Below are 114,018 nucleotides of genomic sequence, written 5' to 3' on the forward strand. Positions count from 1 at the left end.
GGAGCCGAGCTTGCTCGCGATGACGGCGGCACATTCAACTTCAATGCAGCCTGACCCACCGCTATCGCGAGCAAGCTCAGCTCCCACAGGGGTTGGCGATGGACACCGATGCCATGAGCACCCGGGAACAGTGTGGGAGCGAGCCTGCTCGCGATGACGGCGGCACATTCAACTTCAATGCAGCCTGACCCACCGCTATCGCGAGCAAGCTCAGCTCCCACAGGGGTTGGCGATGGACACCGATGCCATGAGCGCCCGGGATCAGTGTGGGAGCCGAGCTTGCTCGCGATGACGGCGGCACATTCAACTTCAATGCAGCCTGACCCACCGCTATCGCGAGCAAGCTCAGCTCCCACAGGGGTTGGCGATGGACACCGATGCCATGAGCACCCGGGATCAGTGTGGGAGCCGAGCTTGCTCGCGATGACGGCGGGACATTCAACTTCAATGCAGCCTGACCCACCGCTATCGCGAGCAAGCTCAGCTCCCACAGGGGGTGGCGATGGACACCGATGCCATGAGCACCCGAGATCAGTGTGGGAGCCGAGCTTGCTCGCGATGACGGCGGCATATTCAACTTCAATGCAGCCTGACCCACCGCTATCGCGAGCAAGCTCAGCTCCCACAGGAACTCAGCCGCGCCACGCCCCTGGATTCACCAGATTCACCGGCCGCTCCCCCGCCAATGCCGCCAACAGGTTGTCCACCGCACAACGCGCCATCGCCTCCCGTGTCTCGTGGGTGGCCGAGCCCATATGCGGGGTCGCGACCACGTTATCCATTTGCAATAGCGGCGAATCCGCACTCAAGGGTTCGCGCTCGAACACATCCAGCCCCGCGCCACGGATCTGCCCGCTGCGCAGGGCGTCGATCAGCGCCGCTTCATCGACCACCTTGCCCCGGGAAATATTGATGAAAATGGTTTCAGGGCGCATCTGCGCGAACGCTTGTGCACCGATCAGCCCTTGAGTCTCAGCGGTCAAGGGCAGGGTCAGGCAAATGAAGTCCGCCTGCTGCAACAGTGTCTTGAGGCTGCAATAGCGCGCGCCGAAACGCTGCTCGACCGCGGGCTTGGGTGAATGGCTGTGGTAGAGCACCGGCATGCCGAAGCCGAAATGCCCGCGTTGGGCCAGGGCCTCGCCGATGCGGCCCATGCCGATGATGCCCAGGGTCTTGCCATGGACGTCGGTGCCGAAATGCCGCGGGCCGATGCTCTGTTGCCACTCTCCTGCGCGAACCAGGTTGGCCAGTTCCACCACGCGTCGAGCGGTCGCCAGGATCAAGGCGAACCCAGTGTCGGCGGTGGTTTCGGTCAGCACGTCGGGGGTATTGCTGAGCAGGATCCGGCGTTCGGTCAGGTAATCGATGTCGTAGTTGTCGACCCCCACCGAGACGCTGGCGATGGCTTGCAGGTTCGGCGCCAGGTCCAACAGCGCCGCATCCAGCTTGAGGCTGGCGCCCAGCAGGCCGTGGGCGGCGGGGAGGGCGTCGCGCAGTTGCGCCAGGCCCTGGGCATCGAGGCGCTCGATGAGCGTGACGTGGGCCTGGGCTTGCAGACGGGCCATCAATTGAGGGGACAGCGCTTTGTACAACACCACATGCTTTTTCATGGGACGGGTCTCGATTCAGGAACGGGCGGGCGCCGGGTGTGGCGTCGCGGTATTGGAGACTTCCCGGTCGCTGGCGCCGGGCTTGAGGGCGAGGGTCAGTACCACCGACAGCAGCAAAGCGCCGCTCATCAGCAGGAAGGACATGCCAGGGGAGCCGGTGGTGCCGTTGAGGTAGCCCACCAGATACGAGCCGCCGAACGAACCCAGCGCGCCCATGCTGTTGATCAACGCCATGGCGCCGCCGGCGACGTTGGCCGGGAGGATTTCCGGAACGATGGCAAAGAACGGACCATACGGCGCGTACATGCAAGCGCCGGCGACCACCAGCAAGCCATAGGACCACCAGAAATGCTCGGCCCCCAGCAGGTAGGAGGCGTAGAACGCGACGGAGGCGATCAGCAGGGGCGGCCAGACAAAACGCTTGCGCTTCTGCGCCTTGTCCGACGCCCAGGACACCACCAGCATGCCGATCACTGCCGCCAGGTAAGGCAAGGACGATAGCCACCCGGCCTCGACCATGTTCATCTGCAGGCCGGCCTTGAGGATCGACGGCAACCACAGCACGAACCCGTAGACCCCGATGCTCCAGCAGAAAAACTGCAGCGCCAGGATGATCACCTTGGGCGAGCGAAAGGCCTCGGCGTAGTTCTTCACTGCCTTGATGCCGACCTGTTCGGCCGCCAAGGCGCTTTCCAGGTCCCGTTTCTCCTGATCGCTGAGCCACTTGGCCTGGGCTGGGCGATCATCGGCCAGGCGCCACCAGATAAAGGCCCAGAGCACCGCCGGCAGGCCTTCGATGATGAACATCCAGCGCCAGTCGAACTGCTGCACCAGGTAACCCGACACCACCGACATCCAGAGCATGGTCACCGGGTTGCCAAGGATCAGGAAGGTATTGGCGCGCGAGCGTTCGGCCCGGGTGAACCAGTGGCACAGGTACACCAGCATCGCCGGCATCACGGCGGCCTCGACCACCCCGAGCATGAAGCGGATCACGATCAACCAGTAGGCGTTGGAGACCACGCCCGTCAGGGTGGCCAGTGAGCCCCAGAGAATCAGGCTGACGAAGATCAGCTTCTTCACGCTGTGCTTTTGCGCGTAGATCGCCCCCGGTACCTGGAAGAAAAAGTAGCCGAGGAAAAACAGTGCGCCGAGCAGCGATGACAGCCCCGGGGTGATCATCAGGTCCTTGGCCATGCCCGAGGCGGCGGCAAATCCATAGTTGGCCCGGTCCAGGTAGGCCAGGCTGTAGGTGATGAACACGATGGGCATGATGTACCACCAGCGACGGGTGGCGAGGTTGAGCGTTTGCATGTCGTTGACTCCTGAGCTTGTTGTTTTTGTTGCAGCAGGTGCGTTTTGTGGTAGCTCTATCGCGAGCAAGCTCGCTCCCACAGGGGTTAACTCGATCCCATGTGGGAGCGAGCTTGCTCGCGATAGGCGGTTTCAAATTCAGCCAATAACTCGGTGCGCGTCGGCAACCCTTCCATATCCCCACGGCTCTGCACCGCGCGGCTGCCGATCCAGTTGGCGCGCTGCACGGCCTCGGTGATGGCGCGGCCGTCGAGCAACGCACTGATCAGGCCGACGGCGAAGCCATCGCCAGCGCCCACGGTGTCCACCACCCGGGCTACCGGTACGCCGGCGATAACGCCCTGGTCCAGGTGCGTGCGGTAATAGGCACCGTCCGCGCCGAGCTTGATCACGACGATTTCGGCGCCTTGATCCAGATAGAACGCGGCGATATCGGCCGGGTCGTCGAAACCGGTCAGCAAGCGACCTTCGCCGAGCCCCGGCAGGACCCAGTGGGCGAGGGCGGCGAGGCGATTGATTTGCGCAATCATGGCCGACTCGCTGGTCCACAGGCTCGGCCTCAGGTTGGGGTCGAACGACAGGCTGCGGCCGGCTTCGCGCATGCGGGTCATCAATTCAAAGGACATCTCGCGGGCCGTGGCCGACAACGCCGGGACGATGCCGGTGGCGTGCAAGTGACGGGCTTCAAGCAGCGCTGGCGCGATGGAATCGATCGACAGATGACTGGCCGCCGAGCCACGACGGAAATACTCGACCTGCGGGTCGCTGCCATCGTCGGTACGCGACTTGAACTGAAAGCCGGTGGGGTGCGTTGGATCGACCGCTACGTGGCGACAATCCAGGCCTTCGTTTTCCAGGGTCTGCACTACGAAGCGTCCCAGGGAATCAGCGCCGACCCGGCTCAGCCACGCAACCTTGAAGTCCAGTCGCGACAGGCCGATGGCCACGTTGCTGTCGGCCCCGGCGATACGCTTGTGGAACTGGTCGACGCTGGCCAGCTCACCGCGCTGGTCAGCCACCAGCATCGCCATGGTTTCGCCGAACGACAACACATCGAACTCAGGCATGGGCAGGCTCCCGGCGCGATTGTCCGAGACGGGACAGCGTGGCGACATGTCCAGCGGTCAATTGCAACAAGTCTTCGCCTTGCAGCGGATATTCGGCGGCGCGCATCACACCGACGGGCATGTGCTTGAGCAGTTGTTCCCACAGGTGCAGGTCGGTCATGGCCGGAGGCACGGCGACCAGTTTGCCGTCGGCGCGCTGGGCCACTGCCTTGCAATGCACGTAAGCCACATACCGTCCGAGCTGTCGGGCGGCGACGGCGGCCGATTGGTCCTGCCATTGCCAGTTGCCGATGTCGAAGGTCATGCCGACGGGCAATGCGTGCGTTTCTGCTGCGCTGAAGAAGCGCTGCAACGGTTCGATCCGTCCGCCTTGCAAGGTCTGGTCGTTTTCCACCAGCAACTGCACCGGGCTTGCGCCGAGCACATCCGCCAATGCCGACAGATCATGGGAGTCGGTGAAGTGCCCGAGGGAGACTTTCAGCCATGCCGAGCCGAACGCCTCGGACCGTTGCAGGGTCAGCGCCAGGGCGGGGTTGGGCCTGGACTGCCCGGCGAGCCACAGCTCCAGTGGCGACGAGAAAATACTTTGCAGCCCCTGGGCACGAGCGCGAGCGGCCAGTTCGGCGGGCTGTTCGGTGGTGAGCAATTCTTCGCGCCATTCGATGCGCGAGGCACCGGCGGCTGCCAGCAGATCGATGAAACTGCCTTGGCCTTGTTGCCGTACCAGGTCGGCGCGGTAGCTGGAAAGACTGATGGAGACGGGTGGATTGTGCATTGTTTTTATACCTCTGAAACCGGTTTCAGTTTTGTGCAAAAAAAAGGTGGTGTGCTTCAGGGCCTCATCGCGAGCAAGCTCGCTCCACACGGGATCTGCGTCGCGCTGGAAATCCCTGTGGGAGCGAGCTTGCTCGCGATAAGGCCGGCTCGATCATCGAGAAACCCCACGCGTCGACCCACGCTCGATCAACCGCGCCGCAAAATCCAAGGTCCGCACTGGCCCTTTATCCCCACGCAAACGCTTGAGCAGACAGTCGAACGCACTGGCGCCGATCTCCGCTGTCGGTTGGGCCAGGGCCGTGATGCCGCTGCCCACCAAGGGGTACCAATCCAGGTCGTCGAGGGCAATCAGGCCTACGTCGTCGAACAAGTGGCAACCGAGCTCGCGCAACACCGTCGTGGCGGCCAGCGCGGCAATGCCATTGGCACAGAACAGCGCCTTGGGGCCTTGCCCCGGTTGGGCCAGGAAAGCCTTGATGCGCGCGCTCAGTTGATCGCAGGTTTCCACCACGGCGCCGGTCAGGGCAGGGCGTCGCGCGATGCCGGTCTTGAAACTCTCGACTCGCTCGATTCGTGAGCTGGTGCCGTCGAACGGTTCGGTCACCAGCAACAGATCGCGGTAGCCCCGTTGTTCGAGGTGATCGAGGGCCATCTCGATGGCTTTTGGGTTGTCGAGGCCGACCAGGTCGCTGTCGAGTTGATCGACCTTGCGATCCACCAACACCAGAGGCATTTCGCTGCGCAGTTCAAACAGTTCGTCACGGTGGTGACCCAGGGTGTTCACGATCAACCCTTCGATGTTGTAGGCGCGCAACAGCGCCAGGTGCTGGCGCTCCTGCTCGTCATCACGGTCGGTGTTGCACACCACCAGGCTGTAGCCATGGCGACGACAGGCGGTTTCCACGCCATGCATCACGGCAATCGAATAGGGGTTGCGGATATCGGCCACCAGCATGCCGATCAGGCGTGTGCGCCCGCGCTTGAGGCCGCGGGCCATCTGGTTCGGCCGGTAGCCCAGTTCGCTGATGGCTTGCTCGATACGCCGGGCAATGGCCTCGGAGAGCAGGGCGCGGTCCTCGCCGATGAAACGCGAGACACTGGCCTTGGAGACCCCGGCGCGTTCGGCGACATCAAGCATGGTCACGCGGCTGCGCTGGGCGGCGGAGAAAGAATTCACGGATTGAAACCTGCTTATTGGATTTATTAGCGGTTCTGAAACCGGTTTCAGGAAACATCAGAATCCATCCCTCCGTCAAGGGCGACGTGTCAGAGGCACGACCGACGGTGGTTCACTTCAGCCGGACAAGGGCGACGATCCAGGCAGGTCGGCAGGCCGAAGTAACAGAACAGGCCCTCCAGGGCGATTTGCAGCGCGTAAGGCCGTGTGGTTAGCTGCCTGCCTTCCCCAAGCCCTTTGACGATCGAAGCCTCCATGAACTTCTCCCAGCCTCGCGTGAGATTGCTGTCGATACTGAGCGTGACCTTGTTGGTGGTGGGTTGTGCGTCCTACACCCTGTTTCGCCACAGCGGCGCGCCGGTGGATGAAGGTTTCGCCGCCGAGCAACTGAACGAAGGGGGCATGGAAGACATCGGCACGCTGGCACTGCCCGAGGTGGAGAGACGCCTCAACTATTTGATTCAGGACACCGGTGAAACGCTCCGTTCCCTGGAGCTGATCAGTGACGCGCAATTGAGCCTGAGTATTGAGACGACCGAGCCTGCCGACGAGCGGCCGTTGCAGTACGAACCGCTGTTTGTCCCACTCACCAGTGCGCAACTGAAAGCTGAACTGGCCTCGATCCAGGGCCTGCGTTTTGCCCAGAGGCTATTCGCCGACGGTTCCGAAGTGAGGCTCGACACCAGCAGCCTTGATCCGCTCTGGAAGCGCGCCGCGACGCCGGATGAACCGGTGGCCGAGCAGTACCTGCCGCAGCGCCTGCGGTTTCGCGATGGCAGCGAAAAAACCTTCGCCGATCTCAAGGCGCCGCCCAAGGTCGAGTCTGACGACATGATCGCGTCCCATGACGCCTTCGCACTTGCGGTGAACAAGCCTCTGGCGAGTCTCGGCCTGACGGTCGCTTACCGCAGTTATCCGGCGTTCAGGAAAGTGGTCCTGGACAAGGATCACCCGAAGGTGACCCTGGACGATGGCCAGTCCTTCCAGCTCACCGCCCTGGGTGACGCCAGCGCCTCTGTGCGCCTGAGTACGCCGAAGATGTCGACCTTCGTGGTGCAGGGGCTGGACGACGCGGGCAAGGCGCTCTACAGCAACGGCAACAACTCCCGCGCGTTCCCCTCCGAAGGCGATATCGCGGCGTTGCACGACTATTACAAAGCGCTGCTGCAGACCAAGGACGATCTCAAGCAGCTCAAGACCGGCCAGGCGGTACAGCAGCAGTTGGAACGCCTGACCCAGGCGCTGGCCGCTCAGGTGGGGCCGTTGAAAAACACCGAGGTCGACTATCAATTCGAGGCCACCCCGCAACGCATCGTCATTCATGTGCTCGATCCGATGGAAGACAACAGCGTTGAGTTCACCCAGGTCGACAACGTCCTGGCGGAGCAGGCGCGTTACATCGCTCTGGACCGAAACGCCGAGCGCTACGGCTTCATCGACCAGGCCGGCCAGTGGTTGATCAAGCCCCGTTGGGTGCAGGTGCAAGACAGCCAGATGGCGGATACCTACACATTGTTTTCCCCGGAAAAGTCCAGCGACCCGGACTCGGACTGGCAGGCGTTGCGCAGCCAGCTCGCCTATTTTCCTGCCGGCAGCAACAAGCTCGTGGACCTGCCGTTCGAATACATCACCGAAACGTTGAGCAATGGCCTGCTGTTGGTGGAGCGGGAAACCAACGGACCTTATGGGCTCTACGATGCCAAGGGGCATCGTTTCGTATTGCCGATGAAATTCGTCAACCCCACCGTGACTGGCAACGTGTTCATCGCCCGTCTCGGCAAACGAACCGATGTCATGGAAGGCCTCTACGGCGCCTATACCCTGGACGGCAAGGAAATCCTGCCGGCGCAGTTCTCAGGCATCGAGCACAGCGAGGGTTTGCTCTACGCCAGCTCTGCCGACCGGAGTCGTCAGAACGTTTTCGACCTGGACGGTAAACGGCTCAACCTGCCGGGTGACAACGTGATAGGCCGGTTTGTCGGGCAGCAACCGCTGTTGGTGCAGGACGCTAAAAGCAGGAAGTTTGCTTTTATCAATCGCCAGGGGACGCGGCTGCCCATCAAGTTACCGTATGACGAGGTGGAACCGTTTTCCAACGGTATGGCGGTGGTCGCACGCGCCGGCAGCTATGGCGCCATCGACCTGGCGGGCATCTTGCGAGTCCCGCTGGAGTACAGCCAGCTCAACGCGTTCCAGACTCGGTACGCAGCGGCCATTCGGGCCGGTGGTGGTTCCGGGCTGGTCCTGATCAGTCAAGACAACAAACTGATCAAGGAGCTGGGGTCCTATGCCAGCCTGGAAGTGCCGGATAACGGCAATGAGGCCCGTTATTACGTGAGGGACCCGAAGGATAGTGACGCGTACCTGGCCTATGACGCTGACGGCAATCTGGTGCAGAAAGACGAATAACAGCCGGTGCACGGATCCCTCGCCACGCAAGAGCAGTCGCCTTTGATCGTTCCTCACGCTCCGCGTGGGAATGCCGTCAGGGACGCTCCGCGTTCTGCTTCTGGAAGGTGACGCAGAGCGTCACGGGATGCATTCCCACGCAGAGCGTGGGAACGATCAACGCCGACAGGAATCAGAGCTGGCTTATATAGGTGCCCGTCCCCTTGAGGATGTTCTGCAACGTCAGTTCCACTTCCGCCAGGTCCGCCGCATCGGTGTCGTGGGTGATTTCCAGCACGTCGTCGCCGTTCAACGCATCGGCATCCGCCGCCGCAATCTCAATCAGCAAGCGGGTAGGGCTCAGCGTGACTTTCACGCCGTCCAGCGTCGAAGGCTCGCCATCCAGGGCAATCTCCAGTTCGTCTTCGTCGGGGTAGCGGGTCATCAGGAACATTTCGCCCTGGGCGCTGTGGCAGCAGAGCATGGCCATGTTGTCTTCTTCGTCGTCGCACGGATTGGCGATCAGCAGGGTGGTGGTCATTTGCATGGTGATGGCTCCTGGCTCGATGAGCCGAAAAAAGTGGATTCTGCCAGCCTGGAGGACTTTGCGCTGGATTACCGCAATCGGGCTGCGATTTCACACTGCCAGGTGCCGTTTCGCCCCTGGGCTGCTAGGGTTGTTCGATGAACTCGGGCCGGTTTAGCTTGCCGATGACCGAATATGTCGCAGCGCTGCAAGCAGGCACATTGTCGCACTCGTTAAGCTGCGCAACGGATGTGCACCTGCAAAGGCCATCCCGGAGTGGTTTTTGCAGGTGTCCATGACATGAAATTACATGGAAAAGGATGTGACCTGCGGGTCCTGTCCAGCTTCATCCACCTGTCATCCTGTTTCCTCTGCCCGAGAATCAGGAACGGGATGGCCGACAGCCCCGCAGGGGTTGCACGCGACGCTTCAATCAATAACAAGCCCAAGCGGAGTACCACAGATGGCGTTCTTCACCGCAGCCAGCAAAGCCGACTTCCAGCATCAACTGCAAGCGGCACTGGCGCAGCACATCAGTGAACAGGCACTGCCACAAGTGGCGCTGTTCGCTGAACAATTCTTCGGCATCATTTCCCTCGATGAACTTACCCAGCGCCGGTTGTCCGACCTTGCCGGCTGCACCCTGTCTGCCTGGCGCCTGCTTGAGCGCTTCGATCACACGCAACCGCAGGTGCGCGTCTACAACCCCGATTACGAACGCCACGGCTGGCAGTCGACCCACACGGCCGTGGAAGTGTTGCACCACGATCTGCCATTCCTGGTGGACTCGGTCCGCACCGAGCTGAACCGTCGCGGCTACAGCATCCATACCCTGCAAACCACCGTGCTGAGCGTGCGTCGCGGCAGCAAGGGCGAGTTGCTGGAAATCCTGCCAAAAGGCACCCAGGGCGACGGCATCCTGCAAGAGTCGTTGATGTACCTGGAGATCGACCGCTGCGCCAACGCCGCCGAACTCAACGTCCTGAGCAAGGAACTTGAGCAAGTGCTGGGCGAAGTGCGCGTGGCCGTGGCCGACTTCGAACCGATGAAAGCCAAGGTCCAGGAAATCCTCGACAGCCTGGACAGCAGCGCCTACGCCATCGACGCTGAGGAAAAGAGCGAGATCAAGAGTTTCCTGGAATGGCTGGTGGGCAACCACTTCACCTTCCTGGGCTACGAAGAGTTCGTGGTTCGCGATGAGGCCGATGGTGGCCACATCGAGTACAACCCCGATTCGTTCCTCGGCCTGACCAAATTGCTGCGCGCTGGCCTGACCGCCGAAGACCTGCGCATCGAAGACTACGCCGTCAATTACCTGCGCGAACCGACGCCGTTGTCGTTCGCCAAGGCCGCGCACCCGAGCCGCGTACACCGTCCGGCCTACCCGGACTACGTGTCGATCCGTGAAATCGACGCCAACGGCAAGGTCATCAAGGAATGCCGCTTCATGGGCCTGTACACCTCTTCGGTGTATGGCGAGAGCGTGCGGGTCATCCCGTACATCCGCCGCAAGGTCGCGGAAATCGAGCGTCGCTCGGGCTTCCAGGCCAAGGCGCACCTGGGCAAGGAACTGGCCCAGGTGGTCGAAGTGCTGCCCCGTGACGACCTGTTCCAGACCCCGGTGGACGAGCTGTTCAGCACTGTCATGTCCATCGTGCAGATCCAGGAACGCAACAAGATCCGCGTGTTCCTGCGCAAAGACCCGTATGGCCGTTTCTGCTACTGCCTGGCCTACGTGCCACGTGACATCTACTCCACCGAAGTGCGCCAGAAGATCCAGCAAGTGCTGATGGATCGCCTGAAAGCCTCGGACTGCGAGTTCTGGACCTTCTTCTCCGAGTCCGTACTGGCCCGTGTACAACTGATCCTGCGGGTGGATCCGAAGAACCGTCTCGACATCGATCCGGTCTTGCTGGAAAAAGAAGTGGTCCAGGCCTGCCGCAGCTGGAAGGACGACTACGCCAGCCTGGTCGTCGAGAGCTTCGGCGAAGCCCAGGGCACCAACGTGCTGTCGGATTTCCCGAAAGGCTTCCCGGCCGGCTACCGCGAGCGCTTTGCTGCGCACTCGGCCGTGGTCGACATGCAGCACCTGCTGAGCCTGAGCGAAAAAAATCCGCTGGTCATGAGCTTCTACCAGCCACTGGGCCAGGTCTCCGGCCAGCGTGAGCTGCACTGCAAGCTGTATCACGCCGATACGCCACTGGCGCTGTCCGACGTGCTGCCAATCCTGGAAAACCTCGGCCTGCGCGTGCTGGGCGAGTTCCCGTACCGTCTGCGCCACACCAATGGCCGCGAGTTCTGGATTCATGATTTCGCGTTCACCGCCGCCGAAGGCCTGGACCTGGATATCCAGCAACTCAACGACACCTTGCAGGACGCCTTCGTCCACATCGTGCGTGGCGATGCCGAGAACGATGCGTTCAACCGCCTGGTGCTGACCGCCGGCCTGCCATGGCGCGACGTGGCGCTGCTGCGTGCCTACGCCCGTTACCTGAAGCAGATCCGCCTGGGCTTCGACCTGGGTTACATCGCCAGCACCCTGAACAACCACACCGACATCGCTCGCGAGTTGACCCGGTTGTTCAAGACCCGCTTCTACCTGGCGCGCAAACTCAGTGGCGATGACCTGGAAGACAAGCAACTGCGCCTGGAACAAGCGATTCTCTCGGCCCTGGACGACGTCCAGGTGCTCAACGAAGACCGCATCCTGCGTCGCTACCTGGACCTGATCAAGGCCACCCTGCGGACCAACTTCTACCAGACCGACGCCAACGGCCAGAACAAGTCCTACTTCAGCTTCAAGTTCAACCCGCACCTGATCCCGGAACTGCCGAAACCGGTGCCCAAGTTCGAGATCTTCGTCTACTCGCCACGGGTCGAAGGCGTGCACCTGCGCTTCGGCAACGTTGCCCGCGGCGGCCTGCGCTGGTCCGACCGTGAAGAAGACTACCGCACCGAAGTGCTTGGCCTGGTAAAAGCCCAGCAAGTGAAGAACTCGGTGATCGTGCCGGTGGGCGCCAAGGGTGGTTTCCTGCCACGTCGCCTGCCGTTGGGCGGCAGCCGGGACGAGATCGCGGCCGAGGGCATCGCCTGCTACCGCATCTTCATCTCGGGCCTGTTGGACATCACCGACAACCTGAAGGACGGCGCACTGGTACCGCCGGCCAACGTCGTACGTCATGACGACGATGACCCGTACCTGGTGGTGGCGGCGGACAAGGGCACTGCGACCTTCTCCGACATCGCCAACGGCATCGCCATCGACTATGGCTTCTGGCTGGGCGATGCGTTCGCCTCCGGCGGTTCGGCTGGCTACGACCACAAGAAAATGGGCATCACCGCCAAGGGCGCGTGGGTCGGCGTGCAGCGCCACTTCCGCGAGCGCGGCATCAATGTCCAGGAAGACAGCATCACTGTGGTGGGCGTCGGCGACATGGCCGGCGACGTGTTCGGCAACGGCTTGTTGATGTCCGACAAGCTGCAACTGGTCGCGGCCTTCAACCACCTGCACATCTTCATCGACCCGAACCCGGAGCCTGCCAGCAGCTTTGCCGAGCGCAAGCGCCTGTTCGACCTGCCGCGTTCGGCCTGGAGCGACTACGACACCAGCATCATGTCCGAAGGCGGCGGTATCTTCTCGCGCAGCGCGAAGAGCATCGCCATCTCGCCACAGATGAAAGAACGCTTCGACATCAAGGCTGACAAGCTGACCCCGACCGAGCTGCTCAACGCCTTGCTCAAGGCGCCGGTGGACCTGTTGTGGAACGGCGGTATCGGCACCTACGTCAAGGCCAGCACTGAAAGCCACGCCGATGTCGGCGACAAGGCCAACGATGCTCTGCGCGTGAACGGCAACGAACTGCGCTGCAAGGTCGTGGGCGAGGGCGGCAACCTGGGCATGACCCAACTGGGTCGCGTCGAGTTCGGCCTCAATGGCGGCGGTTCCAACACCGACTTCATCGACAACGCGGGCGGTGTGGACTGCTCCGACCACGAAGTGAACATCAAGATCCTGCTCAACGAAGTGGTGCAGGCCGGCGACATGACCGACAAGCAACGCAACCAGTTGCTGGCGAGCATGACCGACGAAGTCGGTAGCCTGGTGTTGGGCAACAACTACAAGCAGACCCAGGCCCTGTCCCTGGCGGCGCGCCGTGCCTTCGTGCGGATCGCCGAATACAAGCGTCTGATGAACGATCTGGAAGGCCGCGGCAAGCTGGATCGCGCCATCGAGTTCCTGCCGTCTGAAGAGGCGATCAACGAGCGTGTCGCGGCGGGCCATGGCCTGACCCGTGCCGAACTGTCGGTGTTGATCTCCTACAGCAAGATCGACCTCAAGGAAGCGCTGCTCAACTCCCTGGTACCGGACGACGATTACCTGACCCGTGACATGGAGACGGCTTTCCCGCCGACGCTGGTGAACCAGTTCTCCGAGGCCATGCGTCGCCATCGCCTCAAGCGCGAGATCGTCAGCACCCAGATCGCCAACGACCTGGTCAACCACATGGGCATCACCTTCGTTCAGCGGCTCAAGGAGTCTACGGGCATGAGCCCGGCGAACGTTGCGGGTGCTTATGTCATCGTTCGGGATATCTTCCACCTCCCGCACTGGTTCCGTCAGATCGAGGCCCTGGACCACCAGGTCTCGGCCGACGTGCAACTGGAGCTGATGGACGAACTGATGCGCCTGGGTCGTCGCGCCACGCGCTGGTTCCTGCGCAGCCGCCGCAACGAGCAGAACGCTGCCCGTGACGTCGCGCACTTCGGCCCGCACCTGGCAGCGTTGGGCCTCAAGCTCGACGAACTGCTGGAAGGTCCGACCCGCGAAGGCTGGCAGACCCGCTACCAGGCCTATGTGGCCGCCGGTGTGCCGGAGTTGCTGGCGCGTATGGTTGCCGGCACCACGCACCTGTACACCTTGTTGCCGATCATCGAGGCGTCCGACGTCACCGGCCAGAACGCTGCCGATGTGGCCAAGGCCTACTTCGCCGTGGGCAGCGCCCTGGACATCACCTGGTACCTGCAACAGATCAGCGCACTGCCGGTGGAAAACAACTGGCAGGCACTGGCCCGTGAAGCGTTCCGCGATGACATCGACTGGCAGCAACGGGCGATCACCATCTCGGTCCTGCAGGACGGCGACGCGACCCAGGATGTGGAAACGCGCCTGGCGATGTGGCTTGAGCAGCATCACGAAATGGTCGAGCGCTGGCGCGCCATGCTGGTGGACATCCGTGCCGCCAGCGGCACCGACTACGCCATGTACGCGGTCGCCAACCGCGAACTGCTGGACCTGGCGTTGAGTGGTCAGGCGGTCGTGACGGCCAACTGATCCGGCGTTGAATGAAAAAGCCCCGCATTGAGAGATGCGGGGCTTTTTTTTATATTCGCTGTGAGTCCCTGTGGGAGCGAGCTTGCTCGCGATGGCGGTGTATCAGTCACGTTCAATGTCGCTGACCCACCGCTATCGCGAGCAAGCTCGCTCCCACAGGGGGACAGCTGTGCTGTGGCTGTTAGTTTTTCAGCGGTATCAACACCGCTTCATCCTCACCCATCACCATGAACACCAGCAGTTTCGCCGGCTGGCTCGTGCTGGCGTTTCTCGAGACCAGGTGCTCGGACCCCGCTGCTTCATACCAGAACTCTCCAGTCTTGTAGGTCTTCGCCGGCTCACCCTTGACCTGGGAAGTGATGGCGCCTTCCAGTACGTAGGCCATGGCCGTGCCCTCATGCTTATGGGCAATGGACGCTTGGCCGGGGGCATAGTCGACGGTCAGCATCATGGTTTTTTTACCTGGAGCGTTTTTCAGCAATTGCTCCTGCAGCACCGTGACCTTCTCCGAAGGCGCGGCTTCGTGGGCGTAGGTCTGGGTAATGGGCAGCAGGCCGAGGGCGGCGATCAGACAGAGTGTTTTCATGAAGGTATGACCCATGTGGTTTCGAGTGATTTCGCGCTGTCGCGGCGATGGATTCACCCTAAGCCCCACGGAGGGGCAAGCAAACGTCCAATCTTTCGGAAGGTGGGTAGACCAATACCGCGATCCACCCAATTTGAAAGCTACCCCCTGTAGGAGCTGCCGAAGGCTGCGATCTTTGGCTCTTGATCTTTGGCTTGGGATTTAATTGGATTGGACAGGATCGCAGCCTCGTTGCACTCGGCTGCTCCTACAGACGCGGAGTGTCAGCTATTGAAGTCGACGCTGCGCGCCAGGCGGTTGTCGATCAGGCTGATGAAGCCTTGCACTTCCGGGCAGTTGAAGTGGGCTTGCATGGCCGCTTCCGACTGCCAGCGGGCACTGACGCTCCAGCGGTCGCCATCGTCCGGGCAATGGTCGACCAGGTAGGCATCGCAGCCCGGCTGCGTACGCAGGGTCTCGACGATTTGCTGCAATTGCCGGCCCAGTTCTTCCGAGCGACCGGCGGCGGCTTGCACCTGTACGGTATTGATCACTTGGCGAGACATTGTTCAGGCTCCTGAATCAAGTCGCAGGGGGTTGTTCAACATCAATGACACCCATGCAGGATAGGCCCGCCGGGGCAAGGCTCAAACAGCCAATGGGCGGATAAATGCCCAGTCCAATCCCTCAGGCCACTTGCTGCAGAATGTCGCGCAAGCGGTCCAGGGCTATGTCGATGTCCAGGGTTTCGATCGCGCCAAAACCAAAGAACAGGCCCGGCCGCACCGGGGCCTCGTTGAAAAAACCATCAAGGCTGTAGAGCCCGACTTCGGCTTTTTTCGCCAGTTCGATCACCAGCGCCAGGTCCATCGGAACCTTGCACAACACCGCCATATGAAAGCCCGCGGTGGTGGGCACGGCCTCGAACCAGGGCGATAAGTCCCCGCCCATGCGAGCCAGGATTCGCTCGCGGCGACCGGCATACAGGGTGTGGCAGCGGCGGATATGCTTGAGCAGGCAACCCTCGGCGATGAACTTCGCCAGCGCCCACTGGGGCAGGGTGGAGGTGTGCTGGTCGGTGAGGCGCTTGGCCAGGATTACCGCTTCAAGAATCGCCGGCGGCAGGATCGCATAGCCCAGGCGCAACTCCGGCAACAAGGTCTTGGAGAAGGTGCCGACGTACGCCACGATCCCGCGCTCGTCCAGGCTCTGCAACGAATCGGCGGGCCGGCCTTCGTAGCGGAATTCGCTGTCGTAGTCGTCTTCGATGATGATCGCCCCCAGCTCATAGGCCCGCGCCAGCAGGGCCTCGCGGCGGGCCTGGCTCATGGGCATGCCCAGGGGAAACTGGTGGGAGGGCGTCACATAAATCAACCGCGTGCCGTCGGGGATCAGGTCGACCCGCATGCCTTGCTCGTCCACCGGCACTCCGACCACCGTGGCGCCCTGGGAGCCGAACAGCAAGCGCGCCGGCGGGTAGCCCGGATCTTCCATGGCCACCAGGCTGCCGGGCCGGGTCAACACCCGCGAGATCAGGTCCAGGGCTTGCTGTGCGCCGTTGCACACCACCACGTCTTCATCCTGGCAATTTACCCCGCGGGAAAACGCGATGTGCCGGGCAATGGCATTGCGCAGCGACGGCAGGCCTTCGGGCTGGCTGTAGAAGCCCTTGGCGCTGGCGATCTGGCGCAGCGCATGGGCCGTGCAGCGCCGCCAGTCGTCCAGCGGAAACTGGCCCTTGCCCGTGGCGCCGCCGATGAAGTCGTAGCGCAACGCGCCTTCGAGGGTGGGATGGCGCATCAGGTCGGGCATGGTGCGCCAGGCTTCGACGACGTCGGCGCCGGCCAGTTCGCGGTGGCTCTGTTTGCGCACGATCCTGGCCGGCCGTGCGTTGACGTAGGTGCCTTTGCCGATGATGCCGGTGAGCAGGTTTTCGTAGGTCAGTTGAGCGTAGGTGTCGGAGACGGTCTTGCGCGAGACTCCCAGTTGTTCGGCCAGCAGGCGGCTGGGCGGCAGTTGCGTGCCGGCCGCCAGGCGACCGCTTTCGATGGCGCTGCGCAATTGTTGATACAACTGGCCCGACAGGTCCTTGCGGCCGTTGATGACAACATGAAGTTCCATACCCGCAAGCTCCTGGGCGATTGTTTGGCCGCCGGCGTCAAAGGCGCAAGATTACCCGCATTGTGCGACTGCATAGAAGTTGCGTGGGGAAAATCCCGCCTATTGGACTTGCCTCCGGGTTTTTCGACAAATTGGACCTGTCATTGGCCGGTCCCAGGGCCTAGCGTGAAGGTCTCGAATACCACGGAGCCCGCCATGAGCCCGCGTCTGGATTACTACACTGCATCGCCTGGGGCGATGAAAGCCATGATCGGCCTGGAAGCCCTGACCAGTCGCCTGAGTATCGAACCGGCGCTGCTGCATCTGATCAAGATCCGCGCTTCACAACTCAATGGCTGTGCCTTCTGCACCGACATGCATTCGGTGGAGGCGCGACGCCAGGGCGAGACCGAGCGGCGGCTCTACGCGGTGGCAGTGTGGCGCGACAGCGGTTTTTTCACTGCCCGCGAACGCGCCGCCCTGGCCTGGACCGAGGCGGTGACGCTATTGGCTGAAAGCCAGGTGCCGGACGACGTCTATGCCCAGGCCCGGGCCTGCTTCAGCGAGGAGGAACTGGTGGACCTGACCCTGGCGATCAGCACCATCAACAGCTGGAACCGGCTGGCGGTGAGTTTTCGCCAGAGTCCGGGTGGCTGATCCGCGAGAGCCAACTGTGGGAGCAAGGCTTGCCCGCGATGAACGATGATGAGGTGAATCTGGCGGACCGTGGCGCCTGGATCGCGAGCAAGCTTTGCTCCCACAGAGCAGGTCTGTCGTTTGCCTCTATTTATTTCCGTTGGGCAGCAGCGAATTGCTGGTCGGAACCGGCGGCCGCTGGGGCTTGACCGACGTGCCAAACGTATTGCCCATGCGCACGCCAGTGGCCGCCGGGGTTGCCAGGCCGATGCTGTTCGGTGCGCGTTCGTTGACCGGCACATTCATGGCATCCTGGGCCCGTTGCGCAGCTGTTGCAGCCTGCGGGTCGTTGCCCATCTGCCGGCTCAGGCAGTTGTAGTCGGGGGTCTTGTAGCCACCGACGGTCACCTCGATACACGCCGGGGCTTCTTCGCCCTGGGCCCACGGCAGGGCCAGGAGCAGCCCGACACCGGCCATCATTTTCGTCCACTGTTTCATCATCGACCTCCTGCCCGTCACACCCGACGGTTCGTTGTCTGGGCATCAGTCTAGTGCGGCCCGGAGGATTTGTATCAGATGTCATACGACATTCATAAACACCCCTCAGGATGACGGTTTTCAACGGATACGTCAGTCGTGCAGCAGGGCAGAGCCGGGGGCGGACGCGGGCGTGGATTGACCAGGGCGCCCTTGCGGTGGCTGATGGTGTTGCTGTGTCTGCTGGCCGGGCCGATCCAGGCGGTCGGCCTGGTGGACCTGGACATCGCGCCCCAGGAACTGACCACGGCGCTGGAGCAGTTCAGCCGGGCGACGGGCATGGCGGTGCTGGTGGACCACCAGTTGTCGAGCCAGCGTCATACGCTGGGTGTCCAGGGGCAGTTCACACCCTCCGAAGGGTTGAGGGTGTTGCTCAGCGGCACCGGGCTGGCGGCGCACTATGCCCGGGAGGATGCGTTCACGTTGCAGCCGGTGCAGGTCCGCGAGGTACCGCTGCCTCCCGGCGTCACCCCAGGCTTGAGTGACAGCAACTACGCGGCAGCGATCCAGACGGTCATCCAGCGCAATTTGTGTCGTTCACCGTTGACCCGCCCAGGCAGTTTCCGGGCGGTGCTGCAAGTGTGGATCGGCCGGGACGGCGTGGTCCAGCACAGCCGCCTGGTCAGTTCCACGGGCGACCTGATGCGGGACAAGGCCTTGGTCAACAGTTTGCAAAACCTCAGGATCGACCGTCCGGCGCCCAGCTCGTTGCGCCAGCCGGTGACCCTGCTTTTGTTACCCGACTCATCAGGAAGAAGCATGGAATGCATAGCAGGGGAAGGGGTGTCCGGGCGATGAAAGACTCCGGTCGCAGCCCGTTGGTGAAGTTGTTCCTCACCTCGTATGAGGATTTCAAGGTGCGCCTGCGCAGGCGCCTGGGGTCCGAGGAACTGGCCAACGACGTGCTGCATGAAACCTACCTGCGGGTCGATCGAATGATCGATACGCAGGAGATTGCCCAGCCCAACGCTTATTTATATCGCATGGCCCTGAACATCGCCGCCGACCGTCGACAGGCCGATGCGCGCCTGCTCACCGGCGATGAAATCGAGGAATTGCTGCAGGTCTCGGATGAAGCGCTGGATCCGGCCCGTGTGGTGGGTGGGCAGAAGGAGCTGCAGACCCTGCTCAAGGCCTTGTACGAACTGCCGGCGCGCCGTCGCAGGATTTTCATCGCCGCACGCCTGGAGGAAGCGCCGCACCTGGAAATCTCCCAGCGCTTCGGTATTTCCACGCGCATGGTGGAGAAGGAAATCAAGGCTGCGTTGGGGCACTGCGCCCAGCGCCTGGAAAGAAAAGTCATTCAGCGGTTCGGTCCCGGCGCGGGAAAACCGTCTTGAGAGTAGAGACCCGACCCTTTCGTGAGTGTGTGTGCGCTTGAACATCTTCAGCATCACTTCCCCTGACGCCACGCCCCAGGCCCGATTGGCCAGCGAGGCCCGAGACTGGCTGATCCTGCTGACCTCGGGGCGCGCCACCGTGGCCGATGCCCGGGCCTTGCGCCTGTGGTGCGGGCAAAGCCCCGAACATGCCCGGGCCTTCGAACAGGCCAAGGCGCTGTGGCAGGGGCTGCAACCTGCCGCCGCCGCGGTGCAGGCGCCCCGGCATTTCGGCCGCCGGGCGTTGTTGGGTGGCGCCATCGCGGCGTCGGCAGCTTTCCTGTTGATCCGCGCCACGGTGCCCGGTGGTGTTTCCGGGCTGGGAGCCGACTACGTCACCGATGTCGGCGAACAGCGCCGGGTGGAACTGGCCGAGGGCGTCAGCCTGGAACTCAATACCCAGACCCGCCTCAGTCGCCGCGCGCTGGCCGATGGCGGGCAAGGACTGGAGTTGCTCAGCGGCGAGATTGAAGTGCAGGGGCGCAGTGCCCAGGTGGTCAGCGTCCAGGCCGGCACCGGCTGGATCAGCGCTGCCCGGGCACGCTTCAACATTCGCTACACCGACCAGAGCGTCTGCGCGACTTGCCTGGAGGGTGTGGTGCAGGTCGAGGTACAAGGCCAGCGGTTTCGCCTGGAGCCGGGCATGCAACTGACTTACGACCCTGGTCGGGTGGGCGCTCCCAAGCGTGCCGATGTGTCGGCAGCCATCGCCTGGCGTGAGCAAGTCCTGGTGTTCAACGACGCGACCCTGGCCAGCGTCATCGATGAAATCAACCGCTACCGTCCCGGCATGTTGCTGCTGCTCAACCGCGAACTGGGCCAGCGCAAGGTCCAGGCGCGGTTTCGCCTGGACCAACTGGCGGGCGTGGCGCTGTTGATCCGCGATGCCTACGGCGCCAAATGCACTGAATTGCCGGGTGGGGTGGTGGTGCTGAGCTGAGGCCAGTGGCGTCTGGGCAGGCCTCATCGCGAGCAAGCTCGCTCCCACAAAGGCCCGGTGCTTGGCCCAAATCTAGAATTCACCCAATACCCCTGTGGGAGCGAGCTTGCTCGCGATGAGGTCGGCACATTCGACATCGCCCTCAACAGACCCACCGCTATCGCGAGCAAGCTCGCTCCCACAATGTGTGCCAAGCCTTGAAGGTCACCCGATAATCTGGGGGAGCTATTCCAATGGCCCCAGCACCTGTCGATATTTCTCTATGCCCTGAGGCGTCTGCCGGGTCAGGCTGATTTCGATGCCCATCGGGTTTTCCTGGCGGTTGCCGCTGAGCTTGCGCCAGCCTTTTTCCTTGTGCCAGTACCGCAGTCCGGCGTCGCTGACGTCACTGAGCACCGCCACGCCCGGGCCGGGCGCGGGCAGTGGATAGCGATTGCGGGCCTGGCCTTGGGCGCGGTAAAGCGTGTCGCCCTTGAGCCACCAGCGCACCCGTTGCAACTCGCCCTCCTGGGTCGCCGCCACGCGGATCACATCCAGGCGAAACCCCCTGCCATCGGTGCTGCGCACGGTGAGGGCGGGCGGGGCGGTCGAGGGCGGGTCGTCGACGCCGGGTTTTACCGGTTCACTCAGCTCGATGCTGGCGCGCAGGGCCACGTCGCGCTCCAGTTGGTTCAATACCCGCAACAAGGCTTCGGTCTGTTCGGTACTGGCCTGCAAATGGCTGTCGGCACGGGTCACGCTGTCCAGCCCGCGCCAGGCGATCAGGCTGACCACCGCCATCAGCAGGATCGCCACCATCACTTCCAGCAAGGTGAAGCCGGTCTGCCGGGCGCTCATTGGAGTTGCACCCGCCCGGCGGCACTGCGTTGCACCGTGAGACTGTTCAGGCCGTCCGACAAGCGGATCTGCAAGGGCTCGCCGAGCCATTCGGCATTGAGCACGACCCGCTGCCTGGGTTCCACGCGAACCTCCATCGACGGGCTCTGCCAACGACGGGAATGCAATTGCGGATCGTCCTTGAAGCGATCCAGCCCCACGCCTTGATCGGCGCGACGACTGAAGCCGAACCCCTTGGCATCCCAGCGCCAGGTAATCGGCCGTCCGTCAGTGCGGGCTTCGGTCTGGGCCAGTTGCAACAGTTGCACCAGTCGCTCGCCATCCTGGCGCAGCAACTTCAACGGATCCGGCTTGATGCTCAGGCTCACGGCGGCGCTGGCAATGCCGATGATCACCAGCACCACCATCAATTCGATCAGGGTGAAACCGCGTTGCTTGCCGAGGTTCATGCGCGCTCCTTTGCGTGAAAGCCATCCTGCACGGTGAAGATGATAAGGATGTGAAATAAAACGGAGAGAATTGACGCGTACGCTGGACGCTGGAACCAAAAAAAGGAGATTCAGGCCATGACGTTCATAGAGCGTGTGTCCCCGGCGCAAATCGTCCAGGCCGTGGGCCTGTTGGCGGCGTTGGCCGGGGTGGCGACCTGGTCTTCGCTGCTGCTCACGTCGGCCGAGTCGCGCACGCCGGATGTCGCCCCGCAACGCATGGCCGAGCGTTCCGATAACCCGGCGCTGCAATGGTTCTCCAACCAGCCGGCAGCAGTGGACATCAAGGTCAGCGGCGTGATGGCCGGCACTCGCACGCCCGTGGCGATCCTCAGTCTCAACGACGGACCGCCGCGCAGTTTCCTGGTGGGTGAACGGGTGGCCCAAGGGGTACGGTTGGTGGCGATCGAGGCGCAGGCGGTGGTCATCGAGCGCGGCAATGAGCAGACCCGGCTGGTCCTGGCTCGGTTGCCGGATTCGGTGAGTCTGCCTTCTCTGTGGGAGCAAGGCTTGCCCGCGATGAAGACGACGCAGTCTCCGAGGAAATGAGGCGCCTGCATCGCGGGCAAGCCTTGCTCCCACAGATAAACCCCTCGCCACAAAGGATGTGTTAGCCCACACCACTCAAGGCTTTTCCCGGCTGACCAACGTCTCCAACCGAGCCAACGGTGGTGCTTCGCGACTGCGGTCCGACACGCTCAGTTCGACCCGCAGCAGCCTACCGTTTTCCGCCGGGCGCAAGTTCTGTTCGCAACGCAACAGCAATCGCCCCTGATCGCATTCGAACACTTTCGAGCCCTGGGCAAAACGGCCTTCCAGACGCAACTGCGCCAGTTGGCTACGGGCGGCCAGCAGGGCGATGGATTTGTCGCGCAGCAGGCCGTTGCTCTGGGTCATCACCGCAGCCACGCGCACCGCGGCCGACATGGCCACGGCGATGATCGCCAGGGCCACCAGCACTTCGATCAGGGTGAAGCCGGCTTGCGGCGCAGGGCGTGACATGGCGCGGGCTCGGGGGCGAGGGCAGCCTTCAAGGCTAGCCGCCGTTCATGACCAATTGACGACGCAAGCTCCAGAGCAATTTCAATATCACTGACATATTTTCTTGCAACACTGCGCCTCGAATCGAATCCAGCGAAGGACCGTCGAGATGCAGATTGCCCGTTACAAAGCCCGTTTCCCAGGCCCTCGCGGGCAGTCGGGTTTCACCCTGATCGAAATCATGGTCGTGGTGGTGATCCTCGGCATCCTGGCGGCGATGGTGGTGCCCAAGGTACTCGACCGCCCTGACCAGGCGCGGGCAACGGCGGCGAAACAGGACATTGGCGGCCTGATGCAAGCCCTGAAGCTGTATCGCCTGGACCACGGCAGTTACCCGAGCATGAACCAGGGCCTCAAAGTGCTGGTGGAAAAGCCCGCCGATGCGAAAAACAGCACCTGGCGCTCTTATCTGGAGCGCCTGCCCAACGACCCATGGGGCCGTCCATATAACTACCTCAACCCGGGTGCCAACGGCGAAGTCGATATCTTTTCCCTGGGGGCCGACGGTCAGCCTGACGGCGACGGCGTGAATGCCGACATTGGCTCCTGGCAGTTGTAAGGGCCGTGATGCAGACGGATTCGCCCCTCGCGGCGAAGCAGCGCGGCATGGCGGTCATCAGTGCCTTGCTGATCGCTGCCGTGGTGGCGGTCATCGCCGGCGGCATGCTGACCCGCCAGACCCTGTTCACCCGCAGCCTGGAGGCCGAGCAGTTGCGCGTCCAGGGCACGGCGCGGTTGCAGGGTGGCCTGCAACTGAGTCGCCAGTTGCTCTGGGACGCCCGCCAGCGCGATCCGCTGACGCGCTTTGGCCAACCCTGGGCCAACCCCATCGTGATGCCGGGTTCGGGCCAGATCGACACGCCGTTCGAAGGCCAGCTGGAAGATGAGCAAGGCAAGTTCAACCTGCGCAACCTCGTCGCCAATGAGCGTGTGGACGAAGAACAAGTGCGCGCCTTCGAACGCCTGTGCCAGCAGTTGGGCGTGGCACAAGCGGTCAGCACGCGCATTGTCGAAAGGGTGGTCGAGGCCTATCCGCGCCTGTTGAATCCGCAGCGGGTGGACCAGGCGCCAAAGGCCAATACCTTCAACAGCGGCCGCGAGACCTCGCCACAGGCCGACAACACGCCGCAGGCACCGACGCGCCCGATGCTGCGCACCTTGCAAGACTTGCGCAGCGTCAAGGGCGTCAATGCGCGGTTACTGGAAACACTGGCGCCTTACGTGACGATCCTGCCGACCAACACCTGGCTCAATGGCAACACTGCCAGTGCCCCGGTGCTGGCCGCCTACGTGCCGGGGCTGTCGCTGCAACGGGCCGAGGCACTGGTCAGGGAACGCGACGGTGGCCACTGGTTTATCAATCGTGGGGATTTCGTCAATCGCCTGCGCATGCCGGAGCTGGACACCGCCAGCGTCAAGGTTGGCATCACCAGCGACTGGTTTCTCCTGCGAGGCCAGGCACGCAGCGGACAGCGGCGGGTCGAACTGGAGGCGTTGCTGCAACGCACCGAGGACCGCTTGCCCCAGGTGATCTGGTCAAGGGTGGGCGTATGACGCGCTTGCGCATCGCCCTGGCGCCGCTGGGCAGCCTGGATCTCGACAGTGAGGTGGCATTTGCCTGGCTGGATCGCCAGGGCCAGGTTCGTGAGCAGGGCCGCAGCAGCCTCCGTGCGTTGGGCCAAGGCGGTAAGACTATTTCTGTGGAGTGCTTCCTTCATCCCCGCGACAGCCTGTTGACTCGCCTGGAGTTACCGTCGTTGCCAGCGGCCAAGATCACCGCCGCGGTGACGTGCGCGGCCCAGGCCCTGATGCTCGGTGCCAGCGAACACATGCAGGTGGCCCACAGTCCGCGCGGCGTCGACGGGCAGGTGCAGATCGCCTGGCTGGACCGTGAATCCCTCGCCACGCTGGGCCGGCTTGTGCACCAGGCTGGCATGAAGCTGCGTGGCCTCTATCCGGCGGCCTACGCCTTGCCGGTGCTGTCGGGGCCGGTGGCCTGTATCGAGGACGGCCACCTGCTGGTGCGCCATGACCTGCAGCACGCCGTGGTGCAACCGTTGCAGGAGGAGGCGCTGGACGAATGGCTGCTGGAAACGGGGCCTGGGTTGCACTGGGTCGGCGAGGCGCCGCCGCAATCTTCGATCAGCACCTTGGCCGAAACCCAACGCTGGATGGGTGCTGCGCCAGGTTGGGGACTGCATGCCGGCCTTGCACGCAACGCGGCCGAGCGCGGCGGTTGGGGCCGGGCGGCGGCGATCTGCGCGACAGCGCTGGCAGTATGGGTGATTGGGTTGAACCTCTACGCCGCCCGCGAAGCGGCCCAGGGCCAACGGCTCAAGGCGCAGATGAGCCAGCGGGTGAAGCAGGCGTTTCCCGAGTTGCCGGTGATTCTCAACCCGCTGCAACAGGCGCGCCAGCAAATCGCGGCGCGCCAGAACGGTGCAGCGACCGACCCGGCCCAACGCTTTGCCAGCCTGGTGCAACAGGCGGGCAGCGCCATGCCGTTCATGAGCGGCAATGTCCAGGCGCTGGTATTCGAGAACGGTGAGTTGCGCCTGAATGTCGTGGCCGAGGCGCAGAAAACCACTGCCGAAGAGGATTGGAAAATTCTCCTGGCCCAGGCCGGCATTGACGTCGCTGCCATCGATCAGGGTTGGACCCTGCGTGTGGCTCCGGCCGGCCAGGGCAGCTCCGACGAAACTCCGGACGCCGAAGATGAATAAGCAATCCCTGGCCCTGGCGTGGGGGCGCTGGCAAGCCTGTCGCACGCGTTTGCGCACGTTCTGGCAGGGGCTGGCAGTGCGCGAGCAAGCCGCCGTGGCCCTGGCTGCGCTGGTGTTGGGCGGCTGCCTGGTCTGGCTCGCACTGATCCAGCCACCGCTCAAGACCATCGCCTACTGGCAAGCCGAAACCCCGAAGCTGCGTTCACAGACCGAAGCCCTCGAAGTGCTGTTGCGTGACGTCGCAGGGCTTGCGCCCGACCAGCCTCTTGAAGCGGCCTTGCGCCAGAGCCTGGACGCCAGCGGCTTGAGCGAGCACTACCAACTGCGAGCGCCCGACGCCGAGCGCCCCAACGCCTGGCAGCTCACGTTCGACCAGGCTCCGGCAGAGGCGGTGATCAGCTGGCTATTGGGCAACCCACGGCAATTCTCCCTGGAAGTGATCGAGGCCCGTTTGCAGCGCACCGCCCTTGCCAATCCCGACAACCACGACAACGACACCGACAACACCGCCGGCACACTGTCCGGAACCGTTCGCATGGATCAGGCGCAAGGCGCTAAGGAAGCTTCATGAAAGGGGCCAGATACCCACGTCATTGGCGCAAGGCTGCACCGCTGTTGTTGCTCGCGTTGAGTGCGTGCAACAGCACGCCACCCGCGTCGCAGCCACCGTTGCTGGTGGACAGCGAGTTGGGTATTCCATTGGGGAGTACCCAGCGCAGTGGCGATGCATTACTCGATCGCCAGCGGGCCCAGGACCTGCGTGAACATAAGCCCGCGGTGCGGCACCAGGTCGACCTTACCGCCCGTGCCCGTGAGCCGCGTAGCAATGCGCCGGCGCGCACACCCTTGGGCGATCAACCGGTGACGCTGAATTTCGTCGAGGCCGATATCCAGGCGGTAGTGCGGGCCTTGTCCCGTTCCACCGGCCAACAGTTCCTGGTAGACCCGCGCGTCAAGGGCAACCTGACGCTGGTGTCCGAAGGCCAGGTGCCGGCCCACCAGGCCTACGACATGCTGCTGGCCGCGCTGCGCATGCAAGGCTTCAGCGTGGTAGACGTCGGCGGCGTGGCCCAGGTGGTGCCGGAGGCCGATGCCAAGCTGCTGGGTGGGCCGATCTACAGTGCCGACAAACCGGCCGGCAACGGCATGCTGACCCGCACCTTTCGCCTGCAATATGAGAACGCGGTGAACCTGATCCCGGTGCTGCGCCCGATCGTGTCGCCGAACAACCCGATCAATGCCTACCCGGGCAACAACACCATTGTCGTCACCGATTACGCCGAGAACCTGTCGCGGGTCGCGCAACTCATTGAAGGCATCGACACCCCGAGCGCCATCGACACCGACGTGGTGCCGGTCCACAACGGCATCGCCGTCGACATCGCGCAAATGGTCTCCGACCTGCTGGAAACCCAGGGCGGCGACCAGACCCAGAAGATCAACGTGATCGGCGACCCGCGCTCCAACTCCATCATCATCCGCGCCGGCAGCCCCGAACGCACGGAGCTGGCGCGCAACCTGATCTACAAACTCGACAACGCCCAGAACAACCCGAGCAACCTGCATGTGGTGTACCTGCGCAATGCCCAGGCCGGCAAACTGGCCCAGGCCCTGCGCGGATTGCTCACCGGGGAAAGCGAAGGCGAGGGCAGCGACAACTCGCGTTCGGTGCTCAGCGGCATGGGCGGCAACACCAATGGCCAGAGCGGGCAGAGCAGCAGTGGCGATGGCACCAGCAGCACCACCGGCGGCAGTGCTTCGACCAGCGGCAACGGCTACGCCCAAGGCAGCAACAGCACGACCTCCGCTTCGCCGAAAAACGAACAGGGCACTGCCTTCAGCGCTGGCGGCGTGACCATCCAGGCCGACGCCACCACCAACACCTTGCTGATCTCCGCGCCGGACCCGCTGTACCGCAACCTGCGGGAAGTCATCGACCTGCTGGACCAGCGTCGCGCCCAGGTGGTGATCGAGAGCCTGATCGTCGAGGTCGGCGAGGACGATGCCAGCGAATTCGGCGTGCAATGGCAGACCGGCAACCTCGGTGGCAGCGGCGTGATCGGCGGGGTCAATCTCGGCGGCACGGGGCTCAATCTCAATGGCAAGACCAGCATCGACGTGCTGCCCCAGGGCCTGAACCTGGGAGTGGTCAACGGCACGGTGGACATTCCCGGTATCGGCAAGATTCTCGACCTCAAGGTCCTGGCCCGGGCCTTGAAGAGCAAGGGTGGCACCAATGTGTTGTCGACACCGAACCTGCTGACCCTGGACAACGAAGCAGCAAGCATTTTTGTCGGCCAGACCATTCCCTTCGTCAGCGGTAGCTACGTCACCGGCGGAGGCGGCACCAGCAACAACCCGTTCCAGACCGTGACCCGCGAGGAGGTGGGTTTGAAGCTCAATGTCCGGCCGCAGATTTCCGAAGGCGGGACGGTCAAGCTCGATATCTATCAGGAGGTCAGCAGCGTCGATAATCGCGCCTCGAGCACCACGGGTATCGTCACCAACAAGCGCGCCATCGACACCAGCATCCTGCTCGACGACGGACAGATCATGGTCCTTGGCGGGCTGTTGCAGGATGGCTACAGCCAGAGCAATGACGCGGTGCCGTGGTTGTCGACGATCCCGGGGATTGGCGCGCTGTTTCGCAACGAGCGGCGGCAGATCACCAAGACCAACCTGATGGTGTTCCTGCGGCCCTACATCATCCGCGACACGGCGGCGGGCCGCGGCATCACCCTCAACCGCTACGACTTCATGCGCCGCGCCCAGGGCCTGCTGCAACCGGAACGCAGCTGGGCACTGCCGGACATGCAAGCCCCGCAACTACCGGCCTCGGCCCGGGCCATCCCCGGGGCTGCGCCGGTGAGCTTGCAGACACCCAGGGCGGTGATCAAGGCGGTGCCCGTCGAAGGAGGCACCCGTTGATGAACACCCTCCCATACGCCTGGGCCAAGGCCCAGCGCCTGGTGTTGCGCCAGTCCGAAGAAGGGGCGGTGCTGATGGTGTGTCCGTCCACGCCGGGCTGGTCCATCAGTGAAGTGCGTCGCCAGTTTGGCGAGGTGCGGTTGGAGCGGGTGCGCGACGAGGAGCTCGATGGGCTGCTCAACAGTGCCTATGCCGACACCGGCAGTGCCGCGGCGGTGGTGGGCGCGGCGGAAAACGAAGTCGACCTCGACCGGCTGATGCAGGACATCCCCGAGATCACTGACCTGCTGGACACCCAGGACGGCGCGCCGGTGATCCGCATGATCAACGCCTTGCTGACCCAGGCCGCACGGGACGAGGCCAGCGACATCCACATCGAACCCTACGAGAGCCATTCGGTGGTGCGCTACCGCGTCGACGGCACCCTGCGCGATGTGGTTTCGCCGCGCAAGGCCCTGCACGGCGCACTGGTGTCGCGGATCAAGATCATGGCCCAGCTCGACATCGCCGAAAAACGCCTGCCCCAGGACGGGCGCATCGCCCTGCGCGTCGCCGGGCGACCGATCGATATCCGCGTCTCGACGGTGCCCACCGGCCATGGCGAACGGGTGGTGATGCGGCTGTTGGACAAGCAGGCCGGACGCCTGCAATTGGAAACGTTGGGGATGGACACGGACGTGCTGGGCAAGCTCGATCACCTGATCCGCCAGCCCCACGGCATCGTCCTGGTTACCGGCCCCACGGGCAGCGGCAAGACCACCAGCCTCTACGCCGCCCTGGCTCGGCTGGACGCCAGCGTCCACAACATCCTCACGGTGGAAGACCCGGTGGAATACGACCTGCCGGGCATCAGCCAGATCCAGGTCAACGCCAAGATCGACATGACCTTCGCCCTGGCTCTGCGGGCGATCCTGCGCCAGGACCCGGACATCATCATGATCGGCGAAATCCGCGACCTGGAGACCGCGCAAATCGCCGTGCAGGCCTCCCTCACCGGGCACCTGGTGCTGGCGACGCTGCACACCAATGATGCGGTGTCGGCCGTCAACCGCTTGATCGACATGGGCGTCGAGCCATTCCTGCTGGCTTCATCGATGCTCGGCGTGCTCGCCCAGCGACTGGTGCGCAGGTTGTGCCCGCAGTGCAAACAGCCCGATCCGGCCACGCCCGGCACCTGGCGGCCGGTGGGGTGCCCGAGCTGTAACCAGACCGGCTACAGCGGCCGCACCGGCATCCATGAATTGTTTTGCATTGACGATGACATCCGCACGCTGATCCACCAAGGGGCAGGGGAGCAGGCACTGCGCGCCGCCGCTCGCCGAGCGGGGATGTTCAGCATGCGCGAGGACGGCGAACGCTGGGTGCGCAGTGGCACCACGGCCCCTGAAGAAATCCTGCGCGTAACACGGGACGCCTGATGAATCGCTACCGTTTCGAGGCCGCCGACGCCCAGGGCAAGATCGAATCCGGACACTTGGAAGCCGACAGCCAGGGGGCGGCTTTCAACCTGTTGCGCAGCCGTGGGCTGACGGCATTGCAGGTGCAGGTTGAGCGCAATACGCCGCCAGCCAACGGCGGTGGCTTGTTCAGCGCCAAGCTTTCGGACAACGACCTGGCCTGGGCCACCCGGCAACTGGCGAGCCTGCTGGGCGCAAGCCTGCCGTTGGAAGCGGCGTTGAGCGCCACGGTGGAACAGGCCGAGCGCAAGCACATCGCCCAGACCCTGAGCGCGGTGCGCGCCGATGTGCGCAGCGGCATGCGCCTGGCCGAAGCCCTGGCGGCGCGGCCACGGGATTTTCCGGAAATCTACCGGGCGTTGATTGCCGCCGGTGAAGAGTCCGGTGACCTGGCCCAGGTGATGGAGCGGTTGGCGGACTACATCGAGGAACGCAACAACCTGCGGGGCAAAATTCTCACGGCGTTCATCTACCCCGGGGTGGTGGGGCTGGTGTCGGTTGCCATCGTGATTTTCCTCCTCAGCTATGTCGTGCCGCAGGTGGTCAGCGCGTTCTCCCAGGCCCGGCAAGACCTGCCCGCGCTGACCGTGGCGATGCTCACCGCCAGTGATTTCATTCGTGCCTGGGGCTGGTTGTGTTTTGGCGTACTGGCCGGTGGCTTCTGGAGTTGGCGCATGTACTTGCGCAAACCGGCGGCGCGGTTGAACTGGCACGCGCGGGTGTTGCGCCTGCCGCTGATCGGGCGCTTTGTACTGGGCCTCAACACCGCGCGGTTTGCCTCCACCCTGGCAATTCTCGGCGGAGCAGGGGTGCCGTTGCTGCGGGCGCTGGAGGCCGCGCGCCAAACCTTGTCCAACGACCGCCTGAGCCAGAGCGTCAGCGAGGCCACGGCCAAGGTCCGCGAAGGGGTCAACCTGGCGGCGGCGCTGCGGGTGGAAAAAGTCTTCCCGCCGGTGCTGATCCACCTGATCGCCAGCGGCGAGAAAACCGGCTGCCTGCCACCGATGCTCGAACGCGCCGCGCAAACCCTGTCCCGAGACATCGAACGCCGGGCGATGGGCATGACTGCGCTGCTGGAGCCGTTGATGATCGTGGTCATGGGCGGCGTAGTGCTGGTGATCGTCATGGCGGTGTTGTTGCCGATTATCGAGATCAATCAGTTGGTTCAGTAAGCACACGCAACCCGTGGCGAACATTGATCTTGTGGCGAGGGGATAAATCCCCTCGCCACAACTGCCGCGATCAGCCAGTTATTTTTGCCGTGCCGCAGCATCTCCCGAGCCTTGATCGCGCCAAGCTCGGGTTCCTCGTTCTGTCATTTTTCCGCGCCCGGCAACCACCCGCCGTCCTCTCCACCGCGCCCCCACATGGCACGGCCATGAAACCCGCTCGAAACCCCAACCCAGAGCCCTCGAACACCCGAGGAAAAAACTCGAAAAACAGCCCTCAGCTCCCGAGGTTTTTTCCTTTATCTGTCACCGGAAACTGCGAATTTCTAACCCATGGCCTCACCCCATCGCCATCGGCACAGGACCGAGCGCCATGACGGCAAGCACGCGTCACCCAACCTACGTACGAACACGATGAAAGGAGATTCTTCATGTTTAAGCGCAACGTTCTCGCGGTATCCCTGACCCTCGCCGGCCTCTGCGCCGCTCAGGCCGCCATGGCTGATGTCAACGGCGGTGGTGCTACCTTGCCTCAGCCGCTGTACCAGACCTCCGGTGTACTGACTGCCGGTTTCGCCCCTTACATCGGCGTGGGCAGCGGTGCTGGCAAGTCGGCTTTCCTGACCAACGACTACACCAAGTTCGTGCCTGGCGACACCAGCGGCAAGAAAGTGCACTGGGCTGGTAGCGACTCCAAGCTCAGCGCCACTGAACTGAGCACCTACGTCAGTGCCCACGGTGCCGCCTGGGGTCCATTGATCCAGGTGCCTTCGGTCGCCACTTCGGTTGCCATTCCGTTCAACAAGACCGGCACTGCCAACGTCGACCTGAGCGTCAACCAACTGTGCGGCGTGTTCTCCGGCCGTCTGACCGACTGGAGCCAGATCACTGGTTCGGGCCGTACCGGCGCGATCACCGTGGTTTACCGTGCCGAGAGCAGCGGCACCTCCGAGCTGTTCACCCGCTTCCTGAACGCCAAGTGCGCTGAAACCGGCACCTTTGCCATCACCACCAACTTCGCTTCCAGCTACAGTGGTGGTCTGCCAGCCAGCGCCGTATCCGCTACTGGCAGCCAGGCTGTAATGACAGCGTTGAACGCTGCCCAAGGTCGTATCACCTACATGAGCCCGGACTATGCCGCTACTACCCTGGCCGGTCTGGATGACGCCACCAAGGTCGCTCGTGTTGGCGGTCTTTCCCCAGCACCGGCCAACGTGTCGGTAGCGATCAATGCCGTTCCCGTTCCGGCTGCTGCCGACCGGTCAAACCCGAATGCCTGGGTTCCTGTTTTCACTTCTCAAAAAGTGATTGATGAAACAATTCCGGCTGATCCTAGCTTGCGCCTCTACCCAACCACCGGTTATCCGATCCTGGGCTTCACCAACGTGATCTTCAGCCAGTGCTACGCCAATGCTGCACAAACCACTCAGGTGCGTGATTTCTTCACCCGTCACTACAACGGCACCGCTGCCAACAGCAACGACGCGGCGATCACTGCCAACCGCTTCGTTCCACTGCCTGGCGCTTGGAAATCTGCCATCCGTGGCAGCTTCCTGACCGCTACCAACGCTCAAAGCATCGGCAACACCAACGTGTGCAATGGCATCGGTCGTCCGCTGTAACACCACGCTAAGCGACACGTAACACCGATCAGCAACGGCGAAAGCCGTTGCTGATTTTTTGCGTCACAGCCGTACCAACACAGCCACATGAAATTTTCATGACATCCGTTCGGTCCCGAGCGGCTGTAACCGCCTATCCCCTATAACCAACGCTGGCAGCTTGATAGCACTGCGTTGCGCCCCTTAGAGCGAACCCGAAAGGATGAGTAGGATGCTGCGCTGCAAACCCCAGACGAACCTGAATGCTCCACGTCGCGATGGCGAGTTGTCGATGTTGCGGCTCAAGCCGCTGGCCCAGGCCATTGCCCTGCTGATGGTGGCCGGCAATGCCCACGCAGCGACGGCGTTCAGTTCGGCCTGGTTTGCCGCCAAGGGCGCGTCCCAGGCCGGTGGCGCGGCGCGGCCTACGACCGCGCAACCAGGCATGCCGCCGCCCCTGGCGCAGCAGCAACGGGCCAATGCGCAGTTGCAGCGTTCGCTGACCAACCTCAACAACACCGTAGCCGCCATCGCCGCCCAGCAGGCGGCCCAGGCAGCGGGGCGGCAAGCCGCGCTCGGGCAGGTACAGGTTGTGCCCGACGGCTTGGGCGAGGGTGGGCTCAAGGTCGATAACAGCCTGACCCAGGGCTGGCTCAACGCCAAGGGACCGCAGCAGACCCAGACCGGTGGCAAGACCACGGTGAAGATCGAGCAGACCGCCGACAAGGCGATTCTCAACTGGGAAACCTTCAACGTCGGGCGCAATACCACGGTGGATTTCCAGCAGCAGTCGGACTGGGCTGTGCTCAACCGGGTCAACGACCCCCAGGCGCGACCGAGCCAGATCCAGGGCCAGATCAAGGGCAACGGCACGGTGATGCTGGTCAACCGCAACGGCATCATTTTCAGCGGCAGCAGCCAGGTCAACGTGCGTAACCTGGCGGCGGTGGCGGCCAACATCAGCGATGAACAATTCAGCAAGCGCGGCTTGTATGTCGATGCCACCGGCAGCCAACCGACTTTCACCGACGCAGCGGGCAAGATCGAAGTGCAGCAGGGCGCGTTGATCCAAACCCACCGTGCCGCCACTTCCACGGCCGGGGGCGGCTATGCCTTGCTGCTGGGTAGCGAAGTGGAGAACGCTGGCTCCATCATCACCGCCAAGGGCCAGACCACCCTGGCGGCAGGCGACAGCTTCTACATCCGGCGCGGCCAGGGCACCAGCGGCAACCTGCGTTCCACCACCCGTGGCAACGAGGTCGCGACCTCCCTCAAACCGGGCAGCAGCGCCGGCACGGTGATCAACAGCGGCCTGATCCAGGCCAGCACCGGCGACGTCACCCTCACCGGGCACACTGTGCAGCAGAACGGCGTGGCGGTGGCGAGCAGTTCAGTGGACATCCGCGGCACCGTGCACCTGCTCAACGCCTCGAGCGACAGCAGCGGCAGCGTGATCCTGGGGCAGGGCAGCGCCACGGCGGTGTTGCTCGATGCTGCCGGCGGCAGTGCCCTGGACAGCCAGCGCAATGCCGGACCGGCCGGCTTGGATGGCACGCCGAACAACCTGATCACCGGCCAGTTCAACAACCTCAGCAGTGTGGTGGACCGCAGCGACCAGTCCCGGGTCGAGATTGTCAGCGGCGGCAGCGTCGACTTCCAGAATGGTTCCATCACTCTGGCCACCGGCGGCCAGGTCGCGGTCAGCGCTGCCGGGCGCAGCCTGGTGCGTGATGGTGCGGTGATCGATGTGTCCGGCGCCATCGGCGTCAAGGTGGCGATGGAATCCAACTCCATCAAGGTCAACGTCCAGGGCAACGAACAGCGCGACGCACCGGTCAACCGCGAGGGCGGCAAGCTGACCAACAATGATGTGTGGGTGGACGTGCGTGACTTGATCTACGTGCCGGCGGGCACCAACGGCTACGCCACCGACCGTTGGTACACGGCGGGCGGGCTGTTGGAAGTGGGCGGTTATTTGGGGACCCGAGGCCACAGCGCCGGTGAATGGGCTGCTCAAGGTGGCACCCTGACGTTCACCGGCAACGACGTGGTGACCCAACAGGCAGCGCAACTGAACCTGTCCGGCGGCACTTTGGATGTGCAGAGCGGCTACTTACGCCAGTCCTGGCTCAAGGGCCCCAATGGGCGTTTGTATGACTTGTCCAAGGCGCCGGGGGACATCCTCTACACCGGGATTTACAAGGGCTACGAAGACCACAGCCAGCGCTGGGGCCAGACTGATTACTACTACAACCCGCTGATCGCCCCACGACAGCGCTTTGAAGCTGGCTACACCGTCGGTCGTGATGCCGGCAAGCTGGTGGTGTCGACCCGCAACGCGGTGCTGGAAGGCCAGATCGTTGGTGAGGTCTATCAGGGCGAACGCCAGACCCAGGCGCCGAACCTCAACCTCGATGGCTACCAGCAATCGCAAAACGCCGTGGCCCGACGGGCGCAATTGTGGGTGGGTAGCTACACGCCGATCTATGACAAGGCCAGCGGTGTGATCAACAGCGCCTTGAACCCCACGCTTGATCAGGTCACCGTCGGCAAGGTGACCGAGAAAATTGCTGCGGGGCTGGACCTGACCTCGGTGGTCGACACCGATCGGCAAGGCAAACTGGTTCTGGATAACGATCTGCTCAACGGCTTCCAGCTCGGTGCGGTCAAGGTGGCGGCGGCAGAAGGCATCAAAGTCGATGGCACGCTAAAAGTGGCCGATGGCGGCGACATCACGCTTTATGCACCGCAGGTCGAAGTGAACGCCGACCTGACGGCCCGCAGTGGTCGCATTGCCTTGGGTAACGTGCTTAAACAGGTCAGAACCGATAATTTCCAGATGGGCGATGTCGTGCTTTCGCCCGCCGCAGGTCAGCGTGCTGTGGTCACGTTGGGCGAGGGCGTGACGTTGAACACCGCTGGCCGCTGGAGCAATCTGTTGCTTGACGGCAACGACCGTCAGAACCTGCCGTTTATCAACGGCGGTGCCGTGGTCGTGCGCAGCGACAATATCGATGTGCGCCAGGGCAGCCTGATCGACGTCAGCTCCGGCGCCGCGGTCATGGCCGATGGCAAGACCCGCGGCGCTAAGGGCGGGGACCTGACCCTGACGGCGGCTATCAATACGTCGTCAAGCAGCGGCGACTTGAACCTGGACGGTGAACTGCGCGGCACCGGCGTGAGCGGTGGCGGGACCTTGAAGCTGGCGGCCAATAAAGTGCTGATCGGCGACAGCGGCTCGCCGCTTGAACCGGGCACCTTGCAACTGAGTGGCGATTTCTTCGACAAGGGTTTCTCGGCCTATGACATCACCGGTAACGAAGGTCTGACCGTGGTCGATGGGACCCGGGTCGATGTGACGATGCCGGTGTACCGCTTTGGCGAGCAGGCGTTGAGCACCGGCAGCGGCGCAGAAGCGGCTGATGCGTTGCAGCGCTGGACGCCGCAGCTGTACCAGGAAGATGCGATCAAAGGCGTCCTGACCCAGCGTCGCGGCGCGAGCCTGAGCCTCACTGCCGGTACTGCGAACTCCAGCGCCGCCGACATGGCGAGCACGGTGTTGAACCTGGGCGAGGGTAGCGTGATCAGCGTCGATCCGGGCCAGGGCATCGATGTGCGCAGCATCGGTCAGTTGACTGCCAACGGCACCCTCAACGCCTGGGGCGGTAGGGTCAGTCTCACCGAGTTGAGCGTCGGCGATACGGTCCGCGATCAAGTCAATGCCCAGGGCCACGGTCGTTCCATATGGCTGGGTGAACAATCACTGATCGATGTATCGAGCCGGGCCATAACAGCTCGGGACATGCGCGGTCAGGCCTACGGCCTGGTGCACGACGGCGGGCAGATTGTCATCGGCGGCCAGATCGATGCCGCGAAAGGATCGACTTCGGCGTCCGAATTGTTTGTGGTGGTGCGCGACGGTGCGCGTTTGCAAGCGGATGGCAGCCAGGCCGTGCTGGATATCCCCGGCCAGGGGCGTACGTCGGTGGCGAGCAATGGCGGCAGCATTTCCCTGGCGTCGGCCAATGGCCTGTACCTGGACGGTTCGTTCAGCGCCCGTTCGGGTGGAGCAGGGGCCGCGGGGGGTAGTTTGTCGGTAGCGCTGGAAACGCCCTATTACTTCAAGAGTGCGGTCAATGATCGGGTGTTGAAGGTGCGTGAACTGGTGCTGGCGCGCGCTGCCCAGGCCAGCCCACTGAGCGATACGGCTGAAACCTCGGCGGATTCGCTGGTCTATGGTCACGGGCGGCTAGGTGTCGATCAGGTCCAGGCCGGTGGTTTCGATAGCCTGTCCCTGTTAAGCAACGGCCTGATGAGCGTCGATGGCGACCTGTCGATGTCCCTCGGTCAAAGCCTGAACCTGTACGCCCGCAGCTTTGGATTGAGCGCAACCGCGCCAGCCAATACCCGGGTCGAGCTCAATGCCCCCCATGTGTTGCTGGCACTAGCGACGGGGCTGTCGACCACTCGACCGAGTTTTGACCCCTATACCCGGCCAGTGGTCGATGGCGGCGGGGTGTCGCTATTGACGAACAAGGCGGTATTTTCCGTCAATGCGGACCTGCTGGATGTTCAGGGTAGCGTGATGTTCAGTAGCAAAGGCACGGTGAGGCAGGCCGACGGCGGTGCCGTCGCGCTGGAACGCGCCGGTTTCGACCGGGTTCAGCTACGCAGCCGGGGTGATTTGCGATTCCTGGCAGGGTTATCCAGTGACGGATTGCCTACGGGCTTTACCACCCAATTGCTGACCCCCTCGGACATGATCCTGCAAGCGGCGCAGTTGTACCCGGCGACCGGCGTAGGGGCTCGGGTTTTGGCGGGATATATGCGCCCCGGCGCCCCGGTTTTCGATCCCGCGCGCAGTCTGGTCATTGAGCGTACTACCCAGGTCACACCTGCAGTGCCTTATTCGGCATTTGGCCGCTTGCAACTGGGTAGTGCGAAGATTGAGCAGGGCGGGGTGGTACGAGCACCGTTGGGGTTGATTGAAGTCGGCATAAACGATGGCTTAGGTACCACTGATCGAGTGGAGCTGTTACCGGGCAGCCTGACTTCGGTCAGTGGCCTGGGCCTGGTCCTGCCGTATGGCGGCACCATCGATGGTCAAAATTATACGTACGCTGGCAAGAAGGTCGTGTTGCTAGGGCAAGGCGCGGTGCTCTCCGAGTATGGTGACCTGAATATCGGCGTGATTCTCGGCGGCAAGTCAGTGGCGGCCCAGGAAGGCTCGGTGCTCGATCTCTCGGGTGGCGGTGAACTGCTTGGCGCCGGTTTTATCTCTGGCCGAGGCGGTTCCACCGATGCGCGTTTCAACCCGCTGGTGCAAATCGGCGCCAATGGCGGTTTCACCTTGCCGGGACTGTCCAGCAATCCGGTCTACGCCATCGTGCCGGGCAACCAGAGCCAGTATGCGCCGGTCGCTGCCGAAGGCGGTGCGGTGGATCCGAGGGTAGGGCAGCAAATCACCATCGGTGCCGGTGTGCCCGGGCTGGCGGCCGGCACCTACACCCTGATGCCGTCCACCTATGCCTTGCTGCCGGGGGCGTTCCGGGTCGAGGTCAACGGTTTGGCGGGGCAAGGCTCCACTTCAAGCGCGCAACAGATGCGCAACGGTTCCTGGACCACCGCCGGCGTGCTGTCGGTGGCCAATACCGGGCAGCGCAACAGCATGTCCAGCCAACTCATCCTGACGTCGGGCGACGTGCTGCGTCGCTACTCGCAATATAACGAAACCAGCTACGCCCAGTTCGCCGTGGCCGACGCCGCGCGCTTGGGTGTTCCCAGGGCCCTCCTGCCAGTCGATGCCAAGACGTTGAAGTTGAATCTGGCAGAGGGCGCTGGAGACCAAGCCTTTTCCTTCAAGGGCATCGGCAAGTTCGCGCCCCAGACCGGAGGGTTCGGTGGCACCGTCGCAGTGGTTGCCAGCAATGGCACAGCCCTGGAGGTGGTCGCCGAAGGACGCGGGGTTACGCCCGGCTTCGAGGGTATGACGCTCAATGCTGAAAGCCTGAACGCGTTGAATGCTTCACGCCAAGTGATCGGCGGCCAGTTTTCGGTGCTTTATGGCCAAGGTGGTAATTACATCACGCCGCAACGGGTGTCGCGCAGTGTTGCGCTGCGTGAAGGTGCGACGCTGTCGGCGCCTGAGGTATTCCTCCTGGCCGATGGTGGCGAGTTGCTGGTGGAACAGGGCGCCGCCATCAATACCATCGGGCGGGGCAAGGCCGCTTACGACGCGCGCGATGGTTTTATCTATAACTTCAATGTGAGGAACCAGAACTACAGCTCGCTTGCTGCCTCCAATGGCTTGCTCAATATCCTGGCCCCAGTATCAGGCACCACAGGCACGGTCAACATTGGCGGATGCAGCCTGACACCTTGCAGCGGCGTGACCCGGATCCATTCCGAAGGCAGCATCGTTGCCGCCTCCGGCAGCAGCCTGGAGCTGAACGACCAGGTTCGCTACGGCACCCGGCACCTGACCCTGGCCCTTAGCAACATCAACGTCGGCACCACTCAGGCATTGGGCGACGCGGCGACGCGGCAGGTCTTGCCGGCCGGCCTCACCCTGAGCCAGACCGTGCTCGATCGCCTGCTGCGCGGAGACACCGAATACGGTGCCCCGGCCCTGGAAACCCTCGAACTGTCAGCCAGCCAGGCGCTGAACTTCTATGGCACCGTCAGCCTCGACACCTATGACTCAGCCACAGGCAAGTCGCGCCTGAACAACCTGATGCTCAGTACCCCGGGCATCTATGGCTCCGGCACCGCCAGTGATGTGGCGACCCTGCGCACCAGCAACCTGATCTGGAACGGCGCAGTCGGTGCGCCGGGTTCGGTGATTGCCGGTGGGGCCGGCACAGGCGCCGGTCGCCTGGACATCCAGGCCCAGCGTATCGAGTTCGGCTATGGCGAGTTCGCCCAACCGAGCTCGATCACCACCCTGGACCGACTGGCGCTGGGCTTCGCCAACGTCAATCTCAGCGCCAGCGAACGCGTGACCGCCAATCACAAGGGCAGCCTGGCGGTGTATCAGAGCCAGGGCGCCTATGACGCTAAAACGGGCTACGCCTACAGCGGTGGCAACCTGAACATTCTCACTCCGTTGCTCACCGGTGAAGCCGGTTCGATCAACCGCATCACCGCAGGCGGCGCACTCAACGTGGCAGGCACAACCGCCAAGCCGGGCACCGTTTCGGGGCTTGGCGGCGAATTGTCCCTCAAGGGCGCGAGCCTCAACCTGGCCAGCGCGGTGGTGTTGCCCAGCGGCAAACTGACCCTTAGCGCGACGGATGAGCTGAGCCTGGCCGACGGGTCGCTGATCGATGTGGCAGGCCGCACGGTGACTTTCAACGACGTCACCCGCTACAGCGCCGGTGGTGAAGTCATCCTGAAAAGCCAAAACGGCAACATCCGCCAGGCGGCTGGCTCCAGCATTGATCTTTCGGCGCGCCACAACCAGGCCGGGCAGCTCAGCGCCGTGGCCTTGGGCAGTACGGCCGGGGTTGTCGACCTGCAAGGACGAATCCTCGCCAGCAGCAGCGGTGAATACGATGCCGGTGGCACGCTCATGCCGTACCTGGCCGGGGGCGTGGAGATCCAGGCCCAGCGCCTGGGTGGCAATGGCAGTCTCAGCGAGCAGTTCGCCGCGTTGAACCAACGCTTGAACGACGGCCAAGTATTCGGCTCCCGCAGCTTCCAGCTCAAGCAGGGCCACTTGGTGATCGGCAATGAACTCAAGGCCTCGTCCATTGACGTGTCCCTGGACAACGGCAGCCTGCTGGTCAACGGCACGGTGGACGCCAGCAGCGAGCGGGTTGGCAGCATTTACCTGGCTGCAAAAAATGGCCTGACCCTGGGCAGCGGTGCCGTGCTTGACGCCCATGGTCGGCGCCTGCGGGTGGACAGCTACGGCAAGATCATCGACTCGCCGAACCGCGCCATCATTGACTTGACCGCCAGGGAAGGGCTCCTGACCCTGGGCAACGGCGCGCGTATCGATTTGCGCCACGGTACCGAGGTCGCGCTGGGCAGTGCGTCCGGCATGAGCGACGGTCGGCCTCGCGGGACGTTGCAACTCAGCGCGCCACGACTGGGTGGCGTGTCGGGGGGCGATGTGGCGATCGATGCCAGTGGTCCCGTGGATGTACTCGGCGCCCGCTCGATTGCGGTGGTTGCCACATGGCAATACAGCGACGCGCCGCTGGTTAACGTGCCGGCGGCCAGCGGCAAGCCTTATCAGGTCATCAATCAGACATGGCTGAAGGATGTGGTGGATCCAGACAACACCGCCTTTATCACCAACGCCCACGCCAACAACGATCTGTTGCAGCGCAAACTCGCCGGGCTGAACAACAGCCGTTATCGCGACGTGTTCCATCTGCGCCCCGGTGTGGAGGTGGTGAGTGCGACGGCCGATGGCGATCTGGTGGTCCAGGGGGATCTGGACCTGTCGCGCTATCGCTATGCGAGCCTCAATCCGCATAACGTCCTGGATGAAAACGTCTACGGCTCCGGCGAATCCGCCAGCCTGACGCTGCGCGCTGGCGGTGACCTGAACATCTACGGCAGCATCACCGACGGTTTTGCCCAGCCGCCCGCCAGCAACGATGACAAGGGCTGGGTGCTGTTGCCAGGCATTGATTTTGCGGCGGGCGATATTGTCGTGCCCGGCACTGGCGTGACCCTGGAGGTGGACACGGCGTTCCCGGCCGGCTCGGTGCTCAACTTCGACGTGCCGCTCAAGGGCGCGACCCTGGCTGCGGGAACGCGGTTGCCGGTCGCCGCCACGCTGAAACAGCCAATGGTGCTGCCGGCCGGCACGGTGCTGGCCGCGGCGGTGCATGACGCACAGGGCAATCTGTTGTTCGCGGCCGGCACGTTGTTGGCTTCGACCAAAACCCTGGAGGCGGGCACGGTGCTGGGGGCGGGTAGCCTGCTGGGCAGCAGCACAACGATAGGCAACCTGATCTGGCCCAAAGGCGTTGCGTTGCCAGACATTGAAGGCGCGAGTAACAGCTTGACCAATGTGCTGCGTCTCAGCAGCGCCCTGGCACTGAGTGTGGGTTCGAAAATTCCTTCAGGTACCGACATCAAGTTGCCGACCGGTGTCGAGTCGGTGCAGTTGCGTCCGGAAGTGGCGGGGAGCAACTGGGCCATCGCGCCGATGCTGGCCGAGGGATCGCAGTCCTGGTCATTGCGACTGGTGGCCGGTGCCGATACGCAGGCGGCGGACAGTCGGGTCGTGCGGCCGGTGCTGGCGGGTGGTGATCTGCATTTGGCTGACAGTCACTACGGAATGTTTGGTAAGGCTGGGGCTGGGGGGTTGGTGTGGACTGAGGAAGGGGCGGAAAACTTCGGAGATCCGAGTCTGGCAGGCAAATTCATTGATTTTGAGAACGTTGCCTATCCAGGGATGTGTGAGGATACCCCGTCGTTTTGCAAAGCCAGTAGCGGCTTTGTCTGGACGGAGGAAGGGGCGGAAAACTATGGGCTTCCAGACCTCGTGGGTCAACCGATTGATTTCGAAAACCTTGCCTATCCTGGGATGTGTGACGACACCCCGTCGTTTTGCAAAGCTGTTGGGCAAACGGAATACAAGGCAGGCAGCCAACGTTGGAGTGTGATCCGCACCGCAGCGGCAGACCTTGAGCTGCTGTCTGCAGGCGATCTGAAAATGGACTCGCTGTATGGCGTCTACACCGCTGGCAGTTCAGCTAGCCAAACTTACGCCAAAGACCCGTACAACCAACCCAAGGCGCGTGGGGCGGGGGGCAAGGTACTCAATGATGCACTGGGTGAAAACGAACAGTTCGTGGATGGCGGTACGAATAGTCTTTACCGCGCCTGGTACCCTGACTTTGGCGGCAACCTGACTCTGAAAGTTGGCGGCAATCTGACCGGTAATAGCCTGGATGTCTCGAGTACGAATTTAGGGCGGCCCAATGGGGGAGACGTTGGTTACGATACGGTGAACGTCGGCAATTGGCTGTGGCGCCAGGGCAGCGGTTCGATCGCTACCGGCTCGCAGTTCCAACCCCCTGCTTGGTGGATCAATTTTGGCAGTTACACCGCTGCGAAGGACGGCAAGGCTGATTTGATGGTCGGGTTTACGGGGTTCGGTACTCTGGGCGGCGGTAACTTGAATGTTCAGGTCGCCGGCGATGCGGGGGTGCTCGATCAAATGGCAGGGAGTCGTCTTGTGCCGATCAGCAACAGCCGCAGCCAAGGGCTAGTGCTGGCTGTGGGCAGCACCGGGCGCGTAGGTGCCGATGGGAGTCTGCAATTGACCGGCGGTGGTGACCTCAAGCTGCGTGTAGGCGGCGCCTTGAATCCCAATAGCGTGTTCTCCGGCGGGCACCTCAACGGTGCGGTCATCAACCTGCGCGGTCATGCACAGATCGACAGCGGCTCCATCGGTCGGATCGACCTACGGTATGGCAACGTTGCTTCGGCACAGTCTTCCGGAGAAACGCGTGCGTACGATTCCTTTAGAGCCACGCGCAGTCAGCCAACAGGCGGGTTGACCCTGATGCCGGGTGATGCCACGTTCGACCTGGTCACCTCAGGCGATCTGGTGGTGACGGACGTTGCGGACCCGGGTCGGGCGCCGATGATGAGCGTGTCGCCCTTCAAAAACGGTGTGACCAATGGATCGGGCGAGAGCTGGTTTACATTGTGGACTGCCAATACGGCGATTGATTTATGGTCGTCGGGAGGCAACCTGACGCCCGTGACTGGCGCTACGCCGACGGATCTGGCATTGCTCTACCCATCGATTTTGAGAGCTGTGGCAGCCAGTGGCAGTCTTTACTACGGCCAGTCCTCGATATGGGATGGAACAGGTTATAACGGCAACAATCGTCCGGCCCTTTTGCTAGCTCCCGGCATCAATAGTGAGCTGCAATTCATGGCCGGCGACTCCATCTACGGTGGCGACATGTCGGTCAGTCGCTCCGGTGCCGCATCGACTGCCTTGGCGACGCCGTTGCGACCAGCCTTTGTCGGTATCGTCGATGGTTTCATCATAAAGGCCAGCAATCTCTCAGCCGATGGCAACCTCGCTCGCCCTGATGCGAACATATTGCCGCTGTTTGCCTTCGACACCAGCAGCGCTTCCAGCGAATGGGCCCTCAATGTCGATCCTGCTCGCTTCTATGCGCTTGAAGGTGACTTGCTGGCAGTCGCCACTGGACGGTCGATGACATCAGTCTCCACGGGCAGATGGCCGGGGCGAATCGCCTACGAAGGCGCCGGACCTGTACGGATGATGGCTGGGCGAGACATTGTCAGCAGCGGCATACCGCTGGGCGGGTCTCTGAATGAGAACTCCGACGTGGGTAATTACACCAGCACCGGCAACCTCTTCATCCACAACAACCCCACCGACATCTCCATCGTGTCAGCCGGGCGCGACATCCTTTACAGCACCTTCAACGTCGCCGGCCCCGGCCTGCTTGAAATCACCGCCGGGCGCAATATCCTGATGGACGACAAGGTCAGCATCACCAGTATCGGCGCGGTGGTGCCAGGGGATTCGCGTCCTGGGGCGAGCCTGGTGCTGCAAGCCGGCGCGGGCCTCAATGGCGCGGATTACGAGCGCTTCGTCAAGGCCTACCTGGACCCGGCCAACCAGGCTTTGGCCGGTGTGCCCCTGGCGAACCAGGACGGCAAGGTCGCCAAGACCTACGAGGCGGAACTGGTGGATTGGCTCAAGGAACGCTTCGGCTTCAGCGGCGACACCGAGCAGGCCCGCAACTTCTTCGCGGCACTGCCGGCGGAGCAGCAGCGGGTGTTTGCCCGCGACGTGTACTTTGCCGAGCTCAAGGCCGGTGGTCGGGAGTACAACGAAGCCGGCGGCGTGCGCCAGGGCAGCTACCTGCGCGGGCGGGAGGCTATCGACTTGTTGTTCCCAAGCAAGGATGTGGCGGGCAACGCGATCACCTACAAGGGTGACATCACGATGTTCGGCGGGGCGGGTGTGCACACCGATTTCGGCGGCAGTATCCAAATGCTCACCCCGGGCGGCGGGCAAACATTCGGCATCGAGGGCAATGCGCCGCCGTCCACCGCCGGGGTGATCACCCAGGGCGAGGGCGATATCCAGTTGTATGCGCAGAACAGCATCCTGCTGGGCCAGAGCCGGATCATGACCACCTTTGGTGGCTCGATCCTCGGCTGGTCGGTCCAGGGCGACATCAACGCCGGTCGTGGTTCGAAGACCACCGTGGTGTACACGCCGCCCAAGCGCTTGTACGACACCTGGGGCAACGTGACGCTGTCGCCGTCGGTGCCGAGTACCGGTGCCGGTATTGCCACCCTCAACCCGATTGCCGAAGTGGCGCCGGGGGATATCGACCTGATCGCGCCGTTGGGCACCATCGATGCGGGCGAGGCGGGGATCCGGGTGTCGGGCAACGTCAACATCGCGGCGTTGACCGTGGTGAACGCAGCCAACATCCAGACCCAGGGCAAATCCACCGGCGTGCCGCTGGCGGCCTCGGTGAACACCGGGGCCATTACCTCGGCCAGTTCGGCGGCGTCTTCGGCTACGCAGGCCGCTGAAGACGTGGCGCGTCAGCAACAGAACGCGGCGCGGCAGAACCAGGCGTCGGTGTTTACCGTGCAGGTGGTGAGCTTTGGCTCCGAGCAACTGGCCCCGTCCCGCGACGGCGCCAGCCGCGAAGCGCCTCGGGCCTACGACCCGGCCAGCCCGGTGCAGGTCCTGGGCGCAGGGCCTTTGGATGAACAGAGCCGTCAGCGGCTGACTGAGGAGGAGCGGGGGCGGTTGAGTTTGTAAGAGACCGAGCTTGCAGTGAGGTTGGCTGTGCTGGCCTCATCGCGAGCAAGCTCGCTCCCACAATAGGTCCAGCGGTGCGCATAGCTCATGAACACCCCACAGAACCCTGTGGGAGCGAGCTTGCTCGCGATAGCGGTGGGGAGGTGGGTTACAGCCACCGCGGCGTGGTGAAGAACGAGGCCATTTCCGAGCGGGCCAGGGCCGCGCCGAAGTAGGGGCCTTGGACATGGTCGCAGGACACGTTGCGCAGCTGGCTGAATTGCCGCGCGTTCTCGATGCCTTCTGCGGTGACCATCAGCCCTACGCTGCGGCTCAATCGGATCATCGCCAGGACGCCCTCCTTGTCATCCTCCAGGCCCAGTTGCGTGAGGATGTTGCGATCGAAGCGGATGCCATCGAACGGCTGGTCCAGTACTTCGCGCAGGGAGGCGATGCTGGTGCCGAACTTGTCGATGTTGATCCGCACGCCGAGGTCCTTGAGCGCATGGAGGGTGCTGGCCACGGTCTTGTGGTCGGCCAGCAGGACACCTTCGGCCACTTCCAGGGTCAGCCGGTGGGGCGCCAGGCCGCTCGTTTCGAGGGCTTCCTGCACCTGGTTGAGCAGGAAGCTGCTGTTGAACCACCGGGGTGAAACCGCGATGGAAACATTGACGGCGCTCGGCCAGGTGGCGGCCTCTTCACAGACGTTGATCAGCATCCAGGTGCCCAGTTCTTCAAGCTGGCCCGAGGTTTCGGCCACCGGTATGAAATCGGCCCCACCCAGTTCGCCTTTCTCGGGATGGTGCCAGAAGGTCTGGGCTTCGAAACCGTGCAGTTGCTCGGCGCTCACATCGAAGCGAGGCAAGTAGCGCAGTTCCAGTTGATCCCGTTGCATGGCGTCGCGCAGTTGCTGTTCGTATCGCCGCCGGTCGCGGGCCAGGTTGCCCATGGCTTCCACGTACACGCGCCAGGTGTTGCGGCCGGCTGCCTTGGCCGCATACAAGGCGATGTCGGCGTGGCGCAGCAGTTCATCGGCACGTTCGTCACCGGGCTGCGACCAGGCGACACCGATGCTCACCCCCAGGTACAGCGTGTTGCCGTCCAGGTGCATGGGCCGTTGCATGCAATCGATCAGCCGTGCACAGAGTTGATCGAGATCGCTGGCATCGCCCGGGTCGGGCATGACAATGACAAACTCATCACCGCCCAGACGTGCCACCAGATCGGTGCCACGGACGTTTTGCTGGAGGATATGCGCCACTTCCTTGAGCACTTTATCGCCCACGGCATGGCCCAGGGAGTCGTTGACCGGCTTGAAACGGTCCATGTCCAGGTTCAGCAGCGCCAGGGGCGGGCGATCGGCTCGGCCCAGGTGTTCGCGCAGGCAATCGAACAAGCGGTTGCGGTTGGCCAACCCGGTCAGTGGATCATGCAGGGAAAGGTGCTTGATCTGGGCCAGTGCCCGCAATTCGTCGGTGATATCGGTGGCCGTGCCGCGAAAACCCAGGGTGCCAGCTTCGATGGCCCGCACCGAGAGTTTGCAGGTCCGGATGCGCTGGTTGCGCGCGGTGTACTCGCACAGTAGCGGCGCCGAGGAAACGCTGTTGGCCCCGCCGAGCAGCCATTGGGCAATCGAGATCGAGCCGCCATGGGGGTGAAGCAGCCGGTGCAGCGGTTTGCCCAGCCACTCCGTGGGACTGAAGCCGGTCACCTGGTCGAAGCGTTCCGACAGATAGGTCAGGGTCCCGGTCGAATCGACCTCCCACAACCAGTCGGATGAGACTTCGGCAATGTCGCGGAAACGTTCCTCACTGCGTTCCAGCGCTTTGCGGTGGGCCAGCAGGCTGGCGTACTGGCGTTCCTGGGCGCGGAGCATGGCCAAGGCATGGCGCAGAACGGCCAGGGCCAGAATCCCCAGCACCAGTAACGCCACGGCCAGCAACGGCAGGAGGAATTTGCGCAGGTCCTGGCCCGGGGTCTGCGGTCGCCAGGCCAAGGCCTCCTGGGTCAGCTCGTCGAGCTGCAACTGGGCGGTATCGGCTGGGCCCGGTGTCCTGGCGATATGGGCATCGGGCAGGGCGAAGTCCCGCGCCAGGTTTTCCAGGGCTCCGGGATCAAGGACCTTGACGAAGAGCATCAGGCTGGGCGGGCCGGGGATTTCGGGCACGCTGCTGTCCGTGCCGACGGTGATGGCGGACGCGGCGACAAACGCAGGGGCGTCCTCGTGATGGAGCATCTCGACCACCACTTCCTCGTGATTTTCCGCGGCGCTGGCTTTTTTCAACAGCGCTCGCAAGTCGCCGGCCAGCCAGGTATCGGCATCGACCTCACTCATCTGGCCATCGATCACCGAATAGACAGTCTGGCCGGTTGGCGAAATGACAAACACCGCCTGGTAGCCATAGAGCGAAAACACGCTGCTGCCGACGTTTTCCTGGTCATAGGCCCATTCCTTGTCCACGCTGGCATGCAGGTGCCGGTAGGCGTCGCTCCACTTGGAGTAGTCGCTCAGGTCCCGTCCGATACCTTTGCGGATCCCCTCGATGGCCCGCTGGGCGAAAAACAGGCTCTGTTCACGGGCGCGGCGGTCCTGGGCGCCGGTGATGTTGAGCAGCACGGCGATCGCCAGTGCAGACATGACAAACAGCAGGAGCATGATGGCCGGAAAAGTGCGACGGGTGAAACTTCGGGTTGGCGAACCCGGGGAAAGGACAGTCGAGTCATTGCCTGCAATTTCAATCATAAAAATAAGTCATCAGCCAAAAAGCGATTTCATCCGCACCTGTCTTATATCGGCTGGTGGGCTGATTTACTTAGACGTGATCACACAGGAACTGGCGGACATGGGGGCCTGCATCAGGTGCGGGCCTTGAAGCGCAACGTCCATTCGAGGGCGAAGTCCCGCTGGCGCAGGTAACTGACCCCGGCGGCGACCAGCAGGGCCATGAACGCGGCGAGCGCCGCCAGGGCCATGTCCTTTTGTGAATCCCAAGGGTCCTGTTGGGCACCGACAAAGGCCTTGGCGGTATCGCCCCCGATGTAGGCGCCGCCCAACCATTCGATGATTTCATAAATCGCCGACGACGCAAGAATCAGGCTCCAGGCCAGGAAATAGCCCCTGAACCCCGTTGCTGGCGCAACCCGAAGCAAGGCCTCGCGCAGCGGATAGGCCAGCAGCAGGCCGTAGCTGAAGTGCACCAGCCGGTCGAACTGGTTGCGCTGGAAACCCATGAACTGATCAAGCGACTGGCCCCCCGTCAGGGCCTGCCACCACTGGTTGTAAGGCACCTTGGCATATGTGTAGTGGGCGCCGACTTCATGGATGCAAAGGAACACGAACAACAGCGTCGCGGACAGCCGGGAGAAGCTGAATCTCCGATGAACGGTCACCAGGACCACCAATAACGCGATGACCAGCAGGTTCTCCGCCAACCAGTCGCTGCGTTTTATCGGCGCAATGGCCAGCCACCCCCACACCACGCAGAAAGCCAGGAGCAGGGATCGTTCATAGCGACGATGCAGCTCAATGGTTGGCATCGCGTCGTGCCTCACTCTTTATCCGTGCGCTGGCCCGGCAGCAGGCTGCTCAATACCTGCTTGGCGGTTTCGACCACGATGCCTCGCTCGTTCGGGTCGCCCTGGAGCAGGGTCGAGGCAAACTTTTTCGCCTGTTCCAGCTTGATGTGCGGCGGCAGCGGTGGCACGTCGGGGTCGGTGCGAAACTCGATCAGCACCGGGCGATCCGCCGCCAGCGCGGTTTCCCAGGCCGTGGCCACGTCGTCCTCATGCAGCACCAGGATGCCCTTCAAGCCAATGGATTCGGCGAACAGGTGGTAGGGCACGTCGGGGATGTCCTGGGAGGCGGCGAATTTCGGATCGCCCTCCATGACCCGCTGTTCCCAGGTGACCTGGTTCAAATCCCGATTGTTGAACACCGCGCAGATCCAGGTGCCATTGGCCCAGGTGCGCCAGTATTTGGCGACGGTGATCAGCTCGGCCATGTTGTTCATCTGCATGGCGCCATCACCCACCAGGGCGATCACCGGCCGCTGCGGATGGCAGAACTTCGCCGCGATGGCATAGGGCACGGCCGCGCCCATCGACGCCAGGCCACCGGACAGCGAACACATCATGCCACGGCGGATCTTGATGTCCCGGGCGTACCAGTTGGCGCAGGAGCCGGAATCGCAGGTAATGATGGCGTGCTCCGGTAGTCGCGGCGACAGTTCGAAGGTGACCCGCTGCGGATTGATCGGCTTGGCGCTGACCCGGGCGCGTTTTTCCAGGGTCCGCTCCCAGCGTTCGCGCCAATGCTCGATCTTCTTGCGCCAGGCGCGGTCGGGTTTTTCTTCGATCAGCGGCAGCAGGGCGCGCAAGGTATCGACGCTATCGCCGTGCAGGTTGACTTCCATGGGGTAACGCAGGCTGAGCATGTCCGCCTGAATGTCGATCTGTACGCCCCGGGCCTGGCCTTCAGGTGGGAGGAATTCTGCGTAGGGGAAGCCGGAGCCGATCATCAGCAGGGTGTCGCAGCCGGCCATGAGGTTGTCGCTGGGCTCAGTGCCGAGCAGGCCGATGGTGCCCGTGACCCAGGGCAGGTCATCCGGCACGGCGGCCTTGCCCAGCAGCGCCTTGGCCACGCCGGCGCCGAGCTTCTCGGCGATGGCGATCACTTCGTCGGTGGCGTGCAGCGCTCCGGCACCGACCAGGATGGCGACTTTCTTGCCGGCATTGAGGACCTCGGCGGCCTTGCGCAGGTCCTCTTCGTAGGGGACGACGCTGGGTTTGCGGTAACCGACGCCGGAGTGAACCGTACCGTGCTTGTGGCGTGGTGCGGTGTATTCCATGTCCTGGAGATCGTTTGGCAGGATCAGCGCCGTGACCCGGCGCTCGCCCACCGCCGTGCGTACGGCGCGGTCCAGCAGGTGGCGCACCTGGGCGGGCACACTGGCTTGCTGCACGAATGCCCCGGCCACGTCCTTGAACAGGCTGACCAGGTCCAGCTCCTGCTGGTAGTGCCCGCCCAGCGCTGCGCGCGCCTGTTGGCCGCTGATGGCGAGCACTGGCATGTGGTCCATCCGCGCGTCGTAGAGGCCGGTCACCAAGTGGGACGCGCCGGGCCCGGAGGTGGCGATGCAGACGCCCAGCTCACCGGTAAACTTGGCGTGGGCGCAGGCCATGAATGCGGCCATTTCCTCGTGGCGGGCCTGGATGAAGCGGATTTTTCCCTGGGCGCGGTTCAAGGCGCCAAAGACGCCGTTGATGCCATCGCCCGGATAGCCATAGATACGGCGAACCCCCCATTCGTAAAGACGTTCCACCAGAAAATCACCAACGGTCATGCTCATGCCTGTCCCTCGCTTCAGGCCGCCGTCGCTTGGCGCGACGTGCAGCGGTTGACGTTCATACAGGACTTGACCAGTGCTTGCCGTCCAAGGTTTCGATTTTTTCAACGCCAAGGTGCTGCGGCGCAGGCGCTATGTGCGAGCTCCTACAGATCAGTCGCGTGTTGCGGTCGTTGGCGTCGCTGGGTGGCCTGGGCCAGCTTGCCCACCAGGCGGATGGCGGTGGCGGCGCAGATCAGGCCGAAGGGCAGCACATACCAGGCGCTCATGGGGATGCGTTTGAAGTTGGAATAGGCAAAGATCGCCGCCAGCACCCACATGCCGGTGACATGCAGGCGCTTCCAGGCCTTGAAACCGATCAGGCGCGTGGTGCTTTTGAACGAGGTCAGCGCCAGCAGCAGGATGAACACGTAGCCCACCGTGCCAGGCACGTTGCCAAGGGTGGTGCGGCCGGGCCAGAACTCGGGATTGAGCTGGCCGTAGCTGTAGATCAGCACGGCATGGACCAGATGGGAAAACGCAAAGGCCAGCCCGATGAAGCGCCGTTCGCGCACCAGGGACCGGCTCAGGGGCGAGGGCACCAGCACCGCGAATGCCGAGGCGGTGAAGGCCAGCAGGAACAAGATAAAAGACGAACGCGCCGTGGCGCGAATGGCACTGCGCACGCCTTCGGTCAGGTCCGGGTTGAGCACCAGGATCAACCCGGTCATCAACAGCACCAGGGCGGCGAGCAGGCTGAACAGCGACCAGCCCTGATAACGAAAGGGGGATGCAGTTGCGGTAGGCATGTAAAGGCTCCGTGGATGGTGAGACCCGGCCGTGATAGCCGCCGGGAACACCGGGGAGTCTTGCAAGCAGGTGTAAGCGGGGTGTGTCCGCAACGCAGGATTGTGCAAGTTTGTGTATGCCGATCACCCGCAGACACACTGGCATACAAACCCGCATCCAAATCCAATACCCAGCCACTGTGGGAGCGAGCTTGCTCGCGATGGCGTTAGGTCAGTTGAACAGGTGCTGGCAGATACACCGCTATCGCGAGCAAGCTCGCTCCCACAGGGGGATTGGGTAAGGCATCAATATTTGTGTTGAATTTGCAGCTGTCTTCGCGAGCAAGCTCGCTCCCACAGAGGCTATGTCAGCTTGCGAATGCCAGCCGCAACTCGGCGCACAGACCACCGCCGTCGCGGTTGCTCAGGGTCAGTGAGCCGCCCATGGCGATCGCCAGTTGCTGGGCGATGGCCAAGCCCAGGCCGGTGCCGCCGGTTTCCCGGTTGCGCGAGCTTTCCACCCGGTAAAACGGCTTGAGCACCTCGGCCAGTTCCTGCTCGTTGATCCCGGGGCCACGGTCCAGTATCTGTATCGCCAATTGCCCGTTGTCGGCGATCTGCACATGGATCTGCGCCGCGCCGCCGAACTTCAGGGCATTGTCCACCAGATTGACCAGCACCCGCCGCAAGGCATGGGGACGGGTGTCGATGACCGCGGCGTTTTTCCCGGTCAATTGCACGTCCTTGCCCGTGTCCTGGTAGTCGAACGCCAGGCTGTCGAGGAACGCATCCAGGCTGATCCGGCAACTGGCCTCCGTGGCGCCGTGGATGCTGCGGGCATAAGCCACGCCTTCACGCACCAGGTGCTCCATTTCACTCAAGTCGCTCCACAGCTTGTCCCTTTCGATCCCCTCGTCCATGAATTCAGCGCGCAGCTTCATGCGCGTGATGGGGGTCTGCAAGTCGTGGGAAATCGCTGCCAGCAACTGCATGCGCTCCTTGAGGTAGGCAGCGATGCGGTCTTGCATGGCGTTGAACGCTTTGGCGGCATGCACCACTTCGGTCGGGCCTTTCTCGTCCAGGCGAACGCTGTGGGCGTTAGGGTCGAGGGTTTCCACCGCCTGGGCCAGCCGGGTCAGTGGGCCGACGGCGAGGCGCACGGCCAGCCAGGTGCAGCCGATCAACAGCGCCAACTGCCCCAGCAACACCATTGGCAGCCAGGGGGAGAGGGGTGTCATCGCCGGGCGTACGTCGATGGTCAGCGGGCTGCCGTCCCCCAGGCGCAGGTGCGCCTGATAGTGCATTTTCGGCCCGGGAATCTGTTTGAAGGTCAGGCCATACGCCTGGCCGATGGCTTCCTGGATCGAACTGACCGAGATCGGCGCGTCGGCAAGATCCATCGGTTGCCCGGATTGGCCTTCGTCGAGCAGGTAGCCATAGTTGCGCCGGGCGAGTTTCGGCAGCCAGGCCTGGCGTTCGGTGGCAGGCAGACGGTCAAGAATGGCGACGGAGGTCGAGACGTCGGTTTCCAGGTTGCCGAGCATGGTCGACTTGGCGCTCTGGTAGCGCTCGTAGTACTGGACGCCGAAGGACAGCCCCTGGGCCAGGATCAGGCCAATCAGGAAGATCAGCGACAGCCTCGAGGCCAGCGTACGCGGCCAGCGCAGCGGCAGGCTCATACCGAGGCCTCGAGGATCTCCACCGGCAGCGAGAACACGTAGCCTTCGCTGCGCACGGTCTTGATGTAGGCCGGCTCCCGGGCATCATCCAGCAGGCGCTGGCGCAGGCGGCTGACCAGCAGGTCGATGGAGCGATCGAACAGGTCGGCGTCCCGGCCCTGGGTGAGGTTAAGCAACTGGTCGCGGTTGAGCACCCGTTGCGGATGGTCGAGGAATACCCGCAACAAACGATATTCGGCGCCGCTCAAGGCAACCATGGTGCCGTCGGTGTCCAGCAGGTGGCGGGCGGTGGTGTCCAGGCGCCAGCGCCCGAACGCCAGCAGGCGACCGCTTTCGGTGACCACCAGGTTGGGCGGCAGCATGCGAGTGCGGCGCAGCACGGCGTTGATACGCGCGAGCAGCTCCCGGGCGGCGAAGGGTTTGACCAGGTAATCGTCGGCGCCCATTTCCAGTCCGATGATGCGGTCGGTTTCGTCGTTGCGCGCGGTGAGCATCAATACCGGCGTGGCCTTGTGCTTGCCGGCACGCAGCTCCCGGCACAGCACCAGTCCGTCGTCGCCGGGCATCATGATGTCCAGCACGATCAGGTCCACCGGGGTGGTTTCCAGGAAGGCGCGCATTTGCCGGCCATCGGCAACGACAGTGGTGCGCAGGCCGTTCTTTTTCAGGTAGTTGCCAACCAGCTCTCTGATCTCGCGATCGTCATCCACTATCAACACGTGATCGACATGATCCATGGTGTCCAGCTCCTCGGCGTTTCGTTGTGAGCAGTCTACAGGCGCCGGCCGGCCCGGCTCGCGGCGGTTTGTATTGCAGTGTATCTGGCGCGCGACGGATACACAGCGATGCAAAAAGCCACCTGGTTCGATACAGGCGCGATACCTGCGCGGCATTCAATGGCGTCCATCGAGGCAACACAACAGGCCTCGGCAGATAAACCCATTGAATCGAGGAATCGCCATGAACAGCAAAGCCATCTACGCCGCCTGCCTTTTCGCTGCACTGAACATTTGCACGCTGTCGGCCCGGGCCGAAAGCAACGTGCAGGCGCAGGCCTACACCTACGGCACCCACCTGGACATCCAGAAGGTGCTGTCCCTTAGCGAAGACGCCGAGCCGACCTGCGGCGTGGTCAACGCCCAGATGACCTACCTGGATTCGGCAGGCCACAAGCAGGCGTTGGACTACCGCAAGTTTTCCGATAACTGCAATGACGGTAACTGAGTCGCCGTGGAAGCCAACTTGTGACAGTAAACCTGTGGGAGCAAAGCTTGCTCGCGATAAACGATGACGCGGTGATTGCCAGTAATCGAGGCGTCTGCGTCGCGAGCAAGCTTTGCTCCCACAGAGGCGCTGCCCGATTGGGTGTGTTCTGTCTATCTACCTACCATTGAGGTGTTGCCATGCTTCTGATCGCTTTTCTCGGCGGGATCCTGACGATCCTCAGCCCCTGTATTCTTCCGGTGGTGCCGTTTCTGTTTGCCCGGGCCGATCGCTCCCGTGGCTCGGTGCTGCTGACCCTTGGCGGCATGGTGCTGACGTTTGCCCTGGTCTCCAGCCTGGCGGTGGTCAGCAGCGAGTGGGTGCTGCGTGCCAGCAGCGTCGGCCGCCAAGTGGCCTTGGTGGTGATGGTGGTGTTTGCCTTGTCGCTGATCTTCAGTCGGGTCGGCACCTGGCTGGCGCGGCCGCTGGTCAGCCTGGGCAATCGCCTGGACGCCGGCGCCGGGTGGATGGCCGGGCCTGTGGCTTCAGTGCTGGTCGGGGTCGCCACCGGGCTGCTCTGGGCACCGTGCGCCGGACCGATACTCGGGGTGATCCTGACCGGGGCCATGCTGCAAGGCGCCAGCGCACAAACCAGCCTGCTGTTGCTCGCCTACGGCCTGGGCAGCGCCTTGTCCCTGGGCACGCTGATTCTGGCCGGGCGTGGACTGGTCGGACGCCTGAAACTCTCGCTGCCGATCACCACCTGGCTGCGCCGGGGAACAGGGGTGGCGGTATTGCTGGCGGCCGTGGCAATTGGTACCGGGGCGGATGACCGCTTGTTGGCGGCGACTTCCTCCCAACAATCGGCCAGCTTGGAAAAAAGCCTGCTGGAGAACGTGCCCAAGGCCATCGACTATGTGGTGAGCAAGGCCGGCGCAAGTTCCATGCCGGCCCTCGAATCCCAGGGCGCCATGCCTGCGCTGGACGGCGCGGTGCAATGGCTGAACTCGCCCCCGCTGAGCAGCGAATCACTCAGGGGCAAGGTGGTGCTGGTGGACTTCTGGACCTACGACTGCATCAACTGCCAGCACACCTTGCCCTATGTGAACGGTTGGGCGAAGAAGTATGAAAAGGACGGGCTGGTGGTGATCGGTGTCCACACCCCGGAGTACGGCTACGAGAAAATCATCGACAACGTGCGCGAGCAGGTGCGCAAGCTGGACATCCATTATCCGGTGGCGATCGATAATCAGTATGCGATCTGGCGTGCTTTCAACAATCAGTACTGGCCGGCTCATTACTTCATCGATGCCAAGGGGCTGGTGCGCTACAGCCATTTTGGCGAAGGACGCTATGGCGAGCAGGAGCAGGTGATCCAGCAACTGCTGCAGGAGGCGAAGGCGGGCCAATGACCGTGGCGAGGGAGCTTGCTATTGGCAAGGGGATCTGTGGGAGCAAGGCTTGCCCGCGATGAAGTTCGCACGGTCTATCGGGAACCGAGTCGTCTGCTTCGCGGGCAAGCCTTGCTCCCACAGATAATCCCCTAGCCACAAAAATTGCACAGCCGTGCTGGCCCCTTGCTCAGTTACATAAGGTCAAACTTCTTTCCTTTCAGAAAGTTGGGCGACAAACCTATGCGTATTTCTATGTGGGTCGTGGCGACGTTTCTCCTGGCCGCCGTTTCGCTTGAGGCCCAGGCCAGGGCGCTGACGCAAAACCAGCAGTCGGTGTGCCGCTGGGGTTCGGATATCGCGGCAGGGGCGCAGGCGTCGAAGCTTTCCGGCGTCAGCCTGTACGGCGCGCGCAAGAAGCTGCAAGTGCGCAAGTTTCCCCGGCCCTGGATGCGCATGACCGCCCTGGGCATTACCGAGCAGACCTACAACAGCGCCTCGCGTCTCAAGCCGGTCGCAGTCAAGCAGACCTACTACGAACAATGTGTACGTCACGAACTGGCGCGACGATAGGCCCTCAGGCCGGGCTGCGGCCTGGCATTTCGATGCCATGCAGGTTTACCCGTCGATACAGGGTCGCCCGGGAAATGCCCAGGGCCCGGGCGGCGGCGGTGGGTTTCCAGCGGTGGCGCACCAAGGCATCGAGCAGTGCCTGGCGTTCCGGGCTGGCGCTCGGTTCCGGTCCGTGGTCGGTGACGTCCACGCGGTGCATTGACTCGGGCAGGTGGCTGAGCTGGACCACGCTGGCTTCGCACACCGCGCACGCATAACGCAGCACATGGCGCAGCTGGCGCACATTGCCCGGCCAGTGATAGCCGAGCAGGCATTCCAGGGCCGCGCTGCTCAATTGCACTGTTGCCCCGCACAGCGTCGACTCCTCGGCAAGAATTCGATTGATCAACGCCAGCCGATCGCTGCGTTCGCGCAACGGGGGCAGTTGGAAGCGCGCGCCACCCAGGCGGAAATACAAATCCTCGCGAAACTCGCCGGCGGCCACCAGGGTCTCCAGGTCGCGGTGGGTGGCGCAGATCACCTGGATGTCCACGGCCTTGCGACGGGACGCGCCCAGCGGCGCCACTTCACCCTCGGCCAATACGCGTAGCAGGCGGGTCTGCAAGGCCAGCGGCATGTCGCCGATTTCATCCAGGAACAAGGTGCCGCCATCGGCCTGTTGCAACAGGCCCTGCATGCCCTTGGCCGAGGCGCCGGTGAAGGCGCCGGCGACGTAGCCGAACAGTTCGCTCTCGATCAGGCTTTCCGGAATAGCGGCGCAATTCAACGCCACGAAAGGGCGATCACGGCGCTGGCTGGCCTGGTGCAACTGACGGGCGAACACTTCCTTGCCGGAACCGGTTTCGCCCTGGATCAGCACCGGCAGGTTGCGATCTTTCACCCGCACCGCCAGGCGCAGGCTGTCGGCCAGGCGTGGATCGATCTCCAACGGGGTCATCGCCACCCGCGAACGTGAACTGGCCCGCTGGCGCGGCGCGCTCAAGCGCCCGTGCATGGCGTGGTCGAGCGAGCAGAGGCTTTCGTCCCGGGCACGGTGCAGCAACTGCTGGTCGAACACCTGGCCGATGTGTTGCGGCAACTGCCCGTAATGTTGCAGCAGGTACTGGCGGGCGGCCGGGTTCAAGGCTTGCAGGCAACCGTCGTCGTCCCAGGCGAACAGGAAGTCCGGCTGGCTGTCGACGTAGCCGGCGTTGCGATGGGCCCGCAGCACCCAGTAACCCTGGGCGCTGCTCATGAAAAACGCCTGTTCGATCTCCCGGGCGCTCTGCACCACCATTTGCCGGATCAGGTGCTGCGAGCGCCGATCATCCGGCGAGCGCACCGCCGAGACGTCCAGCACCCCGAGCAATTCGCCCTGGGGATCGAAGACCGGCGCGGCGGAGCAGGTCAGGCCAATGAACGCCGCCCGGAAATGGTCGCGCTTGTGCACCGTCACCGGGGCCTTGGCCGTGAGCACCGCCGCCACGCCGCAGGTGCCTTCCTCGCCCTCCGACCAACAGGTGCCCAGGTACAGCCCGGCCTTGCGGCAGTCATTGCGAATCGTGGTTTCCACCCGGTAGTCGATGGTCTGGCCCTGGGCATCGGTCAGTAGCACGCAGTAGTCGGCATCGCGGACCCGGCCATGGAGGCGAGCCACTTCTTCGCTGGCGATATTGAGGAACAGCTCGGAGCGTTCACGGCATTGCTTGAGCACGTCCTGGGACAGGATGCGCGGGCCCTGCAGCGAACCGGGGTCCAGGTGATGTTGCTCCATGGACCGGCGCCAGGAGTCGAGGATCAGGTCCGGGACGGGCAGTTGTGGCAATTGGTTCGCGTTTTTCACCACGCGGCTGACGCAATCCACGTGCGCCCGGGAGTGAGCGGAAAGCATAGAGGCCTCCGATTCAGCTTCTTATCGTTGTGCGCACATTAAGCGCCGTTCGCCGGGTGCAGACAAGCTCGACGGGTTCTTCGGGCGGTGTGAGACGCCACGTCTCAGAGTCTCGCCGAAACCTCGTGCAGGCTGACATGGGGCGTCTCACCGGGGCTCGGTTCGCTTCATCGAAAATCCCATGGGGGCCGCTCTGGCCCGGGCTTTTAGCAGGTTTTTTTTACAACTGGCACCGCCCTTGCTCTACCTCTGGGGCCCGCTCGACGGGTCATCCAATAATAACAACGAGGTGTCTATGGTTTCCTGCCCAGGCCGTGTGCCTGCCCCCTCCACGGTGGTGTCATGAGTCGCCGGCCATTGACCGTGGGCATCATCGCCAACCCTGCATCGGGCCGTGACGTGCGGCGCCTGACCGCCAATGCCGGGTTGTTTTCCAGCACTGACAAGGTCTCGGTGATCCAGCGCCTGCTAGCCGCTTTCGGTGCCACCGGCATCGAACAGGTGTTGATGCCCACCGACATGATTGGCATGGCCGCCGCCGTGCTGAAGAACAGCCACAGCCGCCAGGCCCGCAGCAGCCACTGGCCGGCCCTGGAGTTTCTCGACCTGACCCTGCGCCAGACCGTCGAAGACACCCGCCGGGCCGCACGCCTGATGGCCGAGCGCGAGGTGGCGCTGATCGCCGTGCTTGGCGGCGACGGCACCCACAAGGCGGTGGCCGCCGAAGTGGGGGACATCCCGTTGCTGACCCTGTCCACCGGCACCAACAACGCCTTTCCCGAACTGCGCGAGGCCACCAGTGCCGGCTTGGCCGGAGGGTTGTACGCCAGTGGCCGAATCCCGGATTCGATCGGCTTGCGCCGCAACAAGCGCTTGTTGGTCTGTGATGCCGGACGTGGCTTGCGCGAAGTCGCCCTGGTGGACGTCGCCGTGTCGCCGCTGCGGTTTGTCGGCGCCCGGGCGATCAGTCGCGCACAGGACCTGGCCGAAGTCTTCGTGACTTTCGCCGAACCGCAATCCATTGGCCTGTCGGCGCTGTGCGGCTTGTGGTTTCCGGTGTCACGCCAGGCACCGGGTGGTGCCTGGATGCGCCTGGACCCGCAATCCCCCGAAGCGCTGCTGGTGCCGCTTGCGCCAGGGCTGCTGCAAGGCTGTGGCGTGCTCGCTGCCGGGCCCCTGGAACCTGGAATCGCCCACGGCCTGTCGCTCTCCAGCGGCACCCTGGCCCTGGATGGCGAACGGGAAATCGAATTCAACGCGCGGGACCGGCCCACGGTCACCCTCGATGCAGGCGGCCCGCTGAGCATCGACGTCAATGCGGTGCTGGCCTACGCCGCGCAACACCGTTTGCTGGCCATCGGCCGCGAACACCCGCAACACCCTCTGAATCTTCAAGAAGACACCCCAGGAGAATAAAAATGTCGACACCGCTCACCCACGATCAACTGCTGCACGCCTACCAGGTGATGCGCACCATCCGCGCCTTCGAAGAGCGCCTGCACGTGGAGTTCGCTACTGGCGAGATTCCCGGTTTCGTCCACCTGTATGCCGGCGAAGAAGCCTCGGCCGCCGGTGTCATGGCCCACCTGGGCGATGACGATTGCATCGCGTCCAACCACCGTGGTCACGGCCATTGCATCGCCAAGGGCGTGGACGTCTACGGGATGATGGCCGAGATCTATGGCAAGAAAACCGGCGTCTGCCAAGGCAAGGGCGGTTCGATGCACATCGCCGATTTCGAGAAGGGCATGCTCGGTGCCAATGGCATTGTCGGTGCCGGCGCGCCGCTGGTGGTGGGCGCCGCACTGGCGGCCCGGCTCAAGGGCACCGACAGCGTTGCCGTGGTGTTTTTCGGCGACGGCGGCTCCAACGAGGGCGCGGTGTTCGAAGCCATGAACATGGCCTCGGTGTGGAACCTGCCGTGCCTGTTCATCGCCGAAAACAATGGCTACGCCGAAGCCACCGCCTCCAATTGGTCGGTGGCCTGCGATCACATCGCCGACCGTGCGGCCGGGTTCGGCATGCCCGGGGTGACGGTGGATGGCTTTGACTTCTTTGCCGTGCATGAGGCCGCCGGGGCCGCCGTCGAACGCGCCCGTGCCGGGGAAGGGCCGTCGCTGATCGAGGTCAAGCTGACGCGCTACTACGGTCACTTCGAGGGCGACGCCCAGACCTATCGGGCGCCCGACGAGGTCAAGCATTTTCGCGAGAACCAGGACTGCCTGATGCAGTTCCGCGAGCGCACCACCCGAGCCGGCTTGCTCACCGTCGAGCAGTTGGACCAGATCGACAAGGAGGTGGACATGCTGATTGAAAACGCCGTGAACAAGGCCAAATCCGATCCCAAGCCCACCGCGGCGGACCTGCTGACCGACGTCTACGTCAGCTATCCCTGAACGCCCCCCTGAATAACAACAATAGAGAATCCCATCATGGCGAGAAAAATCAGCTATCAGCAGGCAATCAACGAGGCCCTGGCCCAGGAAATGCGCCGCGACCCCAGCGTCTTCATCATGGGTGAGGACGTGGCCGGTGGTGCTGGCGCACCCGGTGAAAACGACGCCTGGGGCGGTGTGCTCGGCGTTACCAAGGGGCTTTACGCCCAGTTCCCCGGACGCGTGCTGGACACGCCGCTGTCGGAAATCGGTTACGTCGGCGCGGCGGTCGGGGCCGCCACCTGCGGCGTGCGCCCGGTGTGCGAACTGATGTTCGTCGACTTTGCCGGGTGCTGCCTGGACCAGATCCTCAACCAGGCGGCGAAGTTTCGCTACATGTTCGGCGGCAAGGCCTCCACGCCCCTGGTGATCCGCACCATGGTCGGCGCCGGCCTGCGCGCCGCCGCCCAGCATTCGCAGATGCTCACGTCGTTGTGGACGCACATTCCGGGACTCAAAGTAGTGTGCCCGTCATCGCCTTACGACGCCAAGGGCCTGCTGATCCAGGCGATCCGCGACAACGACCCGGTGATCTTCTGCGAGCACAAGTTGCTCTACAGCATGCAGGGCGAGGTGCCGGAAGAGCTCTACACCATTCCCTTTGGCGAGGCCAACTTCCTGCGTGACGGCAAGGACGTGACCCTCGTGTCCTACGGGCGCACCGTCAACACCGCGATGGACGCGGCGCGCAGCCTGGCCGGGCGTGGCATCGACTGCGAAGTCATCGACCTGCGCACCACCAGCCCATTGGACGAGGACAGCATCCTGGAAAGTGTCGAGAAGACCGGGCGCCTGGTGGTGATCGATGAGGCCAACCCACGCTGTTCCATGGCCACCGATATTTCGGCGCTGGTGGCGCAAAAAGCCTTTGGCGCGCTCAAGGCGCCGATTGAAATGGTCACCGCGCCGCACACTCCGGTGCCGTTCTCCGATTCGCTGGAAGACCTGTACATCCCTGACGCGGCGAAGATCGAACAAGCCGTGCTCAACGTGATCGAGTGGAGCAAGCGCTGATGAGCCAGATTCATACCCTGACCATGCCCAAGTGGGGCCTGTCGATGACCGAGGGCCGGGTCGATGCCTGGCTCAAGGAGGAGGGCCAGGCCATCACCAAGGGCGATGAAGTGATGGACGTGGAGACCGACAAGATCTCCAGCAGCGTCGAGGCACCGTTTTCCGGAATCCTGCGCCGCCAGATCGCCCGCCAGGACGAAACCCTGGCGGTCGGCGCCTTGCTAGGCATCGTGGTCGACGGCGATGCCAGCGAGACCGAGATCGATGCGGTCATCGAGCAGTTCCAATCGACCTTTGTGCCCGGCGATGCGGCCGACGAAGACAGTGGACCGAAACCGCAGAAAGTCGAGTTGGACGGCCGGGTGATCCGCTATTTCGAGCGGGGCGAGGGCGGTACGCCGATGTTGCTGGTGCATGGTTTCGGCGGCGACCTGAACAACTGGCTGTTCAACCACGAGGCGTTGGCGGCCGGGCGTCGGGTCATTGCGCTGGACCTGCCGGGCCACGGCGAATCTTCGAAAACCCTGCAACGCGGCGATCTGGACGAATTGAGCGGCGTGGTGCTGGCCTTGCTCGATCACCTGGACATCAACGCCGCGCATCTGGTGGGGCATTCCATGGGTGGGGCGGTGTCGCTTAACGCCGCACGCCTGATGCCCCAGCGAGTCCGGTCGCTGACCTTGATCGGCAGCGCCGGGCTGGGCGCGGAGATCAACGGCAGCTACCTGCAAGGTTTTGTCGAAGCGGCCAACCGCAACGCCCTCAAGCCGCAACTGGTGCAACTGTTTTCCAATGCCGAACTGGTCAACCGCCAGATGCTCGACGACATGCTCAAGTACAAGCGCCTGGAGGGCGTGGACGCGGCGCTGCAGCAACTGTCAGCGACGCTGTTCGCCGACGGCCGCCAACAGATGGACTTGCGCGAAGTGGTGCAGGCCGGCGACGTACCGAGCCTGGTGATCTGGGGCAGCGATGACGCAATCATTCCGGCGGTCCATAGCGAGGGGCTGAGAGCCCAGGTGGAGGTGCTGTCCGGCCAGGGCCACATGGTGCAAATGGAAGCGGCCGAGCAGGTCAACCGGCTGATCCTCGGCTTCATCGAGCAGCACTGATCAAGTGGACGGCGACATGCGTCGTCGTCCCTACAAAATTCTGGAGGCAACGTCATGAACGTTTCAATCAAGCCGACCCGCAGCATGCGCGCCGCCGTCTGGCATGGCCGCAACGACATCCGCGTCGAAGACGTGCCACTGCCGGTTTCGCCGCCCGCCGGTTGGGTGCAGATCCGCGTGCAATGGTGCGGCATTTGCGGCTCCGACCTGCATGAGTACGTGGCCGGGCCGGTGTTCATCCCGGTGGACGCCCCACACCCGCTGACCGGTATCAAGGGCCAGTGCATCCTCGGCCATGAGTTCTGCGGCGAGATCGTCGAACTGGGTGCCGGCGTCGAAGGCTTCAGTGTCGGTGAACCGGTGGCGGCGGACGCCTGTCAGCACTGCGGCACCTGCTATTACTGCACCCACGGGCTCTACAACATTTGCGAGAACCTGGCCTTCACCGGGCTGATGAACAACGGTGCGTTCGCCGAACTGGTCAACGTACCGGCCAACCTGCTCTATAAACTGCCCGCCGATTTCCCGGCCGAGGCCGGTGCGTTGATCGAGCCGTTGGCGGTGGGCATGCATGCGGTGAAAAAGGCCGGCAGCCTGCTGGGCCAGAACGTGGTGGTGGTCGGTGCCGGCACCATCGGCCTGTGCACCATCATGTGCGCCAAGGCCGCCGGCGCGGCTCAGGTGATCGCCCTGGAAATGTCCGGTGCGCGCAAGGCCAAGGCCCTGGAAGTAGGGGCCAGCCATGTGATCGATCCGAACGAATGCGACGCCCTGGCTGAAGTCCGCCGCCTGACCGGTGGCCTGGGGGCCGATGTCAGTTTCGAATGCATCGGCAACAAGCACACCGCGAAACTGGCCATCGACCTGATCCGCAAGGCCGGCAAATGCGTGTTGGTGGGTATCTTCGAGGAACCCAGCCAATTCAATTTCTTCGAACTGGTCTCCACCGAAAAACAGGTGCTCGGCGCGCTGGCCTACAACGGCGAATTCGCCGATGTGATTGCCTTCATCGCCGATGGGCGCTTGGACATTTCGCCACTGGTCACGGGTCGCATCCAGCTGGAGCAGATTGTCGGCCAGGGCTTCGAGGAGTTGGTCAATAACAAGGAGCACAACGTGAAAATCATCGTGTCTCCCGCACGGATCTGAGAGCGCCTGACGTGGGCGATTTGGCGATGGCCGGCAGCGGCCATCGCATTTTTTCGGCCCGGGGCGACGTTCAGTCCGGCCGATAGTCTTGCCAGACGGTCGTTTCGTTGAATTGCAGTTGCTGCTCTTCGTCTTGCCGAAACGTACGGTCGCAATCGAGGAAGAATTCATCGAGCTGCGGTGGCTTGATGCCGGTGCCACTGAGCATAGAATGCACCTGGCCGCGGTGATGGATCTGATGTTCGAACAGGTGCAACAGCAGCCGGTCGATGCGCTCGCGCACCACACCGTCGACACGTACCAGCTCCACGCAGCGGGCGAGGTCTTTCTCCCGCAGGGTTTCGCAGAACGCCACCAGCCGCTGGTCGGTCTGGGTTTGGCTTTGCTTCAGTTGGGCAAAGGCCAGGGTCTCGGAAAAGTCCTTTATCTGCCCATCGCGGTCGCCTTCCAGGGCAGTGAGGTAATAGCGGTCCACTTCCAGGATGTGGCAAAGCGTGGCTTGTATGGACGGGAAGAACCCCGTGCGCGGCGCTTCGTATTCAGCCTCGCTCAACTGCGCGCAGGCGTCGAGTAGCCTGTGGTTGGCCCATCGGTTGTTCAGGGCCTGGGCCAGGAAATAATTCATGGGAAGCCTCGTCAAGACTTTGTGGGAGCGAGCTTGCTCGCGATTTAGTCGGCACATCCAGCATAGCCGGCTCAGGCAGACCGCTATCGCGAGCAAGCTCGCTCCCACAAGGGATTTTGTATGGGCTGCAAACCTCCTTGCACCTTCGGCCCTGTGGGAGCGAGCTTGCTCGCGATAGCGGCGGCACAATCACCGCCGGTTAGCGTCATGCCTTGTGGTCAAAGCCCCACATCCGGCAACACCGGCCGATTCGCCAGGGCCTTGGCCATGATCTGCTCCACATACACCCGGTCCGCTTCCGGCAGGGCCAGGCGCGGTGGGCGGGTGAGGGCGCTGCCGCGGCCGGCGATGGCTTCGCACAGCTTGATGCATTGCACCAGGTCGGCGCGGGCGTCCAGGTGCAGGATCGGCATCAGCCATTCGTAGATCGGCATCGCTTCGGCGAAGCGCCCGGCGCGGGCCAGGCGGAAAATGGTCTCGCCTTCCTGCGGGAACACGTTGGACATGCCCGAGACCCAACCTTCGGCCCCCACGGCGAGGCTTTCCAGCACCACGTCATCAAGGCCTGCGAACAACACAAAACGGTCGCCGACTTCGTTGCGCACGTCGATAAAGCGCCGGGTGTCACCGGAGGAATCCTTGAAACACACCACGTTGTCGCAATCGGCCAGGGAAATCAGGATGTCCGGTGTCACGTCATTCTTGTAGATCGGCGGGTTGTTGTAGACCATCAGCGGCACGTCGGCATGCCGGGCCACGTAGCGGAAATGCTCGGCGGTCTCGAACGGCTTGGAGCCATAGACCAGCGCCGGCATCAGCATCACCCCGTCGACGCCAACCTTGCGCACCGCGTTGGCAACCTTGGCGGCTTGCACGCTGGTGAATTCGGCCACGCCGCAGATCACCGGCACGCGGCCACGGGAGGCGTCTACCGCGACTTCGGTCACGGCGATTTTTTCCTCGGCGCTCAAGGACGTGTTTTCCCCCACCGACCCGCAGACCACCAGGCCGGAAACACCGTCACGAATGACGTTGGAAATCACTTGGTGGGTTTTTTCCAGGTTGATGGAAAAGTCGTCGTTGAATTGGGTGGTGACGGCAGGGAAGACGCCGCTCCAGTTGATGCGTTTGCTCATGGGTTGTCTCCGGTTATGGTATTTCGTATACACAGGTAAAAGTGAATTCACAACAAATCCCCTGTGGGAGCAAAGCTTGCTCGCGATGCAGGCGCCTCGGTTTCACGGAAGACCGCGTCAACTTCATCGCGGGCAAGCCTTGCTCCCACAGGGGGGGCGAAGCCAGTTCAAAAAAGTCATGCACCCGGCCAGGTATCCGAAAGCCGGTAGCCCTCGGGCCACGGATCGGCCGGGTCGAGCAACAGCTGATGCGTCCCGGTGATCCACGCCCGTCCGGCGATGCCCGGATAAATCGCCGGGCGTCCGGCCACGTCGGTCAGTGAGTCGATGCGGCAGTGGAATTCGGAGCCGATGATCGAGCGGCCGATAAAACGCTCGCCGACCTGCATCAAGCCCTTGGCGTGCAGCACCGCCATGCGTGCCGAGCAGCCGGTGCCGGTGGGCGAGCGGTCGATCTTGCCGGGCTGGATCACCACGGCATTGGCGCCGGTGGCGATGCCGTTTTCCTGGACGATGGGCGCGGCGATCTGGCAGAACGAGATGTGCGACCAGTCGGGGTTCAACGGATGTACGAAGCCCAGTTGTTCGTTGGCGGCGCGGGTGATCTTCAAACCCACGGCCACCAGTTCGGCGGCTTCGTCAGGGCGGATGGCAAAGCCCAGGCGCTGGGCGTCGACGATGACAAAGCTGTCGCCGCCATACGCCGTGTCCACCTGCAACGAGCCCAGGCCCTCGACTTCGATCCAGGCATCGAGGCGGTCGGCGAAGGAGGGCACGTTCTTGATCTCGACCCGTTGCACCTTGCCGTCGCGGCAGTCGGCCACCGCTTCGATCAGGCCACCCGGCGCTTCGAGCACCAGGCGGGTCTGGGGCTCGGTCATTGGCAGGATGCCGCTGTCCAGCAGCACGGTGGCGACGCACAGCGAGTTGGAGCCGGACATCGGCGGGGTGTCGGCCGGTTCCATGATGATCCAGGCCATTTGCGCCCGTGGGTCCTTGGCTGGCACCAGCAGGTTGACGTGGCGGAACACACCGCCGCGGGGCTCGTTGAGGACAAAGTTGCGAAGGGTCTGGTCCTGGGCGATCCAGCGTGACTGTTCCCACACCGTGGCACCGGGTGGAGGGGCGACGCCGCCGACGATCACATCGCCGACTTCGCCTTCGGCGTGGCAGCTGACGACATGGATGATTTTTGATGAGCGCATGAGTCAAATCCTTGTGTGTCTGGTCGGGCCTCATCGCGGGCAAGCCTTGCTCCCACAAAGGGTTTTGTGGTGCACACGAAACAGTGTGGGAGCGAGCTTGCTCGCGAAGGGGCCATCGGCTATTTCACCGACTTGAGAAAAGCCGCCGTCTCCGGCTGCACCGGATTGCCAATCACCTGGTCCGGCGGCCCGATTTCATGGACCCGGCCATTGCAAAAGAACGCCACGCGGTCGGACACGTCCCGGGCGAAGCGGATCTCGTGGGTCACCAGCACCATGGTCATGCCGTCTTCGGCGAGCATGCGCATGGTGTCCAGCACTTCGCCCACCAGTTGCGGGTCCAGGGCCGAGGTGGCTTCGTCGAAGAGCATGTAGTCCGGCGACATCGCCAGCGCCCGGGCGATGGCCATGCGCTGCTGCTGGCCGCCGGAAAGCTTGCCGGGGAAGGCCTTGAGCTTGTCCCCCAGGCCCACATGTTCAAGCTGTTGCACCGCCAGTGCTTCGGCGTCCTGCCTGCTTTTGCCCAACACCTTGCGCGGCGCGAGCATCACGTTTTCCAGCACGGTCAGGTGGGGGAAGGCGTTCCATTGCTGGAACACGATGCCGATCTTCTGCCGCAGGCGATTGAGGTCGGTGGTCCGGTCATGGACCTCGATGCCGTCCACGCGGATGCTGCCTTTCTGGATCGGTTCCAGGCCGTTGATGCACATCAGCAAGGTCGACTTGCCGGAGCCGGAACCGCCGATGATCGACACCACTTCGCCCTTGTCCACGGTCAGGCTCACACCCTTGACCACTTCCAGGTCACCGAAGGATTTGTGTACGTTTTCGATCTCAATCATTTTCCTGCCACCTTCTTTCCAGGCGTGCGCCGAGGCGGGCGACCACCAGGCTCATGACGTAGTAAATGAGGCCCGCGATGCACAGCACCAGCAGGGGTTCCTGAATGCGCGTGACGATGGTTTGCGATGCCCGCAGCAATTCGACGATGCCGATCCACATCACCAGGGCGGTGTCTTTCATCACGCCCAGCACCAGGTTCAGCCAGCCGGGAAAGGCCACCCGGGTGGCAATCGGCAGGACGATGAACCGCAGGTCCTGCACATAGCTCAGGCCCAGTGACCGACTGGCCCGGCGGGTGCTCAACGGCACCGCCAGCACGCCACCGCGGACGATTTCGGTGAAGTAAGCCGCGGCATAGACCCCGAGGACGATGCAACCGACGGCGAAGGCGCTGAGGTTCAGGCCGGCGATGCTCTTGAGCGAGTTGAACAGCACGAACTGGATCAGCAGCGGCACGCTGCGGAACACGTCCAGCAACCAGGCCAACGGCAGGCTGGCCCGGGGCAACAACGCCCGCAGCAGACCGAACAGCAACCCGGCCAGGGTGCCCAAAAGGATCGACCAGACGGTCAGTTGCAGCGTGACCCAGGCCCCCTCGAGCAAATACAGCAGGTCGTTGACGCTGAGGCTTGTAGAAAACATGACCCACGCTCCTCAATAACGAAACAACCGCCAGGACAACAGTCGGGCCAGCCCGACGATCAGCTTGGCGATCAGGTAATACAGCACCGCCGCGAGGGCGAAGTATTCGAAGGTGCGGAAGGTCTTGACGTTGTATTCCTGGGTGACACCGGTGAGGTCGTTGTTCAGGCCGACCACCACCCCCAGGGACGTCATCAGCACCGCCCAGACCATCTGGTTGGTCAACGGGTAGAACACAATGCGCAACAGTTGCGGGACGATGATCATCCGGTACGCCTGGAAGGCGCTCATCCCCAAGGAGCGGGCGGCGCGCATTTGCGTACTGGGCACGGCCTTGAGGCCGCCGCGAAAGTTTTCCGCCAGGTAGCCGGCGTTGTTGAAGGTGATCCCGGCCAGCAAGGCCAGCCAGGAACTGACGTGCAGTCCGAGGGAGCCGAGGCCGAAGTAGAGGATGTAGATCTGGAACAGCGAGGGCGTGTTGCGGGCGATGGACACCCAGCCATTGCCCACGCCCCGCAGCAAGCGATTCGGGGCCTGGCGCATCACCGTCAGCACCAGGGCGATCAGCACACCGAAAATCATCGACAGCGCGGCGGTCTCGAACGTCACCCAGGCCCCGGCGAGCATGTCGGGCAGGGCGCGCAAGGCCGGGCGCCATTGGAAGCTGTAGTCAAACATGAGTCGGGCTCCCCGTGCGGGCGGTGGGTTGCAGCCATGCCGGCGGCTGGCCGCGGGTCGAGGCGGTGCAGGCGGCCTCGACGCATTCGGCGAGGGCGGCAAAGTGCACCCCACGCCCGACCAGGCCGGGTGCGTAGTGGGCGTATTTACCGGAGTTGGTCATCAGCGTGGTGGCGTGGGGCGGAATCACCGGTTCGCCCAACATGCACCAGCAGGTGTCGGTCACCAGCACCGCGCCGAAGGTCTCGATGGCGGCCAGGTACCCGGCTTTGCGGGCCTGCTCCAGCACTGTCCGGCCGCAGGTGATCGCCAGCACCACATACGGATGCTTGACCCGGCCCGTGCACAAGGTCGCGAGGGCAGCGAATTCGCTGAGGGAGAAATGCGGGTTACCCAGGGACACCACGTCCACCCAGTTGTCCCGGGCGCTGTTGAGCTCGCGCCAACTGGCAAGCAGGCCGGCGGCATCGACGCTTTCCTGCGGCAAGGTGACGTCGTTCTCCAGGACATCGGCAGGGTCGAGGGCTTCCGGCGTTACCCCGGCGATGTGGAACAACGGCGCGGCGCTGGTGGTGGCGAACGCGGCGCCGAAGGCCTTGAGGTCGTCCAGGGTGGGGGCGGCGTGTTCCAGCCCACGTATCAGCGGGATGCGCCGGCCCGCCAGGCTGCCGATGTGATAGCCCAGCAGCGGGTAGAAACTGTCGTCCACGTGGCCCAGCGCCGGTACGTCGACGATCAGTTGGGCCTTGCGCCGGTCGTCGAGGTGGCAGCCGGTCAACGGTGCCCGCCCGCACAGGGCGATGCAGATATCGAGGAAGTCCGGGTACTTCTGCGTGCGCGCCCCCAGCACGCTGTTGGCGTAGACCACCGCGTTGGATTCGGCCCAGACGATTTGTTCGCCGGCCTTTGGCGCGGTGTCCAGCAGGTAGGGGGCGCAGGTGAAACTCAGTTGCGCGCCCATCGCCATGTAGGCATCGCCCAAGGCACTGGCCGGTTCGCCCAGGGCCGGATCGACGCCCAGTTCCCGCCAGCGTCGCTGGTCCACGGAAATGGAATTGAGGGTGGTGGGGACGCGAACCTTCGCCCCCCACTGCACCAGTTGTTCGGCAAAGCGCAGGCTGGCCGGGCCGGTGTAGATGCAGCCGTCGATATGGGCCTGGGTCACGTCCAGCAGTTGCGTGGCGCCCTGGATCTGCGCCATGCGCAGCACGATTTGCATCGCCACTTGGGCAGCCTTGCCGTGAGCGCCGTCGAGCAACGCCCGGTCCTGTTCGCTCAATTCCAGGGTTGAGGATGTGGGCGGCTGCGGCGCTGGGTCAGAACCTTGCCAGCCGTCGTTTGGCGGCCGGCCAGACAGTGTCAGGATGTCGCCTTCCAGGCGCACGAAACCCTGGCCGCGCAGTCCATTGAAGGCCTCATGCCCCACGCACACCACCGGCAGCGAGCGTTGGAAAATCACCTGCGCCACCAGCACGCCCAGGGTCAGGATTTCATCGGCTTCGGCGAGCACCAGGGCCGCGGGCGCGTGGCCGTTGCTGATCAGCTCCATCAAGACGCTGCTGCCGGTGCAGGAACCGCGTCCGCTGGGGATCGCCAGCACGCGCCCGGCCAGGCGCTGGCCACTCAAGGGATGGTGGCGGTCGATGACCTCGCCGCTGGCTGGATCGACCCCGCCCCAGAAACTCAGCCCCACGTCGGCGAACAGCAGGGCGCCCTGGGCGGCACCCTCCACCAGGCTGCGGCCTTTCACACGGACAGGCGTGCTTGGCATGCGCCGATCCTCAGTAATAGACCTGGGGAACGGTCAGGTTGGCCGGCGGAATGTCAGTGCCGACCCATTTGACGAACAGTTCCTTGTAGCGACCCGTGCGCACCTGCTGGTTGACGAACAGGTTGAGGTAGTTGAGCAGGCCGTATTCGCTGCGCTTGGCGCCGAGGGACACGTAGTCGATGACGTAGGGCGCGTCACCGGCAATCTTCAGGCACTTGTACTTGCCCGACTTGATGGTCGCGGCGGCCACGGTGTTGGTCACCACGGTGGCGTCGATGTGCCCCTGGGCGATTGCCAGCAAGGTGTCGTTCTGCGACTGGTAGGCGCGGAAGCTGCCGCTGCCCCAACTTTTCTGGTCCTTCTCCAGGGCGATGGCTTCGTAGGTGCTGCTGGTGTTGCCCAGGGCCTTGCCCTTGAGGTCGGCGTAGCTGGTGATGCCGGTGTTGTCGCGGGTCAGCACGACCATCTGGAAGGCGAAGTAGGGCACGGTCAGGCCCACGGTCTTGGCCCGCTCCAAGGTGTCGGAGGTGGAGGCGACGATGACATCGGCGCGGCCCGACAGCAGCGCGGGGATTCGGTCGGAGAATGGGGTTTCCACCACTTCGGCATCTACACCGAGAACCTTCGCCAGATCGTTGCAATAGTCCACGTCGAATCCCGCCGGCTTGTTGCTTTCATCGCGAAAGCCCATGGGTGGGAAGTCCAGGGTCACGGCGCAACGCAGCTTGCCGGAGCCGATGATGTCATCGAGCTTGTCGGCGTGGGCGGGGGCGATGAAAAGCGGGGTGAGGACAACGCTGAGGGCTACGGCCAATGCAGGGTTTTTCATAAATGCCTCGCTGTCGAATAAATGCGGTGAGATATCGTATTGAGGATTTCGTATACGATATCAGATAAGCAATCGGCGTGCCCGTTTCTGGTTGAGGCGCAGTAATGTCACTGGAGGGCTGATCTAGAGGCTTTCATGCCGGGCGTTAACAAGCAGGGCGAGGAGGCGGTGCTGGGGCGGGGTGTTACAGATGGGAGCAATCACGGGGCTCGACGCCCCATCAGGGAACAAGAATCAGCGCTGATTTTCGCGATACTGGCTCGGCGAAAGGCTGGTCAGGGCCCGAAACTGGCGGCTGAAGGCGCTGTGGTCGGTGTAACCGCAGCGCAGGGCGATCTCGGTGATCGGCAAGTCTTTGTCGAGTAACAGCCGCGAGGCTTCTTCCAACCGTGCCTTGTGAATCATCTGCCGCGGCGTGAGCTGGAAGATGCGTTTGCAGTGCCGCTCCAGTTGCGCCACCGACAATTCGGCAATGGCGGTCAGCTCGGCAAGGCTGATGGGGCGGGCGAAGTGCTGCTTGATATGGGCATCCACCGCCGCCAGTTTGTGGAACGCCGGATGGCTCGATTGCGGCAGTTGCAGGTCGCGGGAAATGCCGGCCAGGCCGACGACCTGGCCGTTTGGATCGTGCAGGGCGAGCTTGTGGGTCAGGCACCAGACGGGCTGGTTGCCGTAATACAAATGCAGTTCGAGCTGGTCGGCCAACTCCCGCCCGCTGGCCAGCACCCGGCGGTCCTGTTCGGTGTACAGCGGGCCGAAGCGCTCGGGGAATACCTGTTCGGCGGTGAGGCCGAGCAGGTCGCCGCTGTGTTTGAAACCGCAGCGGCGGGCCAGGGTCTGGTTGACGAAGGCGTAGCGGGCCTGTTTGTCCTTGATGAAAAACACCACGTCCGCGAGGGTGTCCAGCAGAGGAGCGATGGGTTGCAGGCTGCGCAGCAGGGTGTCGAGGTCGCAGGGGGCGAAGGCGGTGAGCGAGGGGTACATGGCCGGCGTCGTCTTTTTTGTGGGAGCTATGGCGCAGTGTCAGTCGAAAATGTAGTGCCTGTCACGCCGCCATCGCGAGCAGGCTCGCTCCCACAGGGAAGTTGTTTTCGGGTTCAGGTGGGTGGGGTTTCTTCCAGGTTCAGCAAGGTTTCGATTCGCGCCGGGCTGAAGGGTGGGCGGGGTGTGGGCGGTGTCCAGCCGAACAGGTGTTCCAGGACAGCGCCGCACACTCGGCCCTGGCAGGCACCCATGCCGCAGCGGCTTGCCAGTTTTGCCTCGCGCCAGTTTTCATGGCCGACCAGTTCGCCGTACGGTACGTCTTCGCAGCGGCAGACCAGGGTATCGTTGCGGGCCAGGGTCTTGAGTCGTGGATCGAGGGCGAAGGCCTTGCTCAATGCCCCGGCGAAACTCTGCCAGCGTGCGCGGCGCGGCCACAGCTGCTGGGCGGCTGCGCTATTGCCAACCGCGGCGTGGCCGGCGATGGCGCCTTCCACCAGCGCCAGTTCGCTGCCGCCAAAACCGGTGCATTCCCCGGCGGCGTAATGTTCATGGCGAGTGGTCGCTTGCCAGGCGTCAACCGCCAGCGCCTGGTCTTCAACCGCGCAGCCCAGGGCCTGGCCTAATTGAGTATTGGGAATCAGCCCAAAGCCGCAGGCGAGCCGGTCGCAGGCCAATTCAATCGTCTTGCCTTGCTGATGCAGTCGCACACCCTCCAGCCGTTCCCGACCGAGCGCTTCCACCACATGGGTGTCGGTGCGGTAGTGCTGGTCGAACAGACTGAACGATTGGAAAAATTTGCCTGGCCAACGTGGCAGTTGCGCGGCGAAACCGACGACAGCGGTGCGGCTGGCCTGCTCGGCGATGCGCAGCACACGTGCACCTTGATGCTTCGCGGTGGCGGCGCCGGCCAACAGCAAGGGGCCGCTGCCGGCGATGACCAGCCGTTCGCCACGCACCGGCAAGCCACCTTTGATCAGCGCCTGCAAGCCGCCAGCACCGGTCACGCCGGGGAGTGTCCAGCCGGGAAACGGCAGCAACAACTCACGGGCACCGGTGCAGAGAATCAAGCGCTCGTAGCTGATCTGCCAGCCGCGCTCGGCATCTTCCACCAGCAAGGTTTTATCCGCCGCGCAGGCGATCACGCGGGTGCCGGCATGGCAGCGCACGTTGGCGCAGCTTTGCAGTTGCTCGCGCAGGCGTCGGGCGGCGCTGGGCAGGTTGGCCTGGGGCCCGTCGCGCCAGATCTGCCCACCGGGCAGCGGGTTGTCGTCCAGCAGCACGATGCGCGCGCCGCTGCTGGCTGCGGCGAGGGCGGCGGCCATGCCAGCGGGGCCGGCGCCGATGATCAGCAGGTCGGTGGTTTCGTTCATGGTCGGGTCTGCACCTGCATGCCGTCGTGGCACAGGGTCTGGCAGGCCAGGCGTCGACGGCCGTCGATCAGCACCCGGCACTCCTGGCAGATACCCATGCCGCACAACGGCGCACGGCGCTGGCCGCTGACCGAGGTGCGACTGCAACCATCCGCGCCCAACGCCAATGCCGCCGCGACGCTGGTGCCGTTGGCGACGGACAGCGGGCGGCCGTCCAAAAACAAGTCAGGCATGGGCCGGTTCTCCCAAGAAACGCTGCGGCAGGTAAGGCTGCGCGGCCAGTGGTGGGGTTTCGTCGAACAGCTGTGCGACGAGCAGGTCGGCCGTTGCCGGCGCCGTTGTGACGCCCAGTCCTTCGTGACCCACCGCCAGCCACAGCCCTTGGCGCTGTGGATGTTGGCCCACCAGGGGCAAGCCGTCGGGACTCGCTGCGCGAAAACCGGTCCAGGCCCTGATGCCGTTCAGATGCGCCAGCCCCGGCAGATAATCGACGGCGCGCTTGAGCATCTTCGCCAGCATCCAGCCTTCCACCTGCGGGTCAAGCGTGCCGAACTGCCGCGAGGCGCCGATGAACAATTGTCCGGTCGGGCGTGGCTGGATATTGCACGCCACCGACGGCCCGCTGGCGTTATGGGCGCTGGTGACATAACCCAGTTCCACCAGGGTGTGGGTGACGGTAGCGGGGTAGCGGTCGGTGATCAGCAAGTGGCCCTTCTTCGGCACGATCGGCAGTTCCGGGCATAATTCAGTGGCCTGGATGCCATTGGCGAGAATCACCGCTTCGGCGCTCAACCAGCGACCGTCGTCGAGGCGCACGCGATGACCGTCGACTTCGCTGACCTGCGCCCGTTGCTGGCGAATGTTCGGCGCGTCGAGCATCCAGCGCGCGGCCGCCGGGGCGTAGAGGATGCCGTCGCCCTTGATCAGCAGCCCACCTTCCAGCCCCGGACGCAGCTCGGGTTCACGCTGATGCAGCGCGGCGTGGCCGATCAGTTCGCAGGCTTCGCCATGGGCCAGCAGGTTCAGGTATTTGCTATGGGCCACCGCCATTTCTTCGGCATTGGCTGCCAGCCACAAGGTGCCGTTGTTGCGCCAGGCGCAGCCGTCGGGCAGGGCTGGGGCCAGTTCGCGCCAGCGTTGCAGGGAATATTGACTGAGGGCCAGTTCCGCCGGGTTGTCATCGAGCACCAGCAGGTGCCCCATACCGGCCGCCGTGGCGCCGTGCCAACCGGCGTCCAGCACCAACACGTTGACGTTGCGTCGGGCCAATGCCTGGGCACAGGCTGCACCGATGATGCCCGCGCCGATGATGATCACGTCGGCGACATGGCCCTCGCTCACGGACGAATGCCCCAGGCGAACGGGTCATCTGCTTCGATGATCAGTGTGGTTTCGGCGCTGATGTAGGCGCGACCGCGAATGGTCGGCACGATGCGCTCGCCCGAGTGCTCATAGGAACCCTCGAACTCGCTGCCAATGACACTGGCCTGGCGCCAGATCTGGCCGGGTTGCAGTTTTCCATCGGCGGCCAGGCACGCCAGTTTGGCGCTGGTGCCGGTGCCGCAAGGGGAGCGGTCATAGGCCTTGCCCGGGCAGAGGACGAAGTTGCGGCTGTCGGCTTGCGGGTCGTCGGCAAACAGTTCGATATGGTCGATCAGGCCGCCGTCCTCGCCGCGAAAACCCTGCTGCTCCAAGGCTTGCTGCACGGCGTAGGTGTAGGCGGTCAACGCGTCGAGGTTATCGCCGGCCACGCGCTGACCATGTTCGGCGATCAGGAAAAACCAGTTGCCGCCCCAGGCCACGTCGCCCACCACCTGGCCGATGCCGGGCACTTCCAGGGTCAGGGCCTTGCGGTAACGGTAGGCCGGCACGTTGCGCACGCTGACCGAGCGGTCTTCGTGCAAGGTTGCCTGTACCGTGCCCACTGGGGTTTCGATGCTGTGCACGCCGGGGCCGATCCTGCCCAGGTGGGCCAGTGACGCCACCAGGCCGATGGTGCCGTGGCCGCACATGCCCAGGTAGCCGCTATTATTGAAAAAGATCACGCCGGCACAGGCGCTCGGGTCCACCGGCTCACAGAGCAGCGCCCCCACCAGCACATCGCTGCCCCGTGGTTCGAGCACGCAGGCCGTGCGCCAGGCGTCGTGTTCCGTGGCCAGGCGTTGCTTGCGCTCGGCCATGCTGCCCTGGCCCAGGTCAGGAAAACCGTCGGTGACCAGTCGGGTCGGTTCGCCGCCGGTATGGGAATCGATCACGGTGATGCGTTTCATGGGAGGGCCACGTCCGTTCAGATGAGTGACGGCAAGCGTGGCCCGCGCCGGGGGGCGACGGCTTGATGGTTTTATCTGTCGCCGATGACGAAATCGGCACAGGGCCAATCCATCAATGGCTGGAAGGCAGGAACTTGAACAACGTCTCGCAGACCCCGGCGATGTGTTCGTCCAGCAGCATCACCGCACGCTCGACGTCACCGGCGCGGCAGGCCTTGATGATTTCCCGGTGCTCGTGATCGGCGCGCTCCTTGCCCGCCGAAAGGCTCATCTGCATGCGCAAGTAGCGCTCCAGCTTGTCGTGGACCGAGCGGATCAAACTAACCATGAAGGGCCGTTGCGCCGGTTCGTAGAGGCAGGCATGCAGTTGCCAGTTCAGCTCGGCCCAGCGCCCGACGTCGTCTTCACCGACGAACTCCCGGCAGATGCTTTCGGCGCGGGCGAAGGTGGCTTCGGTCATGTTGGGAATCGCCAGGCGCAGCACTTTGTCTTCCAGCAGCATCCGCACTTCGAACATCTGCGCCAGCTCCGCCTCGGAAATGCGCGTCACCATCGCCCCACGATTGCGCTGGAACATCACCAGGCCCTCGGCCTCCAGGCGCTTGAGGGCTTCGCGCACGGGGATCTTGCTGACGTTGAACTGCCGGGCGATGTCATCCTGGCGAATGGGCTCGTCCTCGGCAAAGTGCCCGGCCACGATGGCATCGCGCAGGTGGCGGGTGATGATTTCCGAGGTGGAAGGGGTGTTGCCCAGGTCAGGCAGGTTGAACTTGGATAAAGTCACGGCGGCGGGTCGTTCGGCTTAGGTGGGGATATGGTATACGACTTTGCCGAGCGCGGTGTCGAGCTGTCCCAGGCTTCCTCCAATCCTTCAGCCAGACCCCTGTGGCGAGGGAGCTTGCTCCCGCTCGATTGCGCAGCAATCGCAGAATGTTGGGGTTGCTGCGCAACCCAGCGGGAGCAAGCTCCCTCGCCACAGGTTGGTGTGCTCAGCCGTGGGATAGCTGGCTCACATAAGCCTGAGTCCGGACGATGCGCCATCCGGTGATAGACGCCCCCGCCAGCAGCGCCAGGCCGAACACGATCAACGCCACATCAGCGCCGAAATGATCGGCCAGCAACCCGGTCACCACCACCGGGATGCTGAACCCGACATAGGCGAACAGGAAGAACCCGGCGCTGACCCGGGCCTTTTCCGTGCCGGCCATGGCCGTGACGGCTGACAACCCGCCCAGGTACAGGAAACCGTAGCAGGCGCTGCTGGCGCCCAGTGCTCCGAGCAACACGGCGAGCAGGGAGCCGGCGCTCGCGCCCCAGGCCAGCAACGCATAGCTCGCGGGCAGGATCAGCAGACCCAAGCCCGTCGCCCTGGCCGGTTGCATGCGCCGAACCCACGGCTGGAAGAGCAAGCCGCAACTGATGACCGTGAAGGTCGACAGGCCAGACCAACGCTGCAAATCATGGGTCGCCAGCACCGACGGTAATATGGCGATGACCAGGCCCGAGGTCGCCCAGGCCAGCAGCATGGAAAAACTGTAGGGCAGGCTGCCGGCGGGAAACAAAGGCAGGCGCAGCAGCGGTGCGTCTTTGATTTTCAACGCCGGGTCCGGTAGCCGCCAGACCACGACGATCGCCATGGCAGCCAACATCAGCTGCAACCAGAAGCTGCCGGGCGTGGCGCTGTGATGGACGAACAGGAACAGACTGGTCAACGCCGCGCCCAGGCCAAAGCCCAGGGAAGTGCTGGCGGTGACCCGGTTGGCTGGCGAGCGGGGATCGCGGGTTGCCATTAGCTCGGCCATATAGGCGGTTGATGTGGCCGAGGCCAGCCCTGTGCCGACCCCCATCATCAGGCGCGCCACGCCCAGCGCTTCCAGGCTCGGCCAGAGCAGTGTCACCAGCGTCGCCAGCATCGACAGCCCGAGGGCGACCAGGATCAACGGTTTGCGTCCCACCCGGTCGGCCAGCCCGCCAAACGCCAGCAGAACCGGTAGTACGCCCAGCACATAACCGGAAAACGCCACCGCCGTGGCGCCGGCCCCGTAGCCTGACAACTGCGCGTAGGTGGTGTACAGCGGTGCCTGCAGGTTGACCGCAAGGGTGATCAGGCAAAGGCCGAAAGCCAGCCCCCAGGAATGTCGATGCGATGGGTTCAAGGGTGTTCCTTAAAGGGTGTGCATGAAGTCCCGGGGACTATCTCTGCCGGGCACCGCGCAAACAAGGAACAGGTCCAGGCCATTTGTGCTTAACTGTTCGCTAAAAATTCGAGAACACTTAGCCAAGAGTGCAGCCGTGGACCTGAAGATCGATCGCAACGTTGCCGAACCCGTGATCCGGCAGCTCGTGACGCACCTCATGGGCTGGATCAACGCCCATGGCATCCGCCCCGGCGCGCGCATGCCATCCATTCGCCAACTGGCCCGGGAAAACGGCCTGAGCCAGTCGAGCGTGATCAAGGCCTATGACCAACTGGTCGCCAACGGGGTGCTGGAGTCTCGACATGGCGCGGGTTTTTTTGTCGCGCAGCAGTTGGTCCGACCCGTGGAGCCGGAGCCCGAAACGGATAACGCGCGGTGGCGGTTGTTCGACAATGAATCGACGCAGCTCAAGCTCGGTTGCGGCTGGCTGCCCGACGCCTGGCGCGACGACACCGACCTGGGCCAGGCGATCCGCCAAGTGGTGCGCAGCGACAACCACGCGTTGTTCAACTACAGCACCCCGTTGGGCTCGCCTCATCTGCGCCTGCACATTCAAAAGCGCCTGGGCCTGATCGATATTCACGTCGACCCGGGGCAAATCATTACCACCCAAGGTGCCAGCCAGGGCCTCGACCTGCTGGTACGAACCTTGCTCAAGCCCGGTGACCTGGTGCTGGTGGAAAGCCCCGGCTACTACAACCTGTTCAATCTGCTGAAGCTGCATGGGGTCAAGACCGTGGCGGTGCCGAGAACCGCGCAAGGCCCGGACATCGCCCGCCTGGAACAGCTTCTCGGCGAGCATAAGCCTTCGTATTTCTTCATCAACAGCATGTATCAGAACCCCACCGGCACCAGCCTGGCGCCGAGCGTCGCCTATCGTCTGCTGCAACTGGCAACGGCCCATGACTTTCGCCTCATCGAGGACGACATCTACGCCGATTTCCAGAACGGTCCGACCTCACGCCTGGCCTCCCTGGATGCCCTGGACCGGGTGATCTACCTGGCGAGTTTTTCCAAGACGCTGTCCAGTTCGCTGCGCGTCGGCTACGTGGTCGCCCATCCCGAGATCATCCAGCGCCTGGCCGAAGTCAAGATGATTACCGGCATCGGTTGTTCGCTGCTGGCTGAAAACGTGGTGGCGACGTTGCTGGCCAACGGTGCCTATCGCAAGCTGATCCAGCGCTTGCGCCAGCGCATGAACAAGCAGATGGCGAGCACGCTGCGCCAATTGGACCCGGCCCACTGGGAGGTATTTGCCGAGCCGATGGGGGGCTTGTTCGTCTGGGCCAGGCCTCGGTGCCTGGCGGCACAACGGGTGCAGCAGATCGCCCGAGAGCTGCAGATCCAACTGTCCCAAGGCTCGACGTTCCTGCCCCAGGGCGAGGCGTGCGACTGGTTGCGGTTGAACGTGGCTTATACCCAGGATCATCGCGCGCAGGTGTTCTTCCAGCGGGTGGAGCAGGAGTCGATTGCGGCGGGCCAATAGGGTATGGGGGGATTGTTCTGGCGCCATCGCGAGCAAGCTTTGCTCCCACAGGGGAGGGCCGGGGCCAGTCACAAGACTTGTACCCACTGAAGATCTCTGTGGGAGCAAAGCTTGCTCGCGATAGCGGACTAAACGGTCACAAAAAAAATCACAGTGTTAATGGGAATAAATATCAAACAGGAATGAGTTGTTGTATCTTTCGCGACACATTCTTGTCAGCCTCCAGATGTGGTGGCTTTTTTCCATTAGGATTGTGCATCGATGCGTCGGATTCTCGTTTCACTGTGTGTGCTCCAGGCTTACTCCGTTTCCACCTGGGCAGAAGAGCCAATCCCTGCCAAGCCGGCCTCCCTTGAGTTGCAAGCCACGGATATCGTGGGTAATGCCGACTATGAATCAGCACAGGGCCCGGTGAAGGGCTATCACGCCACCCGTTCGGCCAGCGCCACCCGTACCGACACGGCGATCCATGAAACCCCGCAATCCATTTCCGTGGTGTCTCGCGACGTTGTCGAAGACCTCGGCGCCACGCGCCTGCAGGACGCCCTCGATTACGCTGGCGGGGTCGGCCGGGGCAACAACTTCGGCGGCCAGGGCCTGACCACCTTCACCGTACGCGGCTTCACCACTGGGGAGTTCTACCGCAACGGCTTCCCGATCAACCGTGGCTACCCGAACATGCCGGACGCCAACACCATCGAGCGGCTGGAAGTCCTGCGCGGCCCGGCCACCATGCTCTATGGCCGTGGCGACCCGGGCGGCACCTTCAACGTGGTGTCCAAGCGGCCGTTGGCCGAGCGCACGGTGACCCTGGGCAGCCAGGTCAGCGACCAGGGGATGCGTCGCGGTACGCTGGACGCCTCCGGTCCGTTGGATGAAGAAGGGCGCCTGGCTTATCGCCTGAACGTGATCGGCGAGGGCGGCGACACGTTCCGCGACCACGTCGAGACCGAGCGTTACGGCGTTGCACCGGTGGTGACCTGGCAGGTCAACGACACCACGCGCCTGACCTTCGAAGGCGATTTCATGCGCAACAATGCGCCGCTGGACCGTGGCGTGACCCATTACGCCGGCCAGCGCGGCACCGCGTCGCGCGATACGTTCTTTGGCGAAAAAGACGCCGGCAAGTTGCATAACGACAACAACCTGCTGCAGGTGCGTTTCGAGCACATGCTCAACGACGACTGGACCCTGGCCGGCGGTACCCAGTGGCTCGACGGCACCTTGCAGGGCAATGCCATCGAAGGCAATGGCATCGCCACCGATGGGCGTACCCTGGGTCGCAACTTCAACTACCGCAAATTGGAATGGACCGACCGCGACACTCAGCTCAACCTCACCGGGCATTTTTCCACTGGCGGGTTCGAGCACACGTTGCTGACGGGTATCGAGTATGAAGACTACGACTACCAGTCCATTATCCAGCGCTCCTCCGGCGCTGTCGGGGCCTACCCGATCGATATCTTCGACCCGGTGTATGGCCAGCCACGCCCGGCGTTGACGCGCACGCCCACAAATGACCAGGAAAATCTGAAGACGTTTGGTGTATTCGTCCAGGATCAGGTGGCGCTGACTGAGCGCTTGAAGTTGTTGGCCGGGGCGCGTTTTGAGCGGTTCGAGCATGAGTACGAGAGTTTTGTCCCCCAGAACCCGCCCGGTAGCCGGAACTGGAACGTCACCGACAGCGCCGTCACCCCGCGCCTGGGTGTGATCTACGACTTGACCGACACCGTGGCTGTCTACGCCAACACTGCCCGATCGTTCAAACCCAACAGCGGTGCCAGTCGCGAAGGTGGCGGGTTCAAGCCGGAAGAGGGCAAGTCCTACGAAATGGGCGTCAAGTGGGAAGCGCTGGATCGCCAGTTGAGCGTCGATGCGGCGGTTTACCAGATCGAAAAACGTAACGTGCTCACCACTGACCCGGTGGACTCCACCTTCAGCGTGGCCGCCGGCGAAGTGCGCAGCCGTGGTTTCGACCTGAACGTGGCGGGCAATTTGACGCCGGAGTGGCGCGTGATCGGTGGTTACGCCTATGTGGATGCCGAAGTGACCAAGGACATCAATATCCCGTCCGGCACTCGCTTGCTCAACGTGCCCAAGAACACCTTCAGCCTGTTGAACGTCTACGAGTTCCAGGATGGTGGTCTTAAGGGCCTTGGCCTGGGAGTGGGTGCCAAGTACGTTGATGAACGGGCCGGCCAGACTGCGGCGAATGCGTTCTCCATGGACAGCTACACCGTTGTGGACCTGCTCGGCTACTACAAGGTCAACGAGCGGATCCGCCTCAACCTGGACCTGAAGAACCTGTTCGACGCCGACTACGAAGAAGGCGCTTTCGGTAACGTCTATGCCTACCCAGGCGCACCGCGGACCGTGCAGGCTGGCATCTCCTACACGCTCTGAATCCAATGCGTCATGAAAACCCCGAAGGTCCTGCCTTCGGGGGTTTTCTTTTTACCACTTGCCTCTTTACCACTTGCCTGTGCTCATCCCGCCGTCCACCGGCAGTATCGCACCAGTCGTGAAATCGGCGCCCGCCAGGTACAACACGGCCTCGGCAATTTCCTCGACGGTGCCCACGCGACCGGCCGGGGCCAGGTTGTCGAGGAATTCGCGGTGCGCCGGGTCGTGCATGGGCGTGTCGATGATGCCGGGGGCGATGGCATTGACCTTGATGTTGTGAGGCGACAGTTCCAGGGCCAGGGCGCGGGTCATCTGGTTGACGCCGCCCTTGATCAACACCGGCAGAGCTGCCGGCACCTGGATGTTCGGTTGCAGGGCCACGGCGGCTGAAATGTTGATGATGAAGCCTTGCTGGCGCCCGATCATGTGCGCGGCAGCAGCCTGGCTGGCGTAGACCAGCCCCTTGAGGTTGGTGTCCAGCAGCGCGTCCAGGTCCTGGGGGCTGTATTCGACGAAGGGTTTTGGCAGGAAGAAACCGGCGTTGTTCACCAGCCCGTCAACGGCGCCAAACGCCGCGACGGCTTGGCTGATGAGGGCGGTTGAAGTGGCCGGGTCAGCGATGTCGCCGGCCACGCCGATGAAACCCGCCGGGTGGCCGAGCTCGGCGGCGGCAGTGTCCAGGCCGGAAGGGGAGCGGGCATTGCCCACCACGTTATACCCCCGGGCCAGGAACGCCTTGACCAAACCCAGGCCGATCCCGCTGGAAGCGCCGGTGATGATGACGGTTTTGTTGAGGCTCATGATTGACTCCTGATCACATTGAGTTGAACCGGTGCGCCTGTGTTGGCGGTGGTTGAGTTCAGGGTATTGATGCGCCAGGGTTTGATAAATAAGGCTTCTGGTACTTGAGTTGATACGTCATGTAATCAATGGCCGGGGCCACACATACCCCCGGTGGACCCCTGTGGGAGCGAGCTTGCTCGCGATGGCGTCAGGCCAGTCGGTATTGATGCTGACTGACACACTGCTATCGCGAGCAAGCTCGCTCCCACAGGATTGTCAGGCAGTCCGGTTGGTAGGCAGAAAAAAGCCCGGTCAATCGGACCGGGCTCGGAAGGGTGGAGGGTTATTCCTTGGGAAGACTTCGATACTGCGTCGTCGTCATCCCCGCGTACCCCCAGTTATCGGTGTCGACTTCCTCGATCACGATATGGGTCAAGTGCGGGTCCTTGCCCAATACGCGCTGGAGGGTTTCGGTGATTTCGGAAATCACCTGGGCTTTCTGTTCACGGGTGACGCCGTCTCGGGTAATTCGCACATTGACGAAAGGCATATTGCACTCCTGCTGCTGAGAAAGTGCGCAGGAAGAATCCCACGCCGTTGAGGGCCCACTGTATTTATATGCCGCAGACTGATAAACAGGCCTTTGGAAACTTCAGTTGATACGCGGTGTAATGAATCATGAAGCGTCATTTCGAAGACCTGCAGTTGGGCAGCATAGAACTGTTCTGCCTGGCGGCGGAGGCGGGCAGCTTCACGGCGGCGGCGCAGTTGGCGGGGGTTACCCCGGCGGCGGTGAGTCGCTCGATCTTTCGCCTGGAAGAGCGCCTGGGTTCACGGCTTTTCGTGCGCACCACCCGCAGCATTCGCCTGACGGAAGCCGGCAAGACCTATTTCGAGCAATGCCGCCAGGCGTTGACGCAACTGGTCGAGGCGCAACAGGAAATGATGGGCGCGCAATCGGTGCCGTCCGGGCAGCTGCGCATCAGCCTGCCCACCACCTACGGTCATCACCGCATCCTGCCCTTGCTGCCGGCCTTCCGGGCGCTGTACCCGCAAGTCAGCGTGGACTTGCACTTGAGCAATCGAAACATCGATTTCGTCGCCGAAGGTTATGACCTCGCCATCCGGGTGCGGGCCCAACCCGACTCGTCGATGATCGCTCGTCTGCTGGAAGACGCGAAACTGGTGGTGGTCGCGTCTCCTGAGTATTTGCGCAAGGTCGGCACGCCGCAGGTCCTCGAAGACCTGGACGAGCACGAATGCATCCAGTTCGAATTGCCCAGCAGCGGGCGACGGATTTCCTGGTTGTTCAATGTCGAAGGCAAGGAAAAGGAGGTGTTCGGCGAAGGGGGTTACTGTTGTTCGGACGATGTGCTTGGTGGCGTGACACTGGCCAAGCATGGTGCCGGTTTGTTCCAGACTTACAAATTCATCGTCGAACAGGAGCTCGCCAACGGGCAGTTGGTGGAGGTGCTTGCGCCTTTCGCGGGTCGCTCACGTCCGTTTACCTTGCTCTATCCTCACGGCCGGTACGTACCGCAGCGGGTGCGTGCTTTTGTGGATTTTTTGCTGCAGTACCGGGAGCAGTGGGCCGCGGATTGAGGGGAAAAAACTACCGGTGAGGGGAGCAAACCGTCATGTGATTTTTAAGGCTGAAAATACATATCGATCGTTCCCACGCTCCTGCGTGGGAATGTCGCCAGGGACGCTCCGCGTTCCGCTTCTGGAGTGTGACGCAGAGCGTCACGGGATGCATTCCCACGCAGAGCGTGGGAACGATCAAAAACAGATATCTCGTGGACCCGGTCAACCCGCTATCAGAACCGAAACGCCTGACGACCGATCAGCAGCCACTTGCCATTCTTCTGCTTCTGCCAGATCTGGAAGTTCTCGATTTCCGTTGGCACCACCTCAGTGCCCTTGAGCGCCTGGGCCGAGAAGTGGTTGCGCACCAGGGCCACATCACCGGACAAGGTGATTTTCTGGTTCTGCATTTCCAGGGTCTTGAACGCACTCTTGCCCGTTTCAATGTCGGCGATGAAGGCTTTCTTGTCCTGGATGTTGCCGCTGGAGTGGCCGTAGGTCAGGTTTTCGGCAGCCAGTGCCTGGAGTTGTGGGATGTCTTTGTGCAGCATGGCTTGGGTCAGGTGGTCGACGGCCTGGGCCACTTCCTGCTCGGCCGATGAAGTGGCTGCCGCTGCGTAGCCGCTGAACAGGCACAAGAAGCTGATGACCAATGTGGCTTTTTTCATGGGGATTTCCTTATTTTTGTAGGTATCGGAAGCGCGAGCGATTATTGGCTCGTCGGTCATCGTACAACTTGTTATGAGATGGGGGAACAGCTGAGCGAGTGTGCGTTGCGTTTTCGATAAAAAAGATTGCGATCAGGTTCCTTGGGCATGCCCAGCCGTTATCATCTCGCTGGTTGTACGCCGCTCCTGCGCGGACGAACTCGCAACAGAAGGAATCAGGATGTCCTCGACACTTTCAGACCGCTATCGCGGATGCTTACTGGGCTTGGCATGTGGTGACGCCGTTGGCACTACTGTTGAATTCCAGCCACGCAATACCTTTACCCCTGTGACCGACATGGTCGGTGGCGGCCCCTTCAGTCTCAAGCCTGGCCAATGGACCGATGACACATCGATGGCTTTGTGTCTGGCTGAGAGCCTGTTGCAAAAGCGTGGTTTTGATGCGGCTGATCAAATGGGCCGATACCTCAATTGGTGGCATTGGGGTTATCTGAGTTCCACTGGTGATTGCTTTGACATTGGTATGACCGTTCGCGGTGCACTGGAACGCTATCAGTCCCATGGCGACCCATTCGCGGGGGATACCGCTGCTGATACGGCTGGCAATGGCTCGCTTATGCGACTGGCACCGGTCGTGCTGTTCTTTTATCCGGATCGCGAACGCATCCGCGATTTTGCGGCTCTGAGTTCACGCACAACCCATGGGGCAACAGAGGCGGTGGAGTGTTGCCAGGTGTTGGCCGATGTCATTGCCAACGCATTGACCGGTGCTTCAAAGGCGGATGTGTTGCGTGTGGCGTCCGAGCAACTGACCGAGGCCAAAGTGATAGCGCTCGCCCAAGGGGCCTATCAGGGAAAAGGTCGTAGTGATGTGTCAGGCACTGGTTATTCGGTGGCTTCCTTGGAAGCAGCGCTGTGGTGCTTTCATCAGACGGACAGTTTCACCGATGCGGTGCTGGCCGCGACGAACCTGGGCGACGATGCTGACACCACCGCTGCCATTGTCGGTCAGGTGGCGGGGGCATTTTATGGCGTGCAGGCTATTCCCTCCGATTGGTTGCAGAAATTGTGGATGCGACAGGAGATTGAAGCCATGGCGGATGCGCTTCACTTGCAGGTCTGAGCCGCTTTTCAAGTAGTGATTTACCGTTCACCACTACCCTGTGAGTCCAATCGGTCTATGAGGAACCGCAGGAAAATATCGGGCAAGGTGCCATTTGATAACGCAACAAGTTGTAGCCGGTCAACTGTAGGAAAATTCCCCAAAGCATCCGCCAACGTATTATCTACGGCATGACCTCGTTTAATATCGATGAGGCCAAAGCGTCCCGTAAGGCACTGTATTTACACCAATACAGCCCCAAGAAATAACGAAGAAAAATCGCCCCGTTTAATTGCCATAAACATATCCAGCTCGACACGTTTAAATACATTCCACATTACGCTCTAAAGGCTACGAGACCTTGCGTCCTTACTTACGCTTGCGTCAGAATCCGCCGGCTTGTGCGCTTTGCCCCTGGCCTCTATCGTTGACCTGCCACTGCCCATCAGTGGTCGGGTTTAGTCGCCCATCAGGTTTGGTAAGGTGCTTGAGCACCGTTCAGTCAGGTTATTTATATTCCTGCACTAAATGGTGGTTGTGCGCAGGGCGCCCTCGGGCGCGCCGGGTTTTACCAATTCCTACCGGTCGACTAACCTGCGTACAGCCGCCACCCTTCTTTTAGTCGAGAACGGTTGCAGCTCCAATGTAGGAATTGTCACTTATGTTCAAAGTAACTCCCAACCCCCCGGATATCGACTCGGTACTCTACGGCGACTCTCTCGACCCTGAAAAGTTGAAAGAGGCGGCAGACCGCGCGCTCAAGCACTACCTGAACCCCGGGGCAACGAAAACGCAGATACAGCCCCGCAAGCCCAGCACGATCTTCACCATCGACGCAGCGGTGGATGACGAGACGTTGCTCGTTGAGGCGTGCGAATCCTTGGCATCCGCCAGCGTGATGGTCAGCGACCTCACCGATTTGACGGACGGCCCAAGACGCCAAACGATGCTGGTGCTGCAACGGGTCATCATGTTGGGTGAGCTAGCGGTCAATCGAGTACTGGATAACCACAAGCCTGGGTAGTCGCCAGGCAGTGTTGTGGGGGGCGCCGCAAGCGCCCTCACAACCTAAGTCCGCGAAGCTCGGTGGAACGTTGGGTTCCGTCAGGCACTGCCAACCGCATGGGCCTTGTTGCTCCGCCTTCACAAGCCTTCCCGAACCGCCCCTCGAATCCCTTCCAGCAACATGGTGAACGCCGGGTTGTCGTTATCCTCGCGCCACACCAGGTGCAATTCGCTTTGCACCCCTTCGCCCAGGTCGATCTCGCGAAACACCACCTGCTTGAACACCACGCTGCTGGCGCAACGCGGCACCAGCGCCAGGCCCATGCCGGCGTTGACCAGCGCCAGGATCGTCAGCGACGACCCCAGCCATTGTACGAATTGCGGCGCGACCCGGGCCGAGCGCAGCATGCCGGTGAGCAGTTCGTTGAAGGGCGGGTAGGCGGCGTGGGAGTACATGAGGAACGGTTGGGCGTCCAGATCCTGGACGCTCACGGTCTCGGCGCTGGCCAGCGGATGCCCGGCAGGCACCGCCAGCACGAAGGGTTCGCGCACCAGGCATTCGGTGGCATAGCCGGTCTCCAGCAGTGGCGAGCGGACGATGCCCAAGTCGATGCGCCGGGCGCGCAGGGCTTCGTGCTGCTGGTAGGTGTTCATCTCTGCCAGGACGATTTTGACCTGGGGCTGTTTCAGCCGGGCCTCGGCAATCACCTTGGGCAAGAACTCGTATACCGCGCTGCCGACGAAGCTGATGGTCACCGAACCGATGTCGCCCTGGGCATAGCGCCGGGCAGCGATGGCAGCTTGTTGGGCCTGTTCCAGCAGGTTCTGCGCTTCGATGAAAAACGCCCGGCCGGCGGCCGTGAGCGCCACGCTGCGGGTGCTGCGGGTGAACAGCTCGACACCCAGGTGGTGCTCCAGCAATTGGATCTGCCGGCTCAGCGGTGGCTGGGTCATGTTCAGGCGTTCGGCGGCGCGACGGAAGTTGAGTTCGGTCGCCACGGTGGTGAAGCAGCGTAGCTGGGCCAGTTCAAACATTGATTCAATCCAGGTATCAATCAAGTGCCAAGTTAGATTAGACGGGAACAATCCGCTGCGTCCATCATCGTCCCGTTCCCCACAAAAATAATGATCGGGAGGCACCCTTGAATAACGTAACGGACTCCACCCATGACAGCACCCTGGCGCTCGCGGCGGCCAAGGTCAAACGTCATGTCCTGCCGCTGGTGGTGGTGATGTTCATCGTCAACTACATCGACCGGGTCAACATCGGCTTCGTGCGCAGTCACCTGGAAACCGACCTGGGCATTGGCGCCGCAGCCTACGGGCTCGGTGCCGGGCTGTTCTTCGTCGGATACGCGCTGTTTGAAGTGCCGTCCAACATGCTGTTGCAACGCTACGGCGCGCGGGCCTGGCTGACACGCATCATGTTCACCTGGGGCGCGGCGGCGATGGCCATGGCCTTTGTGCGCGGCGAGACCAGTTTCTATGTGCTGCGCTTCATCCTCGGCGCGGCGGAGGCGGGGTTCTTTCCCGGCATCATCTACTACTTCACCCAATGGCTGCCCGCCAACGAGCGCGGCAAGGCGATGGCGATCTTCCTCAGCGGCTCGGCCATCGCCTCGGTGATTTCCGGCCCGGTGTCCGGCGCCTTGTTGAATGTCAGCGGGATGGGCCTGCATGGCTGGCAGTGGATGTTCCTGATCGAAGGTTTCGCCTCCATCGTGCTGTGCGGGTTTGTCTGGTTCTGGCTGCAGTCGCACCCGAGCCAGGCAAAATGGCTGAGCGCTGGAGAGAAAACCGTATTGATCGCGGCCATCGCCGAAGAGCAACGGGCCCGGGAAGCGGCCCAGGTGGTCAAGCCGTCGATGTTCAAATTGTTGGCCGACCGGCAGATCGCGCTGTTCTGTTTCATCTACTTTTCCATCGCCCTGACCATCTACGGTGCCACGTTCTGGCTACCGAGCATGATCAAGAAAATGGGCAACCTGGGGGATTTCCAGGTTGGTTTGCTCAACTCCATTCCATGGATCATTTCCATCATCGCGATGTACGGCTTTGCTGCCCTGGCCGGCAAATGGAAATTCCAACAGGCCTGGGTCGCGGTGACGCTGGTGGTCGCCGCGTTCGGCATGTTCATGTCCACCACCGGCGGGCCGATCTTTGCCTTCGTGGCGATCTGTTTTGCGGCGATCGGTTTCAAGGCGGCGTCGGCGTTGTTCTGGCCGATTCCCCAGGGCTACCTGGATGCGCGCATCGCGGCGGCGGTGATCGCCTTGATCAACTCCATCGGTAACCTCGGCGGCTTTGTCGCGCCGACGGCCTTCGGTTTCCTGGAGCAGACCACCGGTTCCATCGAGGGCGGCCTGTATGGGTTGGCCGCCACTTCGCTGGTCGCCGCCGTGGTGATCTTTTTCGCCCGCACCGCACCGAAGCGCGATACCCCGAACTCACTGTCCGGCCGGCCTGAAACCGTTGTCGAAGCCGATCAGTCGCAACCCCCTCAAGCTTTGAAACCTGGCCCATCGGGAGCCGCTGTATGAAGATCAAACGCGTCACCGTCACACCCATCGCTTTTCGCGATCCACCTTTGCTCAACGCCAGCGGCATCCATGAGCCGTTCGCGTTACGCTCGATCATCGAGATCGAGAGCGACAACGGTTACATCGGCCTCGGGGAGAGTTACGGCGATGCCCCGGCCCTGGCGATCCAGCAGCAGTTGCAAAGTCAGTTGATCGGCCTGGATCCGTTCAACCTCAACCAGTTGCGGGCCATCGTCCAGGCGACCGTCGCCGCGCAGAAACCGGCCAGCATCGCCGGTGCCGAACTGGCGCCGGGTTCCCACGCGAGCAAGGCGGTGAGCAATGCCTATTCGGCGTTCGAAGTGGCTTGCCTGGATTTGCAGGCCCATTACCTGAACGTGCCGCTGGTGGACCTGCTGGGCGGCGCGATTCGCGACGAGATTCCGTTCAGCGCCTACCTGTTTTTCAAGTACGCCGAGCACATCGACTCGCCGTACCCACCCGACAGTTGGGGCGAGGCGCTCAACGAAGAGCAGATCGTCGCCCAGGCTCGGCGGATGATCCAGGACTATGGCTTCAAGAGCATCAAGCTCAAGGCCGGCGCCCTCGATCCGGAGCATGAAGTCGCCTGCATCAAGGCGCTGAAACGGGCGTTTCCCGGCTACCCGTTGCGCATCGATCCCAATGGCAACTGGTCCCTGGAAACCTCGATTCGCATGGCCGAGCTGCTGGGGGATGACCTGCAGTATTACGAAGACCCGACGCCGGGGCTTGAGGGCATGGCCGAGCTGCACAAACGCACGGGGCTGCCGCTGGCGACCAATATGGTGGTCACCGATTTCGATGAGTTTCGCCGCAGCGTGGCGCAGGACAGCGTGCAGATCGTGTTGGCCGACCACCATTATTGGGGCGGCCTGCGCGACACCCAGGCCTTGGCGAAAATGTGCAGCACCTTCGGCCTGGGTGTGTCGATGCATTCGAACTCGCACCTGGGCATCAGCCTCATGGCCATGGCCCACGTGGCGGCCGCGGTGCCGAACCTGGACTACGCCTGTGACACCCATTACCCGTGGCAGGAGCCGGATGAAGAAGTGATCAAGGGCGGCAAGCTGCCGATTGTCGACGGCTGCGTGAAGATCACCCGCGCGCCGGGCCTGGGATTGGAACTGGATCGGGATCAACTGGGCAAGCTGCATGAGCAGTTCCTCAGTTGCGGCATCCGCCAGCGCGACGATGTGCGGCAGATGCAGCGTTACCGGCCGGACTGGAAGACCGTCAAGCCGCGGTTCTGAGGAGACAGCGAGGGGCCTGCTGCGCAGGCCAGCGGGAGCAAGGCCTGTGGGAGTAAGGCCTGTGGTAGCAAGGTCTGTGGTAGGCCTTGCTCCCACAGACCTACCACAGACTGCATTCCATAGGCCGCCCTGCGGCCCACACCCAAAGTACCGCCCCCCGTCGCAATAGCCGTCTTACACCCAAACTGCCGCGCCGGGCCGGCGCTGCCAAAGCATCCGCCAATTGCCTCCAAGGCAGCGTATGACGCGCCCGGGCGCCTTTCGATAATCGCCTCCGACATCCCGTCCCCTGTTGCGGAGCGCGCCATGCACAACAATAAAAATACCCGCCAACGTTTTTTGCCTGCGGTCATCGTAGGTGTTTCGAGCCTGGGCCTGATGCCTTGGGCCAACGCCGAAATCATGCTGTACGACAAGGACCAGACCACCTTTTCCACCGACGGCTACATCAACGCCTTTTACGTCAACAGCGACGTCGACCGCGCCGGTGAGCAGTACGACCGTCGGCAGGCGCGGGTCAAGATGGGTTTCTTGCCCAACTACCTGGGCTTCAACATGGGCAAGCAGGTCGATGACCTCAAGCTCGGTGCCCGGGCCTCGTTCTGGGTGACCATCAACGACAGTGAAACCAACGGCACCGACACCGCCATCGACGTGCGCCAGTTCTACGGTACCGTGGCCAACCCGGAGTGGGGCGAAGTGCTGATCGGCAAGGACTTCGGCCTGTTTGCCCGCTCCAACATCCTGCTGGACGAGTTGCTCGCCGGTTACGGCCAGGTCAGTGACAGCCTGGGCTTGGTGGACGGCGGTGGCGTCTCGTTCGGCAACATCGGCAGCGGTTATCCGTACCCGTTCCCGACCTCGCAGATCACCTACCGCACGCCGGTGATGGAGGGCTTGCGCGTGGCGGTGGGGATCATGGACCCGGTGGATACCAACGACAACAGCGCCACGGGCAAGGCCTATCAGGAAAACCCGCGCACCGAGAGCGAGATCACCTATCAGTTCGACCTGGGCGGGGCGAAGATCTACAGCTGGCTCAACGGCAGCTACCAGACCTCGGACAACACCGACTCCACTGTCGAATCGGTCACCTCCAAAGGCCTGGGGTACGGTGTACAGGCGAAGATGGGCGGGTTGTCGCTGACTGGCTCGGGGTTCCAGGCCAAGGGCATCAACCCGTTCTTCACCAACAACGCCGGTGAAGCCACCCTGCGCAATGTCGACAGCAAGGGCTACCTGTTACAGGGCTCCTACAAGCTGGGCAAGAACCGCCTGGCGTTGTCCTATGGCAAGACCGATGACGACGGCAACGGCGTGGTGGGCAGTGGCGCCGATTACGAAACCCGTGGCATCGCGCTGTTCCACGACATCAACGACAACCTCAAGCTCGTGGCCGAGTACAACCAGTTCGAAATCAACGGCCACGACACCAGCGCCCAGAACGAAGACACCGATACCTTTGCGGTGGGGGCGGTACTCACCTGGTAAGAGTTGGATCCTTTGGGTCCGACGCCGTCTGTGGGAGCAAGGCTTGCCCGCGATAGCCGCGCCGCGGTCGAACAGCAGAACCGCGTTATCGTTCATCGCGGGCAAGCCTTGCTCCCACAGGCCTTTGATATTGGGGGCTGCGCATCAGCCCCCCTTTTTTTTCAGTGTGACGTCCCCTCGGCGAACTCGATCTTGTTGCCGACGTTGTACTTGCCCGAAGGCTTGTTCATGGGCAGGCGCTTGATTTCCTTGAGGGTGTTGCTGTCGTAGACGATCAGCGCGCCATCGGTATCCCAGATACTCAGCAGCAGGTAGCGGCCGTCGCGAGTGAACTCGACGTGGGCGGCGGTTTTGCCGGGCATGGGTCGCAGGGTGTGGGCGATTTCCAGGGTCTGTTTGTCGATCAGGTGGATGGCATCGTTGTCCGGGCCGAAGAACACATCGGTCCAGGCGTAGCGAGAGTTGACGTGGCTGCGCAGGAAGAAACCCGGCCCGAGCGTGGGGATCTGCTTGATGACTTTCCAGGTGTCGAAGTCGATCACCGAAATCAGCCCCTTGCTGATGTTGGGCGTGGCGAACACCCAGTGCCCATCGCGCTTCCAATAGGTCCCCGAGCCCAGGTGCGGCATGCCAGGCAGCGCGATGTCGGTGACGATCCGCCCCGTGTCGAGGTCGATCACCTGGCCGCCCTGGGCCTTGCGCGAGGTGGCGAGCAACTGCCGGTAATCGGGCGAGAAGGAAAAATCATCGAGGTAATCCTCGGCCTCGATCCGCCTGGGCACAAAGTCCGGGCTCGGGCCGGTGGACAGTTCCCAGACCTCTTTCACATCTTTCAAGGCGACGATGAAGCTGTTGCGCGGCGGCGCGGTATAGACCGCACTGACCCGCGACGCCTGGCCGTCCAGCCCCACCGTTGCAATGGTCTTGACCAGTGACAGGTCGCGGGCATCCAGCACCACCAGGTTGCCGGGCAGGGTGTTGCCCACCAGCACCCAGCGCCCATCCTTGCTCACCGCCAGATTGCGGGTATTGAGCCCGGCCCGCACCTCGGCGATGAGCGTGAGGTTGTGCAGGTCATACAGGCTGATCCAGCCGTCCCGGGAGGCGAAATAGACGAAGCGTCCGTCCGGCGAAAACTTCGGTCCGCCATGCACCGCGAAATGTGAGGCGAAGCGCGCCAGGACCTCGAAGCGATCGCCGTCGACGATATCGACGTGATGATCGCCAGCCTCCACCACCACGAACAGGTTCAGCGGGTCGGCGTTGTGCTGGGGTTTATCGGGCAGGCTGGCGACATCCGCCAGCAGGCGATGGCTGCGGCGAGTGTCGTCCTCGCTCCAGGTCGGTTCGACCGCGGGTGGGCGCTGGAGATAGTGGGTCAAGCCATCGATCTGCGCAGGCTCCAGCACCGCACCGAACGCCGCCATCTGGCTGGCCGGGCGGCCATTTTCGATCACCTGGCGGATTTCGTCGGGCTTGATCCGACTCAGGCTCTGGGGCAACAGCGCCGGCCCCGCACCACCGATGCGGTTCACCCCGTGGCATTGCTGGCAGTGTTGCTGGTAGTTCTGTTCGGCCAACGCCAGGTCCGGTTCAGATGCCGGGGCGCCGTGGACGGCACCGATCCACAGCAATGGGGCAAGCCAGCCGATTCTCATGAGGCCACCCTCGCGATATTTGGCTGGAGCGGTAGGGCCGGGTGCAGGCGGGCCGGATGTTCCAATACCTGATGGGCAAACAAGCCAACCACCTTGCCGATCACCGTCAAGGTCGGCAGGCCTTCGGCGCATGCCAGCGCCATCTCCGGCAATTGCTGGAGGGTGCCGCGCAGGACCTGCTGGTCGGGGCGCGTGCCGTTGCTGATCAGCGCCGCCGGCGTATCAGCCGCCAGGCCCGCCGCTATCAGTTGTGCGGCGATGGTGCCGAGGTTCGACAGGCCCATGTAGAACACCAGGGTCTGGCTGTCATCCGCCAGGCTTTGCCAGGGCAGATTCAAGTCGCCTTCGCGTTGCAAATGACCGGTGATGAAGCGACAGGAATTGACCAGGTCGCGATGGGTCAGGGGAATGCCGGCATAGGTGCTGCAACCGGCCGCGGCGGTGATACCTGGCACGACTTGGCAATCGATACCGCGGGCCAGCAGATACTCCAGCTCCTCGGCGCCACGACCGAAGATGAACGGATCACCACCCTTGAGTCGTACCACCCGTTGTCCCTGGTCGGCCAGGTCGGCCAGCAGTTCGTTGATCTGTGGCTGGGGCAGGCTGTGGCAACCGGCGGCCTTGCCGACGTAGTGCCGGGCGCAGGTCAGCGGAATCAGGCTGAGCAATTGCGGGCTGATCAAGCGGTCGTAGACCACCGCGTCGGCCTGCATCAACAGGCTCCAGGCGCGCAATGTCAGCAGGCCCGGGTCACCGGGGCCGGCGCCGACCAGGGCGACTTCACCCGATCTGAAGGGCGATTGCAGGGCAGCGGGCAAAACGATGGAGGCAGGCATGGGACTTCCTTGGTTCGGTATCAGGTTCGCCGTCGGTTGATCAGGCGCAGGGCATCGCAACGCTGGGGATCGCGTGCAAGCCGATTTCTTCGTCGCTGAGGTGGCAGCCAGGGTCCTGGCCCCACAGGTCGCCGTCGGCCCAGGCCCGGGTACGGGTATTGCCGTTGCAGATCGCCAGCCAGCGGCATTGCCCGCAGCGACCGCCCACGGCCCGGGGGTGTTCGCGCAGTTTCAGCAGCAGGGCATCGGGGCGATCGAGCCAGAGTGTCTTGAATGGCGTCTTGCGGACATTGCCCACCGAGTGCTGCCACCAGTACGTATCGGGGTGAACCTCGCCGGTATTGTCGATGTTGGCGATGCCGCTACCCGACGCGTTGCCGCCCCAGGCCCGCAGCATCTGCTCCAGTGCGGCGTAGTGTTGGGGCAGGCGCCGGGCGACCCATTGCAGCAGCAGGATCGCGTCGGCGTCGTTGTTGCCGCTGACGAAGTCACTGTCGCGGCCCTGTTCGATGTCGCGCCAGGCCCGCTCGAAGATCAGGGTCATGGCCTCGCGGCTCATCTGCTGATGGGCATCGAGCTTGCGACTGCGCTTGCCCCGGCCGCTGTAGTTGAGGTGCGACAGGTAGAATTTCTGTACGTCGTACTCATTCATCAAGTCCAGCAAGCGTGGCAACTGGGCATGGTTCTGCTGGGTGAGGGTGGTGCGCAATCCGACCCGGATGCCTTGTTCGCGGCAGAGCCGGATGGCCGCCATGGAGCTGGCGAAACTGCCCTTGAGCTGGCGGAATTCATCGTGGGTCGCTTCCAGGCCATCGATGCTGATGCCCACGTAATCGAAGTTTGCCGCCGCAATCTGTTCGATATTGGAAGCGTCGATCAGCGTGCCGTTGGTGGACAAGGCGAGGAAAAAACCTTTGTCGCGGGCATAGGCGCTGAGTTGGAACAGGTCCTCGCGCAACAGCGGTTCGCCCCCGGACAGGATCAACACGCGCACGCCGGCATCGTGCAGGTCGTCGATGACCTGAAGCGCCGCCGGAGTGTCCAGTTCATCGCGAAACACGCTGTCGGCCGACGTTGCATAGCAGTGCTTGCAGGTCAGGTTGCAGCGCCTGAGCAGGTTCCAGATCACCACCGGCGGGCGGCTGCTGCCCGGTGGCGCGACACGTGGGGCGGGGCAATGCCCGGCCAGGGCTCGCAGGTAATGGCTGATCCTCAACATAAGGCGCTCCTTCGATTTCGATCGATGTCCGAGTTCAGCGCGGCTTATTCCCGCTTTGTGGGAGCAAGCCTTGATGGGAGCAAGGCTTGCCCGCGATGAAGCCGATGCGGTCCTTCATAAAACCGACGCATCTGTTTCGCGAGCAAGCTTTGCTCCCACAGGCGAAAGGCGCAGGCCGGTTTTTTTCAGGATGCGGCTGCTCACCAGCATGTCGTCGGCGGCGCAGGCGTCCCCCAGCAGGTAGCGCAAGTGTTCGCGGTAGCTGTCGATTTCTTCGCGGCTGCGGCCATGGACCATGGCGAACAGGTTGTAGCGCCAGCCGGGCTGGCGCGGGCGCCGGTAGCAGTGGCTGACGAAGGGCTGCGCCCCCAGCAGGGCGCCGAGACGCGAGATGTCGGCATCGGCCACGTCCCAGACCGTCATGCCGTTGTGGCGATAGCCCAGGCGATAGTGATTGGGCACGGCGGCAATGCGGCGGATCGCGCCTTCGGCCTGCAGGCGCTTGAGCAGGTCGAGGGTGGATTCCACGCTCAGTTCCAGTTGCTCGGCCAGCCAGGCCCAGGGGTCTTCAAGCAAGGGCAGGCCAGCCTGGGTCAGTTCCACCAGGCGCAGGGCCAAGGGCGTTTCATCCAGCCGTGGCGGTGCTTGCCACAAAGACTCAGACGGGGAAATACAGGCCGACATGGTAGGTCTCCTCTTTGGGCAGGTTCAGCGGCACCAGGCCGGTCAGGTGTTCGATGCGCAGCAGGGTGTCGTCGATCGCCTGTTCGCTGGGGCAGGCGAGCACGAACCACATGTTCCAGGTGTGCTCGCGGCGGTAGTTGTGGGCGACCTCGGGCATCTCCGCGAGGAGCTCGGCGATGGCCTCGAAGCGCGGCTCGGGCACCGCCAGCGCCGCCAGGGTGAACGCACCGCCCAGGCGATCGATGTCGAACATCGGGCCGAAGCGGGTGAGTACACCGTCGTTGAGCAGCTCATGCAGGCGGTCGAGCAATTCGCTACTGCTGCTGTCCAGCTCCTGGGCAAGGGCCTGCCAAGGGTGGCGCACCAGCGGCAGGCCCAGTTGCAGGCGATTGATCAGGCGGCGGTCCAGGTCATCCATCGATACGGGCTCCGGCCGGGGCGGCGAAACGTCCGCCGCATTGCTTGAACAGGTGCGTGCTGAACAGCAACTGGTGGGGCAGGTCGTCCAGCAGATGTTCTTCAAGCAGCGCCTGGACATGGGCCTCGACACGGTCACGCTGGCGACCGTGGATCATGCAGAACAGGTTGTATTGCCACTGGGGCAGGCGCCTGGGGCGTTGGTAGCAAAGGCTGATGCCCGGGGTTTGCCCGAGGCGACGGCCGACTTCATCGACCAAGGCGTCCGGCACGTCCAGCACCAGCATGGCGTTGGCGGCAAACCCCAAGGCGCGATGGTTGACGACCAGGCCGACACGGCGGAACAGCCCCTGTTCATGCCAATGCTGCACCTGCTCGAGCACCTGTTGCTCGCTGGCCTCGATCTGCTCGGCCAGGGCCTGGAAGGGACGCGATGTCAGGGGCAGGCCGGTTTCCAGCAAACGGCGCAGTGCCAGTGACTGTTGTTCGCTCAGGGCGTTTTTCATGGGGTGGCCTCCAGGGCAAAGCCCAGGTCGATGCGGTAGGCGGTCAGCATGGGCAGGTCCAGTGGCGTGAGACCGGTGTCGTTCTCCAGTTCCTGGAGGATGTTTTCCAGGTGGGCGCGGTTGGGGCCGGTCAGCACGAACCAGAGGTTGTAGCGATGTTCGCGGGCATAGTTGTGATTGACTTCCGGGTATTGGCTGACGCGTGCGGCCACTTGGTGCAAGCGCTCTTCGGGCACTGCCAGGGCGGCCAGGGTGCTGGCCCCGGCTCGGGTGTGTTCGAACACCGGGCCGACCCGCGACAAGGTCCCGGCCACTTGCAGGTGTTGCAGGCAGTCGATGACCTGGGCTTCGCTGCAGCCCAAGGTCTCGGCCATGGCCCGATAGGGCTCGGCGCACAACGGCAGGCCATGCTGGAATTGATCGATCAGGCGCCGGGCCAGTGAGCTGGAAGTCATGGTCAGTACCCCGGCTTGTGCGCGCGACTGCTGAAGAAAATGCCGCTCGGGCTCAGGGCCGGCAGGCTGTTCAGGCGTTCGAGGCGATAAGGATCCCAGACCTGCACCTGACCACCATCCCGGGCGGACAGCCACAGTTGGTCACCTCGCGCGGTGAACTCCATGTGCAGCACCGCAGGGCCTGGCCGCAGGTCGGCGACGATGGCGTGGGTCTGGGTGTCGATGACCTGGACGCGGTCGTTGTCCGGGTAGGCGAAGTTGACCCACAACTGCCGGCCGTCCGGTCGCGCCGTGACGAACACCGGTTGGCCGGCCACGGCAATGGCGTCGGTCTGTTGCCAATCCTGGGCGTTCATCACCAACACCTGGTGATGCCCGACGGCAGGCACGAAGGCTTGCTGGTCGGCCAGGGCCCAGCCTTCCAGATGCGGCATCTTGTACACCGGGAGCCGCTCCTGGCCGCGGCCGTAATGCCCCAGTACCCGTTTCACCCCGCGCTCCGGGTGCCAGAGATCGAGTTGGGCCATGCCGTCTTCACCGAACAGCCCGGCCATGTAATAACGCCCGTCCGGGGTGATCAGGGCATCGTAGGGTTGCTGGCCGATGGCGGTGAAACGCTCGATGCGCGGGGTGAGGCCGAGGCTGAAGTCGGCGGTCCAGATCTCGCCAGTGTCGAACAGGCTGAACACGAAGCGTTGCCCTGGCGCGTCCACCAAGCCGACCACCCGTGAGCGCTTTTGGCCGCCGGGCAACGGCGTGGCGGGGATGTCGGCGACCTGTTCCAGGGTCTGGGCATCGAATACCTTGACGCCGCCAGGCTCGTAGTTGGAGACGGCGATCAGCTTGCCGTCCTGGCTGATTGCACCGCCGATGCTGTTGCCGCCCTGGATGATGCGCCGCTCGATGCGCGCGGTCAGCAGGTCGACTTTGCTCAGGCCACCATCGCGACCGAACACGTAGGCGTAGCGCTGGTCGCGGGAGAACACCACCGAGGCGTGGGACAAGTCGCCCAGGCCTTCGACGCGGCCCAGGGCGGTGCGGGTGTCGCTTTCAATGATTTGCAGGCTGCCGGTGGCGCGCTCTACCACCACGCCCAAATCGCCGGTGCCGCGCAACGGTGTCTGGGCGCAACCGCAGAGCAGCAGGGCGATGGCGGTGGAGGAGAGCAATGAACGGATCATGAGGCGGGTTTTCCTTGAAGGAGCCGGTCCACCAGCCAGCGAATGTCGTCGGGCGCAAGCAACGGTGCCCAACCGGGCATGGCGCTGCCGGGCCGTCCGAGGGTGACGGTGGCGATGAGGCTGTCGCGGGATTTTCCGGCCAGGGCTTCGTGGGTCAGGGGTGGGCCGAGGCCGCCGGTCATGTACAGGCCGTGGCAGGCGCCACAATCCTGGTCCAGCAGGTGTTGCAGTTGGGCCTGGCGCTGGCTGTCGGGAGCGGCCAGCGCGCAGGAGGAGAAAACAAAGAGGAGGGTGGTTATCAAAGTTGCAGAGCTGTGTCGTTCCATGACGTCCTCCTGATCAAGAAATAAAGTTGGGCGTGGCTCCTGTGGTGAGGGGATTTATGTGGGAGCAAAGCTTGCTCGCGAAACAGCCGCCTTGATTTCTGAAAGACTGCATCGCCCCCATCGCGGGCAAGCCTTGCTCCCACATAAATCCCCTCGCCACAGGGATGTGCTCCTTGAGCGTTATTTAAGGGTCAAGACCCACGCAGCCAGGATCTTGGCTTCTTCTTCCGTCACGGGGTTGGCCGGCATCGGCATCGGTCCCCAGTTGCCTTGCGTACCTTCCTTGATGTGCTTGGCGAGCAGGTCTTGCGCTCCAGGGACGCTGGCGTTTTTCGCCGCGACGTCCTTGAGTGCCGGGCCAACCACCTTGGTGTCGATGGAGTGGCAGGCCGCGCAGGGCTTGCTCTTGAACAGCGTCGGGCCGTCTTGGGCCAACGCCGGCAGGCTGTAGGCGGCAGTCAAGGCCAAGGCAATCAGAATAGGCTTCATGGTTTTTCCTCTTATTGATGGGGCTCAATAGATGTCGTGTTGGGTGTTGTAGACGTTGAATTTCCCGGTCGGGGTGATCAGGCGCTTGTCCTTGATCACGTTCTTGACCTTGAGGGTCTTGTCGTCGATCACCACCAGCGCCGACTCGTCTTCCTGGCCACTCCAGACCGAGAACCAGACCTCGTCACCGGCCTTGTTGTATTCCGGTTGCACCACTCGCAGCGCGCCTTTCTTGATACCGGCGTACTCGGCAATCGGCAGCACGGTGTAGCCGGCGTCGAGCTTGTCGATGTCGAACACCGCTACCGACTGGCTGAGCTTGGCGTCGGGGCTGAGGGTGGTGTCGACATACAGGTGACGGGACGCGGGGTGAGTCTTGATGAACAGCGAGCCGCCGCCCTGGCCCTGGAGCGTACTGACCTGTTTCCAGGCGTATTGCGGGTGATTGACCGGGTCGGTGCCGATCAGCGAAACCCCGGCATCGCCCAAGTGGCTGGTGGCCCAGACCGGTCCGTAGAGTGGGTGGTTGAAGTTGGCGCCGCGTCCCGGGTGCGGGGTCTTGCCAACGTCCACCAGGGCGGTGAGCTTGCGCTCCTTGGAGTCGATCACCGCGACCTTGTTGGAGTTGTTGGCGGCCGTCATGAAGTAGCGATGGCTGCTGTCCCAACCGCCGTCATGCAGGAACGGCGCGGCGTCGATGCTGGTGATGGTGAGGTTCTTGATGTCCTGGTAATTGACCAGCATCACCTTGCCGGTTTCCTTGACGTTGACGATGAACTCCGGCCATTCGTGGGAGGCGATGATGGCCGCGACGCGAGGCTCGGGATGGTATTGCTGGGTGTCGACGGTCATGCCGCGCGTCGAGACGATCTGCTTGGGCTCCAGGGTCTCGCCGTCCATGATGGTGAACTGCGGCGGCCAGTACGAGCCGGCGATGGTGTACTTGTCTTCGTAGCCTTTGAACTTGGAAGTCTCCACCGAGCGCGCTTCGATGCCCACCTTGATTTCCGCGACCTTGGTCGGCTCCTTCGGCCACAGGTCGATCATGTCGATCTTGGCGTCCCGGCCGATCACCAGCAGGTAGCGGCCCGACGCCGAGATGCGTGAGATGTGCACCGCATAACCGGTGTCGATCAGCTTGACGATCTTCTTGCTGTCGCCGTCGATCAGGGCAATCTTGCCGTCGTCGCGCAGGGTCACCGAGAACAGGTTCTGCAGGTTGAGGGTGCTGATCTGCTTGGTCGGCCGGTCTTCGGGTTTGACCAGCAGTTTCCAGGTCTTGCGGGTTTCCGCCATGCCCCATTCCGGTGGGGTCGGTGGGGTGTGCTGGATGAACTTGGCCATCACCGTGATCTGGTCTTTGGTCAAGGCATTGGACGTGCCCCAGTTCGGCATGCCGGCGGCCGAGCCGTAGGTGATCAGCGCCTCCAGGTAGGCCTGGCCGCGCGATTGGGTGATGTCGGGTGTCAGCGGCTTGCCGGTGGCGCCTTTGCGAAGCACACCGTGGCAACCGGCGCAGCGCTGGAAGTAGATTTCCTTGGCCGTGTCGAAGTCGGCCTGGCTCAGGTCGGGCGCACCTTCGGTCTTGACCACGCGGGGTTGTTCCGGCGCAGCGGTTTGGTCGGCGAAGGCGTGGGGGGCGGCCAGCGCTGTACACAGCGCCGTGACCCGCAGGGCCCACGATTTTTTGTGGCTGATCAGCATTCCATTTCTCCTCAGGCGTGACCCGCGCTGCGCTGTAATTGACGTTCGGCGCGCAGGTTCTTGGTGCGGTGCAAGGCTATGCCCAGGCCGGTGGTTAGCCGCTTGACGGCGATCAAGTTTGCCGGCCGCAGCCCTTGCCAGGTTGTCGCAGGGCACCGTAGCGTGGCCTGCAATCGTGTTGTCTGATCAGGCCTTGCCATGAACGCTATCCACACTTTGCAGCACCCCGATGAACCCTTTTATCAACCCCAGGACAACGAGCAGGCGATGTTCGAACAGGCCTGGCATCACGGCATGCCGGTACTGATCAAAGGCCCGACCGGCTGCGGCAAGACCCGTTTCGTCCAACACATGGCCCACCGCCTGAAACTGCCGCTGTACACCGTGGCCTGCCACGATGACTTGAGCGCGGCCGACCTGGTGGGCCGTCACCTGATCGGCGCCCAGGGCACCTGGTGGCAGGACGGGCCCTTGACCCGGGCGGTGCGCGAGGGTGGCATCTGTTATCTGGATGAGGTGGTCGAAGCGCGCCAGGACACGGCCGTGGTGTTGCACCCGCTGGCCGATGATCGTCGGCAGTTGTACCTGGAACGCACCGGCGAAGTGCTGCAGGCGCCGCCGTCCTTCATGTTGGTGGTGTCGTACAACCCCGGTTACCAGAACCTGCTCAAAGGCATGAAGCCCAGCACCCGCCAGCGTTTCGTGGCGATGCGCTTTGGCTATCCAGCCGTGGCCGATGAAGAGCGCATCGTCGCCCGCGAGGCGGGGGTCGATCTGGCCCTGGCGGCCCAGGTGGTGCGATTGGGGCAGGCGCTGCGCCGGCTCGATCAGCATGACTTGGAGGAAGTTGCCTCCACGCGCCTGTTGATTTTTGCCGCGCGCATGATCGGCTCTGGGATGGACCCGCGCCAAGCCTGCCTGGCGTGCCTGGCCGAGCCATTGAGTGACGACCCGCAGACCGTCGCCGCGCTGATGGATGTGGTCGATGTCCACTTTGGCTGAAGCGGTTGCCGTGCCCCGGCGTTTGCCCGGGGACCTGGCGATGTGGTTTTTCATCCTCGCCGAGTTGTCGGTGTTCGCGTTGTTGATCCTGACGTTCACCGTCGCCCAGGCGTTGTACCCGCAGACTTTCAGCGAAGGCCGGCAATTGCTGGACCGCTCCACGGGCCTGGCGATGACCCTCAGCCTGCTGACCGCTGGCCTGTTTGCCGCATTGGCCCAGGAGCAAGTCAGGCAGGACCGGCCGCGTCGAGCCGCGTCGTTGTTGAGTGTGGCGTTGTTGCTTGCCTGCGGTTATGTGGGGATCAAGCTCACGGAGTACGCCCATCTGTTGGCGAACGGTCTGGGGATGGAGCACAACACGTTCTTCACCTTGTACTGGATCCTTACCGCGTTCCACTTCCTGCATGTGCTGTTGGGCATGGTGATCCTCGCCTGGCTGGCCGAGGGTTGTCGGCGACGTCGTTATGGATCGCAGCGCAACAGTGGGCTGGAATCCGGCGTGCTGTATTGGCACATGGTCGATCTGGTCTGGGTGCTGCTGTTCCCGGTTGTCTACATCCTTGATTGAGCGGAGGTGCTCATGTCGGCTTCCCGTGTCTTGATCGCTTGCTGGATGACGCTGGCCGTGCTGAGCACCGGCACCGTTGCCCTGGGCCAGGTCGCGGCTACCTGGCTGGTGTCCATCGCCATCCTGGTGATCGCGGTGACCAAGGCCTGGCTGATCGCCGACGGCTTCATGGAGCTGCGCCATGCGCCGCGATTGTGGCGGCGGTTGGTGTTGAGCTGGGCGGCGCTGCTGGCGACGGTGATCGGGCTCGTCATTTCATTCACGATCTGACCCTGCAAACACAAAACCCTGTGGCGAGGGGATAAATCCCCTCGCCACAAAAGCTCATCTGCCTTTCGGGCTGTGTTGGAACAACCCACCAAAACCATCGGAGATTCTTGATCGCCATCAAGCGGTTTCCGACCCCGCGCTTCCTAGAATGAACACGCCAAGCAATGAGGAAGTGACCATGTCAGATACCTTCACCAAAGGCATGGCCAGGAATATTTATTTCGGGGGAAGCATCTTCTTCTTCCTGATATTCCTGGCCCTGACCTACCACACGGAACAGACCTTTCCAGAACGCAGCAACCAGGCGCAATTGACGGAATCGGTGATACGCGGCAAAGGCGTCTGGGAGCGCAACAACTGCATCGGCTGCCATACCCTGCTGGGCGAGGGCGCGTACTTTGCGCCGGAGCTGGGCAACGTGGTCAACCGTCGCGGCGGCGATGAAGCCTTCAAGCCGTTCCTGCAGGCCTGGATGAAAATGCAGCCGCTGAACGTTCCGGGTCGTCGGGCCATGCCGCAGTTCAACCTGAGCGAGCAGGAAGTCGACGACATCGCCGAGTTCCTCAAATGGAGCTCGAAAATCAATACCAATGGCTGGCCGCCAAACAAGGAGGGCTGAGAGATGAGCATGGCTAATCCGCATCTGAAATTCGCCTCGCAGGCCGTCGCCAAACCCTACTTCGTGTTCGCCCTGATGCTGTTCCTGGGGCAAGTGTTGTTCGGTTTGATCATGGGCCTGCAATACGTGGTCGGCGACTTCCTGTTCCCGCTGATCCCTTTCAACGTGGCCCGCATGGTCCACACCAACCTGCTGATCGTCTGGCTGCTGTTCGGCTTCATGGGCGCGGCGTATTACCTGATACCGGAGGAGGCCGACCGCGAACTGCACAGCCCGAAACTGGCGCTCGTGCTGTTCTGGGTGTTCGCCGCCGCAGGTGTGGCGACGATCCTGGGCTACCTCTCGGTGCCTTATGCGACGCTGGCGAAATTCACCGGCAACGACTTGCTGCCGACCATGGGCCGCGAGTTCCTCGAGCAGCCGACCATCACCAAGATGGGCATCGTGGTGGTGTGCCTGGGGTTCCTCTACAACATCGGCATGACCCTGCTCAAAGGTCGCAAGACCACGGTCAGCATGGTGATGATGACCGGGCTGATCGGCCTGGCGGTGTTCTTCCTGTTCTCTTTCTACAACCCCTCGAACCTCGCCCGCGACAAATTCTACTGGTGGTGGGTGGTACATCTTTGGGTCGAAGGCGTCTGGGAACTGATCATGGGTTCGATGCTTGCCTTCGTCCTGATCAAGATCACCGGTGTGGACCGCGAAGTGGTCGAGAAGTGGCTCTACGTGATTATCGCCATGGCGTTGATCACCGGGATCATTGGCACCGGCCACCACTTCTTCTGGATCGGCGCGCCTGAGGTCTGGTTGTGGGTAGGCTCGATCTTCTCGGCGATGGAGCCGCTACCGTTCCTGGCCATGGTGGTCTTCGCCTTCAGCATGGTGAAAAACCGTCGTCGGCAACACCCGAACCGCGCCGCCACGTTGTGGGCCAAGGGCACCACGGTCACCGCGTTCTTCGGCGCAGGTGTCTGGGGTTTCCTGCACACCCTGGCACCGGTCAACTACTACACCCACGGTTCGCAACTGACCGCGGCCCACGGTCACCTGGCCTTCTACGGTGCCTACGCAATGATCGTGATGACGCTGATCAGCTACGCCATGCCACGCTTGCGGGGCTTGGGTGAAGCGGCGGACGAGCGTTCGCAGCGCCTGGAGATCTGGGGCTTCTGGTTGATGACCTTGTCGATGGTGATGATCACCTTGTTCCTCACCGCAGCCGGCGTGGTCCAGGTGTGGTTGCAACGCTGGATGACGGATGGCAGTGCCTTGCCATTCATGGCCACGATGGATCATTTGAAGCCGCTGTTCTGGGCGCGACTGGTCAGCGGCGTCGGGTTCCTGGCCGGGTTGCTCTGCTACCTGTTCAGCTTCCGTCAACGTGGCCGTGCGGCCCTGCGCGCACCGGCGGCGGTGGTGCCTTCGTAAGTCATCACAACTACTGAGCCGGACTTATTTGTGATGAGAGGATTTATGTGGGAGCAAGGCTTGCCCGCGATGGGGGCGATGCGATCTTTCAGAGATCAAGGCACCTGTTTCGCGAGCAAGCTTTGCTCCCACATGAATCCCCTCGCCACAATGGGTTCGGCTTAAGAGGAGATAACCATGGCATTCACCCTCGAGCTGGAAGAATGGGTCGGCAGTGTCTGGCACCGTTTCATCACCCGTCGGGCCAGTGTAGATTTTCCTGAGGCCCGGGTCGAACTGGTCCCCCGGCAACGCTCGTTGCAGGTGCTGTTTCGCGCCACCGGCGGTGCGCCTCACCTGGGGGTGGAAGCGGTCAGCGACCGCGATTTGCTGCTGCGTCGCAACCTGTTGCAGCAGATCGCCGGCACCTGCAAGCAAGTGCCCCTGGCCTGTTGTGACGGCGATAACTTGCGGCTGCCGGCGAGCCTTGCGGCGTTTCCCGATGTCGGGCTCAACGAAGAGCTGTATCGCTGGCTCGCGCTGTTGGCCGCGCAGTCGGGGCCGATGAAGCACTGGGGCAGGGACAATCAGTGCTGGACCCTGGCGGTGTTGAAGCGCTACCCGGCGCTGCGCCCTCGCTACCGGCGACTGGTGGACGCGCACCTGTCCCTGCGCCCCGATCCGGCCACGCTCAACCCGGCCGAAGCCGCCCTGGAGCGGGCGTTGTGCCAAGCCTTGCGCGAACCGGGCAGTGTCAAACATTTTCCACGCAGCGAGCGGGCGGCCTGGCCGTTGCCGCTGTGGCTATACCCACCCCAACACCTGGCCAATCCCCAGGCCGCCAACCTTGAGGAGTCCGAGCAATACCTGGCCACACCCCCCGGTGAACAGCAGGGCGGGCGCAAGCGCGCCGAGCGAATCGACGACGCCACCCGTGACGGTGGGCTGCTGATCGTGCGCCTGGAAAACCTGTTCAGTTGGACCGAACACGTGGACCTGGATCGCTGGGCGGATGACAGCGAAGACCCGGACGCTGCCCGCGTCGCCGAGGATCTGGATCAGTTGACCCTATCGCGCACCCGCTTGCGCAAGGGCGGTGGTTTGAAACTGCACCTGGACCTGCCTCCGGCCGATGTAGATGACATCCCGTTGGGCGCAGGCATCCTGTTGCCGGAATGGGATTACCGCAAACAACGACTGCAGGACGACTTCGTCAGCCTGCAAACCTTCACCCCTCGCGATTGCCAGCCCCAGCCGTTGCCCGCACGCCTGCGAAGCTCGGCCCAGCGTTTGCGTCGCCAGTTCGAACACTTGCGCAACGATCGTCAATGGTTGCGCCAGCAAACCCAAGGCTCGGAACTGGACCTGCAAGCCTGGCTGGACTTTCATGTCGAGCGCCAGCACGGCCAGTGCAGCGAACGCGGACTGTTCATGGACCAGCGCCAGACTCGCCGCGACCTGGCCTGCCTGCTGCTGGCCGATTTGTCGATGTCCACCGATGCCCACCTCAACGACGAGCACCGGGTGATCGACGTGATCCGTGACAGCCTGTTGCTGTTCGGCGAAACCCTGTCGGTGCTGGGGGATGATTTCGCCTTGTACGGGTTCTCTTCCTTGCGCCGCCAGCAGGTGCGCATGCATGAACTCAAGGCCTTCAACCAGCGCTACGACGATCACACCCGCGGACGGATCCAGGGCCTCAAGCCCGGTTACTACACGCGCATGGGCGCGGCGATCCGCCAGGCCACGCAACGGTTGGCGGGCTGCAAGCGGCGGCGCAAATTGTTGTTGCTACTCAGTGACGGCAAACCCAATGACCTGGACCTGTACGAAGGACGCTACGGTGTGGAAGACACCCGCCAGGCAGTGCTGGAAGCCCGGCGCCAAGGGCTGACGCCGTTCTGCATTACCATCGATCGCGAAGCGGGGGATTACCTGCCGTACATGTTCGGGGCCAACGGCTACACCTTGATTCGCCAGCCCGAGCAACTGCCGCTGCGTTTACCGCAGTTGTACCGGCAATTGACTCAGGATTGAGGGTTCAGACGATGTCGCGGGGCAGCCAGAAGAACATGACGATGCAGAAGATCGTCAAGCCGACACAGAACCAGGTGAAGCGCCGCAACCGGCGCTCGCTGGCCTTTGCGGCCTCGACTGGCAGGGGCATGCCGCACTGGCGACATTCGGTTTCGTGTATCGGGTTGGCTTGTTGGCAATACAGGCAAGTGGGCTGTGTAGTCATTCGAACTGTTCCAGGCGCAGGCGATCGAGAATGGCGATCTGGCGACCGTCCTGGGTGATGATTTTTTCATCGATCAGGCGCCGGATGATCCGCGAGAAGGTTTCCGGCTGGATCGACAAGTGCCCGGCGATCAACTGCTTGGCCATCGGCAATTCGAACTGGCTGTCCACGGTTTGCAGGCGCACCAGTTGCGTCAGCAGGTAGCGCACCACGCGGTGGGTGGCGTTCTTCAGCGACAGGGTTTCAATCTCGTTGACCCGTTGGTGCAGGCGCACGCAGAGCTTGCCGAGCAAGGCGAAGGTCAGCCGGCTGTTGCTTTGCAGCAGACGCATGTAAGTGGCGTTGGACAGCCGGTACACCTGGGTCGGGCCGACGGCTTCGGCGGACGCGACGTAGTTGGGGGTGTCCATCAGCATCATGGCTTCAGCGAAAGTCTGGCGCTCGCCGATCACCTCGAAGACCTTTTCCTGGCCATCCGGGGTCAGCCGGTAGATTTTCACCGCGCCGGAAATCACGAAGTAAAACGCCTGCGCCGGCTCTCCCTGGCGAAACAGCGGATCGCCCCTGTCGATGTTCAGCAATTGGCTGTTGCTCATCAATTCGTTGAGCTCTTCTTCGTTCAAAGGCTCGAACAGGTGATGGCTGCGCAGAATCTGGTGATGGACGCGGTGGAGCACCATGGCATGGAATCCTTGTAATAGCGAAAAGGTGATCGGGGTCAGACCAGGCTCAGGGACAGGCCGCTGGCCAGCGCCACGACGCAGGAGAGCAAGACGAACCAGGTAAGCGGCAGAACGACGGATTTCATGGATGACCCCGACAAGAAAGGTGATGCCGTGCCTGAGCAAGAGACGGGCCATGCCTGCGGGCGTTGATTCGTGGGGTGTTGGGGATGAGATGGGTAAAAATGACCCTGACCTGACAGGGTTAAAATAACCATGAAAGGGTATTAAATACCCTATGAACTATAGTCCCTGTGGGAGCGAGCTTGCTCGCGATGACGGTAGCACACCCGACATCAATGCCTGCTGACCCAGCGCTATCGCGAGCAAGCTCGCTCCCACAGGGGCAGAGGTGTTTTGTTGGGAGGCTTGACCCGGTCCGGCAAGCCCCTTGCAAGTACCTGTTCGAGACGGGAGGTTGCCGATGAACTGGCTTGATCTGAGACAAGGCCAGTCAGCGTCGATAGCCGATCATTCGAACCCTGATTTGTCGTACCTCGCTGGCGGTTCAGCGAGGCAAAGGAGTGGTGTATGCAAGTGCTTGACCGTCGCAAGGCCATGGCCATTTTGCCGTTGTGGCGCCTGGCGTTCCGGCCGTTCTTTTTGGCCGGGTGTGTATTGGCGCTGTTGGTCGTTCCCCTTTGGCTCGCGGCGTTCACCGGGCGCTTGTCGGCCTGGCAGCCGGCTGGCGGCTGGTTGGCCTGGCATCGGCATGAACTGTTGTTCGGTTTCGGCCTGGCGATCATTGCCGGGTTCCTGCTGACGGCAGTGCAAACCTGGACTGCAATCCCCGGCCTGAGCGGCAAGCGCCTGGCAACCCTGGCGTTGTTGTGGCTGGGCGCGCGGCTGGCCTGGCTGGTGGATGCGCCCTGGCCGTTACTGACGCTGCTGGAGCTGGGTTTTGCCCTGACGGTCGCCGCGTTGATGGGCGTGATGTTGTGGCGTGTGCGGCAGAAGCGCAATTACCCGATTGTGCTGGTATTGCTGCTGTTGGCCGCCGCCGATGGGTTATCCGTATACGGCCTGGCGCAGCACAACGAGGGCTTGCAGCGCCAGAGCGTGCTCACCGGCCTGTGGCTAGTGGCGGCGATGATGGGGTTGATCGGCGGTCGCGTGATTCCATTCTTTACCCAGCGCGGCCTCGGACGGGTCGAGGGCGTTGCCCCTTGGCCATGGCTTGATCGCCTGTTGCTGGCAGGGTCGGCGCTGGTGGCACTGTTGTATGCCTTCGGTCCGGCGCTGGTGGCCAGCGTCTGGGTCGGCCTGTTGTTCGCCGCGTTGGCGGTGGGCCACGGGATTCGACTGGTGCGTTGGCATGATCGGGATTTGTGGCGGGTGCCGCTGCTGTGGTCGTTGCACCTGGCCTACGCCTGGCTGGCGGTGGCGTGCCTGGGCATGGCGCTGTGGCACTTCGGCGTGCCAGTGAACCCGAGCCTGGCGGTGCACGGCCTGACCATCGGCGCCATGGCCGGATTGATCCTGGCGATGGTTGCCCGTGTCAGCCTGGGCCATACCGGGCGCGCCCTCGAGCCACCGGCGGGCATGACCCTGGCGTTCATCTTGCTGAACCTGGCGTGCCTGAGCCGCGTGCTGTTGGTGCTGCTGTTGCCGTTGGCCGGGCTGTGGCTGGCGGCGCTGTGCTGGACGTTGGCGTTCGGTCTGTACGCCTGGCGCTATGGGCCGATGCTGCTCAAGGCTCGGGTGGATGGGCATCCGGGATGAGCCGGTTGGGCGGAGGGAATCGATGATGTACGGGGTCTTGCTGATCATGCACCTGTTGGCGGCCATCGCCTTTATTGGCACGCTGTTTTTCGAGGTCTTCATCTGGCATAGCGCCCGCCGGCCGCTGGTGCAAGGCACGCGGGACGCTGCCGACCAGGCCATCGCCCAGCGCTCGCGACGCGTGCTGCACGGCGTCGTGTTGGTGCTGTACGGCGCCGGCATGGCCCTGGCCTGGCAGCATCGCGGCGCATTGAGCCAGCCGTTGAACAACAGCTTCGGCCTGCTGCTGAGCCTGAAGATCCTGCTGGCGCTGAGTATCATCGGTCATTATTTGTGGCTGGCGTACTGGCTCAAGAGCGGTCGCCTGACACTCAGCCGCGCCTGCTGGTTGCGCCGCAGTATCCTGGGGCACATGGTGCTGATCGTGGTGTTGGCCAAGGCGATGTTCTATTGGCAGTTTTGAGCAGCAGATGAGGGCAGCAAATGAGAGCAGCAAATGCCTGTGGGAGCAAAGCTTGCTCGCGATGGCGCAGTGTCAGTCGATATCAATGTTGACTGATCCATCGCTATCGCGAGCAAGCTTTGCTCCCACAGAAGTAATGGGCAATGTTTGAGAGTTAGTGAGCAGGCTTCATCGCATTGACGAACAACACATTGTTTTCCAGGTGGATGTGCTGCATCAGGTCATCACGAAACTCCACCAGCCCGCGATACAGGGCGCGCCAGGTGTTGCAGGCGTCAGCGGGAGGGGTGATCTGGTCGGTCAGGGCGAGCATGGTTTCCAGGGCTTCACCGTGCTGGTCGTGTTCGTAGCGCAGTACCTGTATTGGCGCCGAGGCCCGCTCGCCCAGGCCCTGTTGCAGCATCGGGAACAGCACCTGTTCTTCCTTGAGCATGTGGCCTTCGAGTTCCTGGTACATGTCCTGCAGGTGATCGGCCAGGCCGTTCGGGCAACTGGGGCGCGCCCCGTGGACCTGCTCGACGCGCCGGGCCAGACGGATCAGCTCCGGCAGCTGTTCGCGATGGCGTGCGTGGTAGCGCTCCAGGATGTGGGCAATCAAGGTCGCCTGGGGCTCGTCGCGCCAGTCATGGCCCAGCTCCCCGGCGGCTTGCAGGGTGCGCAGGGCGTCGGCGATCAGCAGCGGGTTCAGGCCTTTGCCCAGCGCCGCTTCACGCAAGGACTTTTGCCCGCCGCAGCAGAAGTCGAGGTTGTAATGATGGAAGGTACGGGTTGCACCGGGAATATCGCAGGCCAGTTGGCCGAGGCTTTGTTCCAGCAGATCGAGGCTCATCATGTTTCCTTGGGTTGAATCCCGGCAGGGACAGATGAATGCTCTCTTTGCAGCCGACGTGCCAGATTCAACTGATTGAAAATGAAGCATTAAATTTTTGGCAGGGTGATTGTCACCCTGGCTGTGAAGGGTCAAACGAACCCTGGAGGGTCATCACTACCATGCTGCGTGAAAGCCTGGCCGCCGACCTGATCGTCGAGCTGCCCAATGCGGTGCGATTGCAGCGCCTGGTGCAGACCCTGCGCGAATACTTCAACAGTGGCGCCGTGGGGCTGCTGCGCCTGGACGATGACAGTCTCAGGCCCGTGGCCACCGTAGGCCTGGTCCACGAGGCGCTGGGACGGCGCTTCGTGATTGCCCAGCACCCGCGCCTGGCGGCGATCATGGCGTCGCGCGAACCTACCTGGTTCGAGCCGGACAGCCGTCTGCCGGACCCTTATGACGGCTTGCTCGACAACCACGTCGGTGAACCGCTGCCGGTGCATGACTGCATGGGCGTGAGCCTGTACGTGGAAGGCCGGCTCTGGGGGGCGATCACCCTGGATGCGTTGCACGCCGGCACCTTCGACAGCCGCGCCCGCGAGGAACTCAAACGCTGTACGTTGCAGATCGAAGCCGCCGTGCGGGTCACCCGGCTCGAGCAGGAAAACCGTAGCTTGCGGGCGTCGCGCAGCGATCCGGCGGACCTGCGCCTGCCAGCCGAAGAAGGTGAGATCCTCGGGCGCAGCGAGGGGTTGCAGCAATTGCTCAACGAGCTGGATGTATTGGCCGACTCCGAACTGCCAGTGCTGTTGCTGGGGGAAACCGGTGTCGGCAAGGAGTTGTTCGCCCGGCGGCTGCATCGGCTGTCCCGACGTGGCCACAAGCCGTTGGTCCAGGTCAACTGCGCAGCGTTGCCCGAGTCCCTGGCCGAAAGCGAGTTGTTCGGCCACGTCAAAGGCGCGTTCTCCGGGGCGACCACCGACCGCGCCGGGCGCTTCGATGCGGCCAATGGCGGCACGCTGTTTCTCGATGAGGTCGGCGAGTTGCCGTTGAGCGTGCAGGCCAAGTTGCTGCGTACCCTGCAGAACGGCGAGATCCAGCGCCTGGGGGCGGACAAGCCACTGCACGTCGATGTGCGGATCATCGCCGCCACCAACCGGCATCTACCTGACAGCATTCGCGACGGGCTGTTTCGCGCCGACCTGTATCACCGGCTCTCGGTCTATCCGGTACCGATCCCACCGCTGCGCGAGCGCGGCCACGATGTGTTGATGTTGGCCGGGCACTTTCTCGAACTGAACCGCACGCGCCTGGGCTTGCGTGGGTTGCGTCTGTCGCCGGCGGCCGAACAGGCGCTGCTGGCGTACAGCTGGCCCGGCAATGTGCGGGAGCTGGAACACGTCATCAGCCGCGCGGCGTTGAAGCAATTGAGTCGCGGCGCCAGTCGCAGTCTGATCATGACCCTGGAACCGCAGGTGCTGGACCTTGACGTCAACGCCAGCGCGGCCTCGGCGCAGGCGCTGCCGGAACAGGCTCTGCAAGCGTTGGATGCGCCCGTGCAACCCTTGAGCGAGGCTGTCGATGGTTGCCAGCGACAGGCGATCCTCAAGGCCCTGGAACGCTGCGGGCAGAACTGGGCGGGGGCGGCGCGGCTGTTGGAGGTTGACCCGAGCAATCTGCATAAGCTGGCGCGGCGGTTGGGGCTCAAGTAGCCGTTGACCGGCTAGACCGAGTTGCCTTCATCGCGAGCAAGCTCGCTCCCACAGGGATCTTGTGAACACAGCAGATCACCTGTGGGAGATTCTATGTTGCAGGGCAACCCTGCAACATAGGCTTCGGCTGGTATTCGCTCTGATTTTTCATCAAGGCAAATGCCACCCGGCAGAGCTTGCGAGCAAGCACCACCAATGCCTGGGTTT

At 63.0% G+C, this 114,018-nt stretch carries 94 protein-coding genes and 1 pseudogene; 41 read left to right on the plus strand and 54 right to left on the minus strand.

What is annotated here, in order from left to right:
- Nucleotides 1-632: 632 nt before the first annotated feature.
- The 5 genes from F7R20_RS27760 to F7R20_RS27780 all read right to left on the minus strand — a co-directional run bounded on the left by F7R20_RS27760 (nt 633) and on the right by F7R20_RS27780 (nt 5,945).
- Complete coding sequence (locus tag F7R20_RS27760) at nt 633-1,610, minus strand: bifunctional glyoxylate/hydroxypyruvate reductase B (RefSeq protein WP_003202653.1); 978 nt, start codon at nt 1,608-1,610, stop codon at nt 633-635.
- A 15-nt stretch (nt 1,611-1,625) separates the two neighbouring features.
- Nucleotides 1,626-2,924 carry an MFS transporter gene (locus tag F7R20_RS27765; protein ID WP_003202651.1) on the minus strand — a complete coding sequence of 433 codons (1,299 nt, stop codon included), beginning with the start codon at nt 2,922-2,924 and terminating at the stop codon, nt 1,626-1,628.
- An 86-nt stretch (nt 2,925-3,010) separates the two neighbouring features.
- Complete coding sequence (locus F7R20_RS27770) at nt 3,011-3,991, minus strand: sugar kinase (protein WP_003202649.1); 981 nt, start codon at nt 3,989-3,991, stop codon at nt 3,011-3,013.
- A complete protein-coding gene (locus tag F7R20_RS27775) occupies nt 3,984-4,766 on the minus strand; it encodes a sugar phosphate isomerase/epimerase family protein (protein ID WP_003202647.1) in 783 nt (260 codons plus the stop codon). The genes F7R20_RS27770 and F7R20_RS27775 overlap by 8 nt, the downstream gene beginning before the upstream one ends.
- Nucleotides 4,767-4,919: 153 nt before the next feature.
- Nucleotides 4,920-5,945 carry a LacI family DNA-binding transcriptional regulator gene (locus F7R20_RS27780; protein WP_003202646.1) on the minus strand — a complete coding sequence of 342 codons (1,026 nt, stop codon included), beginning with the start codon at nt 5,943-5,945 and terminating at the stop codon, nt 4,920-4,922.
- Nucleotides 5,946-6,200: 255 nt separating this feature from the next.
- On the opposite strand from F7R20_RS27780, the gene F7R20_RS27785 reads away from it, so the two are divergent.
- Nucleotides 6,201-8,354: a WG repeat-containing protein gene (locus tag F7R20_RS27785; RefSeq protein WP_003202644.1), complete on the plus strand. Its 2,154-nt coding sequence runs from the start codon at nt 6,201-6,203 to the stop codon at nt 8,352-8,354.
- 172 nt (nt 8,355-8,526) lie between these two features.
- On the opposite strand, the gene F7R20_RS27790 is transcribed toward F7R20_RS27785, so the two are convergent.
- Nucleotides 8,527-8,880 carry a hypothetical protein gene (locus F7R20_RS27790; protein WP_003202641.1) on the minus strand — a complete coding sequence of 118 codons (354 nt, stop codon included), beginning with the start codon at nt 8,878-8,880 and terminating at the stop codon, nt 8,527-8,529.
- Between the two features lie 442 nt (nt 8,881-9,322).
- Between F7R20_RS27790 and F7R20_RS27795 the strand changes: the two genes are divergently transcribed.
- The gene (locus tag F7R20_RS27795) at nt 9,323-14,191 is read left to right on the plus strand and encodes an NAD-glutamate dehydrogenase (protein ID WP_003202639.1); all 4,869 of its coding nucleotides are present in this window, start codon (nt 9,323-9,325) and stop codon (nt 14,189-14,191) included.
- Between the two features lie 181 nt (nt 14,192-14,372).
- On the opposite strand, the gene F7R20_RS27800 is transcribed toward F7R20_RS27795, so the two are convergent.
- From F7R20_RS27800 to pdxR, 3 genes are all read right to left on the minus strand, one after another.
- Nucleotides 14,373-14,777 carry a cupin domain-containing protein gene (locus F7R20_RS27800; protein WP_003202636.1) on the minus strand — a complete coding sequence of 135 codons (405 nt, stop codon included), beginning with the start codon at nt 14,775-14,777 and terminating at the stop codon, nt 14,373-14,375.
- 263 nt (nt 14,778-15,040) lie between these two features.
- Nucleotides 15,041-15,322: an antibiotic biosynthesis monooxygenase family protein gene (locus F7R20_RS27805; protein ID WP_003202634.1), complete on the minus strand. Its 282-nt coding sequence runs from the start codon at nt 15,320-15,322 to the stop codon at nt 15,041-15,043.
- A gap of 121 nt (nt 15,323-15,443) precedes the next feature.
- Entirely contained in the window at nt 15,444-16,877 is a 1,434-nt protein-coding gene (gene pdxR / locus F7R20_RS27810; RefSeq protein ID WP_003202633.1) for a MocR-like pyridoxine biosynthesis transcription factor PdxR, read from the minus strand.
- A 195-nt stretch (nt 16,878-17,072) separates the two neighbouring features.
- Between pdxR and F7R20_RS27815 the strand changes: the two genes are divergently transcribed.
- A complete protein-coding gene (locus F7R20_RS27815; RefSeq protein WP_003202631.1) occupies nt 17,073-17,513 on the plus strand; it encodes a carboxymuconolactone decarboxylase family protein in 441 nt (146 codons plus the stop codon).
- A 126-nt stretch (nt 17,514-17,639) separates the two neighbouring features.
- Here the strand turns inward: F7R20_RS27815 and F7R20_RS27820 are convergent, their stop codons facing one another.
- On the minus strand, nt 17,640-17,993 hold the full coding sequence (locus tag F7R20_RS27820; protein ID WP_003202629.1) for a hypothetical protein: 354 nt from the start codon (nt 17,991-17,993) through the stop codon (nt 17,640-17,642).
- 201 nt (nt 17,994-18,194) lie between these two features.
- Between F7R20_RS27820 and F7R20_RS27825 the strand changes: the two genes are divergently transcribed.
- Genes F7R20_RS27825 through F7R20_RS27835 form a run of 3 tightly spaced genes read left to right on the plus strand, consistent with a single transcriptional unit; the run spans nt 18,195 to nt 20,348 of the window.
- On the plus strand, nt 18,195-18,827 hold the full coding sequence (locus tag F7R20_RS27825; RefSeq protein WP_003202627.1) for a secretin and TonB N-terminal domain-containing protein: 633 nt from the start codon (nt 18,195-18,197) through the stop codon (nt 18,825-18,827).
- Nucleotides 18,824-19,369, plus strand: coding sequence for a sigma-70 family RNA polymerase sigma factor (locus F7R20_RS27830; protein WP_013693543.1), 546 nt, complete (start codon nt 18,824-18,826; stop codon nt 19,367-19,369). The genes F7R20_RS27825 and F7R20_RS27830 overlap by 4 nt, the downstream gene beginning before the upstream one ends.
- Nucleotides 19,370-19,406: 37 nt before the next feature.
- Nucleotides 19,407-20,348, plus strand: coding sequence for a FecR family protein (locus F7R20_RS27835; RefSeq protein ID WP_003202624.1), 942 nt, complete (start codon nt 19,407-19,409; stop codon nt 20,346-20,348).
- A gap of 225 nt (nt 20,349-20,573) precedes the next feature.
- On the opposite strand, the gene F7R20_RS27845 is transcribed toward F7R20_RS27835, so the two are convergent.
- The gene (locus F7R20_RS27845; RefSeq protein WP_003202622.1) at nt 20,574-21,185 is read right to left on the minus strand and encodes a PulJ/GspJ family protein; all 612 of its coding nucleotides are present in this window, start codon (nt 21,183-21,185) and stop codon (nt 20,574-20,576) included.
- Nucleotides 21,182-21,634, minus strand: a complete 453-nt coding sequence (gspH, locus tag F7R20_RS27850; RefSeq protein ID WP_003202620.1) for a type II secretion system minor pseudopilin GspH — start codon at nt 21,632-21,634, stop codon at nt 21,182-21,184. Before gspH ends, F7R20_RS27845 begins: the two co-directional genes overlap by 4 nt.
- Nucleotides 21,635-21,751: 117 nt before the next feature.
- Between gspH and F7R20_RS27855 the strand changes: the two genes are divergently transcribed.
- Nucleotides 21,752-22,222, plus strand: a complete 471-nt coding sequence (locus F7R20_RS27855; protein WP_003202618.1) for a type II secretion system protein N — start codon at nt 21,752-21,754, stop codon at nt 22,220-22,222.
- A 75-nt stretch (nt 22,223-22,297) separates the two neighbouring features.
- Here the strand turns inward: F7R20_RS27855 and gspI are convergent, their stop codons facing one another.
- Nucleotides 22,298-22,675 carry a type II secretion system minor pseudopilin GspI gene (gene gspI / locus F7R20_RS27860; RefSeq protein WP_003202616.1) on the minus strand — a complete coding sequence of 126 codons (378 nt, stop codon included), beginning with the start codon at nt 22,673-22,675 and terminating at the stop codon, nt 22,298-22,300.
- A 148-nt stretch (nt 22,676-22,823) separates the two neighbouring features.
- On the opposite strand from gspI, the gene gspG reads away from it, so the two are divergent.
- The 9 genes from gspG (at nt 22,824) to F7R20_RS27905 (ending at nt 45,391) form a co-directional block, all read left to right on the plus strand.
- Entirely contained in the window at nt 22,824-23,273 is a 450-nt protein-coding gene (gene gspG / locus F7R20_RS27865; RefSeq protein WP_003202615.1) for a type II secretion system major pseudopilin GspG, read from the plus strand.
- A gap of 8 nt (nt 23,274-23,281) precedes the next feature.
- Nucleotides 23,282-24,268 carry a type II secretion system minor pseudopilin GspK gene (gspK, locus tag F7R20_RS27870; RefSeq protein WP_003202613.1) on the plus strand — a complete coding sequence of 329 codons (987 nt, stop codon included), beginning with the start codon at nt 23,282-23,284 and terminating at the stop codon, nt 24,266-24,268.
- The gene (gene gspL / locus F7R20_RS27875; RefSeq protein ID WP_003202611.1) at nt 24,265-25,437 is read left to right on the plus strand and encodes a type II secretion system protein GspL; all 1,173 of its coding nucleotides are present in this window, start codon (nt 24,265-24,267) and stop codon (nt 25,435-25,437) included. The genes gspK and gspL overlap by 4 nt, the downstream gene beginning before the upstream one ends.
- Nucleotides 25,430-26,008, plus strand: coding sequence for a type II secretion system protein GspM (gene gspM / locus F7R20_RS27880; RefSeq protein WP_003202609.1), 579 nt, complete (start codon nt 25,430-25,432; stop codon nt 26,006-26,008). Before gspL ends, gspM begins: the two co-directional genes overlap by 8 nt.
- Nucleotides 26,005-28,365 carry a type II secretion system secretin GspD gene (gene gspD, locus F7R20_RS27885; protein WP_003202607.1) on the plus strand — a complete coding sequence of 787 codons (2,361 nt, stop codon included), beginning with the start codon at nt 26,005-26,007 and terminating at the stop codon, nt 28,363-28,365. The genes gspM and gspD overlap by 4 nt, the downstream gene beginning before the upstream one ends.
- On the plus strand, nt 28,365-29,783 hold the full coding sequence (gspE, locus tag F7R20_RS27890) for a type II secretion system ATPase GspE (protein WP_003202605.1): 1,419 nt from the start codon (nt 28,365-28,367) through the stop codon (nt 29,781-29,783). Before gspD ends, gspE begins: the two co-directional genes overlap by 1 nt.
- Entirely contained in the window at nt 29,783-30,994 is a 1,212-nt protein-coding gene (gene gspF, locus F7R20_RS27895) for a type II secretion system inner membrane protein GspF (RefSeq protein ID WP_003202603.1), read from the plus strand. The genes gspE and gspF overlap by 1 nt, the downstream gene beginning before the upstream one ends.
- A 428-nt stretch (nt 30,995-31,422) precedes the next feature.
- On the plus strand, nt 31,423-32,613 hold the full coding sequence (locus tag F7R20_RS27900) for a substrate-binding domain-containing protein (RefSeq protein ID WP_003202602.1): 1,191 nt from the start codon (nt 31,423-31,425) through the stop codon (nt 32,611-32,613).
- Between the two features lie 211 nt (nt 32,614-32,824).
- Nucleotides 32,825-45,391: a filamentous hemagglutinin family protein gene (locus tag F7R20_RS27905; RefSeq protein WP_003202600.1), complete on the plus strand. Its 12,567-nt coding sequence runs from the start codon at nt 32,825-32,827 to the stop codon at nt 45,389-45,391.
- Nucleotides 45,392-45,539: 148 nt separating this feature from the next.
- Here F7R20_RS27905 and F7R20_RS27910 read toward each other — a convergent pair whose 3' ends face one another.
- From F7R20_RS27910 to F7R20_RS27935, 6 genes are all read right to left on the minus strand, one after another.
- Nucleotides 45,540-48,113, minus strand: coding sequence for a bifunctional diguanylate cyclase/phosphodiesterase (locus tag F7R20_RS27910; RefSeq protein ID WP_003202598.1), 2,574 nt, complete (start codon nt 48,111-48,113; stop codon nt 45,540-45,542).
- A 113-nt stretch (nt 48,114-48,226) separates the two neighbouring features.
- A complete protein-coding gene (locus F7R20_RS27915; RefSeq protein ID WP_003202596.1) occupies nt 48,227-48,907 on the minus strand; it encodes a DUF2238 domain-containing protein in 681 nt (226 codons plus the stop codon).
- A gap of 11 nt (nt 48,908-48,918) precedes the next feature.
- Nucleotides 48,919-50,718, minus strand: a complete 1,800-nt coding sequence (locus tag F7R20_RS27920; protein ID WP_003202595.1) for a thiamine pyrophosphate-requiring protein — start codon at nt 50,716-50,718, stop codon at nt 48,919-48,921.
- Between the two features lie 143 nt (nt 50,719-50,861).
- On the minus strand, nt 50,862-51,503 hold the full coding sequence (locus F7R20_RS27925; RefSeq protein ID WP_003202593.1) for a ferric reductase-like transmembrane domain-containing protein: 642 nt from the start codon (nt 51,501-51,503) through the stop codon (nt 50,862-50,864).
- Nucleotides 51,504-51,850: 347 nt separating this feature from the next.
- The gene (locus F7R20_RS27930) at nt 51,851-53,161 is read right to left on the minus strand and encodes an ATP-binding protein (protein WP_003202591.1); all 1,311 of its coding nucleotides are present in this window, start codon (nt 53,159-53,161) and stop codon (nt 51,851-51,853) included.
- On the minus strand, nt 53,158-53,898 hold the full coding sequence (locus F7R20_RS27935; RefSeq protein WP_003202589.1) for a response regulator: 741 nt from the start codon (nt 53,896-53,898) through the stop codon (nt 53,158-53,160). The genes F7R20_RS27930 and F7R20_RS27935 overlap by 4 nt, the downstream gene beginning before the upstream one ends.
- A 223-nt stretch (nt 53,899-54,121) precedes the next feature.
- Between F7R20_RS27935 and F7R20_RS27940 the strand changes: the two genes are divergently transcribed.
- The 3 genes from F7R20_RS27940 (at nt 54,122) to F7R20_RS27950 (ending at nt 56,328) form a co-directional block, all read left to right on the plus strand.
- Complete coding sequence (locus F7R20_RS27940; protein ID WP_003202587.1) at nt 54,122-54,385, plus strand: DUF2790 domain-containing protein; 264 nt, start codon at nt 54,122-54,124, stop codon at nt 54,383-54,385.
- A gap of 179 nt (nt 54,386-54,564) precedes the next feature.
- Complete coding sequence (locus F7R20_RS27945; protein ID WP_003202585.1) at nt 54,565-55,776, plus strand: cytochrome c biogenesis protein DipZ; 1,212 nt, start codon at nt 54,565-54,567, stop codon at nt 55,774-55,776.
- Nucleotides 55,777-55,998: 222 nt separating this feature from the next.
- Nucleotides 55,999-56,328, plus strand: a complete 330-nt coding sequence (locus F7R20_RS27950; protein ID WP_027911912.1) for a hypothetical protein — start codon at nt 55,999-56,001, stop codon at nt 56,326-56,328.
- 4 nt (nt 56,329-56,332) lie between these two features.
- Here the strand turns inward: F7R20_RS27950 and F7R20_RS27955 are convergent, their stop codons facing one another.
- On the minus strand, nt 56,333-58,198 hold the full coding sequence (locus tag F7R20_RS27955) for a sigma-54-dependent Fis family transcriptional regulator (protein ID WP_003202580.1): 1,866 nt from the start codon (nt 58,196-58,198) through the stop codon (nt 56,333-56,335).
- 342 nt (nt 58,199-58,540) lie between these two features.
- Between F7R20_RS27955 and F7R20_RS27960 the strand changes: the two genes are divergently transcribed.
- The 5 genes from F7R20_RS27960 (at nt 58,541) to F7R20_RS27980 (ending at nt 63,908) form a co-directional block, all read left to right on the plus strand.
- Complete coding sequence (locus F7R20_RS27960) at nt 58,541-59,614, plus strand: ATP-NAD kinase family protein (protein ID WP_003202578.1); 1,074 nt, start codon at nt 58,541-58,543, stop codon at nt 59,612-59,614.
- A 2-nt stretch (nt 59,615-59,616) separates the two neighbouring features.
- On the plus strand, nt 59,617-60,594 hold the full coding sequence (locus F7R20_RS27965) for a thiamine pyrophosphate-dependent dehydrogenase E1 component subunit alpha (protein WP_003202577.1): 978 nt from the start codon (nt 59,617-59,619) through the stop codon (nt 60,592-60,594).
- A 36-nt stretch (nt 60,595-60,630) separates the two neighbouring features.
- Nucleotides 60,631-61,647, plus strand: coding sequence for an alpha-ketoacid dehydrogenase subunit beta (locus F7R20_RS27970; protein ID WP_003202574.1), 1,017 nt, complete (start codon nt 60,631-60,633; stop codon nt 61,645-61,647).
- The gene (locus tag F7R20_RS27975) at nt 61,647-62,759 is read left to right on the plus strand and encodes an acetoin dehydrogenase dihydrolipoyllysine-residue acetyltransferase subunit (RefSeq protein WP_003202573.1); all 1,113 of its coding nucleotides are present in this window, start codon (nt 61,647-61,649) and stop codon (nt 62,757-62,759) included. Before F7R20_RS27970 ends, F7R20_RS27975 begins: the two co-directional genes overlap by 1 nt.
- Before the next feature lie 84 nt (nt 62,760-62,843).
- Nucleotides 62,844-63,908: a 2,3-butanediol dehydrogenase gene (locus F7R20_RS27980; RefSeq protein ID WP_003202570.1), complete on the plus strand. Its 1,065-nt coding sequence runs from the start codon at nt 62,844-62,846 to the stop codon at nt 63,906-63,908.
- 70 nt (nt 63,909-63,978) lie between these two features.
- On the opposite strand, the gene F7R20_RS27985 is transcribed toward F7R20_RS27980, so the two are convergent.
- The 15 genes from F7R20_RS27985 to F7R20_RS28060 form a co-directional block, all read right to left on the minus strand.
- Nucleotides 63,979-64,533 carry a DinB family protein gene (locus F7R20_RS27985; RefSeq protein WP_003202568.1) on the minus strand — a complete coding sequence of 185 codons (555 nt, stop codon included), beginning with the start codon at nt 64,531-64,533 and terminating at the stop codon, nt 63,979-63,981.
- A gap of 218 nt (nt 64,534-64,751) precedes the next feature.
- The gene (locus F7R20_RS27990) at nt 64,752-65,669 is read right to left on the minus strand and encodes a dihydrodipicolinate synthase family protein (protein WP_003202565.1); all 918 of its coding nucleotides are present in this window, start codon (nt 65,667-65,669) and stop codon (nt 64,752-64,754) included.
- Nucleotides 65,670-65,845: 176 nt separating this feature from the next.
- Nucleotides 65,846-66,874 carry a trans-3-hydroxy-L-proline dehydratase gene (locus F7R20_RS27995; protein WP_081352562.1) on the minus strand — a complete coding sequence of 343 codons (1,029 nt, stop codon included), beginning with the start codon at nt 66,872-66,874 and terminating at the stop codon, nt 65,846-65,848.
- A gap of 119 nt (nt 66,875-66,993) precedes the next feature.
- Nucleotides 66,994-67,716, minus strand: a complete 723-nt coding sequence (locus F7R20_RS28000; RefSeq protein WP_003202562.1) for an amino acid ABC transporter ATP-binding protein — start codon at nt 67,714-67,716, stop codon at nt 66,994-66,996.
- Nucleotides 67,709-68,359 carry an amino acid ABC transporter permease gene (locus tag F7R20_RS28005; RefSeq protein WP_003202560.1) on the minus strand — a complete coding sequence of 217 codons (651 nt, stop codon included), beginning with the start codon at nt 68,357-68,359 and terminating at the stop codon, nt 67,709-67,711. The genes F7R20_RS28000 and F7R20_RS28005 overlap by 8 nt, the downstream gene beginning before the upstream one ends.
- A 12-nt stretch (nt 68,360-68,371) precedes the next feature.
- Nucleotides 68,372-69,037 carry an amino acid ABC transporter permease gene (locus F7R20_RS28010; protein ID WP_013693525.1) on the minus strand — a complete coding sequence of 222 codons (666 nt, stop codon included), beginning with the start codon at nt 69,035-69,037 and terminating at the stop codon, nt 68,372-68,374.
- Nucleotides 69,030-70,808: a cis-3-hydroxy-L-proline dehydratase gene (gene lhpI, locus F7R20_RS28015; protein ID WP_003202557.1), complete on the minus strand. Its 1,779-nt coding sequence runs from the start codon at nt 70,806-70,808 to the stop codon at nt 69,030-69,032. Before lhpI ends, F7R20_RS28010 begins: the two co-directional genes overlap by 8 nt.
- Nucleotides 70,809-70,818: 10 nt before the next feature.
- Nucleotides 70,819-71,637 carry an ABC transporter substrate-binding protein gene (locus F7R20_RS28020; protein WP_003202555.1) on the minus strand — a complete coding sequence of 273 codons (819 nt, stop codon included), beginning with the start codon at nt 71,635-71,637 and terminating at the stop codon, nt 70,819-70,821.
- Between the two features lie 234 nt (nt 71,638-71,871).
- On the minus strand, nt 71,872-72,621 hold the full coding sequence (locus F7R20_RS28025; RefSeq protein WP_003202553.1) for an AraC family transcriptional regulator: 750 nt from the start codon (nt 72,619-72,621) through the stop codon (nt 71,872-71,874).
- 113 nt (nt 72,622-72,734) lie between these two features.
- Nucleotides 72,735-73,991, minus strand: a complete 1,257-nt coding sequence (locus F7R20_RS28030; protein WP_003202551.1) for an NAD(P)/FAD-dependent oxidoreductase — start codon at nt 73,989-73,991, stop codon at nt 72,735-72,737.
- On the minus strand, nt 73,988-74,224 hold the full coding sequence (locus F7R20_RS28035) for a 2Fe-2S iron-sulfur cluster-binding protein (RefSeq protein WP_003202550.1): 237 nt from the start codon (nt 74,222-74,224) through the stop codon (nt 73,988-73,990). The genes F7R20_RS28030 and F7R20_RS28035 overlap by 4 nt, the downstream gene beginning before the upstream one ends.
- A complete protein-coding gene (locus F7R20_RS28040; RefSeq protein ID WP_003202548.1) occupies nt 74,217-75,332 on the minus strand; it encodes an NAD(P)/FAD-dependent oxidoreductase in 1,116 nt (371 codons plus the stop codon). The genes F7R20_RS28035 and F7R20_RS28040 overlap by 8 nt, the downstream gene beginning before the upstream one ends.
- Entirely contained in the window at nt 75,329-76,261 is a 933-nt protein-coding gene (locus F7R20_RS28045; protein WP_003202546.1) for a 4-hydroxyproline epimerase, read from the minus strand. Before F7R20_RS28045 ends, F7R20_RS28040 begins: the two co-directional genes overlap by 4 nt.
- A gap of 112 nt (nt 76,262-76,373) precedes the next feature.
- On the minus strand, nt 76,374-77,045 hold the full coding sequence (locus tag F7R20_RS28050) for a GntR family transcriptional regulator (RefSeq protein ID WP_003202544.1): 672 nt from the start codon (nt 77,043-77,045) through the stop codon (nt 76,374-76,376).
- 205 nt (nt 77,046-77,250) lie between these two features.
- A complete protein-coding gene (locus tag F7R20_RS28060; protein WP_003202542.1) occupies nt 77,251-78,417 on the minus strand; it encodes an MFS transporter in 1,167 nt (388 codons plus the stop codon).
- A gap of 136 nt (nt 78,418-78,553) precedes the next feature.
- Here F7R20_RS28060 and F7R20_RS28065 point away from each other — a divergent pair, with 136 nt between their 5' ends.
- Both F7R20_RS28065 and F7R20_RS28070 read left to right on the plus strand, forming a co-directional pair.
- Nucleotides 78,554-79,945, plus strand: coding sequence for an aminotransferase-like domain-containing protein (locus F7R20_RS28065; protein WP_081352561.1), 1,392 nt, complete (start codon nt 78,554-78,556; stop codon nt 79,943-79,945).
- 261 nt (nt 79,946-80,206) lie between these two features.
- Nucleotides 80,207-82,348 carry a TonB-dependent siderophore receptor gene (locus tag F7R20_RS28070; RefSeq protein ID WP_003202539.1) on the plus strand — a complete coding sequence of 714 codons (2,142 nt, stop codon included), beginning with the start codon at nt 80,207-80,209 and terminating at the stop codon, nt 82,346-82,348.
- 66 nt (nt 82,349-82,414) lie between these two features.
- Here the strand turns inward: F7R20_RS28070 and F7R20_RS28075 are convergent, their stop codons facing one another.
- Both F7R20_RS28075 and F7R20_RS28080 read right to left on the minus strand, forming a co-directional pair.
- Nucleotides 82,415-83,149 (minus strand): SDR family NAD(P)-dependent oxidoreductase, encoded by a 735-nt coding sequence (locus tag F7R20_RS28075; RefSeq protein ID WP_003202538.1) that lies wholly within the window; start codon nt 83,147-83,149, stop codon nt 82,415-82,417.
- A 325-nt stretch (nt 83,150-83,474) separates the two neighbouring features.
- Nucleotides 83,475-83,681, minus strand: coding sequence for a tautomerase family protein (locus tag F7R20_RS28080; protein ID WP_003202537.1), 207 nt, complete (start codon nt 83,679-83,681; stop codon nt 83,475-83,477).
- 128 nt (nt 83,682-83,809) lie between these two features.
- Here F7R20_RS28080 and F7R20_RS28085 point away from each other — a divergent pair, with 128 nt between their 5' ends.
- Nucleotides 83,810-84,733: a LysR family transcriptional regulator gene (locus F7R20_RS28085; protein ID WP_003202536.1), complete on the plus strand. Its 924-nt coding sequence runs from the start codon at nt 83,810-83,812 to the stop codon at nt 84,731-84,733.
- A 215-nt stretch (nt 84,734-84,948) separates the two neighbouring features.
- On the opposite strand, the gene F7R20_RS28095 is transcribed toward F7R20_RS28085, so the two are convergent.
- On the minus strand, nt 84,949-85,383 hold the full coding sequence (locus F7R20_RS28095) for a nuclear transport factor 2 family protein (protein ID WP_003202535.1): 435 nt from the start codon (nt 85,381-85,383) through the stop codon (nt 84,949-84,951).
- Between the two features lie 220 nt (nt 85,384-85,603).
- On the opposite strand from F7R20_RS28095, the gene F7R20_RS28100 reads away from it, so the two are divergent.
- Entirely contained in the window at nt 85,604-86,506 is a 903-nt protein-coding gene (locus F7R20_RS28100) for an ADP-ribosylglycohydrolase family protein (RefSeq protein WP_003202534.1), read from the plus strand.
- A 640-nt stretch (nt 86,507-87,146) separates the two neighbouring features.
- A complete protein-coding gene (locus F7R20_RS28105) occupies nt 87,147-87,509 on the plus strand; it encodes a DUF6124 family protein (protein ID WP_003202533.1) in 363 nt (120 codons plus the stop codon).
- 119 nt (nt 87,510-87,628) lie between these two features.
- Here F7R20_RS28105 and F7R20_RS28110 read toward each other — a convergent pair whose 3' ends face one another.
- A complete protein-coding gene (locus F7R20_RS28110) occupies nt 87,629-88,525 on the minus strand; it encodes a LysR substrate-binding domain-containing protein (RefSeq protein ID WP_003202532.1) in 897 nt (298 codons plus the stop codon).
- A gap of 107 nt (nt 88,526-88,632) precedes the next feature.
- Between F7R20_RS28110 and F7R20_RS28115 the strand changes: the two genes are divergently transcribed.
- The 3 genes from F7R20_RS28115 (at nt 88,633) to F7R20_RS28125 (ending at nt 92,792) form a co-directional block, all read left to right on the plus strand.
- Nucleotides 88,633-90,030 (plus strand): MFS transporter, encoded by a 1,398-nt coding sequence (locus F7R20_RS28115; protein WP_003202531.1) that lies wholly within the window; start codon nt 88,633-88,635, stop codon nt 90,028-90,030.
- Nucleotides 90,027-91,301 (plus strand): glucarate dehydratase family protein, encoded by a 1,275-nt coding sequence (locus F7R20_RS28120; protein WP_003202529.1) that lies wholly within the window; start codon nt 90,027-90,029, stop codon nt 91,299-91,301. Before F7R20_RS28115 ends, F7R20_RS28120 begins: the two co-directional genes overlap by 4 nt.
- Nucleotides 91,302-91,607: 306 nt before the next feature.
- Complete coding sequence (locus F7R20_RS28125) at nt 91,608-92,792, plus strand: porin (RefSeq protein ID WP_003202526.1); 1,185 nt, start codon at nt 91,608-91,610, stop codon at nt 92,790-92,792.
- A 161-nt stretch (nt 92,793-92,953) separates the two neighbouring features.
- Here F7R20_RS28125 and F7R20_RS28130 read toward each other — a convergent pair whose 3' ends face one another.
- From F7R20_RS28130 to F7R20_RS28185, 11 genes are all read right to left on the minus strand, one after another.
- Nucleotides 92,954-94,450: a nitrite reductase gene (locus F7R20_RS28130; protein ID WP_003202524.1), complete on the minus strand. Its 1,497-nt coding sequence runs from the start codon at nt 94,448-94,450 to the stop codon at nt 92,954-92,956.
- Nucleotides 94,447-95,289, minus strand: coding sequence for a uroporphyrinogen-III C-methyltransferase (gene cobA / locus F7R20_RS28135; RefSeq protein ID WP_003202521.1), 843 nt, complete (start codon nt 95,287-95,289; stop codon nt 94,447-94,449). Before cobA ends, F7R20_RS28130 begins: the two co-directional genes overlap by 4 nt.
- 40 nt (nt 95,290-95,329) lie before the next feature.
- On the minus strand, nt 95,330-96,508 hold the full coding sequence (nirJ, locus tag F7R20_RS28140) for a heme d1 biosynthesis radical SAM protein NirJ (RefSeq protein ID WP_003202520.1): 1,179 nt from the start codon (nt 96,506-96,508) through the stop codon (nt 95,330-95,332).
- A 114-nt stretch (nt 96,509-96,622) separates the two neighbouring features.
- Complete coding sequence (gene ahbB / locus F7R20_RS28145; protein WP_003202518.1) at nt 96,623-97,192, minus strand: siroheme decarboxylase subunit beta; 570 nt, start codon at nt 97,190-97,192, stop codon at nt 96,623-96,625.
- Nucleotides 97,167-97,610 (minus strand): Lrp/AsnC family transcriptional regulator, encoded by a 444-nt coding sequence (locus F7R20_RS28150; RefSeq protein ID WP_003202515.1) that lies wholly within the window; start codon nt 97,608-97,610, stop codon nt 97,167-97,169. Before F7R20_RS28150 ends, ahbB (F7R20_RS28145) begins: the two co-directional genes overlap by 26 nt.
- Entirely contained in the window at nt 97,603-98,115 is a 513-nt protein-coding gene (gene ahbB, locus F7R20_RS28155) for a siroheme decarboxylase subunit beta (protein WP_003202513.1), read from the minus strand. The genes F7R20_RS28150 and ahbB (F7R20_RS28155) overlap by 8 nt, the downstream gene beginning before the upstream one ends.
- Nucleotides 98,112-98,570, minus strand: a complete 459-nt coding sequence (locus F7R20_RS28160) for an Lrp/AsnC family transcriptional regulator (RefSeq protein ID WP_003202511.1) — start codon at nt 98,568-98,570, stop codon at nt 98,112-98,114. The genes ahbB (F7R20_RS28155) and F7R20_RS28160 overlap by 4 nt, the downstream gene beginning before the upstream one ends.
- 2 nt (nt 98,571-98,572) lie before the next feature.
- Nucleotides 98,573-99,751: a cytochrome D1 domain-containing protein gene (locus F7R20_RS28165; RefSeq protein ID WP_003202509.1), complete on the minus strand. Its 1,179-nt coding sequence runs from the start codon at nt 99,749-99,751 to the stop codon at nt 98,573-98,575.
- A complete protein-coding gene (locus tag F7R20_RS28170; protein WP_003202506.1) occupies nt 99,748-100,077 on the minus strand; it encodes a c-type cytochrome in 330 nt (109 codons plus the stop codon). The genes F7R20_RS28165 and F7R20_RS28170 overlap by 4 nt, the downstream gene beginning before the upstream one ends.
- Nucleotides 100,078-100,257: 180 nt before the next feature.
- Nucleotides 100,258-100,566 (minus strand): c-type cytochrome, encoded by a 309-nt coding sequence (locus F7R20_RS28180; protein ID WP_003182369.1) that lies wholly within the window; start codon nt 100,564-100,566, stop codon nt 100,258-100,260.
- Between the two features lie 24 nt (nt 100,567-100,590).
- Complete coding sequence (locus tag F7R20_RS28185) at nt 100,591-102,270, minus strand: cytochrome D1 domain-containing protein (RefSeq protein WP_003202504.1); 1,680 nt, start codon at nt 102,268-102,270, stop codon at nt 100,591-100,593.
- A 267-nt stretch (nt 102,271-102,537) separates the two neighbouring features.
- On the opposite strand from F7R20_RS28185, the gene F7R20_RS28190 reads away from it, so the two are divergent.
- From F7R20_RS28190 to F7R20_RS28220, 6 genes are all read left to right on the plus strand, one after another.
- Nucleotides 102,538-103,272, plus strand: coding sequence for a CbbQ/NirQ/NorQ/GpvN family protein (locus tag F7R20_RS28190; RefSeq protein ID WP_371856181.1), 735 nt, complete (start codon nt 102,538-102,540; stop codon nt 103,270-103,272).
- Nucleotides 103,256-103,840 (plus strand): cytochrome c oxidase subunit 3 family protein, encoded by a 585-nt coding sequence (locus tag F7R20_RS28195; RefSeq protein WP_003202499.1) that lies wholly within the window; start codon nt 103,256-103,258, stop codon nt 103,838-103,840. The genes F7R20_RS28190 and F7R20_RS28195 overlap by 17 nt, the downstream gene beginning before the upstream one ends.
- A 12-nt stretch (nt 103,841-103,852) precedes the next feature.
- On the plus strand, nt 103,853-104,110 hold the full coding sequence (locus tag F7R20_RS28200; RefSeq protein ID WP_003202497.1) for a cytochrome C oxidase subunit IV family protein: 258 nt from the start codon (nt 103,853-103,855) through the stop codon (nt 104,108-104,110).
- 178 nt (nt 104,111-104,288) lie between these two features.
- Nucleotides 104,289-104,729: a c-type cytochrome gene (locus tag F7R20_RS28205; protein WP_003202495.1), complete on the plus strand. Its 441-nt coding sequence runs from the start codon at nt 104,289-104,291 to the stop codon at nt 104,727-104,729.
- A gap of 3 nt (nt 104,730-104,732) precedes the next feature.
- A complete protein-coding gene (locus F7R20_RS28210; RefSeq protein ID WP_003202492.1) occupies nt 104,733-106,160 on the plus strand; it encodes a cbb3-type cytochrome c oxidase subunit I in 1,428 nt (475 codons plus the stop codon).
- Nucleotides 106,161-106,337: 177 nt separating this feature from the next.
- The gene (locus tag F7R20_RS28220) at nt 106,338-108,176 is read left to right on the plus strand and encodes a nitric oxide reductase activation protein NorD (protein ID WP_081352560.1); all 1,839 of its coding nucleotides are present in this window, start codon (nt 106,338-106,340) and stop codon (nt 108,174-108,176) included.
- Between the two features lie 4 nt (nt 108,177-108,180).
- Here the strand turns inward: F7R20_RS28220 and F7R20_RS28225 are convergent, their stop codons facing one another.
- Nucleotides 108,181-108,381 carry a hypothetical protein gene (locus tag F7R20_RS28225; RefSeq protein ID WP_003202489.1) on the minus strand — a complete coding sequence of 67 codons (201 nt, stop codon included), beginning with the start codon at nt 108,379-108,381 and terminating at the stop codon, nt 108,181-108,183.
- On the minus strand, nt 108,378-109,061 hold the full coding sequence (locus F7R20_RS28230; RefSeq protein ID WP_003202487.1) for a Crp/Fnr family transcriptional regulator: 684 nt from the start codon (nt 109,059-109,061) through the stop codon (nt 108,378-108,380). The genes F7R20_RS28225 and F7R20_RS28230 overlap by 4 nt, the downstream gene beginning before the upstream one ends.
- Before the next feature lie 573 nt (nt 109,062-109,634).
- Between F7R20_RS28230 and F7R20_RS28235 the strand changes: the two genes are divergently transcribed.
- Entirely contained in the window at nt 109,635-110,825 is a 1,191-nt protein-coding gene (locus F7R20_RS28235; protein ID WP_003202486.1) for an NnrS family protein, read from the plus strand.
- A gap of 25 nt (nt 110,826-110,850) precedes the next feature.
- On the plus strand, nt 110,851-111,288 hold the full coding sequence (locus tag F7R20_RS28240; RefSeq protein WP_027911923.1) for a hypothetical protein: 438 nt from the start codon (nt 110,851-110,853) through the stop codon (nt 111,286-111,288).
- Nucleotides 111,289-111,442: 154 nt separating this feature from the next.
- Here F7R20_RS28240 and ytfE read toward each other — a convergent pair whose 3' ends face one another.
- Nucleotides 111,443-112,117: an iron-sulfur cluster repair protein YtfE gene (gene ytfE / locus F7R20_RS28245; protein ID WP_003202481.1), complete on the minus strand. Its 675-nt coding sequence runs from the start codon at nt 112,115-112,117 to the stop codon at nt 111,443-111,445.
- Nucleotides 112,118-112,278: 161 nt separating this feature from the next.
- Between ytfE and norR the strand changes: the two genes are divergently transcribed.
- Nucleotides 112,279-113,811 carry a nitric oxide reductase transcriptional regulator NorR gene (gene norR, locus F7R20_RS28250; RefSeq protein WP_003202479.1) on the plus strand — a complete coding sequence of 511 codons (1,533 nt, stop codon included), beginning with the start codon at nt 112,279-112,281 and terminating at the stop codon, nt 113,809-113,811.
- Between the two features lie 91 nt (nt 113,812-113,902).
- Here norR and F7R20_RS32020 read toward each other — a convergent pair.
- Nucleotides 113,903-114,018, minus strand: a pseudogene (locus tag F7R20_RS32020) (IS110 family transposase); the annotation flags it as partial.

It is taken from the genome of Pseudomonas brassicacearum subsp. brassicacearum (assembly GCF_008801605.1).
Classification (GTDB): Bacteria; Pseudomonadota; Gammaproteobacteria; order Pseudomonadales; family Pseudomonadaceae; genus Aquipseudomonas; species Aquipseudomonas brassicacearum.

What these genes read in the sequence shown, in the direction of transcription:
- F7R20_RS27760 (WP_003202653.1), bottom strand. Translation starts at nt 1,610, where the DNA reads ATGAAAAAGCATGTGGTGTTGTACAAAGCGCTGTCCCCTCAATTGATG.
- F7R20_RS27765 (WP_003202651.1), bottom strand. Translation starts at nt 2,924, where the DNA reads ATGCAAACGCTCAACCTCGCCACCCGTCGCTGGTGGTACATCATGCCC.
- F7R20_RS27770 (WP_003202649.1), bottom strand. Translation starts at nt 3,991, where the DNA reads ATGCCTGAGTTCGATGTGTTGTCGTTCGGCGAAACCATGGCGATGCTG.
- F7R20_RS27775 (WP_003202647.1), bottom strand. Translation starts at nt 4,766, where the DNA reads ATGCACAATCCACCCGTCTCCATCAGTCTTTCCAGCTACCGCGCCGAC.
- F7R20_RS27785 (WP_003202644.1), top strand. Translation starts at nt 6,201, where the DNA reads ATGAACTTCTCCCAGCCTCGCGTGAGATTGCTGTCGATACTGAGCGTG.
- F7R20_RS27790 (WP_003202641.1), bottom strand. Translation starts at nt 8,880, where the DNA reads ATGCAAATGACCACCACCCTGCTGATCGCCAATCCGTGCGACGACGAA.
- F7R20_RS27795 (WP_003202639.1), top strand. Translation starts at nt 9,323, where the DNA reads ATGGCGTTCTTCACCGCAGCCAGCAAAGCCGACTTCCAGCATCAACTG.
- F7R20_RS27800 (WP_003202636.1), bottom strand. Translation starts at nt 14,777, where the DNA reads ATGAAAACACTCTGTCTGATCGCCGCCCTCGGCCTGCTGCCCATTACC.
- F7R20_RS27805 (WP_003202634.1), bottom strand. Translation starts at nt 15,322, where the DNA reads ATGTCTCGCCAAGTGATCAATACCGTACAGGTGCAAGCCGCCGCCGGT.
- pdxR (WP_003202633.1), bottom strand. Translation starts at nt 16,877, where the DNA reads ATGGAACTTCATGTTGTCATCAACGGCCGCAAGGACCTGTCGGGCCAG.
- F7R20_RS27815 (WP_003202631.1), top strand. Translation starts at nt 17,073, where the DNA reads ATGAGCCCGCGTCTGGATTACTACACTGCATCGCCTGGGGCGATGAAA.
- F7R20_RS27820 (WP_003202629.1), bottom strand. Translation starts at nt 17,993, where the DNA reads ATGATGAAACAGTGGACGAAAATGATGGCCGGTGTCGGGCTGCTCCTG.
- F7R20_RS27825 (WP_003202627.1), top strand. Translation starts at nt 18,195, where the DNA reads ATGGTGTTGCTGTGTCTGCTGGCCGGGCCGATCCAGGCGGTCGGCCTG.
- F7R20_RS27830 (WP_013693543.1), top strand. Translation starts at nt 18,824, where the DNA reads ATGAAAGACTCCGGTCGCAGCCCGTTGGTGAAGTTGTTCCTCACCTCG.
- F7R20_RS27845 (WP_003202622.1), bottom strand. Translation starts at nt 21,185, where the DNA reads ATGAGCGCCCGGCAGACCGGCTTCACCTTGCTGGAAGTGATGGTGGCG.
- gspH (WP_003202620.1), bottom strand. Translation starts at nt 21,634, where the DNA reads ATGAACCTCGGCAAGCAACGCGGTTTCACCCTGATCGAATTGATGGTG.
- F7R20_RS27855 (WP_003202618.1), top strand. Translation starts at nt 21,752, where the DNA reads ATGACGTTCATAGAGCGTGTGTCCCCGGCGCAAATCGTCCAGGCCGTG.
- gspI (WP_003202616.1), bottom strand. Translation starts at nt 22,675, where the DNA reads ATGTCACGCCCTGCGCCGCAAGCCGGCTTCACCCTGATCGAAGTGCTG.
- gspG (WP_003202615.1), top strand. Translation starts at nt 22,824, where the DNA reads ATGCAGATTGCCCGTTACAAAGCCCGTTTCCCAGGCCCTCGCGGGCAG.
- gspK (WP_003202613.1), top strand. Translation starts at nt 23,282, where the DNA reads ATGCAGACGGATTCGCCCCTCGCGGCGAAGCAGCGCGGCATGGCGGTC.
- gspL (WP_003202611.1), top strand. Translation starts at nt 24,265, where the DNA reads ATGACGCGCTTGCGCATCGCCCTGGCGCCGCTGGGCAGCCTGGATCTC.
- gspM (WP_003202609.1), top strand. Translation starts at nt 25,430, where the DNA reads ATGAATAAGCAATCCCTGGCCCTGGCGTGGGGGCGCTGGCAAGCCTGT.
- gspD (WP_003202607.1), top strand. Translation starts at nt 26,005, where the DNA reads ATGAAAGGGGCCAGATACCCACGTCATTGGCGCAAGGCTGCACCGCTG.
- gspE (WP_003202605.1), top strand. Translation starts at nt 28,365, where the DNA reads ATGAACACCCTCCCATACGCCTGGGCCAAGGCCCAGCGCCTGGTGTTG.
- gspF (WP_003202603.1), top strand. Translation starts at nt 29,783, where the DNA reads ATGAATCGCTACCGTTTCGAGGCCGCCGACGCCCAGGGCAAGATCGAA.
- F7R20_RS27900 (WP_003202602.1), top strand. Translation starts at nt 31,423, where the DNA reads ATGTTTAAGCGCAACGTTCTCGCGGTATCCCTGACCCTCGCCGGCCTC.
- F7R20_RS27905 (WP_003202600.1), top strand. Translation starts at nt 32,825, where the DNA reads ATGCTGCGCTGCAAACCCCAGACGAACCTGAATGCTCCACGTCGCGAT.
- F7R20_RS27910 (WP_003202598.1), bottom strand. Translation starts at nt 48,113, where the DNA reads ATGATTGAAATTGCAGGCAATGACTCGACTGTCCTTTCCCCGGGTTCG.
- F7R20_RS27915 (WP_003202596.1), bottom strand. Translation starts at nt 48,907, where the DNA reads ATGCCAACCATTGAGCTGCATCGTCGCTATGAACGATCCCTGCTCCTG.
- F7R20_RS27920 (WP_003202595.1), bottom strand. Translation starts at nt 50,718, where the DNA reads ATGAGCATGACCGTTGGTGATTTTCTGGTGGAACGTCTTTACGAATGG.
- F7R20_RS27925 (WP_003202593.1), bottom strand. Translation starts at nt 51,503, where the DNA reads ATGCCTACCGCAACTGCATCCCCCTTTCGTTATCAGGGCTGGTCGCTG.
- F7R20_RS27930 (WP_003202591.1), bottom strand. Translation starts at nt 53,161, where the DNA reads ATGAGCCTGCCGCTGCGCTGGCCGCGTACGCTGGCCTCGAGGCTGTCG.
- F7R20_RS27935 (WP_003202589.1), bottom strand. Translation starts at nt 53,898, where the DNA reads ATGGATCATGTCGATCACGTGTTGATAGTGGATGACGATCGCGAGATC.
- F7R20_RS27940 (WP_003202587.1), top strand. Translation starts at nt 54,122, where the DNA reads ATGAACAGCAAAGCCATCTACGCCGCCTGCCTTTTCGCTGCACTGAAC.
- F7R20_RS27945 (WP_003202585.1), top strand. Translation starts at nt 54,565, where the DNA reads ATGCTTCTGATCGCTTTTCTCGGCGGGATCCTGACGATCCTCAGCCCC.
- F7R20_RS27950 (WP_027911912.1), top strand. Translation starts at nt 55,999, where the DNA reads ATGCGTATTTCTATGTGGGTCGTGGCGACGTTTCTCCTGGCCGCCGTT.
- F7R20_RS27955 (WP_003202580.1), bottom strand. Translation starts at nt 58,198, where the DNA reads ATGCTTTCCGCTCACTCCCGGGCGCACGTGGATTGCGTCAGCCGCGTG.
- F7R20_RS27960 (WP_003202578.1), top strand. Translation starts at nt 58,541, where the DNA reads ATGAGTCGCCGGCCATTGACCGTGGGCATCATCGCCAACCCTGCATCG.
- F7R20_RS27965 (WP_003202577.1), top strand. Translation starts at nt 59,617, where the DNA reads ATGTCGACACCGCTCACCCACGATCAACTGCTGCACGCCTACCAGGTG.
- F7R20_RS27970 (WP_003202574.1), top strand. Translation starts at nt 60,631, where the DNA reads ATGGCGAGAAAAATCAGCTATCAGCAGGCAATCAACGAGGCCCTGGCC.
- F7R20_RS27975 (WP_003202573.1), top strand. Translation starts at nt 61,647, where the DNA reads ATGAGCCAGATTCATACCCTGACCATGCCCAAGTGGGGCCTGTCGATG.
- F7R20_RS27980 (WP_003202570.1), top strand. Translation starts at nt 62,844, where the DNA reads ATGCGCGCCGCCGTCTGGCATGGCCGCAACGACATCCGCGTCGAAGAC.
- F7R20_RS27985 (WP_003202568.1), bottom strand. Translation starts at nt 64,533, where the DNA reads ATGAATTATTTCCTGGCCCAGGCCCTGAACAACCGATGGGCCAACCAC.
- F7R20_RS27990 (WP_003202565.1), bottom strand. Translation starts at nt 65,669, where the DNA reads ATGAGCAAACGCATCAACTGGAGCGGCGTCTTCCCTGCCGTCACCACC.
- F7R20_RS27995 (WP_081352562.1), bottom strand. Translation starts at nt 66,874, where the DNA reads ATGCGCTCATCAAAAATCATCCATGTCGTCAGCTGCCACGCCGAAGGC.
- F7R20_RS28000 (WP_003202562.1), bottom strand. Translation starts at nt 67,716, where the DNA reads ATGATTGAGATCGAAAACGTACACAAATCCTTCGGTGACCTGGAAGTG.
- F7R20_RS28005 (WP_003202560.1), bottom strand. Translation starts at nt 68,359, where the DNA reads ATGTTTTCTACAAGCCTCAGCGTCAACGACCTGCTGTATTTGCTCGAG.
- F7R20_RS28010 (WP_013693525.1), bottom strand. Translation starts at nt 69,037, where the DNA reads ATGTTTGACTACAGCTTCCAATGGCGCCCGGCCTTGCGCGCCCTGCCC.
- lhpI (WP_003202557.1), bottom strand. Translation starts at nt 70,808, where the DNA reads ATGCCAAGCACGCCTGTCCGTGTGAAAGGCCGCAGCCTGGTGGAGGGT.
- F7R20_RS28020 (WP_003202555.1), bottom strand. Translation starts at nt 71,637, where the DNA reads ATGAAAAACCCTGCATTGGCCGTAGCCCTCAGCGTTGTCCTCACCCCG.
- F7R20_RS28025 (WP_003202553.1), bottom strand. Translation starts at nt 72,621, where the DNA reads ATGTACCCCTCGCTCACCGCCTTCGCCCCCTGCGACCTCGACACCCTG.
- F7R20_RS28030 (WP_003202551.1), bottom strand. Translation starts at nt 73,991, where the DNA reads ATGAACGAAACCACCGACCTGCTGATCATCGGCGCCGGCCCCGCTGGC.
- F7R20_RS28035 (WP_003202550.1), bottom strand. Translation starts at nt 74,224, where the DNA reads ATGCCTGACTTGTTTTTGGACGGCCGCCCGCTGTCCGTCGCCAACGGC.
- F7R20_RS28045 (WP_003202546.1), bottom strand. Translation starts at nt 76,261, where the DNA reads ATGAAACGCATCACCGTGATCGATTCCCATACCGGCGGCGAACCGACC.
- F7R20_RS28070 (WP_003202539.1), top strand. Translation starts at nt 80,207, where the DNA reads ATGCGTCGGATTCTCGTTTCACTGTGTGTGCTCCAGGCTTACTCCGTT.
- F7R20_RS28075 (WP_003202538.1), bottom strand. Translation starts at nt 83,149, where the DNA reads ATGAGCCTCAACAAAACCGTCATCATCACCGGCGCTTCCAGCGGGATC.
- F7R20_RS28080 (WP_003202537.1), bottom strand. Translation starts at nt 83,681, where the DNA reads ATGCCTTTCGTCAATGTGCGAATTACCCGAGACGGCGTCACCCGTGAA.
- F7R20_RS28085 (WP_003202536.1), top strand. Translation starts at nt 83,810, where the DNA reads ATGAAGCGTCATTTCGAAGACCTGCAGTTGGGCAGCATAGAACTGTTC.
- F7R20_RS28095 (WP_003202535.1), bottom strand. Translation starts at nt 85,383, where the DNA reads ATGAAAAAAGCCACATTGGTCATCAGCTTCTTGTGCCTGTTCAGCGGC.
- F7R20_RS28100 (WP_003202534.1), top strand. Translation starts at nt 85,604, where the DNA reads ATGTCCTCGACACTTTCAGACCGCTATCGCGGATGCTTACTGGGCTTG.
- F7R20_RS28105 (WP_003202533.1), top strand. Translation starts at nt 87,147, where the DNA reads ATGTTCAAAGTAACTCCCAACCCCCCGGATATCGACTCGGTACTCTAC.
- F7R20_RS28110 (WP_003202532.1), bottom strand. Translation starts at nt 88,525, where the DNA reads ATGTTTGAACTGGCCCAGCTACGCTGCTTCACCACCGTGGCGACCGAA.
- F7R20_RS28120 (WP_003202529.1), top strand. Translation starts at nt 90,027, where the DNA reads ATGAAGATCAAACGCGTCACCGTCACACCCATCGCTTTTCGCGATCCA.
- F7R20_RS28125 (WP_003202526.1), top strand. Translation starts at nt 91,608, where the DNA reads ATGCACAACAATAAAAATACCCGCCAACGTTTTTTGCCTGCGGTCATC.
- F7R20_RS28130 (WP_003202524.1), bottom strand. Translation starts at nt 94,450, where the DNA reads ATGAGAATCGGCTGGCTTGCCCCATTGCTGTGGATCGGTGCCGTCCAC.
- cobA (WP_003202521.1), bottom strand. Translation starts at nt 95,289, where the DNA reads ATGCCTGCCTCCATCGTTTTGCCCGCTGCCCTGCAATCGCCCTTCAGA.
- nirJ (WP_003202520.1), bottom strand. Translation starts at nt 96,508, where the DNA reads ATGTTGAGGATCAGCCATTACCTGCGAGCCCTGGCCGGGCATTGCCCC.
- ahbB (WP_003202518.1), bottom strand. Translation starts at nt 97,192, where the DNA reads ATGTCGGCCTGTATTTCCCCGTCTGAGTCTTTGTGGCAAGCACCGCCA.
- F7R20_RS28150 (WP_003202515.1), bottom strand. Translation starts at nt 97,610, where the DNA reads ATGGATGACCTGGACCGCCGCCTGATCAATCGCCTGCAACTGGGCCTG.
- ahbB (WP_003202513.1), bottom strand. Translation starts at nt 98,115, where the DNA reads ATGAAAAACGCCCTGAGCGAACAACAGTCACTGGCACTGCGCCGTTTG.
- F7R20_RS28160 (WP_003202511.1), bottom strand. Translation starts at nt 98,570, where the DNA reads ATGACTTCCAGCTCACTGGCCCGGCGCCTGATCGATCAATTCCAGCAT.
- F7R20_RS28165 (WP_003202509.1), bottom strand. Translation starts at nt 99,751, where the DNA reads ATGATCCGTTCATTGCTCTCCTCCACCGCCATCGCCCTGCTGCTCTGC.
- F7R20_RS28170 (WP_003202506.1), bottom strand. Translation starts at nt 100,077, where the DNA reads ATGGAACGACACAGCTCTGCAACTTTGATAACCACCCTCCTCTTTGTT.
- F7R20_RS28180 (WP_003182369.1), bottom strand. Translation starts at nt 100,566, where the DNA reads ATGAAGCCTATTCTGATTGCCTTGGCCTTGACTGCCGCCTACAGCCTG.
- F7R20_RS28185 (WP_003202504.1), bottom strand. Translation starts at nt 102,270, where the DNA reads ATGCTGATCAGCCACAAAAAATCGTGGGCCCTGCGGGTCACGGCGCTG.
- F7R20_RS28190 (WP_371856181.1), top strand. Translation starts at nt 102,538, where the DNA reads ATGTTCGAACAGGCCTGGCATCACGGCATGCCGGTACTGATCAAAGGC.
- F7R20_RS28195 (WP_003202499.1), top strand. Translation starts at nt 103,256, where the DNA reads ATGTCCACTTTGGCTGAAGCGGTTGCCGTGCCCCGGCGTTTGCCCGGG.
- F7R20_RS28200 (WP_003202497.1), top strand. Translation starts at nt 103,853, where the DNA reads ATGTCGGCTTCCCGTGTCTTGATCGCTTGCTGGATGACGCTGGCCGTG.
- F7R20_RS28205 (WP_003202495.1), top strand. Translation starts at nt 104,289, where the DNA reads ATGTCAGATACCTTCACCAAAGGCATGGCCAGGAATATTTATTTCGGG.
- F7R20_RS28210 (WP_003202492.1), top strand. Translation starts at nt 104,733, where the DNA reads ATGAGCATGGCTAATCCGCATCTGAAATTCGCCTCGCAGGCCGTCGCC.
- F7R20_RS28220 (WP_081352560.1), top strand. Translation starts at nt 106,338, where the DNA reads ATGGCATTCACCCTCGAGCTGGAAGAATGGGTCGGCAGTGTCTGGCAC.
- F7R20_RS28225 (WP_003202489.1), bottom strand. Translation starts at nt 108,381, where the DNA reads ATGACTACACAGCCCACTTGCCTGTATTGCCAACAAGCCAACCCGATA.
- F7R20_RS28230 (WP_003202487.1), bottom strand. Translation starts at nt 109,061, where the DNA reads ATGGTGCTCCACCGCGTCCATCACCAGATTCTGCGCAGCCATCACCTG.
- F7R20_RS28235 (WP_003202486.1), top strand. Translation starts at nt 109,635, where the DNA reads ATGCAAGTGCTTGACCGTCGCAAGGCCATGGCCATTTTGCCGTTGTGG.
- F7R20_RS28240 (WP_027911923.1), top strand. Translation starts at nt 110,851, where the DNA reads ATGTACGGGGTCTTGCTGATCATGCACCTGTTGGCGGCCATCGCCTTT.
- ytfE (WP_003202481.1), bottom strand. Translation starts at nt 112,117, where the DNA reads ATGAGCCTCGATCTGCTGGAACAAAGCCTCGGCCAACTGGCCTGCGAT.
- norR (WP_003202479.1), top strand. Translation starts at nt 112,279, where the DNA reads ATGCTGCGTGAAAGCCTGGCCGCCGACCTGATCGTCGAGCTGCCCAAT.